The organism is Paenibacillus suaedae (assembly GCF_032337355.1).
In the GTDB taxonomy this organism is placed as follows: domain Bacteria; phylum Bacillota; class Bacilli; order Paenibacillales; family Paenibacillaceae; genus Paenibacillus_B; species Paenibacillus_B suaedae.
Window position 1 is genome coordinate 1,441,787 of sequence record NZ_JAVYAA010000001.1, and the last position, 115,343, is coordinate 1,557,129.

The following is a 115,343-nucleotide window of genomic DNA, read 5'->3' on the forward strand; positions in this document are numbered from 1 at the left end:
CCGCGTATTGGGGAGTTGCATATTCGCGCTTTGAGTGGATGCTGGAAATCATCCTTCATTTGGCGCATCACCGGGGTCAGTTGTTCACCTTGCTGTGTGAGCATGCGGCGGAGCCTAAGATTGTAATGTTTGAATAGATGGGATTGGAGGCATTACACCATGGGTGGGACTGAGAAGACGATAGAGCTGAGATCGCTCAAGCTTACAGATGGTTATGATATTTACGAGATGCTGCAGGGGATCGGCCCAGGTGAGAATGGCTTCGTCAATAGTGCGTACGGCATAAGAAGAGGCCAATTCCGAAGCTACCTGAGACAGCATTGGAATATATCGCAAGGGATAAATCTAATGCCGCAATATGTGCAGCAGACGATATATTGGCTTTATGTGGACGGTCGACCGATTGGATATGGGAAGCTTCGGCACAGATTGAATGAAGCGCTGCTTGAACGAGGAGGTCATATTGGCTACGTCATCCGGCTAGATGAGCGTGGCAAAGGATATGGAACGCTCTTACTCCGTGAACTTGTTCGTGAAGCAGCGGGACTTGGGTTGACAGAAGTGCTGCTGACAGTCGATGAAGATAATCTTCGCTCACGAAGAGTGATTGAAGGCAACGAGGGCGTATTAAGCGACACCAAGGATGGAATTTGCAAGTATTGGATTACGATCAAGACGGGGTAAGTTATCAGCCTTATCAGCCGGGGTTATACTCAGAGTCAACAAATAAAGGAGCAGGGTACTGCATGGGCGTAGGAGGATTCAATGAGCCAGCATCAATGTTCAATCTGATGTCTACGATCTTCCCAATTTTCATTGTTCTGTTTATAGCTGTCTTCATCTTTGTGATTATTAAGGGTATTATGCAATGGAACTACAACAATCAACAGCCAGTTCTAACTGTGGAAGCGATAGTGACGGATAAGCGAACAGAAGTGTCCAATAGTCATCACGCGGATCATCACAGCCATTATTCAACCCATTATTACGCGACGTTCGAAGTGGAGAGCGGGGATCGGATGGAGTTCCATGTGAAGAAATCGGACTACGGATTGCTGGCCGCAGGAGATCGCGGAAAGTTGACATTTCAAGGGACGAGGTTTTATGAGTTCGAGCGGTATCACGTTCGTTGAGAGAAGGATGGTATCATACGCGCAGCTAGACGATACAGTGGGCATGGAACTGGCGAAATGATGTTGGAGCAGCTATCATATAGAGAGACAGACAGAATAGGAACTTTGCAAAGGATGATTGTACATGTGGTGGATTGGAGCGGCTGCGTTCATTCTTATCCTGATTATTGTGATTTCAACGATTGCAGTGAGCCGGTATGCTTTCCGTCAGGTAACAATGTGGGAGAGAAGCACGCTGGACAAAGCGTTTGACGCGGTTGAAGGGTTCGGCTTGATGAGCAGGCAGGAATTCGCTGAAATGGCCAAGGAAGATGTATTCATCACTTCGGAGGACGGTCTGACGCTGCGCGGGTACTATATCGAGCCCTATCCAGAGCGCAAGAAAGTCATGATTGTCGTCCACGGCTATACGGCAAATCATATTATTGGCTCGCAGTTTATCAATCTATTTACCGAGGAAGGCTATAATGTGCTCCTTGTGGATCAGCGGAGCCATGGGCGAAGCGAAGGGACGTATGCAACGTATGGCTACTATGAGCGTCAAGACCTCGATCGCTGGGTTGCATGGGTACGTGAACGAGTTGGTCATGATGCCTTCATCGGTCTTCATGGGCAATCGATGGGTGGAGGCACAGTACTGATGTATGCAGGCATTAATAAGCATGCCAAATTCATCATTGCGGATTGCCCCTATTCGGACATGGAAGAATTAATGAAATATCAAATGAAGGAACTGAACCATGTTCCGCATTTTCCATTTATTGCGCTGTTGGAACGGAGCTTGAATCGGATAGCACAGTTCTCGATGAAGCAGGTGAAGCCGATTCGAGAGGTTGCGAACAAGGACATCCCTCTACTGCTGATACACGGCAAGGCAGACACATTCGTGCCAACGCGGATGAGCGAACAGATCTATCAAGAGAAGACAGAGGGATTAACGAAGCTGGTAATTATCGACGATGCTGTGCATGCGAATGCATACCCAACCGATCGTCAGAAGTACGAGTCTGCTGTGCATGATTTCCTGAAGGAAGTTCAGGATCAATATGACGAGGCGGGAGTCAATGTGTGGACAGGAAGCAATGCGAATGGAGCATGAGGCGCTGGGATTTACGCCATGTGAATTTATAAATAGCTCCAATTCATATCGATGAAATGGATGAAGGATGACTGTATGATGCAGTCATCCTTTTTTTTGTCTTCAATTGACAAAAAACGATGGTAAACATGTTCATAGAATGGAGGATATTGGCGATAAAAACCAATATCTATGTGACAGCAGCTGAAGTGAAAACCGATGTCGAATCTTTGAAAAAAATAACACTAGTAAGCATATAATTATAGTATAATATAGGCTACCACATGACAAAAAATAGCAGATTTCGATCTCCGCAATCGGGACTCCTTAAGGAAACTCACCATAGAAACGAACCCCCGAACGGTATCTTTCCTATTATTTCATCCTGCTGCATTCCTGACATTATTCCATGCAATCCTTGAATTTCACAGTTTTGAGAGAGAATGATGTCCCTTGAGTTAGGAGCTTACTTCTTAATTAGGTAGGAGAGTTATCTCTTCATCTCTTCCTATTCTTATCACTTGCCATTCGCATATTGGAATTGGCTTATATTTTGCCAAGGAGGGATGCCTGCATAACGATGAACACAGGTAAGAAGAGTAATTAGGCAAGAGGGGGGATATCACCGCAGCGAAACAGACAAAAAACAACAAGAATCAATAATAAACAATATTATTCGTTGCGATTCCACAATGTAGGTGTTAGTATGAAGTCAATTACAGGAAAATCAAACCAATTTTAGTGCAGGGCATTCATCATTTTCATATGATATCGAGGAGTGTGTTCTATGAAAAGAAACATGTTCAAAGTACTGATCCTATCATTAATGGCTGTCGTTCTTGTTGCAACAGGCTGTTCAACAAGCGGCAAGTCATCCTCAGGCAAGGCCGCCGTAGACAAGGGGGCAATTGCTGACCTTCCACAATCGATTAAAGACAAAGACATAAAAATTATGGTTATTCGCAAAATCGGCGGTGATGACCATACCGCACAGTATCTAGCTGGAGCCAAACAAGAGGGTGAATCGCTGGGCTTCGTAGTAGATACCTTCTCCGCGAATAACGATTCTGCCAAATTTCATGATGCGATCGCTCAAGCGATGGATAAAAAATATGACGGCGTTATCATCTCGCACGGTGATGATGCGGCAACGGTTGAAGATGTGAAGAAGCTGACGGAAAAAGGAATCCCGGTCGTTACATTTGACTCTGTTCCAGAAGTGTCTTCGGTGAATGGGGTAACCATGACATCACAGGATGATGGCCAATTGGCAAGTCTAGCGCTAGACAGTTTGAATAAGCAGCTGAACGGCAAAGGGAATATTGTATACCTCTGGGTAGATGGATTTCCGCCAATGGTAGCTCGTAACGGAATCTATCAGCAATTTTTGAAAGATAATCCTGGTATTAAGGAAGTGGAGCGTTTCGGTGTGGCTGCAACAGACACATCTGTTCAGACACAGAATGCTGTTGCAGCGATGCTGACGAAGCACGGCAAAGGGGAAATCGATGCGATCTTCGCAACATGGGACGCGTTCGCAATTGGAGCAGCACGGGCGTTGAAGGAAGCGGGTCGTGAAGAGGTTAAAATCTACGGTATCGATGTATCCAATGCTGATCTGCAGCTCATGCAAGAGAACAACAGTCCTTGGGCTTCCACGGCGGCAGTAGATCCGAAGGTAATTGGGGCAGTCAATTTGCGCTTGCTGGCGAAGAAGATTGCTGGTGAAGATACACCTCCGAAATATGATTTGAAGCCGACTTTGATTACTCAAGTTCAATTGAACTCCATAGGTGATGCTGTCAACATGGAGAGCCTGAACAAGATTATTCCGGGCTGGGGTGTAAGCACGGACTTCGAAGAAGACTGGATGAAGGCGCTTAAGAAGGCTAACAAGGCGCAATAACAGGTCGAAGCTAGTCTCGCACAGTGACAGCGAACAGGCAAGCGTCGGATCAGACAACTGGTTAGGCGCGCGAAGCGCTTGCCTGCTCATCGTGAACAGGGGGTCAGGGAGATGGGGAAGACGAGCAAGATACTCCTGGAAATGAAGGATATCTCGATAGAGTTTCCCGGTGTACAAGCGCTTAAGAACGTTCATTTTACAACAGAGACGGGGAATGTGCATGCGCTGATTGGCGCTAATGGGGCAGGGAAGTCTACTTTAATGAAGGCATTGTCCGGTGCGTATAGTCACTATACCGGGGAAATCTGGATTAATGGTGAAGCGGTGACGATCCGTTCGCCGCGTCAGGCGAAAAACCTAGGGATCCAGATTGTCTATCAGGAAGTTGATACTGCGCTGATTCCTTACTTGACAGTAGGCGAGAATATCATGTTGGAAGATATGGTTCATGATATGGGGCCGAAGCAATGGATCAGATGGAGGAGACTTCATGATTCCGCTGGGCACATATTGAAGCGAATGAATGTTCAGGTACCAACCAAGAAACTCGTCAGTGAATTAACACTGGCGGAGAAGCAGATGGTGTTAATCGCGAGAGCAATCTCTACGAAATGCCGCTTTCTTATCTTGGACGAGCCAACAGCGCCGCTAAGTCATGCAGAGACGACTGAACTGTTCCGCATTGTACGCGATCTGAAGGCGAACAATGTAGGGGTTATCTTTATTTCTCACCGCTTGCCGGAACTGTTCGAGATCTGCGATGATATCACGATCATGCGCGACGGGGAACTCGTGACGAAGATGAGGATTGCGGATACCACCCCTGTTGAGACGATTGAATACATGCTGGGCAAGAAGCTTGGCGAGCAGTTCCCAGGGCGCGCATCTTCCATTGGAGGCATGCATTTTGAAGTTAGCAATCTATCTGACTTTCATAAGATTGCAGATATTCATATGCATGTGCGCAAAGGGGAAATTGTCGGCGTCGCAGGATTGGTTGGAGCGGGCAAGACGGAATTATGCAAAGCGCTGTTCGGGGCTTCCAAGATTCAGTCGGGACAGCATAAGCTCGATGATCGACCGATAACCATTCGCAATTCACATGATGCCGTGAAGGCAGGAATTGCGCTTGTTCCCGAAGAGCGGCGCAAGGAAGGGATATTGATATTTGAATCTGTCGTGCATAACATCTCGGCAGCGAATCTATCGAGGTACTGCAAGTGGGGGCCGTTCCTTCAATTTCGCAAAGAAAGAGAAGAGGCAAGAAGGCTTATTGAGGAACTCGGCATTAAGACGCCTAGCGAACATACGAAAGTGCAGAATTTATCGGGCGGCAATCAGCAGAAGGTTGCGATTGGGAAGTGGCTGCTGGCTGATGCGGAAGTATACATATTTGACGAGCCAACCAAGGGTGTGGACGTCGGGGCGAAGAAGGACATCTTCGAGCTAATTACGAGGCTGGCGGAGCAAGGGAAGAGTGTAATCTACGCCTCCTGTGAATTGTCGGAAATCGTAGGCATTACGGATCGTGTGTATGTGCTGTACGACGGACAGATTGTGAAGGAACTGCACACGAACGATACGAATGAAGAGGAATTATTGTTCTATTCAACAGGAGGTAAATAGGTATGAGCATAATTCGGCGTAGTCAAGCTCAAGGACAGACACCCAAGTCGTTTGACTTTTTCGATTTTTTATATAAATACGGAACCATCATTACAATCTTGCTATTGATCGCTGTGTTCGGAACGCTGTCAAGCAGCTTTTTGCTGCCGTCCAATATTATTAATATTTTGCGTTCGATCTCGATCGTAACCATTATTTCTATCGGGATTACGATCTCGCTTGCGGTAGGCGGTTTTGACCTGTCCGTTGGTTCCGTCGCTTCGCTTGCAAATGCGATCGTTATTTCTATGTTTGTATGGCATTCGCAAAATACATTCATCTCGATCATTGCTGCGATCCTGGTATGTCTGATTGCAGGGGTAGTGAACTCGTTCATGATTGTGAAGGTGAAAATACCGGACATGCTTATGACGCTGGCAACGATGTTCATTATACAAGGCTTGGCGCTTACCTATACAAGAGGGGCGACTGTCTCGCAAAATATGGTGATGCCAGATGGCTCGTTCGCAACGGGGAAGATAAGTGCTTTATTTGCTAAGATCGGGCAAGTTCCTTGGATTATTGTCATAATGCTCATTGTAGTCACTGTTGTGCACATATTCTTGAACTACACGAAGCATGGCAGATATATGTATGTAATTGGGGGCAATATCGAGGCGGCGAAACTGTCAGGAATCGCGGTCAATAAGTACCGAGTGCTTGCTTATATTCTATCAGCAGGGTTTGCGGCGATTGGCGGCATTATACTCGCTTCGCGTGTTATGACTGCAGAGGTGAATGCTGGTGCGCCGTATTTGATGGATGCAGTAGCGGCAGCCTTCATCGGCTTCTCTGTAGCAGGTGCTGGGAAACCGAATGCATTCGGTACATTCATTGGAGCAATCCTGATTGGGATCTTGCAAAATGGTCTTGTCATGATGTCGGTTCCATACTATGCGATGGACATCGTGAAGGGGACGGTGCTCGCATTTGCACTGGCATTAACGTATTACAAGAAAAAATAAGGCTTACGGGAGGGAAAAGGAATGAAATATACAACGTACTTTACAATGCAAGAAGCAGATGTAATCGACTATGCGTTAACGAAGCTGGATGTATTCTCCGAGGATGCGAGCTTGACCTGCAAGGAGATTGGGGACGGCAACTTAAATTACGTGTTCCGGCTCGTCGATGAGCAGTCGAAGCGTTCTATTATCATTAAGCAAGCAGGCCCTGTAGCGCGGATTTCGGATGAATTCAAGGTATCTCCTGACCGCAATCGCATCGAAAGCGAGATTCTGAAAATCCAAAATGAGCTTGCACCTGGACTTGTCCCGGAAGTATACAACTATGATCCGATCATGAACTGCTGTGTGATGGAGGACTTGTCCGATCATGTCATTATGCGCACCGCGTTATTGAACCGGGAGCAGTTCCCTCTGTTCGTGGAGCATATTACGACATTTATGGCGAACACATTGCTGTTGACATCTGATGTTGTCATGAATCATAAGGAGAAGAAAGAACAGGTTAAGGCGTTTATTAATCCTGATTTGTGTGAGATTACCGAAGATCTTGTATATACGGAGCCATTCTACAATTGTGCGAGAAACGATGTCTACGAGCCGATTCGTGAATTCGCAGCTAAGCATTTGTGGGAAGATGAAGCGTTGCTGCTGGAAACGGCGAAGATGAAGTTTGAATTTATGACGCATACTCAATCTCTGATTCACGGCGATTTACATACAGGATCAATCTTCGTGAAGCAGGATTCGACCAAAGTGATTGATCCGGAGTTTGCTTTCTACGGGCCAGCAGGATACGATGTGGGCAATATTATTGCAAACTTAATCTTTGCCTATGTGAATGCAGAATGTACAATGGAAGCGGGCGACTTGAAGGAACGTCATATGGAATGGATCATTGAAACGATTCAAGACGTTGTTGACCAATTCCAAACGAAATTCTTATCCTTATGGTCAACATCTGTTCTAGATAAGTCAGCTTCGTATCCCGGATTCGATCGATATTATCTTGATCTGATTATGAAGGATGCAGCGGGTGTTGCGGGGCTTGAATTGTGCCGTCGCACACTCGGCATCGCGCATGTGAGAGAGATTGCATCCATTGCTGATGCTGATGCAAGAGAGCGTGCTGAGCGGATGTGTCTCATCATGGGCAAGCAGTTCATTATGGATCGTTCTGACATGAAGCGAGGCAGTGACTATTTCCGTATCATCAGTTCAAGCAGCGAGATGTACAGCCGATAGAATGGGAGGATGGAAGGATGAGTCAAATGAACAGCGGTCAAACAGTCAGCATGATATCGTCAGTTCGGTTAGAGGATGAGAAGAATACGCTAATCATTCTAGATCAGACACGTCTCCCAAATGAAACCGTATATCTCGAGCTTCAGAAGCTCGAAGATATTTGGGATGCTATCTATCATTTGAAGGTGCGTGGTGCGCCTGCTATCGGCATTGCGGCGGCATTCGGGGTATATTTGGGTGTGAAGGGATCCTCGGCGGACACGTATGAGGAATTCTTCGCAGACTTCGGCAAAGCGAAGCAATACTTGGGTTCGTCGCGACCTACGGCAGTGAATCTATTCTGGGCGCTGAATCGTATGGAAGCAAGGATGGAACAGGTGCAGGATCGCTCTGTTGCTGAGATTAAGGCAGCGTTGAAAGAGGAAGCAGAAGCGATTCGTGCAGAGGATGAACAAGTATGTGAGAGCATTGGACGCTATGCCTTGTCTCTATTGCAGCCGAACTGGGGCATCTTGACACATTGCAATGCGGGGGCCATTGCAACAGCGAAGTATGGAACAGCTCTTGCACCTATCCATCTTGGCCAAGAGCAGGGCTATCAGTTCAAGGTATACGCAGATGAGACGCGTCCATTGCTGCAAGGGGCTCGCTTAACGGCCTGGGAGCTTAAGGAAGCAGGCGTGGATGTAACGTTGATCTGTGACAATATGGCATCTATCGTTATGAAGGAAGGCAAGATACAAGCTGTATTGGTCGGCTGCGATCGAGTGGCGGCGAACGGTGATGCAGCGAACAAGATTGGCACTTCTGGTGTGGCCATCCTGGCAAAGCATTATGGCATCCCGTTCTATGTATGCGCGCCATTATCTACGGTGGATTTGGAGTGCCAGACAGGCGACGATATTCATATCGAGCTGCGTCCTGACAGTGAAGTAACGAGCAAGTGGTATGAGCAGCCAATGGCGCCAGAAGGGGTTAAGGTATACAATCCTAGCTTCGATGTGACCGATCATTCTCTCATCACAGCAATCGTCACGCAGCATGGCATTGCTTATCCGCCGTTTGCAGATTCTCTGTCAGAGATGTTCCGCAAGGAAGCTGCGTCTAAGAAGGGTTGATCGACTGCTTAAAGTAATCGAGTTTATATAATGAGACGAATCCGTTTCTAAACAAAAATCCCCTGCATGCAAATCGACAACGAACAAGGCGATTTGTCTGTCAGGGGTTTTCTTATTGTACATGTATTTATTCGCATTCGTATAAGGAGATCCCCTTCGTGCTAGTGACCTCATGCCATGTTTCATCCAAACGCTGATCGGTAATAATGGTGTGGATTTGATCCAAATCACATATACTTGCGAAAGAAGTTCGATCGAATTTCGTATAGTCCGCAGCTAAATATACCTTGTTTGCCCGTTCTGCGGCAATGCGCCGTACCTCAGCTTGTTGTTCATTGGAGTCTGTCAGTCCATGCTGGATGCTGACTGACCGGCAGGAGATGAATGCTATATCGAAGAAATAGCTCTTCATGTTCACTTCCGCATTCCTGCCCAGAGCCGACATAGAACTGGAGGATATGCCGCCGCCAATGACAACGAGATGCACTTGTGGACTGTCCATCAATACATTAATAATTTTAATTGAATTGGTTACGACCGTCAGACGCTGCTCTTGAATCTGTTGTGCGATGTACAGCGAGGTGGTAGAGGCATCTAAGAAAATAGAATCGCCGTTTGAAATGAATTGAGCGCATTGCGCTGCAATTCGCTTCTTGCCATCAACATGGATATGTTCTCGGAGCTGGATATTGATATCATTTTGAACACCATCAGGTATGTACGCACCTCCATAAGTTCGAGTCAATACGCCTTCCTCTTCTAGTTGTTTCAAATCTCGACGAATGGTCTCCTCCGTGACTTGAAATAGTGAAGTAAGCTTGGCGACCGTAACGCTCTTCTCCTCTTGGATGATATCTTTAATTTTCGCTTTTCTCGTAATAGGCAGCATATTGTCCGTTCTCTCCGCTTATGTTTGATTTTAACTCCATTATATCATATCTCCTCTCTATAGCTTGCCAACTTCATACATAAACAATCCACACAAAACAACACAATGCATTGACAAAACGGATATAAAGTACGAATATTAAATATGTGGCATACGAGGATTCGAACTTTAGATATAAGCCTCTTTATGTTTGATGTGGAGACAAGCCAGAGACACAGGGGGGGTGAAGGATTGAATAAGCTGCAAGCTAACTCAGATACGGAAATGAAAGAACTCATCTGTGACATCGGCAGAAGGATGTATGCACGGAATTATGTGGCTGCAAATGATGGGAATATTACGATGAAGACCGAAGCGGGTACCATTTGGGCTACACCGACAGGGGTAAGCAAGGGCTATATGACACCTGACATGCTGGTGGAGATGGATATGCAGGGTAATGTTTTGTCGGGTACATACAAGCCTTCTTCTGAAATTAAGATGCATTTGCGAGTATATCAGGAGAACTCGGAGGTACGTGCTGTTGTTCATGCGCACCCTCCAGTGGCAACGGCATTTGCTATTGCGGGGATTGATCTGGATCAAGCTATTTCTCCCGAGGCAATTGTTAATCTGGGACGAGTAGCCGTTGCGCCCTATGCGACACCAGGTACGCAGGAGGTTCCCGATTCGATTGCCCCATATTGCAAAGGATATCATGCTGTGCTCCTAGCGAATCATGGTGCATTAACGTGGGGGAGGGATATGACAGAAGCCTATTTCCGAATGGAATCGCTAGAGCATTATGCACTGATGTACATGTATGCGAGCAGGTTGCTTGGCCGCACGAATGAATTGTCAAGTGAGCAGGTCGCGGAACTCGTAGACATACGAAGCCGGATGGGTGTTACAAGCGGTGGAAATCCATCGTTAAGGCGGCGGGAGGAAGACACCCTCTTCGATCAACTTGCGGATAAGATAGTAGAACGAGTGTTATCCAAATTAAATTCGTAGATATGCGCTTCATCGAGACAGATCCCGAAGTCGGCAGGGTGAAGGGATTACTAGAAATTCAGGATGGATTTTGATTCTAATTTCAGACACATATAGCCCCAAAGAATAGTCACAATCCATGCAGCTGCATCGGATGCGACATCTTTGGGGCTGTTACTTTTTCTAAAGGGAGATATTTATTGTTTTCGCTGACTCATTCCATTCCACAGTGCCCGGCAATGCATCACGAAGCAACTGAAGTGGAACCATGAACTTGCCTTTGTATACAATCATGGGAGTCGTAAGTTTATTAATCGTTCCGTCAATGGAGAAGGTGTAATGGTTATGCTTAATTGGGACAATCACTTGCCGTTTCGATGAAGATATGTAGATTTTGTTGTCTTTAACCGAATAGTTTGCTTGTAGTGCCTTTAAGGTATCGATAAGTGGAAGCATAAGCTGGCTGTCATGGCGTACAGCCTGAATAGGCAGTTTAGTTGCTTCCTTGTTAAGAGTGATGGCAGCAGCTACTTCCGTGACGACAGGTTTGTTTTCTTTTGCCTGTTTATTAGTTGTGTTACCAGGTTTAGCGTTGTTTTTGTTTTTTGTTGTTGATTTACTAGATGATGAAGATTTGGAAGAGTTGGATGATTTGGATGACGAACTCTTCTTAGAAGAAGACTTAGATCCACCATTGTGATAGTGGTATTCCCCATACTCCAGTCCCCATTTTTCGCAATTCGTTCTACACGTATGACCCCCGTTGCTATCTGTTCGGCCAGGGTGTGCGATTGAGATCGATGAGAATGTCGTCATCGCAACGATACAAGCAGTACTTACGGCTATCAGCTTACTCCATCTTACACGTTTCATCGTGGTAACCCCTTTCTATTCGCATAGGTATTATGGATCAATTCTATTATAGTTCCACTACCTCTTAAGAACTAGGAAATATTTGAGAAATGACGAGATAGGTCAATGATTATCGTGTTTTTTGCCATTATGCAATTTCGAATGGCTGTGAGATAATGAGATGTAGAAGCATCTGCAGCAGGGGAATCCTGCACGGATAGCGTAAGGATGACGAAGGGGAATGACGTTCATGGCGGGCATAAATGAAAGATTAATGAAGCAACTTGAATTTGTGAAGGAATTGGATAAATTAAAGAAGGTGTTTCGTCGTTCGTATTTGCTTGATGGAAGCCGCCATGAGAATGATGCTGAGCACACATGGCATTTGACAGCGATGGCAATGCTGCTGCACGAATATACAAGTGAACGCAATATGAATTTGCTCCGTGTGCTCAAAATGTTAATTATTCATGATGTGGTCGAGATTGATGCAGGGGATACCTTTGCATATGACGCTGAAGGCAATGCAAGCAAGTTCGAGCGCGAGTCAAAGGCGGCCAAGCGGTTGTTTGGCATCTTGCCAGAGGATCAGAAACTGGCGCTAACACAATTATGGACGGAATATGAGCAGCGTCAGACACCGGAAGCGCAATTTGCCGTTGCACTTGATCGTTTGCAGCCGCTGCTTCACAACTATGTGACAGAAGGCAAGTTGTGGAAAGAGCATAAGGTAACGAGTGAGCAAGTGTTGGCGCGGATTCAAGCAATCCGAGATGGGGCTCCGGAACTGGGGAAGCTAGCAGAAGAACTCATCCGCAGTTCAGTGGAGAAGGGATACTTGGCTAACAGCTAACTAAGGCTGTCTAGCATCAAACCATGAATAAAGGGGGAAGGAGCGAGCGAGTATGCATCCTTCCCTCTTTCCTCTTTGTTCATCTAGACGTAGAGAACCCAACGATTGTGGGTTGCACTCGAACCTTCCAGCTTCCATCCATTCTGCTCATAGTATCCATTGAAGCTGAACTGAATAGGGCAGGCTGATTCTATCGGATGAGGAGCTAAGGTATCCAGCATTTGTCGCAATAGATGCTGCCCCCTGAACGGTTCCGCTACAGCAAATTGATAGAGAGAGATGCGCTCACTCCCTTTGCGAGGGTAGAACCGCAATGCTCCAGCCAATCGCAGGCCGATGACGGCGACAAGCAGCTGCTTGCGTCTAATTGCAGCAGCAACCCCATCTGGACAGCGAAGCTCTCCGCTTGTCAACCCATCATGGTGCAGATCTATTCTTTCATTGAAGAAATGCGTAATTGCGCTCGTTTCTTCCCATTTTGCCAGTCGTATGTACACCGCAATCCCATCCTCAATATTCTTCACTATTTGCCAACTAGAACGAACACGTTGTGATCTGGAGCTTCCATGACGGCAACGTGTCCAGATTCGGTAGGGAACGGTTCTCGAATCCAATGAATATCAGTCCGTTCTTGCAGTTTCGCATACGTCTCTCGTACATCATCAACGAGAAGTTCGATATCGATTTCTTTCAACTCAGGGTTGTTCTGCAGCACAAGCTCTGAGCTGCGTTCATCTGGGAAAGACAACCCCACAATTGTCCATGGTTCCCCATTTGGAAGCGGGCGTGTGATCGTCCAACTCTCTTTTAACCCAATTGCGGTGTAGACAGCAACGGATTCCTCTATGTTGGCAGTATATAATGCGGCACATTCCATTTTACGTATCATTCTATTTCCTCCTTGTATCTCGTACTGCTCATACTGTACTATCTAACCATGACAAATCATGTCATAGTTATGAAATCGTTTTACGATAGGGGGGAGGGGGAGTCTTGGGCATGAACAAATCCCAGCGACTCATTGAGTTGATGATGATCGTGAACAAGAAGCAGCAGTTTACCGCGCGTGAGCTGGCGGAAGAAAGTGGTGTATCCGTACGGACAATATTGCGGGATTTGCGCCAATTAGAAGAGCTTGGTGTTCCTCTATATACGGAGTATGGACCCAGGGGCGGGTTTCGTTTGTTGAAGGAGAAGCTGCTTCCGCCGCTGACATTTCTGGAGCAGGAGGCGTTTGCTGTCTTTTTCGCCGTTCAGCTGCTGCAAGAATATAAGACAATCCCATTTGGCAAGGATGCCACGAGAGCGTTATCGAAGTTCTATCAGGTGCTGTCTCCACATACACAAAAGCAAATCGACGCGATGAAGCGCTGTGTACGATTTTGGGTTCCTCCTCGTGAACAGGATATACCGCATTTGCAGCAATTGCTGCATGCTTCGCTCGACAATAAGGTGATCCAGATCCGTTATGCTTCCATCAGAGGAGAGGAATTGCGCGATATCGTCCCAATCGGCATATATGCCCATAATGGCTATTGGTATTGCCCAGCCTACTGTATGGAGCGGAAAGGGTATCGGTTGTTCCGTGCGGATTGCATGCTTGAGGTGAACGAGGTTGAGCAGCATACGGTACCTATGTTAGAGCTAATGAGCTTGGAAGAGTGGTTCGAGCCTCCCCAACTGAAGGACGATGTTGTTGCCATTTATGTGGAATTGACGAAGCTTGGGGTTCGGAAATGTCAAACCGATCCATGGTTGGATAAGTCGCTGACTGTGCGCGAAGATGGGACGGGTGTGATCAATCACGTGATCGCGGCGACTGAGGTAGGCTATTTGGCGGACATTCTGTTTGGAATGGGGACAGATGCGCATGTCATCGAACCTCCAGAGATTATAGAGTTGATTCAGCAGAAGGCGGAGCAGTTAATTGCACAATATCAAGACTAAGAGAGGTACACTATGAATCTCTATTACCAGTCTATTTGAGGGATATTCTGGGGTTAAACCCCGTCTTTGGGCTTATTGTAATTGTGTGATCCCAATATATACTAAACAGAGAAGTAATAGATTTGGAGTAAATTTGGTAGGAATAACGAATTAATAGAGTGTGATTTCACATAAATTGACAATAATAGTCAAATGGTGCTAGAGTTGACTTATCACTACGTGCTGGTGTGAGAGGTGCCTTAGCTTATGATACTTACCGTCTCTTTTGGAAGACAAGGCCGTGAGTGGTTCGATATTGATGTAGCGGATGATTGTACAGTAGTTCAGTTGAAGGCAATACTTGGACTGAAGCTATTCGGAGAACCACCGAAGAATCATATGCAATATATATTGGAAGTCAAGCAGCCAGAAGGATTATGGAGTACTGTTCCTGAGCAGCAGCGTTTGCTGGAGGCAGGTGTCCGTGAAGGGGCATACATTCGCGTACAGCGAGCGTTCTCCACGACTACAGATTCAGCACCATCGTTTGGTCGCCGAGCATTGTTCCAACTCGATGAGGCTGATGAACATACTGAGTAGTCGTGACAAGAGGAACGAGACGAGGAGTTGTTCAATGTGAACGTGATGTATCAGAGATCGCCTCGCATTAAGCCGGAATTACCAGAGGAGAAGCTTGAGATATTACGACCTCCTGCTGAACCGTCGCGTCCGACGTTCTCTATCGTTACACTGATTATTCCGATTGTGATGACCTTGGTCAGTATCGGATTCTACATATATATGTCCATGTCAGGGAAGATGGGCAATAGTAACTATATGATGTTTCAAATGATTACCATCTCGATGATGCTTATGTCCTATACGCTTCCATTTTTCTTGTATTTGAGCAACAAAAGACAGTACGTGCGCAAGCAGGCGGAACGAAGTCAGATGTATCTGGCTCAATTGGAGAAGCATCGCCTGGAGATTATCGAGAAGCAACATGAGCAGCGAACAGCGATGTATGCGATTCATGGTGATCCAGATGTGTGCCATCAAATTGTGAAAAATCGCAACAGCAGCCTGTGGGAACGCGGGCCTTTTGATGTTGATTTTATGGATGTTCGCATTGGCACCGGAGAAGTGCCTTTTTATATGCCAATCATTACTCCGCGAACCGATGGCTACGAGAAGGATCCACTTATCGAGGCGGCTCATAAGCTCGAACAAGATTCTCGCAGTGTAGATGAGGTTCCAATTACCTTGCCGTTGTATGAGTCGAAGGTAGTCGGAATCGTTGGAGACAAAGCTTCCGTTATGGAAGCAGTACGGATTGTGATTGCTCAGCTGACGACAAGGCATTCGCCTGATGAGGTGAAGCTAGCTGCGCTCTACGATGAGCAGGAAGCAGAGAATTGGGGCTGGCTGCGATGGCTTCCGCATACATGGAATGATGATCGCACACAGCGTTATTTGGCTGATCGGCGTAGTACGGCACATCAATTGGCTGATCAATTGTATGGAATTCTAAATCGTCGCAAGAGTTTCCAGACGACCGGCGAGAAGAAGAAGCAGCTTCCCATTTATGTTGTTCTGCTGCAGGATAGCCAAATGATCGAGGAAGAGCCGCTATATCCTCTTCTATTAGAAGAAGCGAGCCGAGTGGACAGCTGTACCCTAGTGCTGTCTGATCGCAAGGAGCGGCTTCCGATGCAATGCCGCCTTATTGTAGAAGTCGGTGCAGATACTGCTGTATCTACGCAAAAAACGGATCAGGAGGGGATCGTTCAGCATTCCTTCCATATGGATCATTTATCTGCTGACAAGATCGATACGCTGGCAAGATATATGGCGCCGATTCGCTTGAAGCGTTCTGCTGCTTCAGATCTTCCACCCGTTCTAACGTTGTTCGATATGTTCGGTGTAGAACAAGTTGAGCAATTGAAGCTGGTGGAACGCTGGAATCGAAATCGATATCCAGATACATTGCCAGTGCCCGTAGGTGTGCGTGCTGGTGGCAAGCTGGTGTCCTTGAATCTCCATGACAAGATTGAACGCAAGGGACATGGTCCACATGGACTTCTCGCAGGAACAACAGGCTCAGGCAAAAGTGAGGTTATTCAATCGCTAATTGCTTCACTGGCAGCTGATTACCACCCTCATGATGTGGCCTTCATGCTGATCGACTACAAGGGCGGAGGAATGTCTAATACGTTCGAGAAGCTTCCTCATGTCGTAGGAACCATTACGAATCTAGACGAGAGCCTGATCGAGCGTGCACAGGTATCGCTTCGTGCTGAGCTGATTCGCAGACAACGCATCTTGAATGATGCGGGAAACATGCAGCATATTGACGAGTATTACAAGTCGCCGCTTCGCTATCAGAATCCGCTGCCTCACTTGATCATCATCATTGATGAATTTGCTCAGCTTAAGAAGGAGCAGCCAGAATTCATGGATGAGTTGATCAGTATAGCAGCTATTGGACGTACATTAGGTGTTCACTTGCTGCTGGCGACTCAGAAGCCTGCCGGGGTAGTGGATGAGAAGATATGGAGCAATACACGATTCCGCATCTGCCTTCGTGTTCAGAGTGAAGGCGATAGTCGGGATATGCTCAAAATTCCGAATGCAGCTTGGATTACGCATCCGGGGCGCGGGTATTTTCAGGTGGGCAGTGACGAAGTGTTCGAGGAGATGCAATTCGCATGGAGCGGTGCACCTTATCTGGTAAAGCGTCAGGAAGGTCAGCCGCTGCGAATTGAAGTGAGCGAGGTTCGTCTGAACGGGAAGATGGAGGCTTTGCTGCCTAGTGATACACTATTGTCGGCCTATGATGAGCAAGATCAGCTGAAGCAGCTTCAAGTATTCATTGATGCTGTTGCCGAGGCGGCATGTTGTGAGGAAATTAATCGATTGCAAGGGCCATGGCTCGCCCCGCTGCCACAAGAGCTAGGTCGCAGTGAATTGTTCAAGCGTACACGGACGTTGTCAGGTGTTCCCGGTGATTTTAAGGGAATACAACCAATTGTAGGCTTGCTGGATGACGTCATGAACCAACGGCAGGAGCCGCTTGGCATCGAAATGGATCATGAACATTGGGCAGTATACGGAATGCCGGGAACGGGAAAGACAACATTTGTACAGACACTTCTCATGTCTCTCGCTGAGCAGTATGAACCTGATGTCTGGCACGGCTATGTTGTGGATATGGGGCGTATGCTGAAGGATTATGCTGGCTTGCCTCATGTGGGCGCGGTAATTGCAGGTGAGGATGAAGATAGACTCAAGCGGCTGTTCCGCTATCTTCTTGCGAAGGTGAAGGAACGAACAGAGATGTTGTCCGAAGCCGGCGTCAAGACGATTGCTTCTTATCGGCAGGTAACACAGCTATCGGTGCCGAATATTGTTGTTATCATTGACGGGTATTTGAATTTCCGAACTTCCTATCCGGATGAGAATGAATGTTTGGAATATTTGCTTCGAGAAGGCGGCAGCTTGGCCATTTCATTCGTGATTACAGCCAATCGCGTAACCGATATTTTTGACAAATTCCGTAGCAATATATCGAATGCGATTTCGTATGAATTAGCTGATCCAAGCGACTATTACTTTGCTGTGGGCAGACCGGCTAGAACGCCGGCGCGGCTGCAGGCAGGTCGCGGACTCATTAAGCATAACGGGGTACCGATCGAATTCCAGACTGCTTATCCTGCGGATGGGAACAATGATGTAGAACGTGTTCTTCAGTTGCGTTCACAGATTCGATTGATGCACAATTCCTGGCAAGGGGCTGCAGCCCCACTCATTCGCAGCTTGCCTGAGCGTGTGCGTCTTAGTGAACTGCTGAAGCTGCACGACGATTCATACGAGGAAAGCGAGATCATAGAAGCGGAGCAGCTGCAATGCTCGGAACGGTTGCAACCCGTGCCTGTTGGCGTGCGCACAGATGATTTGGAGCCATATCTGGTCAATTTGAAGGAAGGTCCTCACTTCGTCGTCGCAAGTCCTATGGAGAGTGGCAAGACCTCATTCCTTACGAGCTGGATGCTGTCTTTGGCTTATCATATGTCTCCAGAACGTTTGCATATCTATGCGATTGATGTTCGATATGGGGACAATGGCGTTGCTTCGCTAAGAGACTTGCCTCATGTAAGGGAGATTGTAACAGAGGAAGAGCGAATTCCTGGATTCATTCAGCAAGTATATGATCAGGTCTCGTCCCGGAGTAAGGATGGAGGGGATCCAATCCTACTGCTGGTTATGGATGATGCAGATATGCTGTGCAAGCAGCTCACGGATTACACGGTCAAAGATCAACTGTCTGCGATCGTACGCCAAGGTCGGGATAAAGGGGTACATCTCGTATTGGCAGGGGTTCCGTCTGATTTTCCAACCTTCGGGGTGGACTGGTTTAACGATGTCAAAGCATCGCAAGCTGGATTTTTATTTGGGACGATTGATGCGAATGATCTGTCCTTCTTCCGAATCCCGATCTCAGAGTCGCAGTCTTCTGGTCCTAGTGGGTCGAAGGTGCTTCCTCCTGGTCAAGGATATTTTGTTAGACGTAAATTTACAAAAATAAAGACAGCAATACCCTACGATGAAATATGGACTCCGGCCGCATGGACAACACTTATACATAAACGTTGGAAAGTGCGGGTCTGATGGGGGGTGGACACATTGGTGACGAGTAACGAACCATATCTACAAGCGCAAGATGGCAGAAGTGGTATTGAGCTTCACGTAAAAGAATTGTATTTTCTTGCTGGAATCATTGGATCTGATCGCTTGCTTGGGATTGAGGATCCATTTCGGGGCTATCTAACTGAGGAAATTGCAGAAGAATGGAATAAGGTCAAAGCTGCGCTGCTGCGCAAGGGATACTTAACGGAAGAGCCTGGAGGCAGAGAGCTGGCTATGCCATCTCACGTCTATTCAACGGTAGCGGTAACGGGATTGGCAAATCGATCCTGCTGGGTTCGGTTTTCAAATGCAGCAGATGAGGGGCCTAATCGCGAAGTATACGAAGGCTATTTTCATTTTACGAATGAACTAGTCATCGAACGAGCACAGAAGCGGCTCCAACCGGAAATTTGCTCCTTTCGAGAATATGACTCGACGAATGAGGCATGTTCTGTCATTGTGAACCGCATGAACTGGGCTGATCAGCCGGAAAGCGAGATAGCTGCTGTTATGCTGTCCAAAAGGCATTTCCATAAACTCTATGAGCATGCAGATGATCTTACCGTAGAGCAAATGACAAGTCAGCTAATGACCTTCGATGGAGAGGAAGCGGGAGCAATGGCCCTGGCGCATTCGCTGAAGCATCGTACCGCAGAAGGGGAGCTCTTGTTTCTTGTGTGGAATGAGAAAAGCTGGGATGTACAGGGAGCAGCTTTTCTCGTCGGAGGTTCCCGCAATTGGCTTATTCGGCAAAGCTCCAAAGGTGATGAGGATTGGCTGACTGCCACATTAACAACAAAGGAACAACTTGAAGGCCTGTTAATCGAGTGGGAACGCCAGCATTCTATAGAAGAAGGAAGGTGACATCGTGCGCATTATCGTAACGCCGGATGCGCTTCGTCAGGGGAGCCGTCAGTTGCAGGCAACAGCGGAGCAATTAAATGCGATTCAATCGTCATTGGAACGTTCTCTGCAGACGCTGGAGTGGGAGGTTTCTATTAAGGCTGCGATCGGAGAAAAATGGCAGCAAGCTTCTCGGTTATCGGCTCAAATACATACGCTTTTGTTTGATTTAAGCCAGCAGCTTCAGTCCAAGGCGGATCAGTTTCAATCAGCTGATCAGCAAGCGCACCCGATTCTAGGCCATGCCTATCAAATCGGTTCGGCGGCGTCATTATATTCAACGATAGGGATTGGGGGGGCATCACTGATTATCCCTGCTCTAGGGACACAGGTAGGCGCCATATCGAACCCAAATGCGGTTGTTCGGGCGATTGGCACACAAGAGGATAAAGGTTCAGGCGGTTGGAATTGGAAGCCAACGACTCCTGAAATGTATGGCTATGGCAAAGACGGATACCGCATGATCAATATGGCGAAGAGCGGGTTCAATGTGAATGTTCGTGGAGACGGCTACGTGACAATCAGCGGTGCAAGATCGAAATTCGCACTGTCTGAGGGGATTCAAGGAACGAGATATGCGGCATCGAATGCAGCGAATCATGCAAATGTGTGGAAATTCGTTGATCCAGTAGTTGCAGCAAAGGAATCGCTCTCTATCAAGGGATGGAGTGCAAAGCTTGGATATGCGGGGCTTGCATACGATACAGGTACCGCAGTCATGACGGATTACGAGAAAGGTGGCCCTAGTCGTGCAGCTGCCAGTACTGTTGTGAATGGATCAATCGGAGTAGGTACCATGGCAGCGAGTGCTGCCGTGGGAGCCTGGGTAGGTTCAGTCGTTCCTGTTGCCGGCACTATTGTAGGGGCAGGAGTAGGGTTAGCAACAGGAGCTGCTATCTCTATGGTTACGGAGGTAACCATTAATGGCAAGTCTATCAAGACCCATGCGGTTGATGCCGTTGACACTGTGGTGGATACCGTGACTGATACCGTTGCGAGCGGAACGAAAGTGGCAACTGATGCTGTTCAAGATGGCGTTAAAGCGGTGAAGAGCGGTGCAACGAAGGCTGCTGGCAAAGTCGTGAATAAGGTTTCAGATATGTTCGGTTCAGTAGGTAAACTACTGCCTAGTTGAAGCTATTAAAACGGGGCTAATAGACTAACCTAATTTATGACATAGGAACTATATTATGATATTTATTTATCGCTCTGTAGGATCAGAATACTGCTCATGTTATTTGTATATTGGTTAATATGATCAGCTCGTCGCATCGCGTGTGCAGCTTCGATAAGAATTGTAGGATGCAAGAGTAGAAAGGGAAGGATGAATTATGGGGAATCAGACTGAACAACAACATGTTGGGAATGGAGAGGATGCATTGCTTCCACTCGGCTCTATCGTACTGCTGCATGAAGGAAGCAAAAAATTAATGATATATGGCCGCAAGCAGCTGCAGATCACTACGAACCGTTTGTTCGACTATTTGGGAGTCATATATCCTGAAGGGTATATTGATGAGAACTACTCCTATTTGTTCAATCAGGAAGACATTGAAATGATTGTCCACGTTGGCTATACCGATGTGGAAGAAGAGCAGTTCCAACTCGTACTTCAGAGCGTTCCTCAGGCTCAGGAGTCCACATTTTAGAATTAGGACTGCAGACTCTTTTAAATTTGTAATAGATTTCATGTACAATTATTAATAGAAATATTTGCATAATTTATTTGTCGTTCAAATGTCTATGTCTACCAAAAGGAGGAACAAACATGGCAGGTCGCATTTTAATTACACCGGAACAGGTTGATCAAGTATCGAATCAATTCAAGCAGGGTGGAGATCAGAGTCAACAGATCGTGGCCACCCTGACACAGGCTATTCAAGGAATGGAAGGTCAATGGGAAGGGATGACGAAACAGCGCTTCTTCCAAGAATTCCAAGAAGCAAGCAAGCAGATGCAATCCTTCGTTCAAACCTTGAACACAATTAGCGAAGAATTGAAGGCTATTGCGCAGAAGTTCCGCTCTGTGGATGAACAGCGCTAATCGTTCAATTCTTACTCGAATACGAAGAGGAAGCCGGGCGTAGGACACTCCCGGTTTTTCTTACATCATACAGATGCATCATCTCGGGAGGATAGGAATTATGTCATTTCAGCCACAATCAGGAGATACGATCATTATTCAAGATATCGAATATCGGTTCGGCGAACATCCGGCAGCTCCTGGCCTCGTATATGCGCAGGCTGGCAGACAGGGTGTCATCTATCAGCTGCTTCCAACCCGAGGAGATGCTGTAGAGGCAAAGGCGCTCAAAGTGTTCCATCCGAAGTATCGTATCCCTGCGATGGTATATCAATCTGAGCTGCTCGATACCTATAGTGAGCTTCCAGGACTAAGCGTGTGCAGTCGGAACGTATTGACCCCTGAGAAAAACGGAGGACTTATCCAGAAGAGCACGGATTTGCTCTATGCAGTGGTAATGCCGTGGATACATGGCCCGACGTGGCTGGATATCGTTGCAGAACATAATCGGCTGACACGCCATGACAGCCTGCAGATTGCCAAATCGCTCGCACGAGTATGCTCCGGTATGGAGCAGCGAGGTCTGGCACATTGCGATTTGTCTGCGCCGAATGTCATGCTTCCGTTTTTCTCGGAAGTTAAGCAGAGTTCGAAGGCATCATCGATTGAATTGGTAGATGTGGAGCAGCTCTATAGTCCTAAGATGGATCGACCGGATGTGCTGTTCAGTGGCTCTCCAGGATATGCTGCACATCGTGCGCTGCTGACAGGGATGTGGAGTGCATATGCAGATCGATTCGCAGGCAGCATTCTTTTTGCAGAGATGCTTGGTTGGTCATCTCAGCAGATCGTGGATAAGGCATGGGGCGAGAGCTATTTCGACCAACGTGAAATGCAAACCTCCTGCGAGCGCTATGAGGGATTGAAGCATGTATTAACAGAACGATATGGCAGCAAAGTATCGGATCTGTTCTCACGCGCTTGGGAAAGCCAGGATTTGAGCAGTTGTCCGACCTTTGGTGAATGGTTGATTGTGCTTAATGGCGTAGACGAGGAAGAACAGATCGTTATGGACGTTAAGCAGCAGAATGCGCCAGAAGGAACGCAAGCGATTCATGAGCAGCGTTCAGAGGATAAAGCGATAGATAAAGAGGCGGAAGGATGCACAAAGAATTCTGCTGTACAACCCGATGCAGTATCCGCCCCCCTTATTCCTGCTCGGGCTGATGTTGATCCGGATGTGGTCAATCGCCTGTTCCGGCAGGCAAGAGAACTAGAAGAGCAAAATCAACTGCAAAGTGCCTTGGAAGTGTACCGATCGGCTCATCATTTTGTTGAGAAGGAAAGTCCGATGCATATTGAGCTGGCTGCGGCGATTCAAGACTTGGAGCAGAAGCTTGCAAGGGAAGCAGATCAAATGCCACGGTCTAAGGTCAAGCTAGGGAAGCGAGCGATTGCGATCATTAGTGTAGCGTCAGCACTCCTATTGCTTGGCTGTGGAGCTTTTGTGGTGAATCAGATGAACGAAGATGCGGTTAAGAAGGCTGCGGAAGAACAAGCGCTGCTTGACGCAAAGACTCAACAGTTGAAGGCGGAAGAGGAACGGAAGCAGGAAGAAGCAAAACGGCTTCGTGAGGAAGAACAGCGCAAGGAGGAAGCGCGCAAGCAAGAGGAACAGCAACGCAAGGAAGATGAGCAGAAGCGCATAGAGGAACAGCAGCGCATCAAGAAGCTGGAGGAACAGAAGAAGAAGGATGCGGAGCGGAAACGCCTGCAGGCCCAGTATGATCAACAAGAGCAATATGAGAAGTATGTGGAGTGGAAGAAGAAGAAGCGGGATGAACAGACAAGAATGGAACAGGCTCGCGAGCAGGAGCGCAAACGGCTGGAAGCGGCACAGGCCGCACAGGCTGCGGAGAAAGCTGCTCAATTAAAGAAGATTCGCAGTCGTGATGTGGTACTGCTGATTGCCTCTTACAATAAGGCGTATAATGCACTATCAAGAAATAATGTGAATAATGCTTCAAAGTATGCATTAGAGTTTACAGAACGGTATGAAAAGGATCCAGACTACTTCAAAAATGTAGGCAAGGTGGGGACGAGGGCCGGACATATTTATAAGTTCTTGAATGATACGTCCTATATGCTGCCAGACATTTAAGCGGATCAGGCACGATTGAAATAACATGCTATGAGGTGAATTGGACGGATGAACTACACGATACAGGCTTCACAGCGCACGCCTGCACTTCTCATCTATTTAATTGATATCAGTGCTTCCATGAATATGACGATGGCCGGAAGACGGCGAATCGATGTAGTATATGACGCATTATCCCAAGCGATTCGACAGATGGTATTCCGTTCTACGAAGGGAAATCGTCTGACACCGCGCTATCGCATTGCAATATTGGCCTACAGTGACGATGTCTATGATGTGCTGAATGGCATCAAGGGAATTGACGAGATTGCAAGCATGGGGGCATTACCTGATTTGACGCCGGTTCGCTTCTCTGATGCAGCCAAGGCGTTCCTTCAGGCAGAGAGACTGCTGGAGGCCGAGCTGCCTCATATGCAGGACTGTCCTGCTCCGCTTATTTGCCATATGACGGACGGAGTTGCTACCGGGGATGATCCAGCGCCAATTGCTAGGCGGATTATGCAAATGAGTGTGCCGGACGGCAATGTGCTTATCGAGAATATATTTATTACGGATCACATGTTGGATACACCAATTGAAGAACCCCGCAGGTGGAAGGGAATCGTGCAGGATACCGTTCTTACCGATGAACATGCACAGAAGCTGCGAAGCATGTCTTCGATCTTGCCGGAAAGCTATCGTGAGATGTTGGTGGAGGCGGATTATCACCTCTCATCAGGAGCCTACATGATGCTGCCCGGAAATTGTCCAGAGCTGGTCTCGATCGGATTCCAAATGTCTGCCGCTACTCCTGTGCGTTAATTGATTCCTAACGAAGGGATTTCACAATGAGGAGAGATTGCAGGAAGCTATTCAATCTCCGTATGCTTATTGTACAACGATACAGCTTGGATTACGTAAGAAAGGCAGGGTGAATCCGATTGAGTCTGACATCCTTTCACTACCGTTGTTCCCAACAGGTGGATCAGCCGTTAATGACGATCGAGCAATCCTCTTTTCGCTGTAGATTTGCTTACGCACGAGCGGGAGAGACGGCGCAATATAAGGATAACAATCAAGATTATTTGGCCTTTCGCATAGATGGTGGTTCGCTCAGCTTTGTATTATGCGATGGGGTTAGTTTGAGCTACCAAGGAGATTTTGCTGCGAGGTTTCTAGGTGCCCATCTATTGGACTGGATTGCTGTTCAGTCTGAATTGAATGCCGAGTCTTTGCATGCTTATCTGGATTCTCTACGTGATGCAGCAGCTGAGCAAATGTCTGGACTGCCGATTCCCTCGGGACTCCCTCCACTTGTGAAGGAAGTATTGGAAGACAAGAAACGAATCGGCAGCGAGGCGATGTTTACCTGCGGGCGAATCGATGGCACTGATGGAACGGATGAAGCAGAGCCGTATAGTCGAATATGGCTTGCATGGCATGGGGACGGGCGACGTCGGTTATGGCAGCATGGACAAGAAAGCTGCAATCTGTTCGAGACTTCCAGCTCAAGTGGAGAACGGTGGTCAGTCTATCGTGGTCTCATCGGCGGAAGAGCTCATACCTTGCACCACCATATTGAAGGCAATGCACCCTTTCGGCTGATGGTGTATACCGACGGGTTATCCGAATTGGACAGCCTGCCGTATCCGCCTGCAGACGAACTGCTTCGCCACAAGCTGGAGCATCGAAATGGAGAAATGCTGGAGGATGATGTGTCTCTGCTCGACATAAGCTGGTCATCTCGCGGAAAATAAGGAGATATGACAATATATCACATGCCGAACGCTTGCGAGTAAGGTATAATCGTAGCAAAGGAAATTTGAAGCTGGGCCTCTCTTGTCTGTCTGCAGATACAGGTGACGAACTGCAGTGCTCGACAAATGGGAAATAAAGAGACGGCATCCGAGCTGAGGAAGGTTGCCACATGAAGAGAAAACACGCAGATCGCTACGATTGGAAACGGATTTTGTCCAAGCAGTTCGCGCTAACTGAAGTAGATTCTCCCGAATTTACAGGCTACATCTCTCTGATTAAATTCAATGCGGTGCGGCAGCCGTTAACAGTGACAATGGACGGGAAGAGAATAAAGCTCGTAGATACAGGATATTGCTGGATGCAATATTTCCCCCTGCATAAGCATTATTCCATTACGACTGTATTTGATGAACAGGGGGAGGTCATGCAGTGGTACGTGGATGTTTGTGAACCGGTCGGAACGGATGATCGGGGCATCCCCTATTTCGACGACTTATACTTAGATGTTGTGCTGCTGCCATCGGGCCATATCTTCCTCTTGGATGAAGATGAGCTGGAAGAAGCTCTGGAGTGGGGACGCATTACCCATGATCAATACAGCACAGCTGTGAAAGAAGCTTCCCGACTCGTTCATGAAGTGAAGGAACACCCATTAGTTAGACGAAGTAAAGAGGACTTTATAATGATGCAGCAATTGCTTGTGCCATGAGAGAAGACTGATATCAGTCTTCTTTATTTCTTTATAGCACTTGTTCGCATTTCTGCATAACTTGACCCGTATTTAGATCCTATCTATAACTGGAAGTTATTTCGTATTGGTATGCAGTAGGCTAGTCTAGTTCTAGTCACCATAAGCCAACCAATTTTCAACTCTCATTTGACCAAGGGATGGGTGTGGGTTGAAACTTTTTCCATACCTGATGCGTCTAAGATATGTACCTTGCAAATCGTGCATGCGCAAGAAGATGTAACTCAGTTAGGTCAGCCAAGTTTGTTATATCAAGCAGAGGATGCATTTCCAAGTCAGCAGACCAGCCCAACAGCAATTGTTATGTATGCGCTCACACTGGCCTTTCTTCTTATCGCTGCTGCACTCACATTGAGCAAATAGGAAGGGTACGTAAAAAAGAGAGTAAGTCAGTCGGACATGAAAAGGGTTTGCTGCGCGGAATGAACGATACCTATAAGGTGCATGGCGATGACGCCCTGTTATGGATCAGAATTATCTAATCGATAAGCCGCGGCAGGTGATTGCTGACCGAATTTAGCATAGGCCCGAAGATGTTCAGAAGTTGATGGCCGTTGGCAGCGCATTGAAGGAGCAAATTACACAGTTCTCAGCGCTGGATTGGGGAGTGTGCCACGGGGATTTGCATGGAAATACCAATATTAGTTACATCGACGATCAGACGTATACTCATTATGACTTTGACTTGTGCGGTTATGGCTACCGCGCTTATGATATAGCAGAATTTCGCTTGGCTCGAGAGGTGCGCTTAGGCAATGATCCTGGAAAGCTGTCAGAGTTGTGGGATGCATTCCTAGAGGGCTATCAGTCTGTACGTCAACTTCACGAAGACGATATTCGAGCAGTTCCCGTATTCGTTGCTGCACGTCAGTTGTGGTTAATGGGACTATGTCTCCATGATTTGCATATTGTCGGAAGCATCGATTCGGGCGATGATTTTATTGATGAGGAAATGGAGTATTTCAACTCGCTGTCTGTTGAATTCGCAGGTCGTCTATAATAAGTTCATCGATATAAGGAAGTAAACAAGCGACTTAGCAACTTAGGAGGGACATATGAATGTAAAGAAGCTGCCTAGAGAGCAGAAGGAAAAATGGATAGAGGATTTGAAGCAGTATTTTGAGACAGAGCGTGGAGAATCCCTGGGCATGTTCGAGGCAGAGGAGCTAGTTGACTATCTACTGAAGATGTTCGAGCCCTACCTATATAATCAGGCCATCGAGGATGCGCGTGCGATGTTGGAGCAGCGTATGGCTGGCATTGAAGAGGATCTATATGCAATGAAGAAATCGGAGAAGGGCAGCAGATAATCATGCCTTTTACCTTCGCACATCCACTGTATGCTACACCTGTTCAGCGTCTTGCGCCGCAATACTTAAGTGTGACGGGGCTAGTTCTTGGAAGCATGGCACCTGACTTTGAATATTTTATCATGCTTGAACCGTACCAATTGATGGGCCATACGTGGAAGGGATTGCTGTTGGAGGCAATCCCTCTGTGTCCATTGTAATGGATGCAGCATTTCTTATCCAAGGTAGGACTTTCTGTTGAAGTGTATTGAATATATCGATGATGAACTCACCTGTAGAGGAGGGTGTCAATTGCAAATTCGAAAAGCGATGGCTGGCGATGCGCCTGGTATTGCGCGTGTTCATGTCGACAGCTGGCGCACTACCTATCAAGGGATTGTATCAGATACTTATTTGTCTGGATTATCTGTACAAGCTAGACAAAATATGTGGGAACATGCGATCGGACATTTGACAGATGACAAGTGTATTTATGTCGCAGTACAGGATACTGGGGAAATCGCAGGCTTTGCGATGGGCGGTCCAAGCCGGAGCGAACAATTTCCTGATCGAGCAGAATTATATGCACTCTACTTGCTGTCGACCGTTCAAGGACAAGGGCTCGGCAGCAAGCTGGTTTCACACGTGATGGAGCATTCGAAGTCGTTCGGACATACGAATATGTTGGTATGGGTTTTGAAAGGGAATCGTGCTCTTCAATTTTATCGTTGTACCGGTGCATTAATCGTCGGCGAGAAAGAAATTGAGATTGGCGGAGAACCGCATACGGAAATCGCTATGGAATGGGGACAACTGTCGATATAACAGGTAGGATCCGACTACTCCGTTGTGAACAATTGCTCACCACACACGGGAAGCGGGACAGATACTACATTATACATAAGTAGGTGATTTGCAATGGCTTCAACGATACATTATCAATTAAAGCAGTTGGAAGGTTCCACGGCATTATACGCTTACGCTACGGAGGCAGGCGAGAAGAAAGGGTTGTTCGAAGTCGACTTTGTAGAGTATGAACGGATGTGTCAGAAAGGGCAAGTACCTTCGATAGAGGATACAGTTTATTTAATATGCAAGAGTGAGCATGACACTAACTTTTATGGGGGAATACGTGTGTTTTTCCACCTATACAAGCATTATTTACAGCATGGTGCGTATGCCCAGGAATATGGTCAGATGGCGTAAGTTGCATGCTCATGAATCCACACACAAACTCTGTCATTCACTTGATTCAACCATGCAGGTGAGAAGTGAGAGACAACTTAGAGGAGGATAATCATCTTGGAAGCACTCATTATTCCTACGGAAACTCGTAACATCCCACTAGATTTGCTGCTGCTTGCTGATCCGGAAGAAGCTGCCGTGAATCAATACTTGCATCGCAGTATCGGTTATACATTGAATGTGAATAGAGAGACGATTGGAGCTGTACTTCTGCTTCCGACGCGCCCCCACACCCTTGAGCTTGTGAATGTGGCTGTTGCAGAAGAGTGGCAGGGCAAGGGCTATGGCAAGCAGCTTGTACAGCATGCCATTCAGTGCGCTCGTGAGCTTGGTTATCAAGTGCTGGAGGTAGGCACTGGGAACTCCAGTCTGTCACAGCTCGGTTTATATCAGAAATGCGGCTTCCGTATTTGCGGAATCGATACCGATTTCTTCGTCATTCACTATGATGAACCGATCGAAGAGAATGGAATTCCTTGCGTAGATATGATTCGTCTCCGCCTTATCTTGTAAACGTGTACTATAATGGATAAATAGATAGATTTGCATTTATCCATACGTTGATAAGAGTGGGAGCGTGTTACCGATGAATCATTTTACCGATGAAGAAATTCGCATCATTCGAGATCAGGCATTGTCCATTGAGCGAGAGGGGAAGCTTCCGCAGCAGCTGCTGCAATGGATTTATGAGCGTGGATTGTTCAAGCTGTTCGTACCAGTTGAATTACAGGGGAATATGACAGAACTTCCCGAAGCGTTGAAATGGTTCGAGCATACGTCCTGGATTAATGGTAGCTTCGGCTGGCTCGTAACGATTGGCTCTGGAGGCGGCTTCTTTGCACCATTTATGACGCCAGAAGTGGCGAAGGATGCTTATACGAGGAAGGAAGCGGTTGTAGCAGGATCGGGGCATCCAAGCGGAACGGCTGTGAAGGTTGAGGGCGGATACCGGGTGAATGGGCGCTGGAAGTTCTGCAGCGGCTCCACATATGCGACTGTGTTCACCGCCAATTGTGTGGTTCAAAAGCATGCCGAATCGGATACTGGAGGGGAATCAGCAGCGGAGCCGGTCATTCGTTCATTCGTATTCTGGCCGGATGAAGTTGAGATCGTGAAGGATTGGAACGCATTTGGCCTGAAGGCTACAGAAAGTCATTCCATTGTCGTACATGATGTATTTGTACCTGATGAACGAACCTTTAGCATTATGGAGCCAAATGGTCTTTACGATAACCCGATATACAGCTATCCGTTCCTGCCATTTGCAGAAGCATCGTTCGCTGCTGTAAGCATAGGGCTGGCAATGCACTTCCTGGAAGAGGCACGAAATATTGCGGAGCGGAATCGCACTGTATGGGAGAATGCTTCGGTGAACCGTTATGATTCTATATCGAATAAAATCATCATTCAGAACGAATTGCTGACGGAAGCGGTAAGTGCGTTCTATCAGGCTATCGAGCAATCGTGGAACGAGCATACACAAGGCAAGGTACTCACGGACACGGATGTACAGGAAGTATCACTTCGGTGTAAGGAAGCTGGACAAGCAGCCTTATCATCGGCCAATGCGCTTTTCCCGTACTTGGGCATCCATGCAGTTATGGAGGATGCGCCAATCAATCAAATATATCGGGACTTGCAGACTGTGTGTCATCACTCATTGTTAGTGAAGTTTGATAGTAAGAGGCATACGTCACTTCCAAGATAGCTTGGAAACGACATGAAAAAGGCAGAGTAGAGATAGGAGGGACGTCTCCTGGTTCTCTTCTCTGCCTTTATTTCTAGGTCTGAAATAATTGGATACATCCTAAACGAGATGGCAGGCTACATAATGACCAGGCTTAGCTTCACGGAATTCCGGAACAGCAGCCGCACACCGCTCAGTTGCCGCGGGGCATCTCGTACGGAAATGACAACCACTCGGTGGATTGATTGGACTTGGGAGTTCACCGCTTAACACAATCCGCTCCTTCTGCGCCTCGATATCTGGATCGGGAACAGGAATGGCGGACATGAGCGCTTGCGTATAAGGATGAAGCGGTTCATTGTAGAGCGTGTCACTATCAGTCAGTTCAACCATTTTGCCCAGGTACATGACGGCCACGCGATCGCTAATATGCCTGACCATGGACAAATCATGGGCGATGAACAAATAGGTGAGTCCAAGTCGAACCTGAAGATCCTTCAGCAAGTTAACGACTTGTGCTTGGATGGATACATCAAGCGCGGAGATCGGCTCGTCACAAATAATGAGCTTCGGATCTACGGCAAGCGCGCGAGCGATGCCGATACGCTGTCGTTGGCCGCCTGAGAATTCATGCGGATAGCGAGTAGCGTGATCTGGATTCAAGCCAACAAGATCAAGGAGATCTTCGATCTGCTTCTTCTTTTCTGCGCGGCTCGCAGCTAGCTTGTGAATATCGATAGCTTCTCCAATAATATCAGAGATAGTGAGCCGCGGATTAAGCGAAGCGTACGGATCTTGGAAGATCATCTGCATTTCACGGCGCATCGCTGCCATCTGCTTGCGCTTCAGGCTGTAAATATTCGTTCCATTGTAGATTGTCTTGCCGCCTGTCGGCTCGTAAAGGCGCAGGACAGTTCGTCCTACAGTGGACTTCCCGCAGCCGGATTCACCAACCATACCGAGGGTCTCACCCTTATGGATGGTGAAGCTGACATCGTTAACCGCTTTTAATATATTGCCGCGGCCTAGATTGAAATACTTCTTCAATCCCTGTACTTCAAGCAATGCCTCTCTGCTCATCGAGCCACCTCCTGCGCCAACGGATGGAGAAGCCAGCATTTCGCTTGATGCGAATCGCCTACCTTCGTCACTTCCGGATCGTAGGACATGCAGACTTCCATCGCTTCATTGCAGCGAGCGCAGAACCCGCACCCTGCTGGTGGCTTAATCAGATCTGGCGGTGTGCCGTAAATCGGAATAAGCGGCTCATCCTTCTTCTGATCCAGACGAGGCAAGGAACGGAGCAAGCCCTTCGTATAAGGATGCTGTGGATTTTTGAATATATCCCATTTCGTGCCGGTCTCAACGATTTTACCAGCATACATAACAATGACTCGGTCGCATAGATCAGCGACAATTCCGAGATCATGTGTAATTAATATAATGGATGTGCCCATCTCTTGCTGCAGCTGCTTCATAACGCGCAAGATTTGAGCTTGTATAGTTACGTCAAGCGCTGTAGTCGGTTCATCTGCGATTAGCAGGGATGGTTTGCAGGCAAGTGCGATGGCAATCATCGCGCGCTGGCGCATTCCGCCCGAGAATTCATGCGGGTATTGCTGGAAGCGGGAAGCTGGATTCGGAATGCCAACTATAGACAGCATCTCGATAGCCCGCGCCTTCGCTTGTGCAGCAGTCATCTGTTGATGCTTCATTAATACCTCAGTAATCTGTCGACCTATCGTCATCGTCGGATTTAATGAAGTCATTGGATCTTGGAAGATCATGCCGATGTCCTTGCCGCGAATCGATTGCATGTCACGTTCTTTCAGCTTCAGCAGATCATTTCCCTTGAAGCGTATCTCACCTTGCTTCACCTTGCTAGGTGGGCTTGGCAGCAGCCGCAAAATTGATTGTGCCGTTACACTCTTGCCACAGCCGGACTCGCCTACGATCGCCACGGCCTCGCCTTGATTCACATGAAAATTGATACCGCGTACTGCCTTCACCTCGCCGCCACGGACGTGGAAAGAGACGTGAAGGTCGTTGATTTCCAATAAAGGATTCATATTCGTCATCCTCCTCGTCTACTTTTTCATCTTCGGATCGAGTGCATCACGCAGTCCATCGCCAAACATGTTGAATGCAAGCATCGTCAAGCTGATAAAGAATGCAGGGAATGCGATACGCCATGGATAGACGGTCATCGCCTTCAATGCATCGCTAATCATCGTTCCCCAAGAGGCAGCAGGGGATTGTACACCAAGCCCGAGGAAGCTAAGAACCGCTTCGCCGAAGATCGATACAGGAATTGCTAAGGTTAGCGTAACGATAATCGGGCCGAGTGAATTGGGAATCAGATGCCGGAACAAGATCCGTGCTCCCGATGCGCCGAGAGAACGGGAGGCAAGGACGAACTCTTGATTTTTGAGCTGCATCATTTGCCCGCGTACGATCCAGGCCATATTAATCCAGCCAGTGAAACAGAGTGCCAATATAATAACGCCAAGACTTGGTTCTAGTACTACTACCAGTAGAATGGCTACAAGAAGGTCGGGAAGTGTGAATATAATTTCAGATGCCTTGTTCATGATTTCATCGAGTTTCCCTCCCACATACCCCATAATGCCGCCATATATGACGCCGACAATCAGGTTAATGAGGGCTGCGGAGAAGCCGACGATAAGTGAAATACGAGCGCCCATCCAGGTACGGGCGAACATGTCGCGGCCGAGATCGTCCGTGCCGAACCAATGCTCTGAGGAAGGTGGCAAATTCGTCTTGTCCAAATAATTGGTTTCGTAGTCATAAGAAGTTAACATTGGTCCGATGATGGCCATAATAATGAGCAGAACAAGAATAACGAGGCCTGTCATTGCTGCCCAATTGCTGCGCAATCGAAGCCATGAATCGCGCCAAGCGGATATACTCTCGCGTTCGATCGCCTCCGCCGCATGTTCGTCGATGTTCGCTTTTTTGAATTGCTCAGGCTTGATAGGGGGCTGCTGCAATGGATTCTGTTTGTTGTAGGTAATCATGCCGCTTTCTCCTTTCCTTTGGCAAGCTTAATACGAGGATCGATAGCACCATAAGCCAAATCAGTAAGGAAGCGAGCCACCATCAATATAACGCCATAGAACATGGTGATGCCCATGATGAGTGAATAGTCGCGGTTCGTAATACTCATTACGAATATTTTGCCAAGACCACCGATTCCGAAAATATGCTCCACAATGAATGAACCGGTAACAATACCTGCAGTAAGTGGGCCAATATACGTAACAACAGGCAAGATTCCGTTGCGTAAAATATGTCTGCGCACAATAACGCCGGCAGACAGACCTTTGGACTTGGCTGTCTTAATATAATCAGAATGCAGAACCTCCAGCATACTGGAGCGAGTTAATCTGGCGATGAAAGCAATCGGTAGAGCTGATAGCGCAATGGTGGGCATGACATAGGTGAGGGGGCCTGCTAGTCCAAAGACAGGCAGTAGCTTCAGTTTCACTCCAAGCACGTATTGCATAAATGAGGCAAGAACAAAGCTTGGGACAGACACGCCAACGACAGCGAGTACCATGGAGGACGTATCAATCAGCTTGCGATGCCGCATTGCTGCAGCAATACCGAGTCCTATCCCGATCGTGACGGCTACAATTAATGCACAGATACCGAGCTTGAGCGAATAGGGGAAGGATTCGCGGATGGCCTGAACGACTTCACGATCCTGCATTTTCATCGAAATACCAAGATTACCTTGAACGAGCTTGTTCAAATAAACGACATACTGTTCATATAATGGCTTGTCGAGTCCATATTGCTCCATGAGCCTTGCGCGTATTTCTGGAGGAACGGCTTTCTCTGACAGAAATGGGTCGCCTGGGACAGCCTTCATCAATAGAAAGGTAAGTGTAGCCAGAACCCATAAGGAAATGATGAGATACATTAGCTTGGTAAGGACATAGCGAATCACATTCCACCAGCCTCCTGAAGGATAAATTTCAACCTATAATGCTAAAGTCGGGATACATATGAACATTGCCTGCATATGTACCCCGACTATTTACATGCTCAATGTCACGATCGATCGATTAGTGTTCTGCAATATAACCGCGAGTGAAGTTTATTTGTCCTTGGTAGTCGATAAATACATTTTTGACGTACGGCTTCTGTAAATGAACATTTGTATGATAGAAAATTGGTATGATCGCCATATCGTCTGCAATCAGCTTCTTCTCAGCTTGCTTAATCAAGTCCATACGTGCATTTGGATCCACAGAAATCTTCGCATCTTTCACCAGTTTATCGAATTCAGGATTGTTGTACCCAATATCATTATTGCCGCTGCCAGTCGTATACAGATCGATGAATGACATTGGATCATTATAGTCTGTCGTCCAGCCGGCGCGAGCAATTTGATAGTTCAATGCCGTCCGGTTCTTTAGGAAGACACCCCACTCCTGATTTTCAACCTTTACTTTCAGTCCAAGCGTATTTTTCCACATATTCGCGACGGCTACAGCAACTTTCTTATGCATTTCATTGGTATTGTGAGCGAGTGTAAATTCAGGCATTTCTGTCAATCCGGATTCCTTCAAGCCTTTTTCGAGAAGAGCCTTTGCTTCAGCGGCATCTTCCTTGAAATAGGCGGTATCGTCGGTTTCATTGCGATACTCATCATTTAATCCTGCGATACCTTTCGCAACAATACCAAATGCAGGTGTTTGACCACCAAGCGTGACTTTCTCAACAATTTGCTTACGATCAATAGCCATTGCCAGTGCCTTGCGAATATTGACATTGTCGAATGGCTTTTGCTTATTGTTGAACAGGTAGTAATACGAGGCAGCAATACCTTTGATATGAAGCTCATCTGGCTTCGACTCCTTCAGCATCGCAATTTGGTCGACCGGAATTTCACCAGTCGGCTGACCTGCGAATTCAAGTGCTCCCGTTTCATACATGCTTACTTCGGTACCAGGATCCTCGACAATTGTAATTTGTACTTTCGTAAATTTGATTTCATCTTTTGCATAGTAGTGTTCGTTTTGAACCAGTTCAAGTGAGTTTTGATGCTTCCAGTCTGCCATTTTGAATGGGCCGTTCGATATGATAGTACTTGCCTCAGAAGCCCATTTTGAATCGCGGGCATCTGTGTGTACAGGGTAGTAGGATTGGAAGGAGAGTAGGCTTAAGAAGTAAGCAGTTGGAGTCGTGAGTTCGACTTCCAAAGTGTAATCGTCAGTGGCTTTTACTGCTACAGAATTTGGATCCGTGGATTTCTTCGTGTTGTAATCTTCTGCGCCTTTGATGTAGTACAGCTGATAGGCATATGGTGGAGCTGGCAACATCTTAGGATCGAGAACACGTTTCCAAGCGTTCTCGTAATCTTTTGCTTTTACAGGATCGCCGTTCGACCATTTGGCATCTTTGCGGAGATGGAAGACATACTTCGTCTTCGTAGCATCTTCTTCCCAGCTCTCTGCGGTACCTGGAATAACTTTTCCGTGCTCATCCAATCGTGTGAGCCCTTCAAAGATATGGCTCAATACTTGGAAGGAAGTCGTATCCTGAGATGTACCAGGATCAAGGGAAGGAGGATCACTCTTCATGTTGAAGCGGAAGGTCTGATCTGAGGCGAGTGCCACGTCCTTGTTCTCTTCTTTTTTCTCACCTGTCCCGCTGTCGCCAGGTTTCTGAGTCTCGCTCGGCTTGGACTCAGGGGCAGGCGTGCTGCTGCTTCCGCAAGCGCTTACAAACGCACTTATTGCCAGTAAAAGCGTCAACATAAGCATCATGGATCTACGTTTCATACGTGTACAGTTCCCCTCTCAATGGAATAATCGTTTACACCATACGCCAACCTTACTAGATGCAGGTCAGAGGAGATAATTGACACCTGGTTTGTACCATATACTACCATAATGTTAGGGGTTCGTCTTTATATTTTTCGATGATTTTATAAAAAATTTATCAAATTCGTAACGATTACCGCATTGACAGCATGCCAATTAAGGTACAATTAACTGTTAGAATACTTTTATCAAGGGAGGGAAGAAACATGAAGCCCATACGAAATTCAGCGAAGGCAATCATATTAAAAGACGGGAATGTACTGCTTACGAAAAATAAGGATCATGAAGGCTTTTTCTATCTGTTCCCCGGAGGTGGCCAGGAACATGGAGAGCAGCTAAGTGAAGCGTTGAAGCGGGAATGTATGGAAGAAATAGGTTGTCATATCCGAGTACGCAACCTGGCGTACGTTCGTGAGTACATCGGTAAAAATCATCAGTTTGCACAATGGGATGCCGATATCCATCAGGTTGAGTTTTATTTTGTTGCTGAACTTGATGAGCGTATTTCTCCGACAGAGCATGAGGCTCAGATCTTTGCAGGAACGAATCCTGACGAGTATCAGGTTGGTGTAGAGTGGGTTGCCTTATCAGCGCTAGAACACATTCGAGTCTATCCTGCACAATTGATACCCAAGCTGCAAGGTAAAGGGGAAAAAGACGTCTACATGGGAGACACGAATTAATTAATACGCAAACATTTAACTTTCAGTAATTATGAATAGTGTGGAAGGCTAGATCTGGGATGAGGAGCTCGATAGAGCTGCCTTATCCTTTTTTAATTGGCAGAAGATTGCTGCTTGCGAAATGCAACGACTCCCACTATAATGATAATGATTATCAATATCATATTATGTACATAAATAAGTTGGAGGTTATATACATGAGCACATTGTTAATTTATGCGAGTATGACGGGGAATACAGAAGAAATGGCGGAAGCTGTAGCCGAAGGCGTCAAAGGAACTGATGAGGAGCTTACGATGAAGGAAGTCATGGATGCCTATGCATCGGAGATGGCAGATTACGATGGAATTCTGCTTGGCGCGTACACATGGGGGGATGGTGAACTGCCCGATGAATTCCTTGATTTCTTCGATGAGATGGATGATGTGGATCTGACGGGCAAGAAGGCGGCCGTGTTTGGTTCTTGTGATTCTTCGTACGCACAATATGGTGCAGCAGTGGACATTCTCATTGAGAAGCTGCGTCAGCGCGGCTGCGAGGTTGTGTTGGATGGCTTGAAGGTAGAATTGACGCCTAAGGCTGACGAGAAGGAACTGTGTAGACAATTCGGGAATGCTTTCGTTGGCAAGCTTCGTTCATAATCAGGTCTAGTTCTGCCTCTGTTATTTCGTAATCATCCAAAGCGATAATTCTAATAACAGCATCTAAAACAGACATCAGCTCGTGTCCTTATTGAAGGTGACGGGCTGTTTGCCTTTGTCACGTTGAAGAGATAGATAGGAATAGAGATAGAGATAGAGATAGAGATAGAGATAGGGCGTGGTTAGACAATCGCGGGCGGTTATGGCATGATCTTGTGTAGAAGAATAAGGTGAACCCCAGATTCATAAGGAGGGAAATCATGATGCGCAAGACCGAACTGTTCTTTCCCGTTCCAGTCCTAGAGACAGCCCGTACACGTATGAAGGAAATGACACTTCAGGATGCTGAGGATATGTTTGAATATGCCTCTGACGAAGAGATTTCGCGGTTTGCAACATGGCCTGCTCACCAGACGATTGCTGATTCGCAGCGTTTTCTGAACTGGATTATCCAGCGTTATAGTCGCGGAGAGATTGCTCCGTGGGGAATTTACTGCAAGCAGTCGGAGCGGCTTATCGGCACAAGCGGCTTTGGGAATTGGAATCAGCAGCATGCACGTGCCGAGATCGGCTATGCGTTGTCCAGATCCTGCTGGGGACATGGCCTCATGACAGAGGTTGTGAACGAGGTGATTCGTTATGGATTTACTTGGATGAAGCTTGTACGGATTGAAGCTAGATGCTACCCAGATAATACTGCCTCGATTCGCGTGTTGGAGAAGTGCGGTTTTCAGCAGGAGGGAGTGCTTCGTAAGCATATTTTTGCAAAAGGGCGCTACGAGGATGTTCATTTGTTCTCCATTATTAACGAAGACTTGTTGGATGGGCAGCAAGCATAAAAAAGAGCAGTACAGGTAGGAACAGCCCGTATTGCTCTTTCTAGATTTCAGATCTATCCGCTCTATGGAATTATTGCTGCGTACATCATCCAACCTTCTACCAATTGTTGAGCAGGGTAACGGTCTTCGTTTTGCTATCCCAGTCAAATTGATAAGTAAATACATTCTGCAGAAGACGAAGCGGGATAAAGGTTTTATTGTTAATAATTTGAGGGAACGTCGTGAGCACCGTATCCTTGCCATTCACCTTCATCTTGCCAGTTAGTGAGCTCCACGTAATATCTGATTTGTCCCCTTCAATATATACAGTATGGCTGTATGATTCCCATCGCACCTTCAAATTTAAATGCGTGCTTAGATCCTTAATAGGGATATATGTCAGCCCATTCTCGATCAAGGCGTCATGGGATAAGATATTCCCATCCGTATCTACCACACGGACGACCGGAATCGGAGCCGGTTGCATTTGAACCTTATGCGCGGCACCATCACCAGCATAGGCGAAGCTTGAACCAAGCAGTGTTATAAGTAGACAGCCTACTAGAATGGATAGGCTGTATTTCAATGTACGAGTAACATCTCTCATGTAAGCCCGAAACCCCCTTTAACAATAATAACGATGATAGAATGAAAAAGTTGCAACATTTAGAAGTCTTTTTTAATCTGGACAAGTACGGAAACGACGTGAGAAAATAAAAAACATGATTCAAAACTGTAATTGGTATAACAACGATTTCCTGTGGGGGAGTTCACGTTGGATAAAATTATCATCATCTCCTTACTAACTATGCTTATCCATTTATTTGAGACATTGTCCTATGCGGTTCGCTACGCGGGCGTACGTACAGGTAGACTTGCAGTTGCTCTATCATTAACCGGCATAATTGTCCTTGTATCTCGAACTTCGAATTTGCTTCAGGGCCCAATGACAGGGAAAATTATCGATTATGCAAAGCAGCATCCGGAATTCGATTTGGAAGGCCAGTTCCGTATTGTAATCGGCTCATCAACGGTAGGAACGCTGCTGGCAATGCTCTTTTTTCCAACGGCTGTCTTGATTGCAACTAGAGTGATACGTCATATGGAAGTATCAGGCTCTATTCCGAAATTGATTTCATCCGTATCCCTCGATCAGATTCGGCATGTGAAGCATCATCTGCGAACGCCAACATGGAACATGCTCCGCTCGCTGCGGATCATGGGAATTCCGAAGCGCTTGCTGCTATTGAATTGTCTGGTCACCAGCATCTATACGATCGGGGTTCTGGCAGCACTGTACGCATCTGCATTAAATCCAGAGTATAGTACGGCCGCCTCGCAATCATCTGGACTAATTAACGGACTAGCTACGATCATACTCACGATCTTCGTCGATCCGCAAATGGCGATGCTTACCGATCGCGCAATGGGCGATGCGACAGAACGGAATCGCTTAGGTAAAATATTTGCGCTCTTGATGTTCTCAAGAGCGGTAGGTACGATTATCGCTCAGTTGCTGTTCTATCCAGCTGCTGCATGGATTGCTTGGGTCGTTCAAGTCATCTAGGTGATGAACTCGCGTTCGACAAATTGTCATTACCCATATTTATGAAAAATGAACCGTTCTTCTCCGTGAAACCCAACGAAATACATGCCTGCTCAATGAATCAAAGGGCAGGTTTTTTGTTGTTGATTTCTTGCAAATAGGTCAAATAGGTTCCAAATCTATGATGAAAAATGGTAGAAAGAGGCATTTCTAACTTACATTCTGTTTTTCTTGTAGATCTGCGTTGAGAGGTGTTGTAATCCGTCGATTTATAGTAATATGAAACTAGTTTATTTTTCCAATGATAATAACGGAATAGGAGTGCTCAATTGTTTATGGTGGGGAAAGATCGCCCAAGTGTGATCGTGCTAGGCGGTGGTATCGCCGGCATGAGTGCAGCGCACGAACTAATGGAGCGTGGATTTCGCGTCTCTGTGTATGAATGGAGAACCATTCCAGGAGGCAAGGCACGAAGTATGCCGGTTCCCAATTCGGGGACGAATGGTCGACCAGATTTGCCAGGAGAACACGGATTCCGGTTCTTCCCAAAATTCTATAAGCACGTTACGGACACCATGAAGCGTATTCCCTATCAACGGCCGAACAGCACCGAGAGGTTAACCGTATTTGATAATCTAATCGAAGGAACGAACTTGGGACTTGCCTTCTTCAATCGTCCTATGCTTCCTTTTCTTACTGAATTCCCGCAAACGATACGCGGCTGGCGCACACTGCTTAAATCACTATTCGATAATAAACTTGGTCTAAGTGAGAAGGACGTCGACCGTTATGTAAACTGTCTATGGCAGGTTCTGACCAGCTGTGATGAACGCCGGCTGCTGGATTATCAGCGAGTAGCATGGTGGGATTTTCTACAGGCGGAGAAGCAGTCAGCGGAATTCAGACACATCTTCACTGGCCTAACGCGCATATTGGTCGCAGCACGGGCGAAGGAAGCGAATGCCTGCACAGTAGGCACGGTAGCTGCAACCGTTATGCTGGATATGGTGCTGCCAGGAGGTAGTGCGGATCGCTTGCTGAACGGCCCTACCAATGATGTGTGGATCAATCCTTGGTTGACTTACTTGAGACAAGGGGGGGTCGACTATCGCTTAAGAGCGAAAGTTGAACATATTCATTGTAAGAATGGCCGGATTCAAGGCGTGACCATTCAAGAAGAAGGCCGCTCCCACATTGTAACCGCAGATTACTATATCGCAGCACTGCCCGTTGAGGTGATGGCGGAACTGATTACGGAGGATCTAATCGAGGGTGATCCATTGCTGGGTAGACTGCCTGAGCTAGCGAAGAACGTAGAATGGATGAACGGCGTCCAATTTTATTTGAAAGAAGATGTCCCTATCATCCATGGTCATGTCATCTATATGGACAGCCCTTGGGCATTGACTTCTGTATCCCAAGCTCAGTTCTGGCCGCATTTCAAGATGAGCAATTTCGGCAATGGGGATGTGGCAGGTATCATCTCGATCGATGTATCGGATTGGAAGACGCCTGGTATTGTATTCGGGAAGCCGGCAATGCACTGCACTAGCGAGCAAATTAAGATAGAAGTGTGGGAGCAGCTGAAGCGGAGCTTGAATCAAGGTGAGACCATACTGAGCGATGATATGATTGTGCATTGGTATCTCGATGAAGATATTCAATTCCCGAACCCGCATGAAGTGATCAACATGGAGCCGCTGCTCGTGAATCATGTCCACACGTGGAACTTGCGGCCGAATGCATATACAGCAATTCCGAATCTGTTCCTTGCGTCGGATTATGTTCGAACGAATACAGATTTGGCTACGATGGAAGGGGCGAATGAGGCTGCGCGAAGAGCGGTCAATTGCATTATCGAACGATCGTCGATCGATGCCCCACCCTGCAAAATATGGGATATGTATGATTATCCATTGCTATCGGCATGGCGTTCCAATGACCGCTCCCGATTCCATAAAGGCCTTCCATGGAACGGGAAAATCATTGGCTGACTCGAATGCTCAACGTTCAAGGCATTGAATCGATAGGGAAAGGAATAATGATGTTGATCCATTCCATATTAGCGCATGAATTCAAAGGGCTGCTCTATATTATGAGCGCAAGTCTTATGTTTCTCATCATCACGCCGAAATTCATGTTCGCTCATTACCGTCGCAAGCTGTTGTTTATTTTTATCTTAATTTTGCTGACTTGTTTTTATATTGGGTATGAAGATATCGATCCATTGCTGTACGGGCTGCATTTAACTCCTGTGTCTCTTGCGCTAGCTGCTCTGTTCGAGGGTTTGCTGCCAGGGATATGTACATGGTTGGCATTCAATCTGTGTACATTACTATACTTGCAGATTTACTCCGTACCGACAATCATTGGTTCCACGATGATGCTCGCAGCTGGACTTATTCTGCACTATAAACAGGTGCTGCAGAGTACCTATTTGAAGATTTTCCTCATGTCGCTGCTGCTGATTACGGTATATTTAGCGGGCTATCTGCTCTTCTTCGATCAATGGGATCAAGTGCTGGGAGTAGAGGTGCTGATTGCTGTCATTGGAACCTATTTGTCCTCGATGTATGTAAGCTACATCTATCATCATGTCAAAAATCAGGAACGGATGCGGGAAGAGCTTTTTCGTGCTGAGAAATATCAAGTTATCGGTCAGCTAGCCGCTTCCATTTCTCATGAAATTCGTAATCCACTGACAACTGCACAAGGCTTTCTACAGCTTATGAACCGTAAAAACTTGACCCCGGAACAAATTCAGACCTATCGGAATTATGCAGCTTCCGGCATTGAACAGGCGAATTCGATCATTACAGATTATTTGAATTACGCCAAACCAACGGTCGAGGTGGCTCGTCCGCTCTATGTTCAGGAAGAACTAGACACCGTCGTTCCCATGGTATCTCCACTTTGTTTACTGTCGAAGGTGGAGGTAGTTGTCCAGCATCTATCTCAAAAACCGATGTACATTATGGGAGAGTCGAAGAAATTCCAGCAGTCGCTGCTAAACATAATGAAAAATGCAGTCGAGTCCATGCCGGATGGAGGTACGTTGAAGGTTACCACCTGGTCGGATAACGAGGGAGTGCATATTCATATTAAGGACACTGGGGTTGGCATGAGCGATTATCAAATTAAACGAATTGGCATGCCATTCTATACGACGAAGGAGAAGGGAACAGGGCTCGGTCTAATGGTCGTTATTAGTCTGGTGAAATCGATGAACGGCACAATATCGTACTACAGCCGCCCAGATGAGGGCACTACTTGTGTATTGCAATATAAGCAAGTTCACTTGTAAGGGCGGAATATGGTTTTGCAAGTCCATAGAATGGCGAAAACAAAGGACATTCATCTAGATATTACTGCTGCTAGAGAATGTCCTTTTGTGTGAACAAGTTATTAGGTTCAGTGATCAAATCGGTTAAGACATCAATTCGACCGTATCTTCGTCATCTGTGCACACGAGCGGCGATAGCTGATTCGCAGGTTCGTGAACAATCCACAGCTCGTGCAGCGCACGAGTACAGCCGACATACAACAGCTTCGCATCAAGCAAGCTGCATGGATATCGATGCTCATCGACGTCAAGAACAAGAACCGCATCGAATTCCAAGCCTTTGGACAGGTATACCGGAAGAACGGATATTCCGCCTTCGTATTGCTGCTCGTTGCCATCAATCAGGTGGATGCTGTGCTTCAGTTCTCCTTCGATATTTGCCTGGAGTGCTGCGTGCAATTCTCTGGCTTCATCCGCTGTTCGAGTCAATAAAGCAATCGTATTATGTCCATTGTCTTGGAAATCAGAGATAATCTGCTTCAGCTGCTCTGCCCTCTCGTTCGTCTTGCTGCTGACAATACGAACCTTCTGACCGCTGCGGAATACCGGAACTGCCAACATGTCTGTTCCTACACCTCGTTCTAGGATGACGTTCGCGAACCGGATGATTTCCATCGTCGAACGATAACTGCGTGTTAAGGCGAAGTAATCCGTTGCATCCGCTTCGAACAGTTCTCGCATCTCTGACCAGTCGTGAATACCAGCATACGCATGAATCCCCTGTGAGAGGTCTCCTAAGATGGTGAAGGAGTGGTTTTTGGCAAAGTGGTCGAGTACTGCAATTTGTAAAGGCGAGAAGTCTTGCGCCTCATCGATGACAATATGATCGTATCGGTACTCAGATGAAATCCCGTACAAGCGGGAATGCAAATAGAGCAGTGCTGCCAGATCCTCGTGACGAACCACTTTTTTCTTCAAATACGCTAAGGTTTCTTTGCGCACGGGCTCTGGAATGACGATACTGCTATCGCTATCCGTGTCGCCCTGTTTCTTCGGTTCGAACAGGGAGCGATACATTTCCCATGTATCGAGGACAGGCCATTTCTTCATATAGGCTTTGAGACGCTGCGTTGATAGCTTCTTCTTATCCTTCAGCATTGTCTTGGAGTGTTCTCGCTTCAGTTCCATCTGAATCCAGCGCTGAATGCGGGCCATAACGCGCTCCTTGCGCTTGGCCGGCTCGTAGGAGCGATACTCCTCATGGAACCAGCTGTATATGGTTGCATACGGGAGAACGGTTCCGTCCCAAGGAGAGAAGTCGCCGCTTGGAACCGCGTTCTGCTCGTACTTCTTCATAAGCTGATCCATATGAGACAGCAAGGAGAGGGAGCCTTTGAATCGTCCCGAAACGTGATCGTCAAGGACTGGACGCGAATCCAAGGAACCGTACCATTTCTCGACTTGCTCCATCGGAGATGCGAGTGTTACGGATAGCTGCATATCCATTACCGCCAAAGCCCATTCAGGGAACGTCTGCTGCTGGATGTTGCCGACACCCAGTTCAGGCAAGACATCGGATATATAGTTCAGGAACATGCGGTTGGGCGCAAAAATCATCATCTTCTCGGCACGAATCTGCTCCTGATATTGATAAAGCAAATAAGCAAGGCGGTGCAGAGCAACGGTCGTCTTACCGCTACCAGCGACCCCTTGTATGAACAAGGCAGTGTTCTTCGGAGCGCGAATGATGCGATCCTGCTCCGCTTGAATCGTAGATACGATATCGCGCAGTCGATTGTCCTTGTTCTCTCCTAGCCGGTAGACGAGAAATTCGTCTGTAACATGGCTGTCGCCTTCCGAGCGATTGTAGGTATCGACGACTCTTTGCAATTGTTGGCTGCGTATCGCCAGATTGCGCTTGAGATGTACGATGCCCTCGATAGGGCCGTCTAATGAATCATAAGATACCGGAGCGGTGCCGCCGGAGAAGGAATAGAATAAGCTCGCAATCGGGGCTCTCCAGTCAATCACTAGCGGGTACGCTTCATTCTCGACTTCTGCACTGCGATGAACGCCTCGTTTGCCGACATACAGCTTGAGTGCTTCATCCTTGCCGTTTTCTTCGAAATCGATTCTTCCGAAATAAGGCTCTTTCCGGGCTTGAGCCAAGCGTTCTTCCTGCTGCTTGCGGTTGTCCTCTAATACTTGCAGCGTAAAGTCGTGCCCAGTATAAGGGGCTACATTATGAACTTTGTCGTATTGCTGCTCGATGATGTCGAGCGTGTCTTTCAGACGGTGCTGCTCTTCTTGAAAGGCACTTTGAAACGTGTCGCTCACCTTCAGTTACCTCCTAAGAAAGGATTGTGTAATCTCTCCTACTTCTTTGTTGAGACACATCAAAATATGGAAAGAGAAGAATTAATATATCATATTGACCCTGAAAAAGCAATGATATTTCAATGATACATCGCAGCTATTGCTTGACAGTAGGCTAGGTTCGTCATAATGTACTGCACCGAGCCATATATAATGAGACAGGAGAGTGCTGCGAAGACGAGCCTATAGGTGAGAACGAAGCGATTATGATGTATGCGATGCGCCATTGTTGAGAAATGGTCAAGGGGACATCGCTGTTAATGTATCATCTGAACAGTAGCGTAATTTCAATATAGGAGGGATGACATTTTAATGAAAAATTCCAAGCGATTTATTCTCTTATGTGTAGTGTTTATCACCATGACGATTCTGCTAAGCGGCTGTATGCCTGGAGACGGTTCGTACACGGATCAATCACCAGCAGGTTTCTTCTGGGGGATCTGGCATGGCTGGATTGCGCCGATCTCGCTGATTTTTGGGCTTTTCAAGGATGTAATCCGTGTATATGAGATCAATAATACAGGCTGGTGGTATGATCTCGGATTCTATCTTGCGATTGTCGGCGGTTTTGGAGGGTTTGCGTTCAGTCGGAGAAAAGGAGATCATCATTAGTAGACAGTAAGCTAGTTGTAGATGTTGTCGATAAAAAGGATTCTTTGCATGCGGTCATGCGAGGATCCTTTTTTATTTTGATAGGTGAAGTGATCTGTCAAAATGGATTACATGACAAAAATGAAAGGAAATTGTAAGGCATAACAATGGTTACATTTCATCGTACCCAGTAAAGTATATGGTATAGAACAGGTAAGCGAAGGAGTGTAATTAGCATCTATGCTGGAAGTCAGAAATGTATCCAAAATATATGAAGGCAAAGTGTCTTACAAAGCACTTTCCGATTTGAATTTATCGATAGGCAAGGGCGAATTTGTCGGCATCATGGGGCCATCTGGAAGTGGTAAGACTACTTTCTTGAACGTGGTGTCCACGATCGATAAGCCATCATCAGGAGAAGTATTGATTGGCGGCAGCAATGCACACGCTCTTAGTAAGCGTAAACTAGCTTTGTTCCGTCGCAGAGAGCTTGGCTTTGTATTTCAGGATTTCAATTTGCTGCAGACCTTGACCGTGAAGGAAAATATTATTTTCCCATTGACGCTGGAGAATGTCAGCATTAAGGAACAGGAACAGCGTGTAAAAGTGATTGCGGACAAGCTTGGAATCGGACATATTCTGGACAAGCGCACCTATGAAATTTCGGGTGGTCAATGTCAACGTACTGCGATTGCGCGGGCAATCATCCATCAGCCGAAGCTGCTGCTTGCGGACGAGCCGACTGGTAATCTGGATTCCAAGTCAGCCAAGGACGTGCTTGAAATGATGGAGAAGATCAACAAGGAAGACGGCACCACGACGATGATGGTTACCCATGATGCATTTGCTGCAAGTTACTGTGACCGCGTCATCTTCATCAAGGACGGTTCGCTGTACCAAGAGCTGCACAAGCATGATGAACGGCAAGTATTCTTCCAAGAAATTATGAATGTCTTGTCAGCATTGGGGGGAGCGGAAGATGAACTTTCGTCAGTTCGCGTTTAAGAACGTATTTCGGAACAAGCGATTGTATGCCGGGTATTTCATAAGCTGCGCCTTCTCGGTCATGATCTTCTTCGTGTATTCGATGCTGGCCTTCCATCCGGAATTGAACATGGCCGATAGCGGCAAGTACGGCAAGGGTGCTCAGGCGGGGATGGAGGTTGCGCAGTACATTATTTATGTGTTCTCCTTCTTCTTCATCCTGTATTCGATGAGTGTCTTCTTGAAGACACGGAAGAAAGAATTCGGTGTGTGTATCATGCAAGGGATGTCTGATATGCAGTTGAAGCGCCTTGTATTTGTGGAAAATATCATTATCGGATTTGCTTCAACGGTTGCAGGGATAGTTACCGGATTAGTAATGTCAAAGGGAATGCTCATGCTAGGCTCATCCTTGTTGTATTTGGATGACCCATTATCATTCTATTTCCCAACGACAGCGTTGTGGTTCACGTTCGCAGCCTTCATGGCGCTGTTTATTGCGATTTCATTATTTACGGCTACCATATTACGTACAAGTTCCTTGATCGACCTGCTAAAAGCTTCAACGAAGCCGAAGCCAGAGCCCAAGGCTAATGCGGGGCTCGCGATATTTGCAGCACTGTGCATCTTGGGCGGGTACGGAACTGCGTTTGTAGTCCGCGGGGAACAGGTTCTATTTGCCATGCTGCCAGTAGTCGTTCTTGTCTCGGTAGGCACTTATTTCTTATTCACGCAGCTAAGCGTGTTCATCATTAATAGGCTGAAAAAGAAGCAGAAGCTGTACCGCAGGAACACAAATATGCTGACATTGTCAGACTTGGCCTATCGGATGAAGGACAATGCACGGATGTTCTTCCTCGTCGCCATTATTTCCACTGTCGCCTTTACGGCTATTGGTACACTCGTTGGCTTCAAGGCAATGCTGACAAACAGTGTGGCAGATTTGATGCCGCCTATGTCGTATGAATCGACTGCAATGAGCAATAAGCACGAGCAGAAACATGTAGATTTGATTGAGTCAGCACTCAAGAAAGAAAACATCAAGTATGATACCTACATCATTCATAGTAAAACAGCAGAATTCAAAGATGGATCGATTATGAAGGTGATGAGGGCAACGGAATACAATTCATTCGCCAAAGAGCGCATTCAGCTCGGTCAGGGTGAAGGATTCATACTGGAAACGACAAGCAATGATTTTGGCAATAGGAGCACAGCTTCGAATTGGTCGAAGGGCCAGTCCTTGACATTGAAGCAGACGGGCAAGTTGAAGCTAGTTGACACACTTGAGATGACCGACGATGTGAGACAATATGTATCGGGCGGCGAAGTGCTGGTATTGTCAGATGAGGACTTTAAGGCAATCCCGCTTACGAAGTTCGACGAGACAAATTATATCTTCAACATGGAAAACTGGCAGGCGACAAAGACATTGTCAGCAGACCTGGAAAAGCAGTTCCAAAAAGAAAAGCAGCAAGACTTCCGCTTCCAATCCAGAGCGACATCGATGTCAGAACTCAATCAAGGAATGGGACAAATCTTGCTGACAGGCTTATTTGTCGGAGTCGTGTTCTTCGTATCAGCAGGCAGCTTCCTGTACTTCCGCCTGTTCTCAGATTTGGATAATGATCTTGTCCAGTACCGGGCAATTTCGAAGCTGGGGTTGACAGAAGGGGAACTATCCAAGGTTGTTACGACGCAAATCGGACTTCTGTTCTTTGTTCCGATCATTGTAGCTATCGTTCATGGAGCGGTTGCACTGAATACGTTGCAGAATTTGTTCCCGAACGTATCGATTTTGAAAGAAATCATACTCGTATTAGGCACGTTCTTCATCATTCAGGTCGTGTACTTCTTGCTCATTCGTGCGAACTATGTAAGAAAGCTGAAGCGAGTATTGTAATAACACAGTTTTATCCTTATCAGAGAGTAAGCCGTATCGTGGCTTGCTCTCTTACTATTTGAATTGCAACTGAGGCATGAACGTGACAATTTTGAAAGGAAAATGTAAGCAATAACAATGGTTGTATTTGCTAATCGGGAGTAAAGTGAAGGTACCGAAAACAACAAGGAGCGTGTAATTCTGCTATGCTAGAGGTTAAAAATGTATCCAAAGTATACGAGGGTAAAGTCTCTTATCAAGCATTATCGAATTTAAACCTAACCATTGGCGAAGGTGAGTTCGTTGGGATTATGGGGCCGTCCGGAAGCGGGAAAACGACATTTTTAAACGTGGTATCGACAATCGACAAGCCCACATCTGGAGAAGTACTGATCGGTGGGAGCAATGCGCACGCCTTAAATAAACGCAAGTTGGCACTGTTCCGCCGTCGTCAGCTAGGCTTCGTATTTCAGGATTTCAACCTGCTGCAAACCTTAACGGTGAAGGAAAACATCGTATTTCCATTAACACTTGAGAATGTGAGCATTAAGGAGCAGGAGCAGCGTGTGCAAGCGATAGCGGAGAAGCTGGGCATCAAGCAAATTTTGGATAAGCGCACGTACGAAATCTCTGGGGGACAATGCCAGCGGACTGCAATTGCGCGTGCTATGATCCACAATCCGAAGCTGCTTCTAGCGGATGAACCGACGGGGAATCTGGATTCGAAGTCTGCGAAGGATGTACTCGAAATGATGCAGAAAATCAATAAGGAAGACGGCACGACGATGATGATGGTAACCCACGACGCATTTGCTGCCAGTTACTGTGATCGTGTCATCTTCATCAAGGACGGCTCGCTGTATCGAGAACTGCACAAGCATGATCAACGACAAGTGTTCTTCCAGGAAATTATGAATGTGTTGTCGGCAATAGGAGGCGCGGAAGATGAACTTTCGTCAGTTCGCGTTTAAGAACGTTATTCGCAACGCGCGGCTGTATGCCGGTTATTTTATAAGCAGTGCTTTCTCTGTTATGATCTTTTTCGTATATTCGATGCTGGCCTTCCATCCAGAATTGAATTTGGCGGAGAGTGGGGGATTCGGAAAAGGCGCACAAACTGGGATGCAGGTTGCCCAGTATATCATTTACGTCTTTACGTTTTTCTTCATTCTTTATTCGATGAGCGTTTTCCTGAAGACGCGGAAGAAAGAATTCGGAGTCTGCATCATGCAGGGGATGTCCAACATGCAGCTGAAGCGCCTCGTATTTCTAGAAAATACGATCATTGGATTTGCTTCGACTGTAACTGGTATAGTAGCAGGACTGATTTTGTCCAAAGGGATGCTTATGCTCGGTTCATCCATGTTGTATTTGGAGCATTCGTTATCGTTCTATTTCCCAACAAAGGCGCTTTGGTTTACATTCGTGGCTTTTATGCTGTTGTTCCTTGCAATCTCATTCTTTACGGCGACAATCTTGCGAACAAGCTCGCTGATTGACCTATTGAAAGCTTCGACGAAGCCAAAACCGGAACCGAAGGCGTCGGTATGGCTGGCTATCCTGGCTGCTGTGCTGCTGCTGATCGGTTATGCGATAGCTTTTATCGTACGCGGCACCCTTGTTATGTTTGCACTGCTGCCTGTCGTTATTCTTGTGTCGATCGGTACATACTTCTTATTCACACAGCTAAGTGTGTACATCATTCATAAATTGAAGAAGAACAAGAAGTTGTATCGCCGGAATACAAACATGTTGACACTGTCCGATTTGGCATATCGGATGAAGGATAATGCGCGCATGTTTTTCCTTGTCGCGATTATTTCAACCGTTGCGTTTACAGCCATCGGCACGCTTGTTGGGTTCAAAGCGATGCTAACTGAAGGCGTTGCAGGATCGATGCCGCCGATGTCTTATGAGTCCTATGCCGACAATAAGCAGGAGCAAAAACATCTTGCATACATTGAGACAGGGTTGAAGGAAGAAAACGTTAACTATGACAGCTTCGTTATTCATAATAAAGATGCGGAGCTTAAGGATAAATACTCATTCAATGCAATTTCCGTAACGGATTATAACCTGATCTCGGAGGATAAGATTCGTGTAGATGCAGGAAGTGCGGTATTGATGCAATTCAAGATGGATGACTTCGGATATAACAGAGGAAAGAAGGACTGGTCGAAGGGGCAGACTTTGACTCTGAGCAGTGGAAGCAAGCTTCAATTGACAGATGTACCGGACATGAGCAAAGATGTCCGCCAATACATCACTGGAAATCATGTGCTTGTGATGTCGGATTCAGATTTCAACGCACTTCCAAAATCGAAAACCGATATGGATATGCATGTATTTGCGATGGATGACTGGCAGGGAACGAAGGCAGTAGCGGAGAAGTTGACTACACAGTTGAATGCTGATAGTGCCAATGCCTACTATCGTTTCCAGGCGCGAGCGCTTGCGATGCAGGAAGTGAATCAGGGTATGGGCCAAATTCTGCTGACAGGCTTGTTCGTAGGAATTGTTTTCTTCGTGGCAGCAGGCAGCTTCCTTTATTTCCGACTATTCTCGGATTTGGATTCCGATATCGTGCAGTATCGTGCTATCTCGAAGCTGGGTCTGACTGAAGGGGAACTTTCAAAGGTTGTATCCACTCAAATCGGACTGCTGTTCTTTGTACCGATTGTCGTAGCTATCATTCATGGTGCCGTTGCATTGAACACACTGCAAAATTTGTTCTCGCAAATCTCTATTTTAAAAGAAATCATTCTAGTATTAGGTACATTCTTCGTTATTCAGGTTGTCTATTTCCTATTCATTCGAGCAAATTATGTGAAAAAACTAAAGAAGGTACTGTAATCAACCAGTCCAAAAAAGATAGGAGCAGGTCGCCGTTGCGATCTGCTCCTTATTATTTATTTGCAACATTATGAGGTGAACCAATGCTTAGGATATTGATTTCCCTGTGTGCGATGATATGTCCACCCCGCCAGTACTAAGACAACAGCTCCTAACCCGACCGGAAACAACAGGTAAGTCCAAGGGGCGCCTGTCATCATAATAAGCAGCGGATCGGCGCCCGCAGGTGGATGAATGGTTCTGGTCCATTGCATGAAGGCGATGGACAGACCGACGGCTAGCGCGAGGCTCCAGACATGCACGCCAACACATGAGCTAATGGTCAGCCCGACCAGTGAACTGATGAGATGGCCCCCTATTACATTGCGCGGCTGTGCCAATGGACTGTCTGGCAGAGCAAACAAAATAACACATGACGCTCCAAAAGGAGCCATCAAAAAAGGGGACGACAACCAGCCTTCAAGGAGTGCTAGTACCAGGATAGCAAGTCCCCCTCCTGTACCTGCGAGTAGCGATGTTTTTACATATTGAAGTGATGGACGTTTTCGGCCAATTTCAAGCATTTTCTCTGTTACGTTAGAATTGTTCATCCTATAGTTTCCTTTCTAAGTAATGAGTTCGTGTCTCGGATTGATTGCACCGGTGCTTGAAATATATTGTATAATGTGATTTGGTATTTGTAATACGAATAATTATGATATCTCACATTTCATTTTCCGATATCAAATTCTTATCGATGCGAGATGTATTGTTCTCGTTACGGTATGAGGGATGTATTATGTGGTATCGATCACGGGATGAGAGAGTATCATTCACGCTTAGATAAGTGCATGAATTGTATGAAGCTGTTTCATGAAAGGGGAAGAGGGATGTTTGAACTATTAGATGGGAAGCAAGTCGAAACCGTACGGGTGGTCGCCCACACGAAGAGCATTAGCCGTGCGGCCGAGCAATTAGGATACGTACAATCAACAATTACCTCACATGTAAAGATGGTGGAGAAGACGGTTGGACAAACATTGTTCCATCGCTTGCCGCGTGGTGTAGAACTGACCGAGGCCGGGGCTATCTTCCTGCGTTATAGTGAGAAATGGAGTCTGCTGGGCAGAGAGCTGACCCAAGAGCTTCCGGCGGGCCAATCGATAGAGGGAACAGTTACATTAAGTGTGTTGGAATCCTTTTGCACGACGCGAATGACGGACTTGTTAACAGCAATTTTCCTTAAGTATCCACGAATCAAGCTTCACCTGCTTCCGGGATTTATGGAGGATACATGCCAGCGAATACTTCAAGGGGAATGCGAGCTTGGAATTGTGGCCGGTCGGCCGCAAATGGGCGGTGTTGACTTCCTGCCGCTTGTTAATGTGCGGATGGTGTGGGTCGTTCCTATGTCGATGCAGCTCCGCTGGGAAGAGGAAGGCTGGGAAGCACTGGATGATGTTCGAGTCATTGGATTTGGCTCGCAATGCGTCTATCAAGCAGTAGCATCTCAACTTCTCCAAGAGAGCGGGATCAAGCCTAGTCAATATAGTACCTTTCATAGCTTAGAGATGATGAAGCAGACAATCAAGGTGGGAATGGGCATGGCGTTATTGCCTTATCGAACGGTAAAGGAGGAGATCGAGCAGGAAGCGCTTGGCTATCTTCCGCTACAAGTACCAACTCTAATCCATGGGCTTGTATGGAAGCAGGGGGATGAATTATCCCCCGCGGCAATTACGATACGCGATATTTTGGTAGAAAAGTTCAAGAACGAGCAGGAAGCGGATTGATGAGGTCTCCAATTAGGGAGTAATCATCAATCATTGTTTTCATTTAACTGTTCATACTGCATCGAGCCGTCGCGGCATATTGCTTATTTGGATCGCACTGATCATCGAGAATAATGGATTGTGCCGCCAGTCCCTCTCTCCATTGCAATGGCAGCGGACAATTGGTAACCAGCGTATGGAAGCTGGACAATTCAGCAATTTTGACAAGCCCTATTTTCTCGCACTTCGTTATATCTGCGACTAATATACTCTGCTTCGCATGATGCAGCATAATCTTGCGTATTTCAGCTTCTTCTTCATTGGCGTCAGTTACGCCGTGTGTAAGATCGATACCGGAGCACGAGAGGAAGGCTTTGTCGGCAGTATATCGGGCGAGGGCGTTGGCAGCAGCATGTCCAGAATAGGACAGTGATCGGCGGCGAAGAGTACCACCGGTACAAATTAATTTAATATGTTCAGCATCTGATAGTTCCATGATGACATTTAGTGAATTTGTGATTACAGTCAATTGCTTGCGCGCTTTTATTATTTTGGCGATATGGAGTGAAGTTGTACTCGAATCAAGCATAATCGTATCCCCATGTTGGATAAGCCTAGCGCACTTTGTTCCGATCCATTTCTTTTCAGACAAATAGCAGTCCTCGCGCACCCATACAGGGACGTCAGAGCTTACGGATGTCTCTGCTAAAAATGCTCCCCCATGTGTTCTTAGCAGGAGACCTTCTTTCTCCATACGATCCAAGTCTCTTCGCACTGTTTCTTCCGTCACTCGAAACTGCTTGCTAAGCTCTGCGACGAGAACTCTGCCGTCCTGGAACAGGTGCTGCATGATGCGTTTTCGGCGTTCAATGGCTAACAAGGCATTTACACATCCTCACGATAAGGTGGACAATGGTGGCATCTTGCTTCATGTAGACCTCTATTATAGCGAAATATGGTATTTTTGACGAGTTAAGAAAGCATAACTATTTCACAACACGAATTAAGTAAATATTCTACTCTGGTCATCTCTAGAAAAAGGTTATAGACTAGAGGTGAATTAATCCATGCTTCATGCATTGCAGATCGAATAGAATGAACAGGACAAGGGAGATGAACGATCGATGTCAACACATATGCAGCCTACACTCGTCTTTCCGGTAATCAGTGACATACATATTGATCCTTCGGGTGAAGGTAGTGTCGCCAAGTTCGAACGAGCGATGCTGCAGTTGAATGCAAGGGCGCCTCATCAGGATGCGTTTGTTATTGTAGGGGATTTAACAAACAATGGACTTGAGGAGGAATACGATCGCAATTTGGAAGTATTCCGCAAGCATAAGCTGCCAGGAGCGACACCGCTTATCACGATCGGCAATCACGACTATTGGAACGGACTTCCGATTGAAGAAGCGCAGGCTCGCTTTCTTGCAAAAACGGAGATGCCATCCTTATATTTTCATCAGGTCATTAAGGGTTACCATTTCATTGTCATGGCGACAGAGGATAAGGTTACATCAGGGTACTTCTCATTGGATCAGATTGCATGGCTTCGCGAACAACTGCAGGTGGCTGCAGCAGATTCAGCAGAGCGTCCTATATTCGTCTTCCTGCATCAGCACTTGAAGGACACCGTGTACGGCAGCGAGGACTGGGGCATTCAGGACAATATTGAACCGCTTATGGAGGCATTGCGGCCATATCCGCAGGTTATTACGTTCTCCGGGCACTCCCACTATCCGCTTCAGGATCCGCGCAGTATTCATCAGGAGGACTTTACTTCTGTTGGAACGGCTTCGCTTAGCTATATGGAAGTGGAACATGGCAAGCTGCAAGGGAATTTGCCGTTAGGGTTCGAGAAGTTCAGCCAAGGCTTGCTTGTCGAGGTATATGAGGATCGCGTTGCGATTCATAGGCTTGATTTCGAATATGATCGTCAGATTGGAGACGCTTGGATTGTGTCGCTGCCGGCGTCAACTTCAACCTTTACATATACCATTCATCGTGACACAGATGCGCCATGCTTCCCAGATCACGCACAATTGCATGTAGAAGCGGACTGTACAACCTCGAATTCTACCGTTATCGTCTTCGATCAGGCGTCCGATAATGAGCTTGTGCATGCCTACAACGTTACGGTTGAGAATCGTAGTGATGTAGAAGAGATTGTACATTACGCTGCATTTTCCGAATCTTATAAATATCCGGTTCCAGAGCAGCTTCGTCTGGAGATACCAGGGCTGAAGCCAGATTGTGAATACTCCATCGCGGTACAGGCAATAGATGCATTCGGCAATGGGAGCAAGCGTGTGCTGCAGGGAAGCTGTCGTACTCGTCCTGTTGAAGTGCTGAAGGTGGAAAATTAATTTATCCTAATTAGTATTCGAATATTGTATAATCCAAGTGCCCAAAGCGAACCAACGCTTTGGGCACTTTTCGCATTCACCTCAGGATCATATTCGTATTTTTATGCATCGTGATGACAAAAACATGTAAAAGTATCAATAATCGTTGTTTTGTCATATTTCAACATTTCATTGCAAGGCATATACTTCAATATAACTAGAGTGGTGCAACTAAAGAACTAGACTCATGCGATCTAGCAAACAACTTACTATGACGCTGTACTATTTTTTGAATGAAGAGGGGGAACATATGGGACTTGAAGCAGCATTGACTATTTTTCTGTGTACAATTCTTGTGTACTCTTCAATTGCCAAGCTAGTAAGTTATCATGATTTTGAAAAAACCGTACAACAGCTCAACTTTCCTTCTTTTACGGCTTGGGGCGTCATAGTGTTCGAACTGCTAATTGCCGCCTTACTAGTGATTGATTCAACTCATTATGCTGGAGCAGTAGGTTCGCTTCTCCTATTTGGTTCATTCTATTTCGTAGCTGGAAAAGCACTATGGGACAAGAAAAAGATTACATGCAATTGCTTCGGGAAAACGACAGAAGAGCAACTAGGTTGGGGGACAATGATAAGAAACACTCCATTCTTCGGAGCCTCTCTATTATGCATCTGGCTGCATAGTCCTGCTTCCATGAGCGGAACAGCAGCAATCGAATGGATCAGTATTGCTGGTTTCACTATCGGGCTCATTAATGTCTATACGTTATGGAATAATCGCAGCCTATTAAGTTAGGAGGACATGAATGGAACAGGTTTTTAACATTTCTTATTTAGCACTATGGATTATTGTCACATTGCAAACCTATTATATTGTCCAAATTGGAAAAAAGCGAAATGTTCAACAAGCCAATACGAATCAAGGCCCAGTGTTGGTGCATGAGCATCATGGAGTGCCTGCGGGTGAACTGTTTCCCCAGCTCCAATTTGACTCGATTAATCAAGGATCAATTGATTTGAAGAGCATGACCAAAACAGGATTCCTCATCGCTTTTACCTCTGTAAGTTGTGATCAATGCAAACTCGTATACCCAATCCTTAAACGCTTCTATCAATTAAGGCCAGACATAGAAATTATCTTAATGATGCAGGGCAATGATTTTGACGTAGAGAAAATAATTGATCAATTTCAGCTAACGATGCCCATTGTCCCTATCATTCCCTCAGATATGGCCAGACTTCAGACAGGATACTACCCGTTCATCTATTACTTATCCTCCGCCGCAGAAGTACGAACCAAGAGCATTATCAATTTTGAAGAGCAGTTGAACTTGCTAGTTGAAAAGGGGCAGATGAAAGTTGCTGCTTAAAGTAATTGCAATAGGTAGTTAAGGCGTCTGCCTTTGACTATAAATATGACTATGTTGAAAGGAGGCTATGCATATGAGTTCAGGTTGCTTCACGACAGGCGGATGCACTTCGTCTAAGTGTGCGCACTATCCGCAAGAAAAATTTGTTTATGAAAGCGTTTATGTATGCGCAGGTTCTTCTACTACTACTTATTATTGTACTTGTTAGTAGCCAGACGGAGAAGAGAGGGACTCCCTCTCTTCTCTTTTTCATTGCATTGAAAAGATCGTATAAACAGGAGAATAAACGATGGAAATTTCAAGTGATGGGAAACGTAATTTTAAAGAAAAAAGAAGACTTGTTATCAATGTACTATTTCAGTTTATCCCCACGATGATGAAGGTCATTCCTGGAATGACTATGATTATTGTTGTGTGCAATATAATAAGTTCGTTAATCCCTGTCGTTCAAATTTATCTAGTAAAGGAACTCATTGATGAGATAACCGCACTATTCGAAAGCCACTCCAGTTCCCTGCTGACAATCTATCTGCTGTTAGGGATTCAGGGTACACTGCTGCTTCTCGATAAACTAATTCAATTTGGTGAGAAGATTGTAGGGTTTCGTGCGCAGCAGCACTTAAAGTTTTATTTTGAACACTTATTAGTCCACAAGTCATCTAAGCTTCCGCTTCGTTATTTTGACCGTCCCGAGTACTTTGATCAGCTTGAGCGAGCAGCTCTCGGCATGGATATTAGAGGATTTTCGATATTTGTATTATTTATGAACGCGCTGCGGAACTCCATATCTATAATCGGAATGTTGTCTGTCTTACTATCCTTTCATTGGATACTCGCACTTGTTGTGCTGCTTATGCTGATTCCTAGTTTGTGGGTCAATTTATACTTCGGCCAGCGCAAATACATGCAAATGATTAATCAAACCCCAACACAAAGAAAAACACACTATCTGCTCCAACTTTTGCATAGCCGGCATGCAGCTAAAGAATTTAGAATCTATCAACATACAGATTATGTAATAGGGAAGTGGACTGAGTTATTTTGGAAAACAACAGATGAACGATATCAATTGGAGAAAACAGCGAGCTGGAGAGCCTTATTAGTTGGTTCTGTACAATCATTTTTGAACATAGGTACTTTCGGTATATTAGTATGGTTTGGCTATCAGGGGTTATTGACAATAGGCCATTATGTTTCACTGACGCAGGCTTTGGTGCAAATAGAGGGGTTCATATCAGGATTGGGACGTAATATAGCTGGGATATATGAAGAATCCTTATTTGTCAGTGAAGTATTACAATATTTACATATAGAAACAGAAGAAGACAAGGAAAGAAAAGAGAATACAGTTATGTTTCCAAGTCAGCTGCATGATTGTATTGAGGTGCGCGATCTTACTTTCTCATATTCGAATCAATCCAAGCCTATATTGAAAAATATTACTTTCCGTGTTGCGGCTGGAGAAAAAATTGCAATCGTAGGAGAGAATGGGGCAGGCAAGAGTACGCTTGTGAAATGTTTATTAGGACTCTATTTCCCGAACGAAGGCTCAATCACATATGATGGGATAGAAATTCGTGCAATAAATACAGCAAGCCTGCGGGAGAATGTGTCTGCTGTGTTCCAAGATTACGTCAATTACCAGCTAACTGCACGTGAGAACATTGCCATGGGAAAGTTGGGCCATATTCATGACGATGCAATGATTATGGAAGCGGCAGACAATGCCGGGGCAGGGGAGATACTGCGCAAACTGCCGCAAGGCATGGATACGGCGCTTGGGGCTATGTTCGAAGGCGGACATGAATTGTCTGGAGGACAATGGCAGAAAATTGCATTAAGTCGGGCGTTTATGAAGCAGGCACAATTCATGATATTGGACGAGCCAACGGCAGCTCTGGATCCTAAGTCTGAAGCGGAGGTATATGATCATTTTATGAAATTATGCGAGGGGAAGACAACCATTATGATCTCCCATCGATTGAGCAGCTGCCGGCATGCTGATCGAATTATTGTACTTCATGATGGTGAAATCATCGAAGAAGGCAGTCATGAGGAGTTAATTCATAAACAGGGCAACTATGCAGAAATGTTCGCTTCGCAAGCCGGAAGATATAGTGCTTAAATAGGAGTATTAAAGAAACAATACCGGAAGTCTCTGTCATGTTGAGATGAAAGGTATTGTTTTTTTTATAAAAGAACGTGTCAAAGTATCAATAATCGTTGGTTTGTCATATATCCGTGAAAGCGCTTTGCTTTTACAATGAAGAAGACAACATCTGGAAGGAGTTAAGATTTATTCAGCAAGAGTTATTTTGAATCTAGGAGGGATTTTCATATGGCGAAGGCAACCACGGGAGCAGAGATAGAACCGGGCCTGAACCTGGATAAGCATAAGAAAAGCGCATTAAAACGATTTTTTATGCAAATAGACATACAGCTCATGGTGCTGCCCGCACTTGCTCTAATCTTTATATTTTCTTATATCCCTATGTATGGCATTCTTATTGCTTTTCAAGATTATAAGCTTAAGGCAGGCTTCAATCTGTTTAGCAATGAATGGGTAGGATTAAAGCACTTTATTGATTTTTTTAATTCACCAGAATTTGTACCTGTTATGCGCAATACGATTATTATCAGTTTTATGAAATTTATCTTCGGGTTTCCAGCGCCAATTGTGTTAGCGCTTATGCTTAATGAAGTGCGTAAGATGGCCTTTAAACGGGTCATTCAAACCGTTACGTACTTGCCTCACTTCTTATCATGGGTAGTTATCGGATCCATGGTTACATCCTTACTGTCCGTAGACAATGGCAGCATAAATATGCTGTTAGAGAAGCTCAGGATTATCGATGAGCCGATTAACTTCATGTCATTGGCAGAATATTTCTGGTCGATTCTCGTTGCAACCAATGTATGGAAGGAAATAGGGTTTGCCTCCATTGTATATTTGGCAGCGATTGCAGGGATCGATCCTCATTTGTATGAAGCAGCATCGATAGATGGTGCGAGTCGATTCAAGCAGATGACGCTCATTACACTGCCTTGCATTATGCCAGTTGTGATCATCTTTATGATTCTTGCAATCGGCAACCTGCTCAATGCAGGCTTCGAGGACATTCTCATTCTCGCTTCGAATCCAGCCTTGAGAGAAGTATCAGACTCGCTTGATGTATATGTAGTTCGTGTCGGTATTGATAATTACAGGTACTCCTATGCAACGGCAATCGGCCTGTTCAAGGCTGTTGTCAGCGTCACGTTGCTTACATTTGCGAACTTCATTGCCAGAAAGACGGGCAATAGCTTATGGTAATGAATCATTCCATAACTAGGAGGACTGAATAATGATACGTGATAGTATAGGAGATCGCATCTTTACGGTTTTTATCTATGTAGTGTTAACCTTATTGGCCTTTTCGACCTTTTATCCATTCTGGAATTCACTTGTCATATCGTTTAATGAAGGATTGGATACGTCTAAGGGCGGCATTACTTTCTGGCCGCGCGAGTTTACATTGGAGAACTATAAAATTGTATTCGAAGATTCGCGATTAATGAATGGGTTTGTGATTGCCCTCTTGCGAACGGTCATTGGAACGGTAGCATCCATCTTAGCGACGGCCATTTTTGCATACGGGATGTCGAAGCGAGGGCTTATGGGCCGCAAGTATTATATGATTATGTGTATCGTTACCATGTATTTTGGAGGCGGTCTCATTCCGAGCTATATGCTCATTCGTGGACTTGGTTTGTTCAACTCTTTCTGGGTGTTCATTATTCCGGCACTTATTAGTGTATGGAATATGATTATATTCCGAACCTTCTTCCAAGGCTTGCCGCAAGGCTTGGAAGAGTCAGCGAAGATTGACGGCTGCGGTAACTGGGGTACATTCTTCCGTATTGTCTTCCCGTTATCTGGCCCTGTTATTGCTACCTTGTCTCTGTTCACAGCGGTTGCGCACTGGAATGAATGGTTCGTAGCCAGTATCTATATTACGAACGAGAATCTGCTTCCTATTCAGACGATACTAAGACAGATACTATTCTCCAACATCGCATCTGAACAGTTGTCCAATGTAGATACGAGTGCGCTTGTGCACATCAATGCTGCGAAGAAAATAACCTCTAAGGCATTGACGATGGCGACGATTATGGTAGCAACGCTTCCAATTGTATGTGTGTACCCGTTCTTGCAGCGTTTCTTTGTAAAAGGTGTATTGATTGGCTCGTTGAAAGAGTAGCGATTGTTTAATCTGCTGGACATTTGGATGCGTTTAGAGCAACCTTGCTTTAAACATAGATTACAAAATTGAAAGGGGAAAAAGCCGTGAAGAACAAAAAAAATCTTCTGCTGAGTGTGTTGTCTGTTTTTATGGTATTCACTCTGTTAGTAGGATGCGGCAGTGGGAAGACAAGTGCTCCACCTGAGAATGAACCTGTGAAGCAAGGCGATACGGGCAAAGAATCAAGTGAAACTCCGAAGAGTGACCTGTACGAATTGGGCAAGGAACCACTTGAAGTATCGTTCTATGGCAACTATGGTTGGTACCAGCTGCCGAAATGGGGTAAGGACCCTGCTTCGAAGTGGATACAGGACAACTTGAAAATTACGGTCAATGGAATCAGTTCAGGTGGCAACAATGCACAGAAGCTGCAAACGATGATTGCGGGCAATGAGCTTCCTGATATTATCTGGACTGACAGAGGGCCCGATATAGAACGTCTTCGTGAGGCTGGTATGCTCGTACCATTGGATGAGTATATTGACAAGTACCCGAATTTCAAGAAGTATTTGACTGAAAATCACAAAGCATTGCTCCGTTCGCCTGACGGCAAGATCTATCAGGTACCGAACTATTATACACAGCAGCCAAACGGAAACGCGGGCTATGCAATCAACAAAAAAATCTATAAAGAGCTCGGCTCTCCAAAATTGGAAACGACTGACGACTTGTATGCATACTTGCAAGCTGTTCATAAGAAGTACCCTGACGTCACTCCATTTGAAACGGGATTGGCGAAAGACGGTCACGGTATTGACCAAATCTTCTCTTCCTTTAAAGAAAACAACTTGTCCCTTACTCGTTTCTTTGCTGTACCAGATGGTGATAAAATGGTCTCCATCTATAAGGATCCAGGCTTCCGTGAATCCGTTGTATATACAGCGAAGCTGATGCGTGAGAAGTTGATGACACAAGATGCGAATACGCAGACAGAAGATCAAGTAAGAGAAAAAGCGATGAACGGCAAGTTTGCTGTTATTGCAACTTTCGATCCGATGAAGATGCTAGCTGTAGCAGATGAGGAATTGAAGAAGAAGGATCCGGAAGACGGCTATATGTTTATTAAACCGATTGTAAAACAAGGTCTGGATGCTAGCAAAATCTATCCAGGAACATATAACCAACTTGGATGGAACGTAGCTGCCATTACGACAAATGCGAAAAATCCAGAGGCCATATTCGCGATGCTTGACTGGATGACTGGCCCTGAAGGCAGCATGGTGCTGAACTGGGGGCCTCCAGGAGCGGATGGTTATTGGGATGGATTTGAAGCTGATGGTCTGACACCGAAATTTAATAAGGATAAATACATGAATGATCCGAAAACGCTTTCTGAAATAAATGGTAAAGCTGGCGACTTGGTATGGGTGGGCAATACAATGTTCATGGATAATACGAAAAAGCAAATGTTGTCTACTGTACCAGCAGATAAGATTGATTTCAGCAACCGCTGGCAAATGGAAGTAACATGGGCTTCGCAAGGTGACTTCACGGAGTTCCTCGGCTGGGAGCCGACTCCAGATAGTGAAGAGGGGATTGCTAGACAAAGTGTTAGAGATATTTGGTTGACAGCTAGAGCAAAATCCATGTACGCGAAATCCGATGAAGAAGCACTGCAAATTCTGGATAAAGCACATGATGATTCCATGAAGGTTGGTTATCAGAAGTTCCTTGACCATGTTACAAAAGTTTGGACGGAGAATAAGAAAGCAATGGGTAAATAATCTTCGGAACGAAGGCTCGCTGTCTGCCAGCGGGTCTTCGTTCTTTTGATCAAATCTTTTATTTTGAAATCATCTGACTGTTCAAATGATAGTTGAACTTGTTATACTTTGTTTAGGGAAATGCTGGAATGAGAATTGTATGACTGCATCGTTTGGGGGGCCTCATTCATGTATAACGTGTTGTTAGTTGATGACGAGATGCTTGATCTGGAAGGAATGAAGCAATTCATTCCTTGGGAAGAGCTTGGGTTAGAAGTTGCAGCAGCGGTAAATAACGCCTTTGAGGCTTGTCATATTATTGATAGTACGCCTATCGATATTATCGTCAGTGACGTTAATATGCCGAATATGTCCGGGTTGGAGCTGGCCCGCAGGGCGATTGAGATAAATTCCAATATCCGAATTATTTTTGTAAGCGGTCACCAAGATTTCAGTTATGTGAAACAGGCATTATCTTTGAAGGCATACAGCTATGTACTCAAGCCGATGAATGATGATGAGCTTATCGCTGCACTCGAGAAGGTGAAGCAGGATCTTGATGATGACCGGAAGCGTCGCGATGTGGAGGAAGCTTATCAGCATATGATTCCGATGGCGAAGAATGACTTGCTGCTGCGGTTGGTTGACGGGCAGTGGAGAAGTGAGCAGCAGGATGGAATGATGAAGCTAGTTGCCTCTTATGGGCTTGACAAACTGAATTGGCCTGTCCGAGTTGCTGTTATGGAGCTTGACTATATGACTTGGACGCAAGAGCATACGAGCTTGTCACACGAGGTTACAACGAAGGAATTCCTGTATGCGGTCAATGAGGTTGGATTGAAGCATCATATGCCACATTGCTGCAAGTTGACGCCTCATCGGATGATGGTGCTGATTCATGATCAGTATTTAGACCCTTTTATTGATGATTTATATAAGGTGATTGAGACTCAGTTCTCCGTGACGATGACAGTTGGGGTAGGGGAACCAGTAAACGGATTGGAACAGCTCTATCTCTCGTTCCAACAGGCAACCAAAGCGGTTGATGGTAAAATGTTTATTGGCAAAGGGAGGCTTATCCGCTACGAAGCGGTAAGTTTGAAGCCCGAAATGATGGATGCGCGTACATTGGAACAACGTATGGAGGCACTATTTCACGCCTTGATGGAATATGAGCTGGTTTGTATTTACGATGAGATAGAGAGGCTCTTCGAATCTGTGAGCATGCTCCGTTCTAAGTTTACCGTTCATAATCTCGCGATGTTCATCATATGGAAGCTGGATGAGCAATTGAAGACAAAGGATGAAAATCTGTTCGATATATTGGGTATGGAGCTGCATAACTTGGATATTCTGCTGCAATTTGATACGGTGAGCGATATTCGCTCCTGGCTCGTCAGGAAGACATTTGAAATATCTGAATATTTGCGCAGCAAATCTACCTCCAAGAATAATCGGCTCATTCGAGAAATGATTCAAGTGATGAAGGATAAAATGAGCGAGAACATTACACTGAAGGACGTGGCGAATCAATTCTCATTCTCACCGAACTACTTGGGGTACATGTTCAGGGAGGAGACTGGGAAATCGTTCAGTGAAGTCCTTATACAGCTTCGTATGGAGCGGGCACGCGAGCTGCTCCATGAGAGCTCCATCAAAATCTATGAAATTGCGAATCAGGTAGGCTATCGATACCTTCCCTATTTTAGCAGACAATTCAAGGAAGCATACGGCATGACTCCGATGGAATATCGCAAGCGGGAAACATGATAGGGGAGAAGTCAATGAACGAACAGCGACCGAAGTTCCGCTATTTGCCGATTGGCTACAAACTCATGCTGACTTATATGGTGTTCATCATTGTTCCGGTATTAGTCATAGGACTTGTCTCCCATTCCATGTATGATCAATCGATTCGCAAGCATACACGGAACAATATACAAGGAACACTGCTGCAGATTCGCGATAATATTGAATATAAGATGCAGGATATAATTCGCATATCTTCTATATTGTACGGCGACTATGAGCTGTATCGATATTTGCGTAGCTACGAGGAAGGCTGGGAAAATTATGATCGCATTACGAAGTATGTTATTCCTAAGATAGAAGCGGCATCTTCGGCAACTGGAATGAAGCTGTGGATTTCTGTTTTTTTTCGTAATGAATCCATAAATGAGATCCATCACAGTACATTTGGGAAAGAGAATCCTACGGATTATAACTGGCCGTATGAAATTTATCATTTGAATCGAATTACAGATAAGGATTGGTATAAGAGCTTTCCACCCGAGAAGTACAGCATCACAATGAAGTGGAGCCAAATTGAGCGTGATGCGGAGAATAGTCGAATTTCCCTGCTTCGTCGGCTTGTGGACACCAATAATCCTCTGAAGCTTCAAGAAGTTGGATTTTTGCGCATTAATGTTGCGATCTCGGAGCTGTTCGATAGTATTAATTATTCGAAGATTGGAAATGACAGCGTAATCTACCTAGTGGATGAACAGGGGAGAAGCATCTATCAGTCTGGCAAGTTGCCTGCTAATGAAGCGGATACGCAGAGCAACTATTTGACGATCCAGGAGACGGTAGGGAAGCAATCTTGGCAGCTGGTCGCACATGTGCCTCTTTCCATTATTCAAGAAGATTCGATGAAGGTTCGATTGTTTGTTATTTTTATTTGCTTGATCTGCTTTATTGTGTTGTCATTCGCAGGAGTGTTCATTTCGAGATATTTCTCGATTCGGATTACGAAGTTCGTGTCAGTGCTCAATGCTTTTCGGGAAGGCGATCTGCACAAACGAATTTCCTATCGGGGCAAGGATGAATTTTCTCAAATTGCCACCGCATTGAATAGCATGGGCGAAAATGTTGAAGCGCTAATTAAGGAAGTGTATTTGACACAGCTGCAGAAGAAGGAAGCGGAATTGGAGATGCTGCAATCGCAAATCAATCCGCATTTCCTGTATAACACGTTGTCCTCTATTAATCGGCTAGCGAAGTTCGGGGATAATGAGAAGCTGCAGCAGATGGTATTAGGCCTGGCTAAGTTCTACCGACTTGCGCTTAACAACGGCAAACTGATGATACCGGTACATAATGAGTTGGAGCAGGCACAGGCTTACGTAGATATACAGAAGATTAAATACGGTGATCGCATTAGTGTTATGTTCGATATTGACCCAGCAGTATGGCCGTATCGTACGGTAAAGCTGATTGTACAGCCATTTATTGAAAATGTGTTGGAACATGCTTGGTGTGGAGATCGAATTTTCATTCGAATTGTAGCAAAGAAGGATGTGGATGACCTGCTGTTCCGGATCATCGATGATGGGGTAGGTATGACCGCTCAGCGAATCCATGATATTTTTGATGGAAGAGACCATGTGAATACAGGCTACGGCATTCGAAATGTAGATCAACGTATTAAACTGCACTACGGTGCAGAGTATGGAGTTACAATTGTGAGCGGGCTTGGCATTGGCACATCTGTATCCATACGTATACCAGCTGAGGCATCAGAGCAAATAACTTCCCAATAAGCGCCAGACATCCTGTATAATAGATGATTATGAATCCATGCTCAGAAATGGAGGAAAATCAATTGAATGCTCGATCATTGGCCTTCTTGGCTGTTCGGCTCGGCGCTCTCTATTGGATCGTGACCGCCTTCCTAGAGTTGGCGAAGATTGCGGCTGCGCTGGTAAATATGATCTCCTCGATGATTCATATGGGGGTTGGAAGTGAAAATATGGTATACACCAATTTCGTCATACTGCTCCTCCCTGTCCTTGTTCCGCTTATAGGAGGAATCATCCTATGGTGCACGGCAGGATCATTATCGAAGGCGCTAGCACCGTCTAAACTACGTGATGTGACTCTAGTGAAGACACAAGATGCAGACGTATCGAGTAGCGGCGAGAAAAGTGTCCTTCCGATGCGCAGCCAGACGCATTCTGCGAACCCGGTGCTTCGCACCACCCTTCAAATCGGACTAGGTATTGCTGGTATTATGCTTCTCGTGAACAGCATCCCGGAATTTATCAAGCTATTGATTATGCTCTCGAATCAAGAAGTGGCTTTATTTGCAGAGCGGGCTTGGACAGATGACAGCGCCAAGTTCATAGAAGTGATTGTACAGATGCTTCTTGGGATCTGCCTTGCAGTTGGGGCGGGGGGGATTGCTCGTTTTTTTACTCGCACAACGGAATAAAATACGGTTAGTTCTCTACATAAATACAGCGGCTGCACCTTGCTCTATTGGCGAGGTCAGCCGCTGTATATTTATTTGCGCGCGTATACGATTCCAATTGTGTTTGGTCCACAGTGGCTGGAGATGACGCAACCACAATCCGACAGGATCACATGTTTTGCGCCCGTCTTCTCTTGCAATTCGGCCTGAATCATATTGGCATCTTCAGGCGATAAGGAATGAGTGACAAATACGATATCCTTGTCCATCTCATCCACATGATCCAGCGCATTTTGCTTCAACTGCTCAAGTGCTTTCTCGCGTTTGCCGCGAATTTTATTAGCCGCAATCATTTTTCCATCGACAACTTTAATGACAGGACGAATGCGAAGCAGGCTGCCGATCAAGTTCTGCAGACTATTGCAGCGTCCGCCCTTATATAGATAATCTAATGTATCTATAATGAACTCGGTTTCCATTTTGCCGCGAACGTCCTCAACAAGCTCTACAGTTTCCTCCAGAGATGAACCAGATTCCAGTGCCATCGCTGCCTTGAGAACTTGAATCCCGATACCGGTAGACAAATTTAAGGAGTCAATGACAGTTACAGTACCTTCACCGAGCATATCCCCGGCAATAATGGCATTCTGAATGGTGGACGATAAGTGGGAAGACAACCCGATATACAGAATTTTGCGGCCTTCGTTCACAAATGGCTCAAATGCCTTTACAAAATCAGCTGGAGATGGCGAAGATGTCTTCGGCAGCTTGCCGCATGCATCTACATGCTTGTACAATTCCGGAGGGGTCATATCCACTCCATCACGATAAGCGTCGTCACCGAAAGTAACATATAAAGGGATAATGCCAATGTCATAACGTTCAAGTAGTGATTTCGGCAAATCGCATGTGCTGTCCGAAAATATTTTAATGTGATTCATTATGCTTCCTCCTGAAAGGTATGTAGCTACTATTAGGCTATAAAGAAATGTTACTCAACTAGACATTTAACCATTATACTGCAAAAGGAATGGACTTACATAATCCGAATTGAGCGAATAGGCTGAAAAAATATTCCAAATAGGCCGCGAGATTGCGTTCGCTTAAGACGTCACGTTATACTGAAGCAAGATAACAGCATGCTGAACTGTTTCATGATTGGGTACAGCTTGCTTGTGGAAGTACATACGGAAAGGACATGCAGACAACAAAGATGAACAAGATGAATATGGAAGCAAAGGCATTTAGACGAATTCAATGGGGTTTGTTATTTTTTATTGATTATGCGCCGAGGGGCGTTGATCTGCTGCCGGACATCGTAGGCTTTGCCTTGGTATTTAGCGGTGTAACACAATTGATATCCGTATCTGATCGCTTCTTGCTAGCGAAGCGATTATGTATCCCGCTGATCGTTCTAGCGGTGTATGAGCTGCTGCAGCCGATGCTGTTAGGCGGAGTCAGTGCGGAAGCGAGAGCATGGATTGGAGTGTTTCGCAGTATAGCAGAGACGGGGTTGAACATTACACTAGTAACCTTCATGTGCAGTGGTTTGCGGGAATATGCACTGCGCCGTGACTGGGGCTACATCGCACATATGGCCCGTAGACGATCCATCTATTTTACAGTTGCACTCGCTTGTTCATTAAGTATGCTCGGATTCGCGTTTGCATCACCGATGGTATTCTCCGCTATGGCGGCGCCGATGTTCTTGCTATATATTATCGTTGTGTTCATGCTAATGGGATTGTTCGGCCAAGCTGCGAAGATGGTGCAGAAGTCAGGTAGCTGAGCGTAAGAACAATTGAAGGGGGAATAGCAGTGATTCGAATTCATTGTGATGCAGCAACGAGACAGGGGCAGGGCAGACGAAATGAAGACCGGATGATTGCACTTCCCGAACAGCAGCTATATGCGGTCATCGATGGTGTATCTGGATTAGAGCCGATTACAGATGAGGAAGGGCATACAGCGGGAGAGATGGCTGCCTTAAGTATTGCTCGTGGTCTGGAAACTATCACTACTACAGCAGCTATCGATTCTCCACTTGATGTGATGCGTGCTCGACTCATGGATGCTAATCGCAAATTGGATAATACGATGCGCCAATACGGCATCGCTCCACAGGATACAGGACGAAGGTTCGGTGCGGTTCATGCCGCTGTGTGGCTTGATGAGCATTATGCATATTGGACGCAGACGGGCGATTGCATGATATACGCGCTATATGAATCCGGGGAGGTTCGAGCTGTAACTTATGACCGAGTTGCTCCCTTCGATGAGCGAGCCTTGTCAGCGTGGATGGAGCATGAGGAGGATTGGAGAGAGCATAGGCAGCCAGAAGAGATTCGGCAGCGGCTGAAGCAGAATCGTTCCCGTGCGAATACAGAGTTCGGTTACAGCGTCCTTAATGGAGATGAGGCCGTGCAGCATCGCTTGGAATATGGAGCGCTCCCACTCCAGGGAGTTACGCATATACTGCTTGTATCGGATGGCATTTATCCTTGGCGTGTAGACGAGGAACAGAGCAGTATGGAGCGGTGGTTCCAATACATCATTACTACTGGGATGGAGCAATGTGCCGCCGCCTTGGAGGCACGTGAACGAATGGATGCCTACTGCAATCAAATACCCCGATTCAAAATGTGCGACGACAAGAGTGGTATTTTGTTAACAATTGAGCGAATCTAAATATAGGCCCAAATGAGAACGGTTAGGTCGTTCCTCATTTGGGCCTTCGTACTAGAGAATCCTATTTGGAGGAGAATAGGGATGCGAATTCCCCATATCCTTCTTGCTCCAGCTTCTCCTTCGGAATGAACCGCAGGGCTGCAGAGTTAATGCAATAACGAAGTCCAGTTGAGGTAGGGCCATCATCGAATACATGACCCAAATGGGAGTCTGCCAGTTTGCTTCTTACTTCCACACGAACCATGCCGTGAGAAGTGTCAAGCTTATTCTCCACATGACTGGAACGAAGCGGCTTCGAGAAGCTTGGCCAGCCGCAGCCTGCATCGAACTTATCCAACGAACTAAAGAGCGGCTCACCAGATACGATATCCACATAGATTCCTTCTGCTTCATGGTTCCAGTATTCATTGGAAAAAGGGGGCTCTGTGCCATTCTGCTGGGTTACCCGATACTGGATTGGCGTCAGCTTCCCTTGAAGGGCTGTACGCTCTTCATCGGAGATTCCCCAATGGTTCACGATGAAGGCATCTCTGCCCGATGCAGAGCGATAGCGCTTGTAATGGGCCGGATTCTTCTGATGATAGTTTTGATGATGCTCTTCTGCTGGGTAGAACGTGCCAGCGGGAACGATCTCAGTAGCAATTGGTTTATCGAATCTACCGCTCTGCTCCAATTCTTGCTTGGATTGCAGTGCAAGCTGATGTTGTTCCTCATTGTGATAGAAGACAGCTGTTCGATAAGACGAACCGCGATCATGGAATTGTCCGCCTTCATCTGTAGGATCAATTTGCTGCCAGAATAGCTCGAGCAGCTTCTTATAAGGGAATAGGGCAGGGTCGAATGTAATTTGGACGGCTTCGGCATGCCCGGTTGTCTCTGAGCATACTTCTTCGTATGTAGGACTGTCAGTGTGTCCTCCTGTATAGCCAGACACAATCGAATGGATGCCAGGAAGCTCTTCGAACGGCGTGACCATACACCAGAAGCAGCCACCGGCAAAGGTTGCTTTTTCAAGTGAAGGATGATGATTGGATAGTTCTTTGCTCACGATGGGGAAGCCTCCTTATGATTAAATACGTATATCTTCATCATACCCAATTGTTATCATTCGAACAACGCCAGATCTTTAATAGAGCGAGAAAATAGAGAGAAATGATGGTTGAACAATTCGATTGCCGGTGTTATGATTAGTTCACTGAAAAAACGAATACTCCAAAGGGGAGTAGCTAGCACAGTAACCGTCGTCATTACGGGATACGCCACAACGCGCATCCTCGGCGCTACTGGCAACGTATAACGTTGTTTGCGAGACCTTTGCCACGATGGTTGCGTTGGTGAAGGTCTCTTTCTGATCGGAACGCCGTTACCACGAACGTGGTAGCGGCGTTCATGTTTTTTACAGTATTTATACATACTAACGTCAAGGGGGAACTATCAATGGAGCTATTTTCATTAGAGTTCTGGACCACGCTGCTGTCCATTGTCGTCATTGACTTGGTGTTAGCAGGAGATAACGCGATTGTTATCGGTCTAGCGGCTCGCAACCTACCGAAGCAAGATCAGAAGAAGGTCATCATCTTCGGTACGATCGGAGCAGTAATCATTCGAGCGCTGGCCACTTTAGGGGTTGTATGGCTGCTCAAAATTCCGTTCTTGCTCGTGATTGGCGGAGCCGTGCTCATATGGATTGCGATCAAGCTCATGGTCGAAGAGAAAGAGCATAATGTGCAGGCGGGAGGCAGCTTCTGGGCGGCAGTTCGAACGATTATTATTGCGGATGCAGCGATGGGGCTCGATAATGTGCTAGCTGTAGCGGGTGCGGCGAATGGACATGGATTGCTAGTCGTACTGGGACTTGCAATTTCCGTCCCTATTGTCGTGTGGGGAAGCACAATTGTACTGAAATTCATCGAGCGCTACCCGATCATTATTATCATCGGATCAGCGGTGCTAGCGTGGACCGCAGCAAAAATGTTCGTCGGTGAGTTCATGAAGTTCGATTCGCTAGCCGGTCTCTTCTCGAATCCATTCATCAAGTATGGATTTGAGATCGCACTGGTGATCGTTGTCGTGGCAGCTGGACTGTCCATTAAACGAAGCCAGCAGGCCAAGAAAGCAGCGCAGGCATCACAAGTGCATAAACGCGCACAAGGGGAATAATGTACGGTCATCAAGATATAGCAGTAGAAAAAGCGGTACAGTTGTCGATCAACTGTACCGCTTTTGCATGAGTTCTTCCCTATACGAACTTCGGAAGCCAATCTCCGTGAGCCTCGATCAGATCATCGCATAAGGAGACGATATCATCTAGACTAAGCTCTGCTGCCGTATGCGGATCGAGCATGGCCGCGTGGTAGATATGCTCCTTCTTCCCTGTAATTGCAGCTTCTATCGTAAGAAGCTGAGTATTGATATTCGTGAGGTTCAACGCTGCAAGCTGTGGCGGCAGATCGCCAACATAGGTAGGTGTAACTCCGTTGCGATCAACGAAGCATGGAACCTCAACACATGCATTGCGCGGCAAATTGGTGATAAGTCCCGTATTCATAACGTTACCACCTAGTTTGAATGGTGTTCCTGTTTCCATAGCATCGAAAATATATGAGGCATATTCATGGGTACGGTGGTGTTCGATATGCTGGTTATTGACGAGCTGTTCACGCATATTTTTCCAACCTTCAATTTGGTTGATGCAGCGTCGAGGGTATTCATCAAGAGGAATGTTATACTTCTCGATCAGTTCTGGATACTGTTTCTTAATGAAGTATGGATGGTATTCAGCGTTATGCTCGGAGGATTCCGTCACGTAATAGCCGAATTTGAACATAAGTTCGTAACGTACCATGTCGGTGTGCTTTGTCTTTTGTTTCTCCAAGGCAAGGCGTTTAATTTCTGGATATAAGTCCTCGCCGTTGCGAGTTACCTCAAGCAGCCACGCCATGTGATTAATGCCTGCAATCTTCGCACTTACACCTTCACTGTCGATGCCAAGATCATGGAACAGCCAAGGTACGCATACTTGAACACTATGACAGAGTCCTACTGTTTTGATCCCGCCGTATGTATTCATCACATTGGTCAACACGGCCATTGGATTTGTATAGTTCAGGAACCAAGCATCTGGGCATACTTCCTGCATATCTTTGGCGAAATCAAGCATGACAGGGATCGTTCTCAGATTGCGGAAGATACCCCCAATTCCGAGCGTATCTGCAATGGTTTGGCGAAGGCCATACTTCTTCGGAATTTCGAAGTCTGTAATTGTACATGGATCGTACCCGCCAACTTGAATCGCATTCACTACATATTTAGCGCCGCGCAGTGCCTCTTTGCGGTCTCTGTAGGCAACAACTCGGCAGGTGCTGCCAGTCGTTCCAAGCATGTTGGTCAACATGCTCTCGGAATCACGAAGACGCTCGTGGTCAATATCGAACAAGGCAAGCTCAAATCCTTGCAGTGATGGAGTGAGCATGCAGTCACCTAATACGTTTTTGGCAAATACGGTGCTTCCTGCTCCGAGAAATGTAATTTTACTCATACATCTTGTCTCCTTTCGTTCCGAGCTGCTGTCATGAAATGTAAGGGAACATCGGCATGGTGTGATGCAACTTGGAAATGATTGTTGTACAATTAATGTATCTGAATCGATTAAGGCTTGGTATGGGGAAAACGAATGTGAATATGGAGGATTGTTGTCAGTTAGGAGGGAACCGGATGGGTGAACGAGCAAATCTCGCAATTAATGAAGCACCTTCCAGGGGAGAACTGTCCGTATTGTTCTGCGGCCAATCAATCACGGAACCTCTGCACCACGTAGGTCCTAGCGTTCATGATTACGGGATCGTGCATTGTGTACAGTCTGGCAGAGGGAAATTTACGATTAGAGGGGTTGCCTATGAAGTTGGGGCAGGAGAGAGCTTCTTCATCTTCCCGGGGGAGCTTCATCATTATGTAGCTGATGAAGCAGATCCTTGGCAGTACCGCTGGATAGGATATCGCGGCAGCGGTGTCGAACAGTTGTTGGCGATAATCGGCATTGGGCCGCATGCACCAATTGTTCAAGGCTATCGCATACATCGAGTAGAAGCGTTGTTCCGGAATGTATATAAAGCACTTCAAATCGGAGGCAGTGCTGGGGACATGGAAGCTGAGGGCTATATGCGTGTTGTTCTTGCTGAATATGCACGTACTACTGACAAAGGTTCTGATGCGAATAACGATGATAAACGCTCCGATATCGAACGTCAGGTAGAACAAGCAGCTCGCTGGCTGTCGCTGCAGTTTGATAAATCCATATCCATAGACGAACTTGCACATACGCTAGGCTATCACCGCACCTATTTATCGAAGATGTTCCGCAAACAAATGGGGGAATCGCCTATGCAGTTTTTGCTGCGCATCCGGATGGAGCGCGCCAAAACATTGCTGATGACGACAAGGTTAACAATCGAGCAAATTGCTGCGGCTGTCGGCTACGAAGATGCTCTTTATTTCTCGAAATTGTATAAAAAATGGTATTCACACTCTCCTTCCTCACATCGAACTGAGATGCAGAGTGGCAAGCCGTCAGGGTGTCTATATTTTTGAATGCGCTTTCGCGATGTGATCCATAAAAAAGCATCCCACACAGCCTCTGCTGAATGGGATGCTTGTAGTTCGTTCGTTACATGAGAAAATAAAGTGCGGTAATGACTACCGCTGACAGGATAATAAACCATATCATATGCTTCAAATCCCGATTAAGAACCTGTATATCTGTTTTCAATGCTTGCTCTTTGCCGGAAGGCCCGCTCTCTTGCTTCATTTGTTTCTCTGTGTTCGTGTTCGTTGTCGTCATTGTTATTCTCCTCGTCTGTAAGTGATTGTTGAGTTGTACAGGCGAGGGGACGAGCCACGAACTTAGAAGTGAATTTGAGAGGCCTCAAGAATTGACTGCGCAGTAAAATCATATACGGCGTATCAAATCTGTAACTGGGCAGCCGGCTCCTCAAGAGGGCGATCGCGATATAGAGAATGAATAAGATGAACCATAAAGGCATGGAAAAATGCTTAATAGACTGAACCTGATGAATGCCTACTACAGAGCTTACATGCTCGGGATACGTAAATGCGGATTCATCAGGATGCATGAACATCATTTCATTCGAAGCAAGAGGGGTAAGTGCTGTACATACGATAGCAAGCACACTAAGTACAAGCAATATATACCTTGGCATACGGGCATGTATAAGGCGCATCTTATCCCCTCCTTCCTGTCTATAATCCATGACTAGTTAAGAAGACAGTATCATAACTGGATTGGAAGAAGCAATAGGGTCTTCTGTATCCTACCGCTTAGTCATCATCTTGTTGCGACTGATGACCTGCAATGAAGTTGTTATTGTGAATTACCGAGTGTCACACGTTTTAACCCGGGCAATAGTGCAAAAGCAAATGTAACCAGTGGGGATACCCACAGGAAGAAAGCATATGGCATGTAATCCAGTACGGTAAGACCAAGAGCGCTTGTCATCATTGCACCGCTGACCCCCCAAGGAATAAGCGGATTCACTAATGTTCCGCAATCCTCCAATGTACGAGATAAGGTGAGTCGTGGAATGCCGCGCTTATCATATTCGGATTCGAACAATTGGCCTGGAATCAGAATCGACATGTATTGTTCCCCTGTAATCATGTTCACCCCGATTGAACTAAGTCCGCTTGTGATAACAAGTCCTTCCTTGGTCTTCACAGGTGCTATCAGACGATTGAACATCGTTTCAATGATGCCTGCATGCTGCAGCAACCCTCCCAGAGCGAAGGCAATCGCAATGAGCGATACTGCCCAAGTCATAGACTGAAGGCCACCTCGGTTCACGATGCGGCTTACTTCCTCCATCTGGAATGACCCTTGGAATCCTCCCTGCATCACTTCCATCCATTGTGGAACATTTACGTCTCCTTGAATGAGCGCAGTAACTAGCAGACCCGATCCAATACCGAGCAGCATCGTAATGATGATTGGCAATCGCTTAAATGCAGCGATAAGCACGACAGCAAGCGGCAGTAAAGTTAGCGGATGAATATGAAATACACTGCGGATATCCTGCTGCATCGACAGCAATTGATCCATATTGGATTGAGCGGAAGAACCGAAAAATAAAAAGGCGATGCAGGTAATAAGAAATGCGGGTACGGTCGTCTTCGTCATGTTGCGAATATGATCAGGCATACTGACACGTGCAACGGCAGATGCGAAATTCGTCGTATCGGAGAGCGGAGACATCTTATCCCCGAAGCAGGCACCAGACACGACTGCCCCTGCTACGATTGCGGGATGGACGCCCATGGAATCCGACATGCCTATCAAGGCTACGCCGAATGTTCCGACTGTCGTCACTGAGCTGCCGACAAACATCGAGACGATAACCGTAAGCAGCAGAGCGCTAATCGTGAACCATTGAGGCTGAAACCAAGAGGTTCCATATACGAGTAGCGTAGGAACTGTCCCGCTCATCATCCATACTGCAATCAGGATTCCGATAAGAGATAAGAGCAAGGCAGGCATAACAGAAGCTTGAAGTCCCTTAATCAATGCTCGTTCTACTAGATTCCACGATTGTCCAAATAGCAAGAGTAGACAGCCTGCGGCAACAGTTGCTGTTAGCAGTGGAATATGCGGCTGTGCACCCCAGCCTAGTATCGTAAGCAGTAAAATGGCGATGATGACCGCAAAGATGGTAACACTCTGCACGAAGCGGAGTGGCTGCTTGACCGATTGTTCATCATTCGTATTCATAGTTATTCAACTCCTTGATGGATAACGTTCTAGTATGTAAAGATCGGATAGATACTTTTATACATACACGCTTTTATGCATAAAAGCAAAAGAAGCGTCAATGTTTTCATTCTAGTACGCTTGATCTAATAGGTCTACAGGTAAGAAAATACATTCGAGTCGGAGAATGAGGCAAGGAACATGATTGGGGCAGCTGCGTGGTATTCACTGGACAAAAAAGAACGGCCTGTTCTGAACAGGGATGAAATCCCGTTCGAATAGGCCGTGAACGTGCTCGAGCTTATTATGGTTCTATAGCTGTCGTACAGATTGCCGCATGTGGACTTGGCAGGGTAAAATAATTCGGCGGGAGGCTTGATCCCGATCCTTGATTCGCTCAAGCAGCAGCTGCATTCCGGTCTCTCCAAATTGATATGCAGGCTGTGAAGCAACAGAAAAGAACGGATTCGCTTCTTCTACCCACCCAAAATCGTCAAAGCAAGCGATCGAGATATCATCCGGAACTCGCAGTCCGACATGATTCAGCGCAGTAAAGATAGAGAGCGCAAGCATGTTGTTGGCAGCAAAGATAGCCGTAGGGCGAGATTGCGGCTCCAATTCCGTCCAATGAGATAAATCGAGCGCATCCCGATCATGTAAATAGCCCATTTGCATGCATAGTTGTTCGTCAAATGGGATGCCGGCTTCCTGCAAGGCGGCGATATAGCCTGCTTTGCGCTCCCTGGCGGTCGATACTTCTTCAGACCCGTTCAATAGGGCAATCCGTCGATGTCCATACCGAATTAATTCACTGACCATCTGTTTGGCACCGCCACGGCTATCCCCGAGTACTGCATCACAATCGATCCCTGGAACCTCACGATCAAGCAGCACGAACGGGACATTTTGTCTTGTCAGCCATTCCAGATGTTCTTTGGATTGGTCTCCACTGGGCGCGAATAGGACACCATCCACCCGCATGGACAGTATCATTTGAACATAGTCTTTTTCCTTCATTAAGCTCTCATCACTATTGCCGAACATAAGACGATATCCATGCTGCATGGCGGCATCTTCCGCTCCGCGGGCCATTGTTGTGAAGAATGGGTTTGTGATATCTGTAATTAGTAGAGATAATATTTTGCTCTCTTGGGTGACGAGACAGCGAGCAACTGAATTTGGTATGTACTGCATCTCTTCCATCACTTGCTTAACTTTGGTTCGGGTCTTTTCGCTGACCCTGCCTGTATTATTAATGACGCGTGATACGGTCATTGCAGAGACGTTGGCTTGTCTCGCAATATCATAAATGGTAGCCATATGAAAATGCTCCTATTATACAAATTAAAAGAAGGCTGCATCGGGATGTGGGTATTTGGAAGTTTAAGGGGTAGTCATTTCTAGGATTCACCTTCTGATTATATCCTACTACTTTTGTTCATTGTATGCGAAAATTCAGGTTCACATCAAGAGGAAAGCTTGAGGAAAGGCGAAACAGTGTGGAACTTTGTATACTTCAAAAGTAAAAGCGCACTAATTTTAGTGCGCTTTGAAGCAGTACTACTGCGATAGAAGAAATGATGATGAGAACATTAAGTTATACGTAAAAAAGTCCGATCGTATAAGGAAGTGGTATTGTGATCTTCAATTGCTCGGCAGAAGGCCATTCAGGCGGGAGAATGTCAGTTGCTTTCGGATCGAATAGCAGGGAGAACAATTGACTCTCAGTAAGCTCAACTGACGCTGCATCTGGATACTCAAGGCGAACGGTGCCGCCTTCAAGCTCTGTGACCTGAATATGCACGGCCAGCGCCCCTTGATCACTCCACCAGTTCTGCATATAGCGGAATAGTCGCTCCATGCTTGGAACATACAACGTCCCTTGGTTTGGCTCCTCTTCCGAAGAATAGCCGCACAGACAAGTGCTGACTTCCGTATCTTGCCATGGTACGTACAGTTGGGAAGCAGTGATTTGCTTCTGTTTCATTACAAGCTGCAGCAAGTATACAACCTCTCCAGCAGCGCCGCCATACTCATATACACGAGGTGGAGCATCCTGCTGTTTGGCAGAAGGGAACAAGATATAGATGTATGCAGTAATGTGACCGTTGCGTTCCAGTACGTATACTTTAGGCTTCATCATGACGCAGGAAGCGAATGCACCGCCATGCTCAAGTCCGTGCATATCCCATAAGCTTAAGTCAAAAGCAGCTTCTCGTTGCTGAGCAAGTTCATACCAAGCAAAACAGTCATTCTCAGTAAGAACGCGAGCTGTAACACCCGCTTCTTCAGCAACATCCGCATCTGCGGTAACCGTATAAATCTGTGTTTGACCGAAAGGATAACAACGATTGCGAGTATAGAGCGATCGTCCTCCGGATACGAACATCATCACTCCGCCTGTAGAAGCAACATGATCTTGAACCTTGTGCAGCAGATCCGTACCGAATCCTTTGCCGCGAGCAGCCTCGGATGTGCATACCGAGCCGAGTGAGAATACAGGTAGTCGAGATCGTCCGATACGGACAACCGATGGAAGCAATCCCATATGTGCGAGCAGTTCCCCATCCTCAAACGCACCGAATGAGTGAGAGGTAATAGGGGAGAACAAGTACGAAAAACTATGTGCCATCGACATCTGTTTTTCATTGCGAAACACGTCATCAGACAATCTGGCTGCAGCATCATAATCAAGTGCCTGCAGCATACGAATCGTTGCCATATTAATGCTTCCTCCTTATAAATGGGGCTATTACTCTTGGTGCTGCGTGATCCAATGCATCAATTGCTCTCGAGTCGGCATACCTCCCTGCGCACCGAATACAGTTACAGACAATGCCCCTGCGGCCGTCGCGAACGGAATTGCTTCCTCTATAGAGCGGCCTTCCGCAAGCATTACGGCCAGAGCGCCGTTGAATGTGTCACCAGCTCCCGTAGTATCAACAACGTCGACCCGGTGGCTTGGACTATGGTGAAGTTGTCCCTTGGCGTCTGACCAATAGGCTCCATCAGCCCCTTTGGTTAACACGATTTTACCTGGCATCGCTTGCAGAGCAGATTGCCAATCGAAGGCGCCTGCCTGATCCGCTTGCCCGAGAAGCTCGGCAAGCTCATACTCGTTCGGCGTGAGCACAGTGACTTGGCTGAGCAATTGATGATCCAGTTCCATTGCTGGCGCTGGATTAAGGATGACAGGGATTGCTGACTCAGCCGCGATCTCGATGGCAGCTCGTACCGAAGGAAGAGGAATTTCAAGCTGCAGAACGATGATGTCCGATTGGCGAATGACATCGGCGTATTTGCGAACTCGTTCAGCTGTTACCTGTGCATTTGCACCCGGTACAACAATAATGCGATTATCTCCATCCTTCACAATAATGGAAGCGGTTCCTGAAGATACATCACGAAGTACTTCAACAGCTTCAGTATGTATGCCTTCACGATTCAAGTTATCTAACATCATTGTGCCGAATGTGTCATTACCGACACATCCGATGAAGCTGACATCAGCCCCTAGACGTGCGCAGGCTACCGCTTGGTTGGCGCCCTTCCCTCCGTACATGGTCGCGAACGATTGACCAGTTACCGTTTCACCTTGTGCTGGCACTGTGGAGGTGACCGTTACGAGATCCATGTTCAAGCTTCCGATGATTGTTATTTTTGGCTGCGTCACATTACATCTTCCTTCCTCTTGCTTGCTGTGTATGCTGCGGCATTATGCCTTACATACAATAAGACGCGAATCCTGCGTACAGGTTCGCGTCTTATGACCGAGATGTCGGCATATCTAGCATGGTTAGCGTGTTGGCGGAGCAGTTGCGCGCCCATTTGCCTTCACTGCATCCCGTACCTGTTTGCCGTCCATTTTAACATCAAACGAGATGGATTCCAAATACTTTAATTGCTTTCGATCATAAGCCTCATCTTTCTTAATTATTTGGTCTTTATAGATGAAGTAAGGGGTGAAGTGCATTGAGATATCTCCTTGATCCAGCGTTAGATTCAACAGCCCTGTATCCGCTTTGTCTCCTTGCACATAATCTGGAAATAAGAAGTTGCCGATCGAATAAGCAATTGGCTTGCCTTTATAAAATTCGAATCCCTGCAGAACATGGACATGACTGCCGATGATGGCATCTGCACCGGCATCAATGATTTCACGCGCATAGGTACGCTGCCATGGTTCTGGACGATGACTTTTCTCAACCCCCCAATGGAGATACACAAGCAAGTAATCACAGTCTTTACGTTCTCTTTTGATAACAGGGAGAACACTTGATTTATTATACGCTTCCGCAATTCCTGGCCGCTTCTCTCCAGCGAACCAATACGTTTGAGGGATAAATCGGGAGAAGGCGAGGATCTTAATTGTTTGACCCTTAATCTTCACCGTATGCGCCCGATACGCTTCTTCTTTATTTCTTCCGCCGCCTACATAGGGGATGTCATATTGCTCCAAGTATGATAGTGTGTCGAGAAATCCCTTCTGTTTAAAATCGAGGGTATGATTGTTAGCGATCGTAACCAGATCAAACCCGGTATTTTTAATTCCTTGCAAGGATTCCGGATCGGACTTGAAATTATACAGTTGATTCGTATCCTTCTCGGTATGGTGTGTGATAGCTGTCTCCAGATTTACAACTGCAAAATCGGCGCTGCTGACCTCGTCCTTGACGTATTCAAATGGATAATCAGGTCCTTTTTTGCGAATGGTTTCCTTGACGGACCAATCCATGAGTGCATCTCCTGCAAAGACAATTCGGATGGGATCATGCGAAGGAGGCAACACAAATTTACTTGATTCGTCCTTTGCTGCAATGTTCTTCTTTTTTTGCTCGTGATTTGGCTCCAGTGGGGACGTAGGAGTCACACTTTCATTAGGTGGAGAAACCAAATCAGGCTGGTTCTCTACAGTGCGCATGGCCACTGTCAGCGCGAGCATGCAGCCAAGGCCGATAATTACCAGCAATCCCACCCCGGCTAATTGCTTCAGTTTGCGCGCCCTCTGCTTCTTTATGCGGGCATGCCGCTCTTTCCTGCTCTCGCGATATGAATTCAATGGAAGCCTCCTCAGCTCTGCAAGTACCCGATATTTTCGGATTAAATAAATAATGGATTGTAAGTTTTCACCATACTATTATAATGATCGTACGTACCAAAAAAGTTGCAGATTCTTTGCAAGTCCATTAAATTTTGTAATAAATGATGTCAGTCGCGTTTTCTTTTCGAATCAGCTATGGTAAAATAAATATGCTTACATTTTGTAAGTATAGAAGGAGGGATGAACGGATGCAATCAGATCAGTTGGGAATGTGTCCCCGATTCGAAGCGGCATTCTGCATTTTGGGAAAGCGTTGGAACGGGCTGCTTATTCAGGTGCTATTGAGCGGGCCGAAGCGCTTTAAGGATATTTCCGCACTCATTCCTACCATGAGCGACAAAATGTTGAGTGAACGCATGAAAGACATGGAAGCGGCAGGGATTGTAGTTCGTAATGTGTATCCAGAGACGCCTGTACGCATTGAATATACGCTTACGGACAAAGGATTGGCTCTGCAGCCAGTAATGGAAGCCATAGGGCAGTGGGCGGAGCAGTGGGTGAACGAATCAATCGGATGCTGCGATGAGACTAACTCTACCTTACAGCATTCGGATCAAGAATAATGCGCAGTGGACAGCTCATCGGATGCCGAGCCTAACTTGACAGCAGGTTAGTGCTCGGCATTTTTGCTGTGTCCACAAGATTGCCTACTTTTTGACGTTGTAAACGTATGGACAAGCTCGTATAATTAAGCGGAATGAGCGATACTAACTTACTTTTACTTTAGGACAGGAGAATGACATGACCATTCACATCATTACGGACGGAAGTTCAGACTTGACTCCAGAGATCGTCCAGCAGTTCGGCATCCATGTAGTACCTCTATATGTACGTTTCGGACAAGAGGTGCTGACCTCTGATATGGATACCGCTCAATTCTATGGGCGTATGCGAGAGGAGGAGGATCTGCCGAAGACATCCAGTCCGTCGCCAGCTGATTTCTACCATATGTATCAATCACTTGGCACTGATAAAGATATATTGGTCCTTTCCTTGACCTCTAGCTTAAGCAGCACTTACAATCATGCATTAATGGCAAAGACGATGTACGAGGAAGAAGGTCATCCGAACCGGATTGAAGTTATAGATACGAAGACAGCATCTGCTGGCCTTGGCTTGCTTGCCGTGCGTGCGGCACAGCTGGCTGGAGCGGGGAAGACACTTGATGAGGTTGCTTATACCGTGAGCCACCAAGTGAAGCACACTCGCACGTACTTCACCCTGGATACCCTCGATAATGTCATTCGTGGCGGACGCTTGGGCAAGTTCAAGGGCACGGTCGCTTCTATGTTGAACATCAAGCTGCTCATGGAGGCAAGCGAAGAGGGTTCCATAGAGGTGATGGAGAAGATACGAGGCACACAGAAAACGCTCCGCCGACTGATTGAGAAGGTTGGGGACGCATGGAACCATGTTGACAAAGAGTGGATTGCCTTTGCACATTCCAATTGTGAAGAGCGGGCCAAGGCCTTTATGAAGGAATTGCTCGACAAATATCACTTCGATCAAGTTCTGTTCGTGAATATGGGCCCAGTCATCGGCACCTATGCAGGTGAAGGCGGGGTACTCATCACGTATCAAGAACTGCCACAGACAACGTAAATATTTCCAACATATGATTTATTGAAGGAACACATCGATAAGCTCCCGTCTTAAGAAGCGGGAGCTTTGTTCTGTTGTGTTCATTGTATGGAGAGATTCAGCTCTACTGAATCTGCGTACATAGGCATTCAGGTGGATAGTTCGTTTCTAGATTAAAAGAAGTTTATGTTATGATGGAAACAAGAAAGCAACAAAATAGATAGAAGTACGTTCGCGAACTGGGGGTATTGTTATGTATACAATTATGATCGTGGAAGATGATGATAAGATTGCATCGATCTTGCAGTCTTCTCTTGAAAAATACAATTACAATGTAGCTCGTGCGACAAAATTCAGCCAATTAAAGGATGAAATGCTGGAAATCAATCCAGATTTAATTTTGCTTGATATCCATTTGCCGGCCTTCGATGGTTTCTATTGGTGTCGACAATTCCGCAGTGAGACGAATGTACCCATCATATTCGTCTCAGCACGTACGGGAGAAATGGATCAAGTAATGGCGATTGAAAATGGCGGCGATGACTTTATTACGAAGCCATTCCATCTCGACGTCCTTCTAGCCAAAGTAAAAGGAGTTCTGCGCCGAACCTATGGGGAATACGCAGCTAATGGTGGGGGCAATGGTGAAGAGCTGATTGTCCAAGGCTTAACACTGCACCGGGCGAAGAACACCCTTGAATGGTCAGGCAAGCGTGTGGACTTGACGAAGAATGAGGCTCTTCTCGTTGCTTGCCTTATGGAACGGATTGGCTATATCGTATCTCGAGAGACATTGCTGGAGACGTTATGGGATGATGTGGACTTCGTCGATGACAATACGCTAACCGTGAATGTTACCCGCGTTCGCAAGAAGATGGAGGAGATTGGAATTGCGAAGGCAATAGAGACAGTGCGAGGCCAAGGGTATCGCATGTCAGCTACATGGGTGAATGAATGAAGCCGGGAATGACCTTTCTCCAATATGTAAGAGACCGAACTGTAATTATCTTAACGTGCTTCTTAGCGATAGCGATTGCATTGCTTGTTGTGTGGCTAGATCTTAGCATTGGGCAGCGATTTGCTGCGAAGGAAAGTCTCATCTATATCTTCATACTTGCTGTGTTCATTCTTATGATTGGTTTAGTCTATGATTATACGAATCAACGGCGCTGGTACAAGGAAATGTACAATGCAGAGACGAATGCAAGTGATAGTGACTTCACGCTTTGTTTGCAGCATCCAAGCACATTAGAGCAGAGACGAATGCATGCGCTTCTATCACGTCAATATCGCTCATTTATGAACGAACTGCTTACGATGCGGAAAGACCGAGAGAAGCATGTTCACTTCACGAACCAATGGGTTCATCATATGAAGACTCCGGTGTCTGTTATTCATTTGCTTACACAGCAGCCAGTATATGAGCTTGATCAGTCTCAGATTGAGTCGCTGCTGCGGAGTGTGAGTGAAGAGGCTGATCGTCTTACGAGAGGTCTGGACATGATGCTGAGTACGGCACGACTGGACAAGTTCGAGCTGGATCTTCATGTTGGGGGATTGAATCTAAAGCAGGTCATCCGGCAGGTTGTGAATGAGAATAAAAAATCGCTGATTAAGCATAAAATTTTCCCGAAGATTGAAGCCGATGATGTGATTGTCGATAGTGATGAGAAATGGTTGAACTTCGTCTTAACACAGCTTGTAACGAATTCGATTAAATATATGAGGGACAAAGAGGGCTCCAAATCGTTAATGTTTAAGGTGGAGCGGGAAGGTGACTCAATACTCCTGCATGTTCAAGACGAAGGAATTGGTATTGCTCCTGAGGATTTGCCGCGTGTATTTGATGCATTCTTCACCGGTCAGAATGGCCGTAAGGAAGGGGATGCAACCGGTATGGGACTCTACTTGGTTAGACAAGTTTGCGCCAAGCTGGGACACACAATCAGTATTGCATCGAAGCTGAATGAAGGCACGACAGTAACGATAAAGTTCGAGTCTAGAGCTATGCACCATCAGTTGCTGGAGCGATTGCACTAAGTACATGACCCGATGAACAAACGCTTACCCTGAAGCCCTTTTCCATGAGGAAGAGGGCTATTGTTATAGGATCAGGCGAATGTGACAACTTTGTAAGGTGGTAGAGGGGATTGAAAGCCAATTCGATGTTGGCAGGAAGAAGGGAAAGGGTATACTGTGTGTATACATGAGGATTCTGGAGCGTAAGCAAGGAGGAAGGGGCGGACACCTATGCCTGTATTAGAAGCTAAGCAATTATCCAAAGTATATGGAACACGAGGAAACATGACCTATACGGCTCTTCAAGATATCAATCTAACGATCGATGAAGGGGAATTTGTTGGGATTATGGGGCCATCAGGCAGTGGCAAGACGACACTGTTGAACATATTAGCTACGATAGACAAGCAAACTTCTGGAGATGTGTTTATTAACGGGACGGATCCGGCGAAGCTGAGCAATCGGAAGTTGGCCTATTTTCGTAGAAGAGAACTCGGTTATGTCTTCCAAGACTTCAATCTGCTGGATACGTTAAGTATTCGGGAGAATATTATATTGCCGCTTGCTCTTGACGGCATCTCGGCTAGAGAGATTGAGCGCAGACTGTTGGAAACGGCGAGCTGGCTTGGCATTGATCATATATTGGATAAGCGTACTTATGAAATTTCAGGTGGTCAGAAGCAGCGGACGGCGATTGCACGAGCAGTCATTCATCAGCCATCTCTGCTTCTCGCAGATGAGCTGACAGGAAACTTAGATTCCAAGGCTGCGAAGGATGTTATGACTGCGCTCGAAGATTTGAATGAGCGATCGAATCGGACCATATTGATGGTCACGCATGATGCTTTTGCGGCGAGTTATTGCAAACGAATCTTATTCATTAAGGACGGCAGATTGTTCTCCGAACTGCGACGTGGTGCCAATCGACAGATTTTCTTCCAGCACATCTTAGACTCGCTAAGCTTGCTAGGAGGGAACTTCGATGACATTCCGACAGCTCGCTACAAGTAATATCAAGGGGAATTGGCATCGATACAGCGCTTATTTTTTGAGCAGTGTTTTCGCGGTAATGATTTTCTTTATGTATGCAGCATTTATTTACCATCCTGACGTAGTTAATGGACAAGTGCCTGGTGGACATCGAATTCGAGAAGTAATGATGATGTGCGAGTATTTGATCATCATCTTCTCTTTTTTCTTTACGTTATACTCAAGCTCTGCATTTTTGAAATCCAGACAGCAGGAATTCGGTTTACTTACTCTGTTCGGAATGACCAAGCTGCAGTTACGAAGACTCGTATTTTATGAGAACATGATTATTTCCATCCTAGCCATTGCAGTAGGAATGGGAATCGGCGCCTTTATGACGAAGCTGTTTTTGATGGCTTTATCCCACATACTGGCTGTCGATACCCCGATTACTTTTTATATTGTTCCGAAAGCGATTCTACTAACATCGGCAGGTTACTTGATTTTGTTTACGTGTATTACCGTGTATTCATTGAGAAAAGTAGGGCGCAGTCAAATTGTTGAGCTCATACGGGCGCACAAAGAGCCGAAATCACCGCCTAAATTCTCATGGGTGCTCGTCATTCTCTCTGTATTTTCGCTAGCGCTGGGATATAGTCTGGCTTATGTTACAACTATACAGTTGTTCGGCCTAACCGCGTTACCGATATTAGGATTCACGGTGCTGGGCACCTATTTCTTCTACACGCAGTTCAGTGTAGCCATTATCCGCATACTGCAGCGAAATAAGCGCGTCTATTATCGAAGAACCAATTTGTTGAATATCTCACAAGCAGCATTCAAGCTGAAGGATAATGCCCGTGTGCTGTTCAATGTATCCATTTTGTGTGCAGTAGTGTTGACAGCTACCGCAAGCTTTTATGCGTTCGATCAGACAATGAAGCGGCAGCAGTTGAATGATATGCCGCAAAGCTACGTCATTACCTGGACGAAGGACAGACAGCAACCGATCAAACCAGAAATGATAAAGGCTTGGGGGGACAGCACAAAGAACGAGATAGAACAAGATGCTGACTTCAGGTATGTTGAAGTGTATTATACGCAAGAGTTGTCTGAGAACTATGGAGCTATGGTTAGTGTGTCTGATTATAATCGGATCATTGCAATGGATGGGGGACAACCCCTTTCCCTTATGAACAATGAGATGGTTCTTGTTCTTCGTAAGCCCCTGAATGTGGATGAACCAAGTGATTCGAAACTATATTTGGGATATCCAGGGCCTGTAACGATCATGATTCGTGAAACGTCTGCAAAGGTATCGGGGCATATTCGTGATACGTATACAAAGGTATCCGGGCATATTCGGGAAAAGACCACAAGAAATGTAATCAATTCAGGCGTAGGCGTTTACAATGTGTTAGTCGTTAGCGATGATTTGTTTGCCCCATTTTTCGATAAGGCGCCGGCTGACCGAGCTCGATATGGACATGCATTCAATTGGTCGGATTGGGAGTATTCCTTGGCCTTAGACAAAAAGATCCGGGAGCACGTGTCGTTTAACGAAGAGGAAGATGACAGTATCAGAATCTCAAGCAGGGTGTATGATTGGAGCAGCACGAACCAAGTGTCCTCTCTAGGGATGTTCATCGGATTGTTTATTAGTTTGTTATTTTTTATCGCGAGCGGAAGTGTCATCTACTTCAAATTGTTCACCGAACTGCAGGATGATCAGGCATACTTCAAGGGGTTAACGCGAATTGGTTTGTCGATTGCGGAGATCCGTCGTGTTGTTACGTTCCAAGTAGGACTTATCTTCTTCGCACCATGCATGGTAGGGAGCGTTCATACATTGTTCGCCTTGAAGACACTGAGCAACCTGGTTAATTCGAACATGATGGGGTATGCATTGACAGTCGTGAGCATGTTCGTTGTGATGCAGGCGCTCTTCTTCTTCGCTGCACGAAAAACCTATATGAGGAAAATATTGGAGGAAGTAGTTGTATAAATAAGGGCCAACTCTCGTATTTATGTCGAACGAGTTGTAAATCCGACGGATTTTGTTACGGGATTGATACGATTTCTTGCTCATCTTATTGCATAATAGACTAAGAAACCTGTATGTTTATAGGTAGAGAAGGCAAGAAAGTGAGTTGACGTAATGAAAAGACGATGGCTACGCATTCGCAACTACGCCGAACACTCCAAAGTTCTTGTTGTACTGATGTTGTTGATATGCATAATCACTGCTTGCTCCAAGACAACTGAGCAGGAGCAGCAGGCAGAAGAGCAATCTAGTCCGGCTTCGAAGGTGACAGTTACTATCGAGGGCGGTTCCTATATACCGAACTTGTCAGAACGCATTGAAATTGATTGGAAGTCAGGCATGACCGTTACCGATTCCTTGAAGCAGACAGGAATTGTAAAGATCTCTGAAGAGGATGGTGTGATCATGTCCGTCGGAGATGTTGCCCTGGATACGAAGATGGGATGGGGCATCGTGGTCAATGATGAAGAACTTAGGCAACCTGCAGCGATGGAGAAGATCGTTGGCCCCGGTGATACAGTTGTTGTGTTTGTGAAGCGAATGGATGTCAAGACGAATTCCCTGCCTGCTGCAGGACTGACATTGAGTATCGACGGAGGCACTACGATCCCAGAAATGACCAATACCTATGTGGTCAGCTGGAAAGAGAATATGAATGTAAACGATTTAATTGATGAGTTTGCACAAATCTCCTTGTCAGATGACGGCAAGCAAGTGCTGCACATCGGTCAGCGGAAAATGGAAAAAACGATAGACTTTGCCTTAAAGGTAAATGGGAAGAAGATGACGGTGGTCGAGGGACGGAAGCTTGTTCTGAAGCCAGAGGACCAGATTGAATTCATCATCACTCCATAAATGATGCATATCCATACAGTCCTCAATGTGAGCGCGGGACGCGCGTCTCATGTTGGGGGCTTTTTTGCGTTGAGATGCATGATGTGCACGATCCTTGACAAAGACATCATTTATAGAATTTTCCGCTCGTTTATTCATTTTCCCCGCAAATTTCTTGTGTCCTTGTTTTTGTATTGCAGATTGAGAGCGGTTTCTGGTTAACTAGAAATAGATATTTTTGTTAGTACAATGGTTCGATTTCATCAATGAACAGACAGAGGAGGATAAGCGAGATGAGTGAAACCATTCAGCAACAGGCAGAACAACGTGAGGATGAGCAGATCGTTCAGCAAGGGGTACATAACTTCAGTGCGGAGGACGAATGGGTGAAGCCAGATCGCCCTGAGTTGCTTGAACAGCTGGAATGGTTCAAGGATCAGAAGCTGGGCTTAATGATGCATTGGGGAACCTATTCCCAGCTCGGTATTGTAGAGTCGTGGGCGCTTAGTGATGTCGATGAAGAGTGGTCGCGAGATAGTGTGGATTGGGATTATGATGCCGAAGAGCTGAAGCAGCAATACTTCGATCTAAATAAGACATTTAATCCGCTGCGCTTTCAGCCTGAATTATGGGCGGATCTTGCTGTTGAAGGCGGCTTCAAGTATTTGATTTTTACGACGAAGCATCATGATGGTTTTTGCATGTGGGACACAAAAACAACAGACTATCGGATAACGGGTGCACAGACGCCATTCCATACCCATAAGTACGCAGATGTATGTAGGCATCTTTTTGATGCATTCCGTGACAGAGGATTGGCGATTGCAGCCTATTTCTCTAAGGCGGACTGGCATACACCTACCTATTGGGCACCAGGGATGGAGCGAAGCAACCCAACGTGGCGGGGCCCGTCCTATAATCCGCAGGAGTATCCTGAATTGTGGGAGCAGTTCGTTCAGTTTACTCATGAACAGATCATGGAGCTGTTAACAGACTACGGACGTATCGATGTATTGTGGTTGGATGCTGGTTGGGTATGCAAGGAGAGCCGCGTATCTCAGGATATTCGTCTCGGAGAAGTCGTGGAGAAGGCTAGAGAGAAGCAGCCATGGCTGCTATCTGCCGACCGTACGGTTGGAGGGCCATATGAGAACATTATTACGCCGGAACAGACGATTCCAAGTGATGCGATGAATGTACCATGGGAAAGCTGCATTACAATGGGAACATCCTTCTCCTTCCGTTTTGAGGACAAGTACAAGACAACCCGGCAGCTTGTTCATATTCTGATGGAGGTAGTCGCCAAGGGAGGAAATCTGGCTCTAAATGTTGGGCCACAGCCGGATGGTCGGATTCCTGAGGGTGCGATTGCTCGCATCAAGGAACTTGGCGCGTGGATGGGCACCTATGGGGAAGCTGTCTATGGAACGCGCATCTGCGCTCCTTACTTTACACAGCGCTGCGCCTTTACACGTAAGGACGATACGGTATATTGCACGTATTTATATCCTTCTGAAGATACTAATGTTAACGATAACATCATTCTTCCGTATACAGACAAGGTAACGGCAATTCATTTGGTAGGGACAGAGGAGAAGCTTCCGTTCCATTCTGACGAAGCAGGATTGCATGTAAAGCTGCCCGCACATGAAGTAGGGGGCAAGGCACCAATTGCACATGTTTTCCGTCTCACAGCGAATTAAGTGTATTAGAAGATCAGTGAGGTAAGTACAGTGGGTAGGGAGTAGAATGGAATGGACATGTTCCTTATTCATACCGGGAAACCGTTAGCAGTACCCTATCTGTAGAGGTAAACAGAAGTAAGGCCCTCATGCCATGAACTTGCATGAGGGCGTTTTGTATTAGATGCGGCAAATTTCATTCGGGCACATTTCACAATGACATACTTCCCGCAGGTGTTCTAATTCGCGAATGACAATCATACCATTCTCATATTCAATAACATCGCGTTTGCGAAGATCGCTTAACATACGATTGACGCTCTCACGAGTAGCGCCGATCATATTCGATAGATCGGTATGTGTAATTTTTTTGTTGATCAGGAGACCGCCGTCTTCTAATTCTTCACCGTAAGTATTGGACAATCTGATGAGAGTGGAGCATAGCGCGCCAGGTTTACCATACATCATTAGATCGCGGAACTTGGTCTGAGTCAGTCGGTGATGGATACCCATCCACTTCATGAAATCAATTGAGAAGTCGCAGTGCTGGCATATGAGAATCTCAATATCCTTCTGCTCAATAAGCAATACCTCAGCTTCTTCAAGGACTTCCGCTGTGAAAGTGTGCTTTGTACTATGGAATGGATCAACTTGGCCGACCAAATCCCCAGCTTGATACATGTACAGGATTAGCTCTTTGCCTTCATCCGTAGACTTTGTGATTTTTACACGTCCGCTCTTCAGGAGGAACAGCTTATCAGATAGATCTCCTTCCCAGAAGAGATGAGAGCTGTCAGGATAGGTACGTTCTTTACCGATATTGATTAATCGTTCTACATTCTGTTCTGAGAAACAAGAGGTATTGCAGGGCTCTCCAAATTTGTCGGTGATGTTAGTCACTCTGTTCCCCTCCAATTTACATATTTCAAATTTTAGTAATTTTGACCCAAAGAATTCCATGTGACAAGTTTCACTATATGAATACGTATTACTATCATGGATGTTCCGCACGCAGTTGTCAATTTATTTACGATTAAAATTATTTACAGTTTGGTTAAATCGAGTGATTAATATCACGCCAATCAAATAAAATCGGGGAGAAATAAAAAAATAAGCAAAATCAATCAATGTTGTGAAAATAATCACATACCAATACGAAAAAGATGGGTACAATGAAAGTGTGAAATGATTCACAAACAATTGTGTCCAACACGAACCTCAGAAAAGGATCGTAACAGAACAGCAGACACACCGTATAGAGAAACCCTTTCTTAGGTTCATTGCAAGGTATCCATGAATGGAGGCGGAGAGAATGGCGACAAAACAAGAAACGAAACCAACTGTAGAGAAAAAAACGGAGCAAGTCGATGTTACGAAGCACATTCAGCAACTGATTGACCGCGCTAATAAGGCGCAGGAAGCATTTATGGACATGAACCAAGAGCAGATCGACAAGGTCGTACAGCAAATGGCACTCGCTGGCTTGGATAAGCATATGATGCTTGCCAAGATGGCTGTTGAAGAAACGGGCCGCGGTGTGTATGAAGATAAAATTACGAAAAACATTTTCGCAACTGAATATATCCACAACTATATCAAGTATGACAAAACGGTAGGTGTCATCGAGGACAATCCGCAGGGTGCTTATATGAAGATTGCGGAACCGGTTGGAATTGTCATGGGGATTACGCCGGTAACGAACCCAACTTCAACAACCATGTTCAAGGCGCTCATCGCAATAAAGACACGCAACCCGATTATTTTCGGCTTCCATCCATCCGCTCAGAAATGCAGTGCGGAAGCAGCTCGAATCCTGCATGAGGCAGCGGTGAAATATGGTGCTCCTGAGCATTGTATCCAATGGATTGAGTATCCGTCGATGGATGCGACTAACGGCTTGATGAACCACCCTGATGTGGCGCTAATCCTGGCGACAGGCGGTGCTGGTATGGTTCGCTCCGCTTATAGCTGCGGCAAGCCTGCCCTAGGCGTTGGCCCAGGCAACGTGCCATGCTTCATCGAGAAGACGGCAGATCTGAATCAAGCGGTAACGGATTTGATTCTGTCCAAGACGTTCGATAATGGCATGATCTGCGCATCCGAGCAAGCTGTCATCATTGAAGAGCCGATTTACGCGCAAACGAAGAAAATGATGACCGCTCAGGGCTGCTACTTCTTGAACAAGGAAGAGACCGGCAAGCTCCAAGCGATGGCAATGAAGACAGACACCTGTGCGGTGAATCCGAACATCGTGGGCCAATCTGCAAAGAAAATTGCTGAGATGGCCGGACTTCAAGTACCAGATACAACGAAAATACTTGTAGCTGAGCTGGATGGTGTGGGGCCGAAGTTCCCACTGTCTGCAGAGAAGCTGAGCCCCGTGCTTGCTTGCTACAAGGTGAAGACCGCAGAAGAAGGCGTTGACCGCGCGGCTGAAATCGTGGCCTTTGGCGGCATGGGTCACTCTTCGGTCATCCACTCGAATGATGACGAGGTAATTCGTAAGTTCGCCGACCGTCTGCAAACAGGCCGCATTCTGGTCAACTCTCCTTCTACTCATGGCGCGATTGGAGACTTGTACAACACCAATATTCCTTCGTTGACACTTGGCTGCGGATCGTATGGCCGCAACTCAACTTCTTCGAACGTAACAGCGGTCAATTTGCTGAATATTAAACGGGTGGCGAAGCGTACAGTGAATATGCAATGGTTCAAGGTGCCAAATAAGATTTACTTCGAGAAGGGTGCAACACAGTACTTGGCGAAGATGCCGGATATTAGCCGTGTCATGATTGTGACCGACCCAATGATGGTGAAGCTGGGCTACGTGGAGAAGCTGGAATACTATTTGCGTCAACGTCGCAACCCAGTCGTCATTGAAGTGTTCTCGGATGTCGAGCCAGATCCTTCGACGAAGACAGTGGAACGTGGTACAGAAATGATGCTCAGCTTCGAGCCAGACTGCATTATCGCCTTGGGCGGCGGCTCGCCGATGGATGCAGCGAAGGGCATGTGGCTATTCTACGAACATCCAGATGCTGAATTCGATAACCTGAAGCAGAAGTTCTTAGACATCCGCAAGCGTACATTCAAGTATCCACGTCTTGGCCAGAAGGCGAAGTTCGTCGCAATTCCAACGACTTCGGGTACTGGTTCGGAAGTAACCTCGTTCGCGGTTATTACGGATAAGGAAAAAGGCAATACAAAATATCCGCTAGCTGATTATGAGCTGACGCCGGACGTAGCGATTATTGACCCAGAGTTCGTGTACAGCTTGCCGAAGACGGCAGTTGCTGATACAGGAATGGACGTTTTGACGCACGCGATTGAAGCGTATGTATCGGTAATGGCAAGCGACTATACTGATGGTCTGGCAATAAAGGCCATTCAGCTCGTGTTCGAGAACTTGGTGAAATCTCATCATGAAGCATGTCCGAAAGCTCGCGAGAAAATGCACAACGCATCGACACTTGCTGGTATGGCATTCGCGAATGCGTTCCTAGGCATCAACCACAGCTTGGCGCATAAATGGGGGGCGCAATACCATACTGCACATGGTCGCACGAATGCGATTCTCATGCCTCATGTCATTCGCTACAATGCGAAGAAACCAACGAAGTACGCTTCGTTCCCGAAATACGACCACTTCGTAGCAGATGAGCGCTACGCGGAAATTGCACGCATCCTCGGTCTTCCATGCCGTACAACGGAAGAGGGCGTGAACAGCCTTATCAACGCAATTCGGGAATTGAACCGCGAACTGGGTATTCCAGAATCGTTCCAAGCAATTGGCTTCGATGCCAAGGACTTCGAATCCAATGTTGATTACTTGGCAGACCGCGCCTTTGAAGACCAATGTACAACAGCGAATCCGAAGCTTCCACTCGTAACAGAGTTGGCTGATGTATATCGGAACGCATTTTATGGACGATTTGAATAAGCAAGAATGATACGATAGCAGGGCAGTGGGGGAGATCTTCCCCGCTGTCTTTGCTGTTTATCAACAACTGAACTCATTGCTTATAAAGCGGTAAACGAGTGCTAAGCACTTGCAAAAAGCAGGGCAGCAGTGGAGATTACAACATTTTGAATTATATGATGTGAAAAAAATCATTTGTCTAGCTTATATTGTGATAAATATCACATAATTGAAAGTGTGAAAAGAGGTACAATGAAGGCGTAGCAAGGGAGGAACGAAAAAGGTTCAGAATTCGCCTCTAAAAAACTTGCTGCATAGCCTCACTCGGCATTACGAAAAGGCAGCTATCGAACGAATGCGAAAGATAAGATAACCGCCTTGCAGCCTTTTTCGTGAAAATCATCACAAGCAATGTGAAATGGGAACGAGAACATCTTGCTGGGTGTGTGCTTTCAATTCGATTACAACACATACAGAAAAACAAACATGTATGGAGGGATTACGATGTCGGTGATGGAAAAGAACATGACAGAAACAAATGAAATGAATCCTTGGCGTGGATTCAAAGCAGGCAAATGGCAAACTCACGTGGATGTCCCGAACTTCTTGGACGGACACATCAAGCCTTACTTGGGCGATGAAGCATTCTTGGCAGGTCCAACGCAAAACACGAAGGATCTATGGGATATCGTGAGCCAGCTCTCCAAAGAAGAACGTGAACGCGGTGGTGTATGGGATGTTGATGTTAACACGCCTTCAACGATCGTATCGCACAAACCGGGATATTTAGATAAAGAAAAAGAAAAAGTAGTAGGTGTACAAACGGATGCTCCGTTCCGCCGCTCCATTCAACCATTTGGCGGTATTAAGATGATGATCGATGCTTGTAAAGCATACGGCTTCGAAATGCCGGAAGATGTTATCAAAATTTTCACAGACATTCGCAAAACACACAACCAAGGCGTATTCGATGCTTATACATCCGACATGCGCATGGCGCGTAAAGCTGGTATTATCACAGGCTTGCCAGATGCTTACGGCCGCGGCCGCATCATCGGTGACTACCGCCGTGTAGCGCTGTACGGTATAGACTTCTTGATTAAACAAAAGAAAAACGATCTGAATAATCTTGAGCTGGATGCAATGGATGAAGTTACTATCCGTGACCGTGAAGAAATTTCAGAACAAATTCGCGCACTCGCTGAATTGAAAGAAATGGCTGCAATGCACGGTATGGACATTTCGAAACCAGCTGTCAACGCACAAGAGGCGTTCCAATGGGTATACTTCGGTTACTTGGCAGCCATCAAAGAACAGAACGGTGCAGCAATGTCCCTTGGTCGTGTATCCTCGTTCCTCGATGTGTATGTGGAACGCGATATTCAAGAAGGTACTTTGACAGAGCAAGAAGCTCAAGAATTGGTTGACCATTTCATTATGAAATTGCGTATCGTTAAATTCTTGCGCACACCTGCTTACAACGACCTGTTCAGCGGTGACCCAACTTGGGTAACAGAATCGATCGGTGGTATGGCTTCTGACGGTACAACACGTGTAACGAAGAACAGCTTCCGCTTCTTGCATTCCTTGTACAACTTGGGACCTGCTCCAGAGCCTAACTTGACTGTATTGTGGTCGACAAAGCTTCCTGAAGCGTTCAAGAAGTATTGTGCGAAAGTATCGATTGAAACAAGCTCCATTCAATATGAAAATGACGACCTGATGCGTCCAATCTACGGCGACGACTACGGTATCGCATGTTGTGTATCTGCAATGCGCATCGGTAAGCAAATGCAGTTCTTCGGCGCTCGCGCCAACTTGGCGAAATGCTTGCTGTACGCCATCAACGGCGGTAAAGATGAGAAGCTTGGCTTGCAAGTAGGTCCAGAGCTTCCTCCAATCACTAGCGATGTATTGAACTACGACGAAGTCGTGAAACGCTTCAAGCAGATGATGGAATGGCTCGCGAAGTTGTACATGAACACACTGAACGTGATTCACTTCATGCACGATAAATATTGCTATGAGCGCATTGAGATGGCGCTGCATGATAAAGAAATCTTGCGCACAATGGCTTGCGGTATTGCCGGCTTGTCGGTAGCAGCTGACTCCCTGAGTGCAATCAAATATGCTAAAGTAACACCGATTCGCAACGAAGAAGGCATCGCAGTTGACTTCCAAATCGAAGGAGAATATCCTTGCTACGGTAACAACGATGATCGCGTAGACAGCATCGCTGTAGAGCTGGTTGAATCGTTCATGAACATGATTCGCAAGCATAAAGCTTATCGTAATGCATTGCCAACACAATCGGTACTGACAATTACGTCGAACGTTGTGTACGGTAAGAAGACAGGTACAACTCCTGACGGACGTAAAGCTGGCGAACCATTCGCTCCAGGCGCGAACCCAATGCATGGCCGCGATAAGAAGGGTGCGCTCGCATCGCTTAGCTCGGTAGCGAAGCTTCCATATGAGCACAGCTTGGATGGAATCTCGAATACATTCTCTATCGTGCCTAAGGCGCTTGGTAAAGAACTTGATGTTCGCAAATCCAATCTCGTATCGATGATGGATGGATACTTCGGCAGCAATGCGCACCATCTGAACGTTAACGTGTTCGACCGTGAACAGCTGATGGACGCGATGGAACATCCAGAGAACTACCCGCAATTGACAATTCGCGTATCGGGTTATGCAGTTAACTTCATCAAACTGACTCGCGAGCAGCAATTGGATGTAATCAACCGCACATTCCATGGTTCGATGTAAGAACCTTCTGTACGGTTGAAATCGAAGTAAGTTGAGCAATGTAAAGGATATACTCGATATTTGATAAGTAAAGGGGCGCAACTACACCACATGCCTAGTACCTTTCGGTCAATGGCAGGGAGGGAGCGCCCCTCTTGTCATGTAAGCAGGTTGTAATGGGCTGGAGAGGAAAGTGATAGAGATGATCGGACGTATTCACTCGTTAGAAACATTCGGTACCGTTGATGGGCCTGGCATACGATTTATTTTATTCATGCAGGGGTGCGCGCTCAAATGCCAATATTGCCATAACCGCGATACATGGAGCTTAGGTGACGGCAAAGAAATGACGCTTGAGGAAGTACTTGCTGAAATTGAACCTTACTTGCCTTATTACCGCAGCTCTGGCGGCGGTTTGACCGTATCGGGCGGGGAGCCAACGCTGCAAGCTGCATTCGTTAGAGAGCTATTCCGTGAAGTGAAGCAGCGCTGGGATCTGCATACAACCCTGGATTCGAACGGTTTCAACGAAGTAGCGAAGCTGGAAGAATTGATGAATGTTACGGATCTAGTATTGCTGGATATTAAGCATATTAACAACGAGAAGCATATTGCCCTTACAGGTGTGCCGAATGCACGTACGCTGGATACGGCGCGTTGGTTATCTGAGCATGGCAAGAAAATGTGGATTCGACACGTATTCGTACCGACGATTAACGACAATGAAGAGGACTTGCTTGAACTGGGTCGTTTTATCGGTACACTGCAAGGTGTTGAGAAATTCGAAATCCTGCCGTACCATCAAATGGGCGTATACAAGTGGGAACAGCTAGGTGAGAAGTATCCGCTTGAAGGGATTCCTTCCCCGACTGCAGAAGAGGTGGAGCGTGCTTATGCGCTTATTGAGAAGGGCCGCGGGCAGACGAGCGTATAGTGTATTTCATATCTATTTATATAGGAAGAGAGATGACTTGCCTAGCAGGGAAGAGGTCATCTCTTTTTTTTGTTGCAATAGATGAAAGAGTGTTCACTTAGAACGTGCATTCAATAATATTGTGTATAAAATGATCGGAAAGAACTATTTCTAAAATGGAAGGAAAAAACTATAATGCGCTTTAAGGATGAAAAAAAAGGAAATCACACAACTTAAAATGGAAGCGCTATCATCGAGGGAACTTTTTTTTTGCAGGAATATATGCTGTAGAAATGCATTTTCTTATCCTCATAACTGGTAGGTGAAGAGACTCTTCTAGCTACTGGTTCAACATAGAAAGGGCATCAGGCATCATGAGGGAACAGCTTTCTTGGATAAATTTATGCATAGAGGAGGTATGATTGCAGCTTAATCATTAGATGATTCGGGCAGTATTCTTCGAAAATGAACGTATATAGGAGGGATATTGATTATGAAGATAAAGATGACAGCACTTGTCCTTAGTATGATGCTGATATTGTCGATTATTCCGAACATGCCGAATGCCCAAGCGGCACCACAGCTCCGCAATCTTGCACCGAGCTCTACCTACACTTGGTCGGAAGCGCCGGAATCGAATTATCCGGATACAGGCAACAAGCTAACTAATGGCGTTAAGGGTGCTGCGAATGTGACAGATCCAGCCTGGGTCGGGCACATTAAGAAGAAGGCGCGGGAAGTCACATTCGACTTTGGTGAACGGAAATCGATAGCAAGTGTTAAGGCGCACTTCCTTCAAGATTGGCCAGGTTCTGCGATTTTGTTCCCGTTGAGTGTATCTATCTATGTGTCAGATGATAGTATGAATTGGGGAATTGTCGGACACAAAGCAACGGAACGTGGCTGGACGAATGGCCCTCCGATTGATCAAACCTATGTATGGGATGGCAGCAAAGATGGGGTTGCAGGCGGAGGACAAGGTGCTACGATGGCCTATGCACGCTACGTGAAGGTTGTGTTCTCGATGCATCCACGGGCATGGACATTTATAGATGAGATTGAAATTATGGGAACAGACGGCAAGGCTGACGGGGCAGTTGTTGTGAATATGAAGCCGTTCGAATTCCAGTACCCAGGCGTCGACACTGCTGGAATCCGTAATTTATCACTTGTCTACAATGGGTATTATCCTGACGTTCCTGCGTGGACAAAAGACAGCCTGATTCCGGAAATTGGTTACGTGAATCAAGCCGGACAGATTCAGGATTGGTTCTTTGATGGTGTGTTGATGCTGGGTCTCCAATCTCCGGCGGGTCGTGATTTCGGAAAGGATTCACTCCTGACGGATTGGCAATGGTATCTGGATAAAACATTTGGCGCTCAAGGTGACTTGAAGCAATTGAATGAAGCAACGAAGGAAGTAGGAATCCAACTCGGACAGCCGAACCACAAAACGAAGGTTGTCATGATGCTGCCAAATCCGGGAGAAAACACGACGAATTTCGGAGATATTGACGGCGACGGAATTACGGAGAACTTTAGTGAAGCCAGCGTAGGCATAGAGAAAGCTTTGGCGACACGCCAGAAGGCAGTCAGATGGTGGTTGCAAGAGGTACAAAACCGCTGGAATGCGAACAACTACTCCAACCTTGAGCTGGTTGGCATGTACTGGGTGGATGAAGAAGTTAGCTGGTCCAAGTCAGCCCCAGACTTCCTGCGGATGATGAACTCGGATGTTCATGCAAGAGGGTTGAAATCGTTCTGGATCCCTCATTCCTTAACCTATAAGAGTTTTATATGGAAGGACGCAGGCTTCGATGCAGCGACGTACCAGCCGAACTACTTTTTTGAAGATTTATCAATTGATCGTCTAGTAGATGGGATTCAAACGGCCAAACGATATGGCATGGGTGTTGAAGTCGAGTTCGACAATCGTATGCTAACGGATAATACGTTCCGGAGCCGATTCAATGAATATATGAACGCAGGCTATCAATATGGATTCGCAGGGAAAGGCTTTACTGCGTATTATAAAGGAAGCGGGCCGGTTCTGCGCGATGCAGCGAGCAGCACGAATCCGAGCATACGTGAACTGTATGATAGGCTGTACAATTTCACAAGAGGGAATTAAATAGAGGATGCAAATGCAATAGCTCATATTCATTCACCTGCTTTACAAAAATTGTATTGCGTGAGTAAAATTGGGAAGTTACTAGACGAGCAGATATGCTAGGTGTTTCATAAATTGGCGGTCAAATCCTCAAACCGAGGTTTTGATCGCTGTTTTATTTTATCCCTCATTCGTTAGAGGATTTTATCCCCCAATAGTTAAAATGTCGTCCTTACAGGAAGGACATTGTCGAATTATAATAAAAGCGTACCAAACAACATCAAGATCTTACCAACAGACAAAAACATACGGGAGGGTCCTTACATGAAAAAAGGATTGGTAATGATTCTGACACTTCTGTTCATCGCAACGACAGCGCTTACAGGATGCGGATCGAAGACAGAGAGTGGTTCTGAGAAGCCAGCGAACCAAGCTGGTGAAGATAAAAAGGTTGAACCATTTGAGCTTACACTTCGTCATACGCAGCTAGGCGATTCGAAGAAAAACCGCTTCGCTATCTTGCAAGATGTTGTGAAGAAGACAGAATCCGAAGTTCCAGGTCTAACAATTAAGCTTGACGGTGTTGACTCTGAGGTTAACCGCAAAGAGAAGCTTCGTGCAGAAATGGGAAGCGGATCTCCTCCAGATATCTTTGATGCCTTCGGTAACCCAGACGTGAAATTGTACGCGGAGAATGGACTTATACTTGATGTAGCTCCGATTCTGGATGAGCTTGGATTGAAGGACAAGTTCCAATCTCTTGCACAATGGACAGTAGAAGACAAGATCTACGGTTTACCAATCGGTGCTTCTATTGAAGGTTACTTCTATAACAAAGACTATTTCGCTGAAAAAGGAATTCAAATTCCAAAAACATTGGCTGAGCTTGAAGCAATCGCTGAAAAAGTAAAGGCTGACGGCAAAATTCCATTCGCAATTGGTTCCAAGGATGCTTGGGTGCCATTGATGACAACAAACACGTTGTGGTCCTACTTCGGCGGTGCGGATATTACTTCCGGATTTGCGAAAGGAACAACGAAGTGGAACGATCCAAAAATGGTAGAAGCATTTGCGAAGCACTCAGATTGGATCAAGAAAGGCTACTTCAAAAAAGGCGAGCTTGGTCTTGATTATGCAACACAACGTACACAGTTGGTAAATGGTGAAGCAGTTATGATGTTCGATGGATCTTGGGCATCTTCCGTATTCGCTGATGCAACACAATCCGGTAAATTGCATAACAAAGCTGGTTTCTTCCTGATGCCTCCAGCTAAAGAAGGCGACGGGTACAGCGTAATGTTCGACTCCAACAACGGATATGCATTCTCTTCCAAAATTGCTGAAGATCCACGCAAGATGGAAGCGGTAAAAGCGTTCATCAAGAACTTGTATAACGAAGACATGCAAGTACGCGGCTTGAAGGAAGATGGCGTTATCCCTGCAATGAAGGTTGACCAAGCGAAGCTGGACGAAGCTTCCCAAGGAAACGACTTGCTGCAAGCGATCATGGCTCAAATGAAAGACGTGAAATTCACATGGCCTGCATTTGATGCACTCGTTCAAGCGGATGTGAATACGGCACTCGGTCAACAGCTCCAAAAAATGATTAGCGGCGAAGCTGAACCGCAAGCGGCTCTGGATGCCGTGCAAAAAGTACAAGAAGAAGCGAACGCAGCATCGAAATAAGATAAATAAAAAGCAAGCTTGACCACAAGGAGCACCACCTGTCCGTATCGGGGGGTGGTGCTCATTTATCATCCTGAGCAGCAGTCAACCAGTATGATTACGATGTGGGACGGACGGAGGGAAATCATATGAACAAAGCATTAAGAAACCCCTTAACATATGTGTTATTTTTGCTTCCTACGCTCGTTTTGTTCATCGCATTCTTTATATACCCGGTAATCAATGCGATTTACTACAGCTTTACGAGTTGGAACGGAATATCGAAGGACGTTACATTTATTGGCTTTGACAACTATCTCAATGTGATGAGTAAGCCAGACTTTTGGGAATCAGTGAAGAACAATGGATACTTTATTTTGTTCTCCTTGTTAGTCCAAGTCCCGTTAATCATTTTCTTCTCACTGCTCATCTCCAATGTCAAGCGTTTGAAAGGATTGTACAAGACAGCAGTATTCATGCCGTCTGTTATGTCCACGGCCGTCATCGGTATTTTGTGGGGCTTCATTTACGATCCGGACACAGGGCTTCTTAACAAGCTGTTAGGTTTGTTCGGTATCGATCCGCTTATGTGGCTGGCAGACAAGAAAACGGCAATGATTTCGATCTTGATTACGAACGCTTGGCAGTGGACCGGTTTCTACATTGTTATGGTGTTGGCTGCAATTCTAGCGATTCCGAAAGATCTTGACGAAGCAGCTATGATTGATGGCGCAACTGGCGTTCAACGTGCGATGCGCATTACGATTCCGCTTATTATGCCGATCATCTCCGTGGTTATTATGCTATCGATCGCAGGTGCAATGAAGGCGGCAGATATCGTCATCGTTATGACCAAGGGCGGCCCGGCAGGGGCAACCGATGTTATGGCAACTTATATGATCAAGCACTCGATTACAAGCTTCAAATATGGCTATGGGAACAGCATCGCAGTCCTTATCTTCGTGTTCACGCTCATCGTTACTGTGCTTTACCAAGTACTTATTGCGCGTAGAACGGAAAGGATTGAATACTAATGATGAAACAGCTGAAAAAGGGCACCCCTCATATTTTCCTACTGTTGTATTTGGCGGTTATTCTATTCCCATTCCTGTTCGTCTTGTTCTCATCGGTAAAGACAGACAACGGAGCCATTGCAGCGAATCCATTCGGTTTGCCGACAGAATTTGCTTGGGATAACTATGTGAAAGCTTGGGTCAATGCCAAAATTAGCACTTATTTCGTAAATAGCTTGTACATTTCACTTGCAGCATCCGTGTCTACGATTCTCATCGCGTCTCTTGCATCCTTTGCGATTACACGTATGCGCTATAAGAAGATGAGTGCAGCAGTGTTCCAGTTTATTTTGCTAGGCTTGCTCATTCCGGGCAATGCATTGCTGCTTCCGATTTACGGCATCTTGAAGAACTTGAACATGCTCGATAAGCACTGGGCCCTATATGTTCCTTACACGGCAGGGGCAATACCATTTACGATTATTATCTTGGCGGCATTTATGCGAAGTCTCCCGTCTGAGATTGAGGAAGCAGCTGTAATTGACGGCTTGAAGGCACCAGGCATTTTCTTCAAAGTCATCTTGCCGTTGACGGTACCAGCGCTCGTGACCGTATTCATTGTCAACTTCCTCGGCAACTGGAATGAATTCTTGCTCGCAAACTTCTTTATCTCAACAGACAACTTGCGTACACTTCCGGTCGGTATGGTCGGCTTCCGTGATACGTATAACACGAACTACGCGCAGATGGCGGCTGGTATCGTATACAGTGTCGTACCTGTTATGGTCATCTACGCAATCCTGCAAGAGAAAATTATTGAGGGTCTCACAGCAGGCGGGGTTAAGGGCTAATCTTTTCATAGTTTCTGCATGAAATGTAAGCTCTTACGTGTTAATATATTCATAGATGACTAGAGAGAGAGTAAAGGGGTAATGTGCACAATGAATTTACGATTTAAGATGTTTAGTGGATTTATTTTGCTTATCATTATCCCTTTGCTTTTACTTGGAACGATTACATTTGTGATTACATTTAATTTGCTAGAGAAGAAATATAGTGAGCAAGCGCAATTCTCGATGCGGGCCATGAGCCACAGCATCGGCTACATATTCGATGAAATCAATAAAGTATCCGACACAGGCATTGCGAATAACGTCTTCCAGAAGGCGTTGGTATCGCCTAATCCTTACGAACACGATATGGTAAGCTCAAGCGTCGTCAGATATGACGATAATGGAAAGCTTTACTTCGTGGATGAACAGGGGCGGCCAGTCGGAAAGCAAGTTGATGATACGCTAAAAGGCACGGACTATATCCGGATGAACGAACGCCAGCAAAATTTCCGCAAGCTGCTGTTCAACCATCCTGCGATTAGTTATGCCTTTTTGTACAATTTCAGCCCATATGCACAAAGAGAAGGGATTATCCCAATATTTTCTAAAGACAACTTCAAGGAAATGCCTTTTCATGAATTCAAAAAGCATCCTGTATTTAAGAAAGTCATGGACTTGAACGGGGTTCCGTTATGGGTCGGGCCAAATGAATTTCCAGAACTGACGGGCTCCGAGCAGGTCTTTACCCAGATTCGAGTTGTGAAGGATCTATCGACGATGAGGCCAATTGGAATATCGATCATCCAGATTAAGAACTGGGATCTCGACACGTTCTTTAACAAGTTTTATACGGCTGATCAGATGGAGAATACGAAGTTCTTTATCGTCAATCGTGATGGACAGATTCTATACGACAACTCGAAGCAGCTCGCTGGCCATATGATCGCTGATTATGCTTCGAAGCCGATCAAGTTCGAAAATACATATGTAAGCTACAAGGACAAATTCGGGGAACGCGAAAGTGTGATCACGTACCACCCCATGAGTGATTACGGCTGGTATTTGATTTCCGTGCGCGACTGGAGCTCTCTCTCGAAGGAGATGGTCGTATTTCTGAAATGGGTGTCTACCATCTTATTCCTCTGCATCCTTGGAGCGCTGCTGTTCAACCTGTTGTTTACGAACCGAATAACGCGCAACATTACGCGCATCGTTCGATTTATGCGCAGGGTTGAGGATGGAGATCTGAACGCCCGTGTTGATGAAGAGGGCAGAGATGAGTTAAGGATGCTCTCACACGGATTCAATAGTCTCATGGAGCGTGTGTCTGGCCTTATTGATCAAGTGAAGAATGAGCAGCAGCAGAAGAATAAGGCGGAAATGAGAGTGCTGGAAGCTCAAATTAAGCCTCACTTTTTATTTAATACACTTGAATCGATTAATGTGCTGGCTATTCAAAATGAAGGGCGAAAAGTTAGCCAGATGGTTTATCGCCTCGGCAATATTTTACGCATTAGCATTCAGGATAAAGAGGAAATTACGCTTCGCGAAGAACTTGAATATTTGAAGAGCTATCTTGAAATTCAAAAGTTTCGATTTGAGGAGCTGTTCAACTTCGAAATTGACGTGCCGGAGCACATCATGCACTGCAAGGTGATGAAGCTGACCCTGCAGCCGCTTGTTGAGAACTCAATCCAACACGGATTTGATGGAATTGAGCACACAGGATGGATCCGCATTACCGCATTTGAGGATGAAGATCGCATTCTCATTCGGGTAGAGGATAATGGGATGGGCATGTCGAATGAACAATTAAGAAAGTTCCAATATATGCTCTCTGATGAGCAAAAATCGGTTCTGCCGCAGGAAGAAGAGTCGTACAATACGGAACGTAGGGGACTCGGAGTTCGCAGTGTAGCAGATCGCTTGCGCATTCGATATGGTCCTGGTTATGGATTGTTCATCTGTTCCGCTTCACAGATGGGAACGATGATTCAGTGTGTGATACCGAAATACGAACAGGGTGATACGTTATGAGTGTGAAGGCATTGCTCATTGATGATGAGGTACCGATTTTGAACAACTTGAAGCTGGTCATCCCGTGGGATGAGCTGAATGTTGAATTGGTAGGCACAGCTCGCAATGGTGTGGAAGGGCTGGAAATGGTGCGGCAGCACGAGCCAGACATCATTTTGTGTGATATTCGTATGCCCGTTATGGACGGTATGGACTTTCTGCGAGAAATTCGTAAAATGGGTTGTGAAGCTGAGGTTATGATGCTGACCGGCTATCAGGAATTCGAGTATGCTCGCATCGCAATGCAGCATGGTGTTCGTGATTATGTATTGAAGCCGATTAACTACGATGAGCTGGAATTGACCGTGAAGAAGCTTGCTGATCTTGTACGCACCCGTCAACTAGAGAAGAAGCTGACGGAAAGGCGCTGGGGGCGCATGATTAGTCTCGCTTACGAGAAGATGATGTTCGATGTTCTTATGGGATTCTCCACTGGCGCACTTGCGGCCTTCATGGTCGATGAAGAGCAGCCGATTGACAAGCTGGCTTACTCGCTGCTGCTCGTTGACTTGGATGGCTATGCACAGCAAAGCGCCTCTTGGAGTGACAATGAGCGCAAGCTGTGGAATTTCGCAGTTCGCAACGTGCTGCAGGATGCCATTGTGGATGATTGGAATAAATATGCCGTATTGCAAATGCGTGAAGGGGAGTGGTGTGTACTTCTTCAATGCTATCGTGACCAGCATGAGGTTACTTCGGTCGATATGGCACGCTGGGCACAGGAAATTCAGCAGGCGGTTCGAGGCCATGTGAAGATGACCGTAAGCCTTGCATGGGATAATGGGCCGATCCCTCTCATGAGCTTGGCACATACGTACAAACGCCTGCAGCGTACTCTTATTTTGCATACCGATGATGAACAGCTCGTATCTGTCGATGAAGGCTCAGTAGCAAGACAGGCGGCCTCTGTCTCACAGTGGCAGTTAGTCGAAGATATCGTGGCGGGGATGAAGCAGAATGATCGCTCTAAGGTCGATGACGGAATGCATGCCTTGCAATCCAGCCTGATGTATATGTCTGAGCAGTCCATTGTACGCGCGGAAACGTTCCTTCATTATGTCATCATTCACTTGATTCGTGAGATGAGAGAGTGGGAACTAGTTACACCACAAGAAGAAGAAGCGGTGTGGAATAAGCTTCAGCATATGATGGGCGTCAAGGACTTAATGTGTGCGATTATGGAGTTAGTCGATCATACGAAGGAACACGCGATGAACAAGAAGTCGAGCGAGCTCCTGATGATATCAGCCAAAGACTATATTCACCGCAATTTAGGCTCAGATATCGGCGTCGAGGAAATGGCTGATTACTTAGGAATCAGCTGCAGTTATTTCAGTTTGTTGTTTAAGAATCATTTCGGGGAAACGTTTGTTGAATACGTGACGCGTCAGCGAATGGAGCTGGCGATGTCATTGCTCCGCACAACAGACAAGAGCATTACACAGATTGGTGCGCTTGTTGGATATTCAGAAAGACGGTACTTCTCCAAGGTGTTCCAGAAGTACACAGGCAAGAAGCCGACGGAATATCGCGAGGATGCCGTTCAGACGGGAAAATGATAACGCTTAAATGAATCACATCAAGAATTCACGATATGAAGAGGATGGGATGAGTGAGATGAGTAAACTTCAACTGACGCTTGAGCAAAAAATTGGCCAAATGGTGATGTGTGGATTCGCAACGACAGAGGTAAACGATAATATCCGTTCCTTGATTAAGGAGCACCACGTTGGAGGCATTATTTATTTCAAGCGCAACGTGGTGAGCAAAGAGCAAGTAAGTGCGTTATCTCATCATTTGCAAGAGATTTCCGGAGAACAGACGAATATCCCGCTCTTCATTAGTATTGACCAAGAAGGCGGTATGGTGGCACGGATCGACTGGGAGGATATTACGCTGATCCCAGGCAATATGACAATTGGAGCTACGCGCAGTGCTGAGCATGCTTATGAGGCTGCACGTATTTGCGGAGAAGAGATGCTCCGTCTTGGCATTAACATGAACTTTGCACCGAGCTTGGATGTGAACAACAATCCGGAGAATCCTGTAATCGGAGTTCGTTCATACAGTGAACGTCCTGATCTGGTAGCTGAACTTGGAACTGCACAAATTCGCGGCCTGCAAGAGGCGAATGTGGCTGCAACAGCGAAGCATTTCCCAGGACATGGCGACACGGCTGTCGACTCTCATCACGGCCTAGCCACTGTACCGCATGATGAGGAACGATTGGTTGCAGTTGAGCTTGCTCCATTTGCGCGTGCGATTCAAGAGGGCGTGGATTGCATTATGACGGCGCATGTCATTTTCCCTGCATTTGAGCCGGATTCCATCCCAGCTACGTTGTCCCATAATGTGCTTACGAAGCTGCTCCGCCACCGTATGGGCTATGATGGCTTGATCGTAACAGATTGCTTGGAAATGCATGCAATTTCGAAGGAAGTTGGTGTGGCTGAAGGTGCGGTGCGCGCAGTTGAAGCCGGTGCTGATATTTTGCTAGTCAGCCATACGTATGAAGAGCAAGTTGCATCGATTCAAGCGCTGTGCGAAGCTGTTCGTACCGGTCGCATCGCTGAATCGCGCATCGACGAATCCATCGATCGTATCATTACCTTGAAAAATAAGCGTCATATGGGCGAAGAGACAGAAGTTCCAGAGGATTTCACTTCATATTTCGCTACGCCTGAATCTAAGGCATTGGTTGATCGTATGTTCGAGGACAGTACGACGCTTGTTAAGGATGAGGCTGGTGCACTTCCGCTTGATCGCAGCGCGAAAACGCTTGTGATCTGGCCTCAAGTGCGTACTCGTTCAGAGGTCGATGATCTCATCGTACAGGAATATACGTTGGCATCTGCACTGCAACCACATATGAACGATGTGGAGCTGCTCCGGATTAACAATGATCCAGATTCCGTTGAAGTGGAAGAAATTTTGGCAAGCACAGAAGGATATATTCAGATTGTGATCCTGACTTACAATCCAGTATCGAAGCTGCATCAAGGACAGGTTGATGTGGTGAATGCATTGTTAGCACGCAGCAATACACGCGTCATTGTTGCATCGACTCGCAATCCATATGATCTGAATCAATTCCCTGATGCACCTACGTACTTGTGTTGCTATGAGAACCGCCCTGCTGCAATGAAAGCTCTGGGGAATGTGCTGCTCGGCCTGCAGGAGCCGAAGGGCAAACTGCCGGTTACGATTTCGGAGCAATACCCATTTGGGCACAGTGCTTCTTACGCGAAACAGCAATAGAACTCATCTCGAGACCTGTACCGAGCGATCGGTGCAGGTCTTTTTTTGGATATGAAGAAAATGTAAAATCACAATGATTTCAGAAAATGAAATGTAAATATTGACTTTCATTTAATATTCCTTAAAAAAAGAATGAAAAAATAGAAACTTTTTACCTAGTAATGCGTCTATAACTATGTTCAATCTACACATTGTATTAACATTTCGAAATATAAACGATGGATGAGGAGTAGGACATTTACTATGAAATCTTGGAAAAAGCTTTTCGTTGCCTGTGTAGCCGCAGTGCAATTGTTCACAGTAGTACCTGTGTTCGCTGCAGAGGGGACGACGAATACTGAGGTAAGTGGTACAGTCGAAACGGATAAGTCTTCAAATACTGCGGAAGACAGCAGCAATCAGGAAGAGAAGCAGCAAGACAACAAGCAAGTTTCGCAGGCACGTGTTCAATCCGTTCTACCTGGGGAATATGACAAGAATGTTGTTGTCCTAATTGCAGACAGCAATAAGATCTATCAAGATGGGATTGAATACACATCTCCACAGCCGATTACGGTCAAGAAGGGCGTTTCCTATATCGCAATTCGTTCACTGATAGATCGCTTTGGATTCAAGCTGGACTTTGATAACAAGACGAAGGAAACGATCATCAAGAACGGTGACAAAGAACTTCGTTACAAAATGGGAAGTACAGACTATCGGGTAAACGGTGTCTCTACAAAAATGAAGGGCGCTTCTTATATTTCAAATAGCGTATTCATGGTTCCAGTTACATCCGCGATGGATGCAATGGCAATTCCATATAAGTGGGAACAAGCGTCGAAGCGCATCATCATTCAGCTTAGTGCTAAGCCAATTGCGAAGTTTAAAGTTGATCAGAAAGACATTATTGCAGGAGAGACTCGTGTTACATTCACAGATCAATCCACGCATCCACGTGGCCGTCAGATTGTTGAAGTAGATTGGGACGGGAATCAAGAAATCTATGACGAGCCAGGCACATATACGATTACACTGCGCGTACGTGATGAGGATGGGGAGTGGAGTGATCCGTATTCCCAGACAATTACGGTTACAAGACCGCATACACCGCCAGTAGCAAGCTTCCGTACGGATAAAACGACATATAAAATGGGTGAACCGATTAAATATGACGATTTGAGTACGGATGAAGAAGATACGGAATTGAAACGCGAGTGGGTGAACAAGCAACCGGCATTCTTCGAGCCGGGCGAGAAGACAATTACGCTCAAAGTGAAGAACAAGTACGGCCTTACGGCTGAAGTAAGCCAAACGATCTCCGTAACGGATGAAGTGCTGTACACGTTCGATGATTTTAATAAATTGTTCACACCACAAGGGGATAAATATCAAGTAGACGCTGGGTCTATTCTTGGTTATAAGGAAATCAAACCAAAAGTGACCGAAGAACGCCGTGCATTGTACCGCGCGAACAGTCCAGAAGAAGTATTGAAAGATGGGATCCTATATCAAGATCGTGTTGCAGGCGGAGCGCGGATTTTTGCACACCATTTGAATTCGACCAATTATAATATGAAGTTTTACATTTTGGTCACGAACGTATCCGATGATCCGGCTACCTTGACTATACAGCATCAAGGCTTTGCAGGGCCTAGTCCCAGTCCGCAAGATACAGGGATGAAGGCGACAGTTCGTTATTTCCAATCATTTGAGGATGGCAAAGCAACGGAAACAAAGTTGAAGCCGAATGAAACGAAAATTGTAGTACCAGAATTGAGCAATCCAACATTCAAACCAAGAGATGTGTTTACGTTATATTCGGATTTCTACGGAGATAGTACGCTTGAATATACGATCGTTGCACTGGATGCAAAGAAGGATGTGTTAAAAGAATTCGCGAATTTGCCTCAGTTGCCGATTGACGGGAAGCATATTCGTGGTACATTCGAAAATGCCGATCGTGTGTTCACGGTGGACGAAACAGTTGGCACTAAGGAAGAACGCCTGTTAATCGCAGATAACAGTAGCGATAAGTACATTACCGGCTCCGACATGATGACGTTTGAAGATCGTCTAAATGCGGGCAATTATGGGGTATTGTATCGTATCCACCTGAACAAGGTCGCGCCTAACACACTTATTGCCTTCAATTCGCGCGCAGGATCATATACGGGTGCCATATTAGTAAATGGTAAGGCTGTAAATACGCCGAATCAGGGATTGCTAAAAGGTTCGAATGAATCAAGTGTAGTCTATCGTACAGGAGATTATGAAGAAAAGGTTGAGATTTTATTCTCTCCTGCAGCAGGCAGCAGCTTACCGGTCAATTTCACATTTATGCCACTTCCGAAGGCGAAGTCTTAGTTCATAGCACTGATCTTTTATTATAAATTGAATCATTTTTTTGAGAGGGGGCTGTCCCTATTCCAATAGAATAGGGGCAGTCCTTTTTCTATACTTCGGGTTTGACTTTACAGCTAGTAATAGCGCATTATAGTAGTGACGGGTTCCACATCATAGAGGAGGGACTTCGATGCTGAAGACAGAGCAAATTATAGAGAAAATGGCTGATTCAGGGATGAGGATTACGGATCAGCGTCGAACCTTAGCGAAGCTGTTCGCTGACACGAATGGATATTTAACACCTAAGGATGTATACGAATTTATGGGGAAGCGCTATTCCGGCTTGAGCTTCGACACGGTATACCGCAATTTGCGAATCATGTTCGATCTAGGCGTTCTGGAGCAGGTAGTGTTTGAGGATGGAGTCAAGTTCCGCGTAACGTGTGCAGATGGGCATCATCACCATCACATGATATGTTTGCAGTGTGAGAAGACGTATCCGATCCATTTCTGCCCGATGTCGCAGACCGATGTACCTGATCAATTTCAGGTCGTTCAACATAAATTCGAAGTGTTTGGATACTGCTCTACATGCACAGATAAGGATAATTCAACTTCTGTACCTAACCATAATACAGGTGGACCTGGGATATGACGGAGGAAGAAGGCAAGCGATGCAGTTCCTCAAGTGAGGACATTCCTAAGCGTGAAGATGACCAACGTCAAGTTCAACGGAGCCTAGGAACAAGGATGGCACAGGCACCAGTTCGAGTCTACCGCAAATGGATATCACCGCTCAAACCGCCTACGTGCCGCTTCTATCCGACATGTTCCACTTATGCAATGGAAGCATTGGAAGTCCATGGGCCTGTGAAGGGCACATGGCTGACGATGAAGCGAATTGCCAAGTGCCATCCATTTCACCCTGGAGGCGTAGACAAGGTACCTCCGAAGCGTCCTTGACAGAGGGACAGTTCCTGATTTATATTTGAGGGTAGTTGTTGGATGCACATAATTGGAAATCGATATCTCCGAGGAACGGATAAGTAAGCTGAGAAGCCATTTCAGAGAGCCGGTATTGCTGGGAACCGGTATGGATGCTCTTCCGAACATGGTCCGGGAGGAACTGATGGTGAGCGAGTGATTGAGCTGCGTGAAGCAGGCTCTACCGTAAGCTGTTGGCGCATCATTCCCGTTAACGAATGCTTGATCGGCTACATACCGGTCACAATGAAGCCGCCTGTCGATATGTATGCAGGTGGGAAATTGGGTGGTACCACGTGAGATACAGCTCTCGTCCCAAATTGGGCGGGGGCTTTTTCTGTTTATTGAAGCTTTTGTCGAAGCTTTGATTGAAACTCTAGTGAAGTGCAAGAAAGACAACATCGGATTTGCTGCATGAAGAGGCATATGCTGAGGAGGATGAACGAACAATGAGTCAACAACGCAACACATTTTACATCACAACGCCGATCTACTATCCAAGCGACAAGCTGCATATCGGTCATGCGTACACAACAGTAGCAGGGGACGCAATGGCACGCTATAAGCGTTTGCGCGGTTTTGATGTTCGCTACTTGACGGGTACAGACGAGCATGGTCAGAAGATCGAACGCAAGGCGAAGGACGCAGGGGTAACTCCACAGCAGTTCGTTGACAACATTGTCAGTGGGATTAAGGAGCTGTGGAACAAGCTGGATATCACTTATGATGACTTTATTCGCACAACTGAAGAGCGTCATAAGAATGTGGTTCAGACGATTTTCGACCGCTTGGTTCAGCAAGGAGACATTTACAAGGGGACGTATGAAGGCTGGTATTGTACACCGTGCGAATCGTTCTTCACAGAACGCCAGCTCGAGAATGGCAACTGCCCGGATTGCGGCCGTTCTGTGGAACTGGTTAAGGAAGAGAGCTACTTCTTCCGCATGAGCAAATATGCGGATCGACTGTTGGAATTCTATGAAGCGAACCCAGAGTTCATTCAGCCAGAATCCCGTAAAAATGAAATGATTAACAACTTCATTAAGCCAGGCTTGGAAGACCTCGCCGTTTCCCGTACGTCCTTCGATTGGGGCGTGAAGGTGAAGAACGATCCGAAGCATGTTGTTTATGTATGGATTGATGCACTGTCCAACTACATTTCCGCTCTAGGATATGGCTCGGACAATGATGAATTGTACAAGAAGTATTGGCCAGCGGATGTTCATTTGGTTGGGAAAGAGATCATTCGTTTCCATACGATTTACTGGCCGATTATGCTGATGGCGCTTGATCTTCCGCTTCCGAAGAAAGTGTTCGGACACGGCTGGCTGCTGATGAAGGACGGCAAAATGTCGAAGTCCAAAGGCAATGTTGTCGATCCTGTTATGCTGATTGATCGTTACGGATTGGACGCGCTTCGTTACTACTTGCTGCGCGAGGTGCCATTCGGATCAGATGGTACGTTTACGCCGGAAGGCTTCGTAGAGCGCATTAACTTTGATTTGGCGAACGATCTTGGCAACCTGTTGAACCGCACCGTTGCAATGATCGAGAAATACTTCGACGGCGAGATTCCCG

Annotated in this window: 103 protein-coding genes (2 of these 103 running past the window's edge); 80 read left to right on the forward strand and 23 right to left on the reverse strand. The window is 46.1% G+C overall.

The genetic code is table 11. The features are described 5' to 3' along the window. The 9 genes from RQP50_RS06340 to mtnA form a co-directional block, all read left to right on the forward strand. Positions 1–137, forward strand: the 3' end of a protein-coding gene (locus RQP50_RS06340) for a DinB family protein (protein ID WP_072727810.1). The gene continues 331 nt to the left of window position 1, outside the view; the window shows 137 of its 468 coding nt (coding positions 332–468); its start codon lies off the left edge, out of view; it ends in the stop codon at positions 135–137. Between the two features lie 22 nt (positions 138–159). Next, positions 160–684 (forward strand): GNAT family N-acetyltransferase, encoded by a 525-nt coding sequence (locus RQP50_RS06345; RefSeq protein ID WP_072727811.1) that lies wholly within the window; start codon positions 160–162, stop codon positions 682–684. 62 nt (positions 685–746) lie between these two features. Continuing rightward, complete coding sequence (locus RQP50_RS06350) at positions 747–1,133, forward strand: DUF2500 domain-containing protein (protein ID WP_072727812.1); 387 nt, start codon at positions 747–749, stop codon at positions 1,131–1,133. Positions 1,134–1,257: 124 nt separating this feature from the next. Then, complete coding sequence (locus RQP50_RS06355; protein WP_315744089.1) at positions 1,258–2,232, forward strand: alpha/beta hydrolase; 975 nt, start codon at positions 1,258–1,260, stop codon at positions 2,230–2,232. Positions 2,233–2,998: 766 nt separating this feature from the next. Beyond that, positions 2,999–4,117 (forward strand): sugar ABC transporter substrate-binding protein, encoded by a 1,119-nt coding sequence (locus tag RQP50_RS06360; protein ID WP_021253132.1) that lies wholly within the window; start codon positions 2,999–3,001, stop codon positions 4,115–4,117. A 111-nt stretch (positions 4,118–4,228) separates the two neighbouring features. Further along, the gene (locus RQP50_RS06365) at positions 4,229–5,743 is read left to right on the forward strand and encodes a sugar ABC transporter ATP-binding protein (RefSeq protein ID WP_315744093.1); all 1,515 of its coding nucleotides are present in this window, start codon (positions 4,229–4,231) and stop codon (positions 5,741–5,743) included. A 2-nt stretch (positions 5,744–5,745) separates the two neighbouring features. Continuing rightward, positions 5,746–6,747: an ABC transporter permease gene (locus RQP50_RS06370; RefSeq protein WP_072727815.1), complete on the forward strand. Its 1,002-nt coding sequence runs from the start codon at positions 5,746–5,748 to the stop codon at positions 6,745–6,747. Positions 6,748–6,768: 21 nt separating this feature from the next. Then, positions 6,769–7,992, forward strand: a complete 1,224-nt coding sequence (gene mtnK / locus RQP50_RS06375; RefSeq protein ID WP_315744096.1) for an S-methyl-5-thioribose kinase — start codon at positions 6,769–6,771, stop codon at positions 7,990–7,992. Positions 7,993–8,009: 17 nt separating this feature from the next. Then, positions 8,010–9,110 (forward strand): S-methyl-5-thioribose-1-phosphate isomerase, encoded by a 1,101-nt coding sequence (gene mtnA / locus RQP50_RS06380; protein WP_315744098.1) that lies wholly within the window; start codon positions 8,010–8,012, stop codon positions 9,108–9,110. A 127-nt stretch (positions 9,111–9,237) separates the two neighbouring features. Here the strand turns inward: mtnA and RQP50_RS06385 are convergent, their stop codons facing one another. Then, on the reverse strand, positions 9,238–9,999 hold the full coding sequence (locus tag RQP50_RS06385; protein WP_315744100.1) for a DeoR/GlpR family DNA-binding transcription regulator: 762 nt from the start codon (positions 9,997–9,999) through the stop codon (positions 9,238–9,240). A gap of 264 nt (positions 10,000–10,263) precedes the next feature. Here RQP50_RS06385 and RQP50_RS06390 point away from each other — a divergent pair, with 264 nt between their 5' ends. Further along, the gene (locus tag RQP50_RS06390) at positions 10,264–10,992 is read left to right on the forward strand and encodes a class II aldolase/adducin family protein (RefSeq protein ID WP_072728476.1); all 729 of its coding nucleotides are present in this window, start codon (positions 10,264–10,266) and stop codon (positions 10,990–10,992) included. Positions 10,993–11,154: 162 nt separating this feature from the next. Here RQP50_RS06390 and RQP50_RS06395 read toward each other — a convergent pair whose 3' ends face one another. Beyond that, the gene (locus RQP50_RS06395) at positions 11,155–11,787 is read right to left on the reverse strand and encodes a copper amine oxidase N-terminal domain-containing protein (protein ID WP_227774476.1); all 633 of its coding nucleotides are present in this window, start codon (positions 11,785–11,787) and stop codon (positions 11,155–11,157) included. 286 nt (positions 11,788–12,073) lie between these two features. On the opposite strand from RQP50_RS06395, the gene RQP50_RS06400 reads away from it, so the two are divergent. Then, complete coding sequence (locus tag RQP50_RS06400) at positions 12,074–12,676, forward strand: HD domain-containing protein (protein WP_315744102.1); 603 nt, start codon at positions 12,074–12,076, stop codon at positions 12,674–12,676. Positions 12,677–12,759: 83 nt separating this feature from the next. Here the strand turns inward: RQP50_RS06400 and RQP50_RS06405 are convergent, their stop codons facing one another. Both RQP50_RS06405 and RQP50_RS06410 read right to left on the reverse strand, forming a co-directional pair. Next, the gene (locus RQP50_RS06405; RefSeq protein WP_315744103.1) at positions 12,760–13,173 is read right to left on the reverse strand and encodes a GNAT family N-acetyltransferase; all 414 of its coding nucleotides are present in this window, start codon (positions 13,171–13,173) and stop codon (positions 12,760–12,762) included. Between the two features lie 26 nt (positions 13,174–13,199). After that, complete coding sequence (locus RQP50_RS06410) at positions 13,200–13,565, reverse strand: VOC family protein (RefSeq protein ID WP_072727822.1); 366 nt, start codon at positions 13,563–13,565, stop codon at positions 13,200–13,202. A gap of 110 nt (positions 13,566–13,675) precedes the next feature. On the opposite strand from RQP50_RS06410, the gene RQP50_RS06415 reads away from it, so the two are divergent. The 18 genes from RQP50_RS06415 (at position 13,676) to RQP50_RS06500 (ending at position 31,102) form a co-directional block, all read left to right on the forward strand. Then, positions 13,676–14,623 (forward strand): helix-turn-helix transcriptional regulator, encoded by a 948-nt coding sequence (locus RQP50_RS06415; protein ID WP_315744105.1) that lies wholly within the window; start codon positions 13,676–13,678, stop codon positions 14,621–14,623. 246 nt (positions 14,624–14,869) lie between these two features. Next, complete coding sequence (locus RQP50_RS06420) at positions 14,870–15,202, forward strand: hypothetical protein (RefSeq protein ID WP_021253121.1); 333 nt, start codon at positions 14,870–14,872, stop codon at positions 15,200–15,202. 36 nt (positions 15,203–15,238) lie between these two features. Further along, entirely contained in the window at positions 15,239–19,270 is a 4,032-nt protein-coding gene (gene essC / locus RQP50_RS06425) for a type VII secretion protein EssC (protein ID WP_315744107.1), read from the forward strand. An 18-nt stretch (positions 19,271–19,288) separates the two neighbouring features. After that, positions 19,289–20,152, forward strand: coding sequence for a hypothetical protein (locus RQP50_RS06430; protein WP_315744109.1), 864 nt, complete (start codon positions 19,289–19,291; stop codon positions 20,150–20,152). Positions 20,153–20,156: 4 nt separating this feature from the next. Further along, on the forward strand, positions 20,157–21,326 hold the full coding sequence (locus RQP50_RS06435; RefSeq protein WP_072727824.1) for a WXG100 family type VII secretion target: 1,170 nt from the start codon (positions 20,157–20,159) through the stop codon (positions 21,324–21,326). Between the two features lie 196 nt (positions 21,327–21,522). Next, entirely contained in the window at positions 21,523–21,840 is a 318-nt protein-coding gene (locus tag RQP50_RS06440) for a DUF4176 domain-containing protein (RefSeq protein WP_021253117.1), read from the forward strand. A gap of 119 nt (positions 21,841–21,959) precedes the next feature. Next, a complete protein-coding gene (locus tag RQP50_RS06445) occupies positions 21,960–22,235 on the forward strand; it encodes a WXG100 family type VII secretion target (protein WP_021253116.1) in 276 nt (91 codons plus the stop codon). A 100-nt stretch (positions 22,236–22,335) separates the two neighbouring features. Then, the gene (locus RQP50_RS06450) at positions 22,336–24,375 is read left to right on the forward strand and encodes a serine/threonine-protein kinase (protein ID WP_315744114.1); all 2,040 of its coding nucleotides are present in this window, start codon (positions 22,336–22,338) and stop codon (positions 24,373–24,375) included. Between the two features lie 48 nt (positions 24,376–24,423). Continuing rightward, entirely contained in the window at positions 24,424–25,176 is a 753-nt protein-coding gene (locus tag RQP50_RS06455) for a vWA domain-containing protein (protein ID WP_021261879.1), read from the forward strand. A gap of 119 nt (positions 25,177–25,295) precedes the next feature. Next, positions 25,296–26,111 (forward strand): hypothetical protein, encoded by an 816-nt coding sequence (locus RQP50_RS06460; protein WP_139295272.1) that lies wholly within the window; start codon positions 25,296–25,298, stop codon positions 26,109–26,111. A 170-nt stretch (positions 26,112–26,281) separates the two neighbouring features. After that, positions 26,282–26,821, forward strand: a complete 540-nt coding sequence (locus RQP50_RS06465) for a DUF402 domain-containing protein (protein WP_072727827.1) — start codon at positions 26,282–26,284, stop codon at positions 26,819–26,821. Between the two features lie 583 nt (positions 26,822–27,404). Further along, complete coding sequence (locus RQP50_RS06470) at positions 27,405–27,860, forward strand: protein kinase family protein (protein ID WP_315744118.1); 456 nt, start codon at positions 27,405–27,407, stop codon at positions 27,858–27,860. Between the two features lie 55 nt (positions 27,861–27,915). Continuing rightward, positions 27,916–28,170, forward strand: a complete 255-nt coding sequence (locus RQP50_RS06475) for a DUF2164 domain-containing protein (protein WP_021253110.1) — start codon at positions 27,916–27,918, stop codon at positions 28,168–28,170. A gap of 2 nt (positions 28,171–28,172) precedes the next feature. Next, positions 28,173–28,370, forward strand: a complete 198-nt coding sequence (locus RQP50_RS06480) for a DUF4184 family protein (RefSeq protein WP_072727830.1) — start codon at positions 28,173–28,175, stop codon at positions 28,368–28,370. A 91-nt stretch (positions 28,371–28,461) separates the two neighbouring features. After that, positions 28,462–28,974: a GNAT family N-acetyltransferase gene (locus tag RQP50_RS06485; RefSeq protein WP_315744121.1), complete on the forward strand. Its 513-nt coding sequence runs from the start codon at positions 28,462–28,464 to the stop codon at positions 28,972–28,974. Positions 28,975–29,067: 93 nt separating this feature from the next. After that, positions 29,068–29,355, forward strand: coding sequence for a hypothetical protein (locus RQP50_RS06490; protein ID WP_315744123.1), 288 nt, complete (start codon positions 29,068–29,070; stop codon positions 29,353–29,355). Positions 29,356–29,451: 96 nt separating this feature from the next. Further along, entirely contained in the window at positions 29,452–29,907 is a 456-nt protein-coding gene (locus RQP50_RS06495; protein ID WP_315744125.1) for a GNAT family N-acetyltransferase, read from the forward strand. Between the two features lie 73 nt (positions 29,908–29,980). After that, positions 29,981–31,102, forward strand: coding sequence for an acyl-CoA dehydrogenase family protein (locus RQP50_RS06500; protein WP_315744127.1), 1,122 nt, complete (start codon positions 29,981–29,983; stop codon positions 31,100–31,102). A 99-nt stretch (positions 31,103–31,201) separates the two neighbouring features. Here RQP50_RS06500 and RQP50_RS06505 read toward each other — a convergent pair whose 3' ends face one another. The 5 genes from RQP50_RS06505 to RQP50_RS06525 form a co-directional block, all read right to left on the reverse strand. Continuing rightward, entirely contained in the window at positions 31,202–32,161 is a 960-nt protein-coding gene (locus RQP50_RS06505) for an ABC transporter ATP-binding protein (RefSeq protein WP_315744129.1), read from the reverse strand. Further along, a complete protein-coding gene (locus tag RQP50_RS06510) occupies positions 32,158–33,150 on the reverse strand; it encodes an ABC transporter ATP-binding protein (protein WP_315744131.1) in 993 nt (330 codons plus the stop codon). Before RQP50_RS06510 ends, RQP50_RS06505 begins: the two co-directional genes overlap by 4 nt. Before the next feature lie 18 nt (positions 33,151–33,168). Then, complete coding sequence (locus RQP50_RS06515) at positions 33,169–34,119, reverse strand: ABC transporter permease (protein WP_065291234.1); 951 nt, start codon at positions 34,117–34,119, stop codon at positions 33,169–33,171. Further along, complete coding sequence (locus tag RQP50_RS06520; protein WP_315744133.1) at positions 34,116–35,054, reverse strand: ABC transporter permease; 939 nt, start codon at positions 35,052–35,054, stop codon at positions 34,116–34,118. Before RQP50_RS06520 ends, RQP50_RS06515 begins: the two co-directional genes overlap by 4 nt. A 118-nt stretch (positions 35,055–35,172) precedes the next feature. Further along, positions 35,173–36,894, reverse strand: coding sequence for a peptide ABC transporter substrate-binding protein (locus RQP50_RS06525; protein WP_315744135.1), 1,722 nt, complete (start codon positions 36,892–36,894; stop codon positions 35,173–35,175). A gap of 248 nt (positions 36,895–37,142) precedes the next feature. Here RQP50_RS06525 and RQP50_RS06530 point away from each other — a divergent pair, with 248 nt between their 5' ends. The 3 genes from RQP50_RS06530 to RQP50_RS06540 all read left to right on the forward strand — a co-directional run bounded on the left by RQP50_RS06530 (position 37,143) and on the right by RQP50_RS06540 (position 39,099). Next, positions 37,143–37,619, forward strand: a complete 477-nt coding sequence (locus tag RQP50_RS06530) for an NUDIX domain-containing protein (protein WP_315744137.1) — start codon at positions 37,143–37,145, stop codon at positions 37,617–37,619. A 197-nt stretch (positions 37,620–37,816) separates the two neighbouring features. Next, positions 37,817–38,260, forward strand: coding sequence for a flavodoxin (locus RQP50_RS06535; protein WP_072727840.1), 444 nt, complete (start codon positions 37,817–37,819; stop codon positions 38,258–38,260). 260 nt (positions 38,261–38,520) lie between these two features. Then, complete coding sequence (locus RQP50_RS06540) at positions 38,521–39,099, forward strand: GNAT family N-acetyltransferase (RefSeq protein ID WP_315744139.1); 579 nt, start codon at positions 38,521–38,523, stop codon at positions 39,097–39,099. Positions 39,100–39,196: 97 nt separating this feature from the next. On the opposite strand, the gene RQP50_RS06545 is transcribed toward RQP50_RS06540, so the two are convergent. Further along, positions 39,197–39,685: a copper amine oxidase N-terminal domain-containing protein gene (locus RQP50_RS06545; protein WP_315744141.1), complete on the reverse strand. Its 489-nt coding sequence runs from the start codon at positions 39,683–39,685 to the stop codon at positions 39,197–39,199. 168 nt (positions 39,686–39,853) lie between these two features. Here RQP50_RS06545 and RQP50_RS06550 point away from each other — a divergent pair, with 168 nt between their 5' ends. The 3 genes from RQP50_RS06550 to RQP50_RS06560 all read left to right on the forward strand — a co-directional run bounded on the left by RQP50_RS06550 (position 39,854) and on the right by RQP50_RS06560 (position 43,928). Beyond that, positions 39,854–40,645, forward strand: coding sequence for a lipid II flippase Amj family protein (locus RQP50_RS06550; protein WP_227774385.1), 792 nt, complete (start codon positions 39,854–39,856; stop codon positions 40,643–40,645). A gap of 314 nt (positions 40,646–40,959) precedes the next feature. After that, on the forward strand, positions 40,960–42,618 hold the full coding sequence (locus tag RQP50_RS06555; protein WP_028533167.1) for a hydroxysqualene dehydroxylase: 1,659 nt from the start codon (positions 40,960–40,962) through the stop codon (positions 42,616–42,618). Between the two features lie 47 nt (positions 42,619–42,665). Next, positions 42,666–43,928 (forward strand): ATP-binding protein, encoded by a 1,263-nt coding sequence (locus tag RQP50_RS06560; protein WP_315744143.1) that lies wholly within the window; start codon positions 42,666–42,668, stop codon positions 43,926–43,928. A gap of 123 nt (positions 43,929–44,051) precedes the next feature. Here RQP50_RS06560 and RQP50_RS06565 read toward each other — a convergent pair whose 3' ends face one another. After that, positions 44,052–46,244, reverse strand: a complete 2,193-nt coding sequence (locus RQP50_RS06565) for a HelD family protein (RefSeq protein WP_315744145.1) — start codon at positions 46,242–46,244, stop codon at positions 44,052–44,054. Positions 46,245–46,595: 351 nt separating this feature from the next. Between RQP50_RS06565 and RQP50_RS06570 the strand changes: the two genes are divergently transcribed. From RQP50_RS06570 to RQP50_RS06590, 5 genes are all read left to right on the forward strand, one after another. Beyond that, a complete protein-coding gene (locus RQP50_RS06570; protein ID WP_315744147.1) occupies positions 46,596–46,895 on the forward strand; it encodes a hypothetical protein in 300 nt (99 codons plus the stop codon). Positions 46,896–47,114: 219 nt separating this feature from the next. Further along, the gene (locus tag RQP50_RS06575; RefSeq protein ID WP_044355020.1) at positions 47,115–47,879 is read left to right on the forward strand and encodes an ABC transporter ATP-binding protein; all 765 of its coding nucleotides are present in this window, start codon (positions 47,115–47,117) and stop codon (positions 47,877–47,879) included. Continuing rightward, positions 47,854–49,761, forward strand: a complete 1,908-nt coding sequence (locus RQP50_RS06580) for an ABC transporter permease (RefSeq protein ID WP_315744150.1) — start codon at positions 47,854–47,856, stop codon at positions 49,759–49,761. Before RQP50_RS06575 ends, RQP50_RS06580 begins: the two co-directional genes overlap by 26 nt. Before the next feature lie 185 nt (positions 49,762–49,946). Beyond that, a complete protein-coding gene (locus tag RQP50_RS06585) occupies positions 49,947–50,711 on the forward strand; it encodes an ABC transporter ATP-binding protein (protein ID WP_072727851.1) in 765 nt (254 codons plus the stop codon). Further along, positions 50,686–52,593, forward strand: coding sequence for an ABC transporter permease (locus RQP50_RS06590; protein ID WP_315744152.1), 1,908 nt, complete (start codon positions 50,686–50,688; stop codon positions 52,591–52,593). The genes RQP50_RS06585 and RQP50_RS06590 overlap by 26 nt, the downstream gene beginning before the upstream one ends. A gap of 68 nt (positions 52,594–52,661) precedes the next feature. Here the strand turns inward: RQP50_RS06590 and RQP50_RS06595 are convergent, their stop codons facing one another. Further along, positions 52,662–53,183: an HPP family protein gene (locus RQP50_RS06595; RefSeq protein ID WP_315744154.1), complete on the reverse strand. Its 522-nt coding sequence runs from the start codon at positions 53,181–53,183 to the stop codon at positions 52,662–52,664. A gap of 279 nt (positions 53,184–53,462) precedes the next feature. On the opposite strand from RQP50_RS06595, the gene RQP50_RS06600 reads away from it, so the two are divergent. Then, positions 53,463–54,365: a LysR family transcriptional regulator gene (locus RQP50_RS06600; protein ID WP_072727853.1), complete on the forward strand. Its 903-nt coding sequence runs from the start codon at positions 53,463–53,465 to the stop codon at positions 54,363–54,365. Between the two features lie 43 nt (positions 54,366–54,408). Here RQP50_RS06600 and RQP50_RS06605 read toward each other — a convergent pair whose 3' ends face one another. Then, the gene (locus RQP50_RS06605) at positions 54,409–55,224 is read right to left on the reverse strand and encodes a DeoR/GlpR family DNA-binding transcription regulator (protein ID WP_021253081.1); all 816 of its coding nucleotides are present in this window, start codon (positions 55,222–55,224) and stop codon (positions 54,409–54,411) included. A gap of 244 nt (positions 55,225–55,468) precedes the next feature. On the opposite strand from RQP50_RS06605, the gene RQP50_RS06610 reads away from it, so the two are divergent. The 10 genes from RQP50_RS06610 (at position 55,469) to RQP50_RS06655 (ending at position 68,264) form a co-directional block, all read left to right on the forward strand. Further along, positions 55,469–56,710 (forward strand): metallophosphoesterase, encoded by a 1,242-nt coding sequence (locus tag RQP50_RS06610; RefSeq protein WP_315744158.1) that lies wholly within the window; start codon positions 55,469–55,471, stop codon positions 56,708–56,710. Between the two features lie 289 nt (positions 56,711–56,999). Then, positions 57,000–57,491, forward strand: coding sequence for a MauE/DoxX family redox-associated membrane protein (locus RQP50_RS06615; RefSeq protein WP_315744161.1), 492 nt, complete (start codon positions 57,000–57,002; stop codon positions 57,489–57,491). A 10-nt stretch (positions 57,492–57,501) separates the two neighbouring features. Next, positions 57,502–58,065 carry a hypothetical protein gene (locus tag RQP50_RS06620; protein WP_315744163.1) on the forward strand — a complete coding sequence of 188 codons (564 nt, stop codon included), beginning with the start codon at positions 57,502–57,504 and terminating at the stop codon, positions 58,063–58,065. Between the two features lie 289 nt (positions 58,066–58,354). Next, complete coding sequence (locus tag RQP50_RS06625; protein WP_315744165.1) at positions 58,355–60,190, forward strand: ABC transporter ATP-binding protein; 1,836 nt, start codon at positions 58,355–58,357, stop codon at positions 60,188–60,190. A 213-nt stretch (positions 60,191–60,403) separates the two neighbouring features. Continuing rightward, positions 60,404–61,378 (forward strand): ABC transporter permease, encoded by a 975-nt coding sequence (locus RQP50_RS06630; protein ID WP_028533158.1) that lies wholly within the window; start codon positions 60,404–60,406, stop codon positions 61,376–61,378. 31 nt (positions 61,379–61,409) lie between these two features. Continuing rightward, positions 61,410–62,306: a carbohydrate ABC transporter permease gene (locus RQP50_RS06635; protein WP_028533157.1), complete on the forward strand. Its 897-nt coding sequence runs from the start codon at positions 61,410–61,412 to the stop codon at positions 62,304–62,306. An 86-nt stretch (positions 62,307–62,392) separates the two neighbouring features. Then, positions 62,393–64,072 carry an extracellular solute-binding protein gene (locus tag RQP50_RS06640; protein ID WP_083544924.1) on the forward strand — a complete coding sequence of 560 codons (1,680 nt, stop codon included), beginning with the start codon at positions 62,393–62,395 and terminating at the stop codon, positions 64,070–64,072. Positions 64,073–64,240: 168 nt separating this feature from the next. Then, positions 64,241–65,821, forward strand: a complete 1,581-nt coding sequence (locus RQP50_RS06645) for a response regulator (RefSeq protein WP_072727857.1) — start codon at positions 64,241–64,243, stop codon at positions 65,819–65,821. Between the two features lie 14 nt (positions 65,822–65,835). Continuing rightward, positions 65,836–67,593 carry a sensor histidine kinase gene (locus tag RQP50_RS06650; protein WP_072727858.1) on the forward strand — a complete coding sequence of 586 codons (1,758 nt, stop codon included), beginning with the start codon at positions 65,836–65,838 and terminating at the stop codon, positions 67,591–67,593. A 62-nt stretch (positions 67,594–67,655) separates the two neighbouring features. After that, positions 67,656–68,264: a hypothetical protein gene (locus tag RQP50_RS06655; protein WP_072727859.1), complete on the forward strand. Its 609-nt coding sequence runs from the start codon at positions 67,656–67,658 to the stop codon at positions 68,262–68,264. A gap of 71 nt (positions 68,265–68,335) precedes the next feature. On the opposite strand, the gene RQP50_RS06660 is transcribed toward RQP50_RS06655, so the two are convergent. Further along, a complete protein-coding gene (locus tag RQP50_RS06660; RefSeq protein ID WP_072727860.1) occupies positions 68,336–69,184 on the reverse strand; it encodes a DegV family protein in 849 nt (282 codons plus the stop codon). A gap of 272 nt (positions 69,185–69,456) precedes the next feature. Between RQP50_RS06660 and RQP50_RS06665 the strand changes: the two genes are divergently transcribed. Both RQP50_RS06665 and RQP50_RS06670 read left to right on the forward strand, forming a co-directional pair. Continuing rightward, positions 69,457–70,032 carry a hypothetical protein gene (locus tag RQP50_RS06665; RefSeq protein ID WP_315744173.1) on the forward strand — a complete coding sequence of 192 codons (576 nt, stop codon included), beginning with the start codon at positions 69,457–69,459 and terminating at the stop codon, positions 70,030–70,032. Positions 70,033–70,061: 29 nt separating this feature from the next. After that, positions 70,062–70,931: a protein phosphatase 2C domain-containing protein gene (locus RQP50_RS06670; RefSeq protein WP_315744175.1), complete on the forward strand. Its 870-nt coding sequence runs from the start codon at positions 70,062–70,064 to the stop codon at positions 70,929–70,931. Positions 70,932–70,992: 61 nt separating this feature from the next. Here the strand turns inward: RQP50_RS06670 and msrA are convergent, their stop codons facing one another. Continuing rightward, a complete protein-coding gene (msrA, locus tag RQP50_RS06675; RefSeq protein ID WP_315744177.1) occupies positions 70,993–71,979 on the reverse strand; it encodes a peptide-methionine (S)-S-oxide reductase MsrA in 987 nt (328 codons plus the stop codon). Between the two features lie 111 nt (positions 71,980–72,090). Here msrA and RQP50_RS06680 point away from each other — a divergent pair, with 111 nt between their 5' ends. Then, on the forward strand, positions 72,091–72,228 hold the full coding sequence (locus tag RQP50_RS06680; RefSeq protein WP_175400519.1) for a hypothetical protein: 138 nt from the start codon (positions 72,091–72,093) through the stop codon (positions 72,226–72,228). A gap of 140 nt (positions 72,229–72,368) precedes the next feature. Then, on the forward strand, positions 72,369–73,091 hold the full coding sequence (locus tag RQP50_RS06685; protein ID WP_021253042.1) for a TerC family protein: 723 nt from the start codon (positions 72,369–72,371) through the stop codon (positions 73,089–73,091). 79 nt (positions 73,092–73,170) lie between these two features. Here RQP50_RS06685 and melA read toward each other — a convergent pair whose 3' ends face one another. Then, positions 73,171–74,469 carry an alpha-glucosidase/alpha-galactosidase gene (gene melA / locus RQP50_RS06690; protein ID WP_072727863.1) on the reverse strand — a complete coding sequence of 433 codons (1,299 nt, stop codon included), beginning with the start codon at positions 74,467–74,469 and terminating at the stop codon, positions 73,171–73,173. A gap of 176 nt (positions 74,470–74,645) precedes the next feature. Between melA and RQP50_RS06695 the strand changes: the two genes are divergently transcribed. Continuing rightward, a complete protein-coding gene (locus tag RQP50_RS06695) occupies positions 74,646–75,518 on the forward strand; it encodes an AraC family transcriptional regulator (RefSeq protein WP_315744181.1) in 873 nt (290 codons plus the stop codon). 76 nt (positions 75,519–75,594) lie between these two features. Here RQP50_RS06695 and RQP50_RS06700 read toward each other — a convergent pair whose 3' ends face one another. The 6 genes from RQP50_RS06700 to RQP50_RS06725 all read right to left on the reverse strand — a co-directional run bounded on the left by RQP50_RS06700 (position 75,595) and on the right by RQP50_RS06725 (position 82,747). Beyond that, complete coding sequence (locus RQP50_RS06700; protein ID WP_155987320.1) at positions 75,595–75,768, reverse strand: hypothetical protein; 174 nt, start codon at positions 75,766–75,768, stop codon at positions 75,595–75,597. Positions 75,769–76,308: 540 nt separating this feature from the next. Continuing rightward, positions 76,309–77,709: a Na+/H+ antiporter NhaC gene (nhaC, locus tag RQP50_RS06705; RefSeq protein WP_315744185.1), complete on the reverse strand. Its 1,401-nt coding sequence runs from the start codon at positions 77,707–77,709 to the stop codon at positions 76,309–76,311. Between the two features lie 291 nt (positions 77,710–78,000). After that, entirely contained in the window at positions 78,001–79,008 is a 1,008-nt protein-coding gene (locus RQP50_RS06710) for a LacI family DNA-binding transcriptional regulator (RefSeq protein ID WP_072727866.1), read from the reverse strand. Positions 79,009–79,285: 277 nt separating this feature from the next. Next, a complete protein-coding gene (locus RQP50_RS06715) occupies positions 79,286–80,410 on the reverse strand; it encodes a GNAT family N-acetyltransferase (RefSeq protein ID WP_315744188.1) in 1,125 nt (374 codons plus the stop codon). 30 nt (positions 80,411–80,440) lie between these two features. Continuing rightward, positions 80,441–81,361: a ribokinase gene (gene rbsK, locus RQP50_RS06720; RefSeq protein WP_315744190.1), complete on the reverse strand. Its 921-nt coding sequence runs from the start codon at positions 81,359–81,361 to the stop codon at positions 80,441–80,443. A 123-nt stretch (positions 81,362–81,484) separates the two neighbouring features. Then, a complete protein-coding gene (locus RQP50_RS06725; RefSeq protein WP_315744192.1) occupies positions 81,485–82,747 on the reverse strand; it encodes a CapA family protein in 1,263 nt (420 codons plus the stop codon). A gap of 230 nt (positions 82,748–82,977) precedes the next feature. On the opposite strand from RQP50_RS06725, the gene RQP50_RS06730 reads away from it, so the two are divergent. From RQP50_RS06730 to RQP50_RS06765, 8 genes are all read left to right on the forward strand, one after another. Continuing rightward, complete coding sequence (locus RQP50_RS06730; protein ID WP_315744194.1) at positions 82,978–83,352, forward strand: winged helix-turn-helix transcriptional regulator; 375 nt, start codon at positions 82,978–82,980, stop codon at positions 83,350–83,352. A gap of 178 nt (positions 83,353–83,530) precedes the next feature. Next, on the forward strand, positions 83,531–84,391 hold the full coding sequence (locus tag RQP50_RS06735; RefSeq protein ID WP_021253033.1) for a DegV family protein: 861 nt from the start codon (positions 83,531–83,533) through the stop codon (positions 84,389–84,391). Positions 84,392–84,623: 232 nt separating this feature from the next. Then, positions 84,624–85,328 (forward strand): response regulator transcription factor, encoded by a 705-nt coding sequence (locus RQP50_RS06740; protein WP_021253032.1) that lies wholly within the window; start codon positions 84,624–84,626, stop codon positions 85,326–85,328. Further along, positions 85,325–86,410 carry a sensor histidine kinase gene (locus RQP50_RS06745; RefSeq protein ID WP_175560609.1) on the forward strand — a complete coding sequence of 362 codons (1,086 nt, stop codon included), beginning with the start codon at positions 85,325–85,327 and terminating at the stop codon, positions 86,408–86,410. Before RQP50_RS06740 ends, RQP50_RS06745 begins: the two co-directional genes overlap by 4 nt. 210 nt (positions 86,411–86,620) lie before the next feature. Then, positions 86,621–87,400, forward strand: a complete 780-nt coding sequence (locus RQP50_RS06750) for an ABC transporter ATP-binding protein (protein ID WP_021253030.1) — start codon at positions 86,621–86,623, stop codon at positions 87,398–87,400. Beyond that, on the forward strand, positions 87,372–89,363 hold the full coding sequence (locus RQP50_RS06755) for an ABC transporter permease (RefSeq protein WP_072727870.1): 1,992 nt from the start codon (positions 87,372–87,374) through the stop codon (positions 89,361–89,363). Before RQP50_RS06750 ends, RQP50_RS06755 begins: the two co-directional genes overlap by 29 nt. 153 nt (positions 89,364–89,516) lie before the next feature. Next, positions 89,517–90,257, forward strand: coding sequence for a hypothetical protein (locus RQP50_RS06760; protein ID WP_072727871.1), 741 nt, complete (start codon positions 89,517–89,519; stop codon positions 90,255–90,257). A 272-nt stretch (positions 90,258–90,529) separates the two neighbouring features. Next, entirely contained in the window at positions 90,530–91,939 is a 1,410-nt protein-coding gene (locus RQP50_RS06765; RefSeq protein ID WP_315744199.1) for an alpha-L-fucosidase, read from the forward strand. A gap of 159 nt (positions 91,940–92,098) precedes the next feature. Here RQP50_RS06765 and RQP50_RS06770 read toward each other — a convergent pair whose 3' ends face one another. Then, positions 92,099–92,818, reverse strand: a complete 720-nt coding sequence (locus tag RQP50_RS06770) for a Crp/Fnr family transcriptional regulator (protein ID WP_021253026.1) — start codon at positions 92,816–92,818, stop codon at positions 92,099–92,101. Positions 92,819–93,230: 412 nt separating this feature from the next. Here RQP50_RS06770 and adhE point away from each other — a divergent pair, with 412 nt between their 5' ends. From adhE to metG, 16 genes are all read left to right on the forward strand, one after another. Next, entirely contained in the window at positions 93,231–95,858 is a 2,628-nt protein-coding gene (gene adhE, locus RQP50_RS06775; protein ID WP_065291931.1) for a bifunctional acetaldehyde-CoA/alcohol dehydrogenase, read from the forward strand. 483 nt (positions 95,859–96,341) lie between these two features. Beyond that, positions 96,342–98,609 carry a formate C-acetyltransferase gene (pflB, locus tag RQP50_RS06780; RefSeq protein ID WP_285852843.1) on the forward strand — a complete coding sequence of 756 codons (2,268 nt, stop codon included), beginning with the start codon at positions 96,342–96,344 and terminating at the stop codon, positions 98,607–98,609. A 181-nt stretch (positions 98,610–98,790) separates the two neighbouring features. Then, positions 98,791–99,522, forward strand: a complete 732-nt coding sequence (gene pflA / locus RQP50_RS06785) for a pyruvate formate-lyase-activating protein (RefSeq protein WP_065291933.1) — start codon at positions 98,791–98,793, stop codon at positions 99,520–99,522. Between the two features lie 472 nt (positions 99,523–99,994). Further along, complete coding sequence (locus tag RQP50_RS06790; protein WP_315744205.1) at positions 99,995–101,632, forward strand: DUF4855 domain-containing protein; 1,638 nt, start codon at positions 99,995–99,997, stop codon at positions 101,630–101,632. A gap of 303 nt (positions 101,633–101,935) precedes the next feature. Further along, entirely contained in the window at positions 101,936–103,297 is a 1,362-nt protein-coding gene (locus RQP50_RS06795; RefSeq protein ID WP_315744208.1) for an ABC transporter substrate-binding protein, read from the forward strand. 128 nt (positions 103,298–103,425) lie between these two features. Further along, a complete protein-coding gene (locus tag RQP50_RS06800) occupies positions 103,426–104,310 on the forward strand; it encodes a carbohydrate ABC transporter permease (protein WP_021253020.1) in 885 nt (294 codons plus the stop codon). 2 nt (positions 104,311–104,312) lie between these two features. Further along, positions 104,313–105,140, forward strand: coding sequence for a carbohydrate ABC transporter permease (locus RQP50_RS06805; protein ID WP_036590578.1), 828 nt, complete (start codon positions 104,313–104,315; stop codon positions 105,138–105,140). A gap of 90 nt (positions 105,141–105,230) precedes the next feature. Further along, positions 105,231–107,159, forward strand: coding sequence for a cache domain-containing sensor histidine kinase (locus tag RQP50_RS06810; RefSeq protein ID WP_021253018.1), 1,929 nt, complete (start codon positions 105,231–105,233; stop codon positions 107,157–107,159). Next, positions 107,156–108,757 carry a response regulator gene (locus tag RQP50_RS06815; RefSeq protein ID WP_072727875.1) on the forward strand — a complete coding sequence of 534 codons (1,602 nt, stop codon included), beginning with the start codon at positions 107,156–107,158 and terminating at the stop codon, positions 108,755–108,757. The genes RQP50_RS06810 and RQP50_RS06815 overlap by 4 nt, the downstream gene beginning before the upstream one ends. Positions 108,758–108,815: 58 nt before the next feature. Next, complete coding sequence (gene nagZ / locus RQP50_RS06820; protein ID WP_315744213.1) at positions 108,816–110,456, forward strand: beta-N-acetylhexosaminidase; 1,641 nt, start codon at positions 108,816–108,818, stop codon at positions 110,454–110,456. A 243-nt stretch (positions 110,457–110,699) separates the two neighbouring features. Then, complete coding sequence (locus tag RQP50_RS06825; protein WP_072727876.1) at positions 110,700–112,802, forward strand: stalk domain-containing protein; 2,103 nt, start codon at positions 110,700–110,702, stop codon at positions 112,800–112,802. A gap of 169 nt (positions 112,803–112,971) precedes the next feature. Beyond that, a complete protein-coding gene (locus tag RQP50_RS06830) occupies positions 112,972–113,436 on the forward strand; it encodes a Fur family transcriptional regulator (protein WP_315744215.1) in 465 nt (154 codons plus the stop codon). Next, complete coding sequence (yidD, locus tag RQP50_RS06835; protein WP_072727878.1) at positions 113,433–113,744, forward strand: membrane protein insertion efficiency factor YidD; 312 nt, start codon at positions 113,433–113,435, stop codon at positions 113,742–113,744. The genes RQP50_RS06830 and yidD overlap by 4 nt, the downstream gene beginning before the upstream one ends. A gap of 52 nt (positions 113,745–113,796) precedes the next feature. Then, positions 113,797–113,925, forward strand: coding sequence for a hypothetical protein (locus RQP50_RS06840; protein WP_265332072.1), 129 nt, complete (start codon positions 113,797–113,799; stop codon positions 113,923–113,925). Next, complete coding sequence (locus tag RQP50_RS06845; protein ID WP_156159919.1) at positions 113,922–114,065, forward strand: hypothetical protein; 144 nt, start codon at positions 113,922–113,924, stop codon at positions 114,063–114,065. The genes RQP50_RS06840 and RQP50_RS06845 overlap by 4 nt, the downstream gene beginning before the upstream one ends. A 149-nt stretch (positions 114,066–114,214) precedes the next feature. Continuing rightward, positions 114,215–115,343, forward strand: the 5' portion of a protein-coding gene (gene metG, locus RQP50_RS06850; RefSeq protein ID WP_315744221.1) for a methionine--tRNA ligase. It continues 884 nt past the right edge of the window; the window shows 1,129 of its 2,013 coding nt (coding positions 1–1,129); it begins with the start codon at positions 114,215–114,217; the stop codon falls past the right edge of the window.

Bases quoted from the DNA above. Each gene is read 5' to 3' on its own strand.
- RQP50_RS06765 (WP_315744199.1), top strand. From the start codon at position 90,530: ATGAGTGAAACCATTCAGCAACAGGCAGAACAACGTGAGGATGAGCAG.
- RQP50_RS06615 (WP_315744161.1), top strand. From the start codon at position 57,000: ATGGGACTTGAAGCAGCATTGACTATTTTTCTGTGTACAATTCTTGTG.
- RQP50_RS06685 (WP_021253042.1), top strand. From the start codon at position 72,369: ATGGAGCTATTTTCATTAGAGTTCTGGACCACGCTGCTGTCCATTGTC.
- RQP50_RS06540 (WP_315744139.1), top strand. From the start codon at position 38,521: ATGATGCGCAAGACCGAACTGTTCTTTCCCGTTCCAGTCCTAGAGACA.
- RQP50_RS06630 (WP_028533158.1), top strand. From the start codon at position 60,404: ATGGCGAAGGCAACCACGGGAGCAGAGATAGAACCGGGCCTGAACCTG.
- RQP50_RS06490 (WP_315744123.1), top strand. From the start codon at position 29,068: ATGGCTTCAACGATACATTATCAATTAAAGCAGTTGGAAGGTTCCACG.
- RQP50_RS06730 (WP_315744194.1), top strand. From the start codon at position 82,978: ATGCAATCAGATCAGTTGGGAATGTGTCCCCGATTCGAAGCGGCATTC.
- RQP50_RS06710 (WP_072727866.1), bottom strand. From the start codon at position 79,008: ATGGCTACCATTTATGATATTGCGAGACAAGCCAACGTCTCTGCAATG.
- RQP50_RS06450 (WP_315744114.1), top strand. From the start codon at position 22,336: ATGTCATTTCAGCCACAATCAGGAGATACGATCATTATTCAAGATATC.
- RQP50_RS06755 (WP_072727870.1), top strand. From the start codon at position 87,372: ATGACATTCCGACAGCTCGCTACAAGTAATATCAAGGGGAATTGGCAT.
- RQP50_RS06475 (WP_021253110.1), top strand. From the start codon at position 27,916: ATGAATGTAAAGAAGCTGCCTAGAGAGCAGAAGGAAAAATGGATAGAG.
- mtnA (WP_315744098.1), top strand. From the start codon at position 8,010: ATGAGTCAAATGAACAGCGGTCAAACAGTCAGCATGATATCGTCAGTT.
- RQP50_RS06395 (WP_227774476.1), bottom strand. From the start codon at position 11,787: ATGACGACATTCTCATCGATCTCAATCGCACACCCTGGCCGAACAGAT.
- RQP50_RS06650 (WP_072727858.1), top strand. From the start codon at position 65,836: ATGAACGAACAGCGACCGAAGTTCCGCTATTTGCCGATTGGCTACAAA.
- RQP50_RS06810 (WP_021253018.1), top strand. From the start codon at position 105,231: ATGAATTTACGATTTAAGATGTTTAGTGGATTTATTTTGCTTATCATT.
- RQP50_RS06410 (WP_072727822.1), bottom strand. From the start codon at position 13,565: ATGATACGTAAAATGGAATGTGCCGCATTATATACTGCCAACATAGAG.
- mtnK (WP_315744096.1), top strand. From the start codon at position 6,769: ATGAAATATACAACGTACTTTACAATGCAAGAAGCAGATGTAATCGAC.
- RQP50_RS06585 (WP_072727851.1), top strand. From the start codon at position 49,947: ATGCTAGAGGTTAAAAATGTATCCAAAGTATACGAGGGTAAAGTCTCT.
- RQP50_RS06560 (WP_315744143.1), top strand. From the start codon at position 42,666: ATGATGTTGATCCATTCCATATTAGCGCATGAATTCAAAGGGCTGCTC.
- RQP50_RS06370 (WP_072727815.1), top strand. From the start codon at position 5,746: ATGAGCATAATTCGGCGTAGTCAAGCTCAAGGACAGACACCCAAGTCG.
- RQP50_RS06510 (WP_315744131.1), bottom strand. From the start codon at position 33,150: ATGAATCCTTTATTGGAAATCAACGACCTTCACGTCTCTTTCCACGTC.
- pflA (WP_065291933.1), top strand. From the start codon at position 98,791: ATGATCGGACGTATTCACTCGTTAGAAACATTCGGTACCGTTGATGGG.
- RQP50_RS06415 (WP_315744105.1), top strand. From the start codon at position 13,676: ATGAACAAATCCCAGCGACTCATTGAGTTGATGATGATCGTGAACAAG.
- RQP50_RS06575 (WP_044355020.1), top strand. From the start codon at position 47,115: ATGCTGGAAGTCAGAAATGTATCCAAAATATATGAAGGCAAAGTGTCT.
- RQP50_RS06800 (WP_021253020.1), top strand. From the start codon at position 103,426: ATGAACAAAGCATTAAGAAACCCCTTAACATATGTGTTATTTTTGCTT.
- yidD (WP_072727878.1), top strand. From the start codon at position 113,433: ATGACGGAGGAAGAAGGCAAGCGATGCAGTTCCTCAAGTGAGGACATT.
- adhE (WP_065291931.1), top strand. From the start codon at position 93,231: ATGGCGACAAAACAAGAAACGAAACCAACTGTAGAGAAAAAAACGGAG.
- RQP50_RS06625 (WP_315744165.1), top strand. From the start codon at position 58,355: ATGGAAATTTCAAGTGATGGGAAACGTAATTTTAAAGAAAAAAGAAGA.
- RQP50_RS06465 (WP_072727827.1), top strand. From the start codon at position 26,282: ATGAAGAGAAAACACGCAGATCGCTACGATTGGAAACGGATTTTGTCC.
- RQP50_RS06545 (WP_315744141.1), bottom strand. From the start codon at position 39,685: ATGAGAGATGTTACTCGTACATTGAAATACAGCCTATCCATTCTAGTA.
- RQP50_RS06750 (WP_021253030.1), top strand. From the start codon at position 86,621: ATGCCTGTATTAGAAGCTAAGCAATTATCCAAAGTATATGGAACACGA.
- RQP50_RS06345 (WP_072727811.1), top strand. From the start codon at position 160: ATGGGTGGGACTGAGAAGACGATAGAGCTGAGATCGCTCAAGCTTACA.
- RQP50_RS06600 (WP_072727853.1), top strand. From the start codon at position 53,463: ATGTTTGAACTATTAGATGGGAAGCAAGTCGAAACCGTACGGGTGGTC.
- RQP50_RS06735 (WP_021253033.1), top strand. From the start codon at position 83,531: ATGACCATTCACATCATTACGGACGGAAGTTCAGACTTGACTCCAGAG.
- nagZ (WP_315744213.1), top strand. From the start codon at position 108,816: ATGAGTAAACTTCAACTGACGCTTGAGCAAAAAATTGGCCAAATGGTG.
- RQP50_RS06480 (WP_072727830.1), top strand. From the start codon at position 28,173: ATGCCTTTTACCTTCGCACATCCACTGTATGCTACACCTGTTCAGCGT.
- pflB (WP_285852843.1), top strand. From the start codon at position 96,342: ATGTCGGTGATGGAAAAGAACATGACAGAAACAAATGAAATGAATCCT.
- RQP50_RS06805 (WP_036590578.1), top strand. From the start codon at position 104,313: ATGAAACAGCTGAAAAAGGGCACCCCTCATATTTTCCTACTGTTGTAT.
- RQP50_RS06830 (WP_315744215.1), top strand. From the start codon at position 112,972: ATGCTGAAGACAGAGCAAATTATAGAGAAAATGGCTGATTCAGGGATG.
- RQP50_RS06760 (WP_072727871.1), top strand. From the start codon at position 89,517: ATGAAAAGACGATGGCTACGCATTCGCAACTACGCCGAACACTCCAAA.
- RQP50_RS06570 (WP_315744147.1), top strand. From the start codon at position 46,596: ATGAAAAATTCCAAGCGATTTATTCTCTTATGTGTAGTGTTTATCACC.
- RQP50_RS06825 (WP_072727876.1), top strand. From the start codon at position 110,700: ATGAAATCTTGGAAAAAGCTTTTCGTTGCCTGTGTAGCCGCAGTGCAA.
- RQP50_RS06445 (WP_021253116.1), top strand. From the start codon at position 21,960: ATGGCAGGTCGCATTTTAATTACACCGGAACAGGTTGATCAAGTATCG.
- melA (WP_072727863.1), bottom strand. From the start codon at position 74,469: ATGAGTAAAATTACATTTCTCGGAGCAGGAAGCACCGTATTTGCCAAA.
- RQP50_RS06715 (WP_315744188.1), bottom strand. From the start codon at position 80,410: ATGGCAACGATTCGTATGCTGCAGGCACTTGATTATGATGCTGCAGCC.
- RQP50_RS06360 (WP_021253132.1), top strand. From the start codon at position 2,999: ATGAAAAGAAACATGTTCAAAGTACTGATCCTATCATTAATGGCTGTC.
- RQP50_RS06525 (WP_315744135.1), bottom strand. From the start codon at position 36,894: ATGAAACGTAGATCCATGATGCTTATGTTGACGCTTTTACTGGCAATA.
- RQP50_RS06355 (WP_315744089.1), top strand. From the start codon at position 1,258: ATGTGGTGGATTGGAGCGGCTGCGTTCATTCTTATCCTGATTATTGTG.
- RQP50_RS06745 (WP_175560609.1), top strand. From the start codon at position 85,325: ATGAAGCCGGGAATGACCTTTCTCCAATATGTAAGAGACCGAACTGTA.
- RQP50_RS06665 (WP_315744173.1), top strand. From the start codon at position 69,457: ATGAACAAGATGAATATGGAAGCAAAGGCATTTAGACGAATTCAATGG.
- RQP50_RS06635 (WP_028533157.1), top strand. From the start codon at position 61,410: ATGATACGTGATAGTATAGGAGATCGCATCTTTACGGTTTTTATCTAT.
- RQP50_RS06595 (WP_315744154.1), bottom strand. From the start codon at position 53,183: ATGAACAATTCTAACGTAACAGAGAAAATGCTTGAAATTGGCCGAAAA.
- RQP50_RS06700 (WP_155987320.1), bottom strand. From the start codon at position 75,768: ATGACGACAACGAACACGAACACAGAGAAACAAATGAAGCAAGAGAGC.
- RQP50_RS06500 (WP_315744127.1), top strand. From the start codon at position 29,981: ATGAATCATTTTACCGATGAAGAAATTCGCATCATTCGAGATCAGGCA.
- RQP50_RS06660 (WP_072727860.1), bottom strand. From the start codon at position 69,184: ATGAATCACATTAAAATATTTTCGGACAGCACATGCGATTTGCCGAAA.
- RQP50_RS06555 (WP_028533167.1), top strand. From the start codon at position 40,960: ATGGTGGGGAAAGATCGCCCAAGTGTGATCGTGCTAGGCGGTGGTATC.
- RQP50_RS06610 (WP_315744158.1), top strand. From the start codon at position 55,469: ATGTCAACACATATGCAGCCTACACTCGTCTTTCCGGTAATCAGTGAC.
- RQP50_RS06400 (WP_315744102.1), top strand. From the start codon at position 12,074: ATGGCGGGCATAAATGAAAGATTAATGAAGCAACTTGAATTTGTGAAG.
- RQP50_RS06515 (WP_065291234.1), bottom strand. From the start codon at position 34,119: ATGATTACCTACAACAAACAGAATCCATTGCAGCAGCCCCCTATCAAG.
- RQP50_RS06815 (WP_072727875.1), top strand. From the start codon at position 107,156: ATGAGTGTGAAGGCATTGCTCATTGATGATGAGGTACCGATTTTGAAC.
- nhaC (WP_315744185.1), bottom strand. From the start codon at position 77,709: ATGAATACGAATGATGAACAATCGGTCAAGCAGCCACTCCGCTTCGTG.
- RQP50_RS06645 (WP_072727857.1), top strand. From the start codon at position 64,241: ATGTATAACGTGTTGTTAGTTGATGACGAGATGCTTGATCTGGAAGGA.
- RQP50_RS06440 (WP_021253117.1), top strand. From the start codon at position 21,523: ATGGGGAATCAGACTGAACAACAACATGTTGGGAATGGAGAGGATGCA.
- RQP50_RS06790 (WP_315744205.1), top strand. From the start codon at position 99,995: ATGAAGATAAAGATGACAGCACTTGTCCTTAGTATGATGCTGATATTG.
- RQP50_RS06350 (WP_072727812.1), top strand. From the start codon at position 747: ATGGGCGTAGGAGGATTCAATGAGCCAGCATCAATGTTCAATCTGATG.
- RQP50_RS06695 (WP_315744181.1), top strand. From the start codon at position 74,646: ATGGGTGAACGAGCAAATCTCGCAATTAATGAAGCACCTTCCAGGGGA.
- RQP50_RS06385 (WP_315744100.1), bottom strand. From the start codon at position 9,999: ATGCTGCCTATTACGAGAAAAGCGAAAATTAAAGATATCATCCAAGAG.
- RQP50_RS06455 (WP_021261879.1), top strand. From the start codon at position 24,424: ATGAACTACACGATACAGGCTTCACAGCGCACGCCTGCACTTCTCATC.
- RQP50_RS06740 (WP_021253032.1), top strand. From the start codon at position 84,624: ATGTATACAATTATGATCGTGGAAGATGATGATAAGATTGCATCGATC.
- RQP50_RS06795 (WP_315744208.1), top strand. From the start codon at position 101,936: ATGAAAAAAGGATTGGTAATGATTCTGACACTTCTGTTCATCGCAACG.
- RQP50_RS06590 (WP_315744152.1), top strand. From the start codon at position 50,686: ATGAACTTTCGTCAGTTCGCGTTTAAGAACGTTATTCGCAACGCGCGG.
- RQP50_RS06505 (WP_315744129.1), bottom strand. From the start codon at position 32,161: ATGAGCAGAGAGGCATTGCTTGAAGTACAGGGATTGAAGAAGTATTTC.
- RQP50_RS06420 (WP_021253121.1), top strand. From the start codon at position 14,870: ATGATACTTACCGTCTCTTTTGGAAGACAAGGCCGTGAGTGGTTCGAT.
- RQP50_RS06580 (WP_315744150.1), top strand. From the start codon at position 47,854: ATGAACTTTCGTCAGTTCGCGTTTAAGAACGTATTTCGGAACAAGCGA.
- RQP50_RS06365 (WP_315744093.1), top strand. From the start codon at position 4,229: ATGGGGAAGACGAGCAAGATACTCCTGGAAATGAAGGATATCTCGATA.
- RQP50_RS06535 (WP_072727840.1), top strand. From the start codon at position 37,817: ATGAGCACATTGTTAATTTATGCGAGTATGACGGGGAATACAGAAGAA.
- RQP50_RS06530 (WP_315744137.1), top strand. From the start codon at position 37,143: ATGAAGCCCATACGAAATTCAGCGAAGGCAATCATATTAAAAGACGGG.
- RQP50_RS06620 (WP_315744163.1), top strand. From the start codon at position 57,502: ATGGAACAGGTTTTTAACATTTCTTATTTAGCACTATGGATTATTGTC.
- RQP50_RS06390 (WP_072728476.1), top strand. From the start codon at position 10,264: ATGAAAGAACTCATCTGTGACATCGGCAGAAGGATGTATGCACGGAAT.